Origin of the sequence: Thalassospira sp. ER-Se-21-Dark, assembly GCF_017922435.1 — a bacterium.
Lineage (GTDB): Bacteria > Pseudomonadota > Alphaproteobacteria > Rhodospirillales > Thalassospiraceae > Thalassospira.
This window is the reverse complement of sequence record NZ_VDEZ01000002.1, coordinates 967311-1078574: the sequence shown is the minus strand read 5'-3', so window position 1 is coordinate 1078574 and position 111264 is coordinate 967311. Positions and strand designations below refer to the sequence as shown.

The following is a 111264-nucleotide window of genomic DNA, read 5'->3' as shown; positions in this document are numbered from 1 at the left end:
ATCTCTCTTCTGCTAAAACTCTTTGCCGCAGTAAATGCAGGAGCAGCGCGTTGCGGTTGGACCACAATCTCTCTTCTGCTAAAACGGCATCTTGTGCATGGCGGCACACAGAGCCGTTGCGGTTGGACCACAATCTCTCTTCTGCTAAAACCCAACTGCCTGACCATATTCAGCCCGATATGTTGCGGTTGGACCACAATCTCTCTTCTGCTAAAACCACTTTCGGAAAAGCCCCTGATTTCAGGGGCTTTTTTGACGTTTTGGCAAGGTTAGAACCGTCAAATCCGTCGCTCAGAACATTTCAAACTGGCTGGGATTTTTACGCGAATCCTGTTTTGTTCTGCCGGTATAGGAAACAATATTCTCGTATTGCTTGTCGGTGAAATACAGGATATCGACCTTGCCGCCAGCGGGCAGTTTCATATGGACCTTGCGCGTCATGCTTTCTGCCTGTTCCTTGCCGGCACAGAAACGCAGATAGACGGAAAACTGGGCCATTTCGAAGCCGAGGTCGAGGAGGTGGTTGCGAAAGCCGGTTGCGGCCTTGCGTTCTTTTTTGGTTGTGACCGGCAAATCAAACAGCACCATCATCCACATCATTCGGTATCCCGATAACATGTTCCTAACCCAGTTCAAGCGGCAATGGGGCGAGTGGCAGGGAAAGGCTTTGTGTTTCACCAAGATAGCATTGCGCCAGTGAGCCTGCGAGGCGATGCAGGCATTGCATGACCGGCGAGGCCCCGGCATCGGTTGGCAGATCATGCGCGGTGACGGTGGCAAGCAGGCGTTTGGTATCGCCGTGCAGTTCTATGTCACTGTTATCGACCCAAAGGCGGAACACAATCAGATCAACAATCGGGCGGAACGGTTCGATCAGATCATCAACCAGGTTCATCGGGTTTGCCCCGCTGCGATGATGCAGGCCAAGGGATGGGTGCAGCCCCGCCGCCATGGTGGCGCGCGCGGTGGCCGCACGCAAAACGGCATAGCCGTAATTAAGGGCGGCGTTGGGGCCGCTGCCGAAACGGTCACGGCGGAAATCATTACCAAACATCAATTGCCAGTATCGCTGGGCCGCCTGGCCTTCGATATTTTCGGGATCGCCGGATTTGACATGCCGGATCAGGGAGCCGACTGGAACATGGGGCTTGCCCAGTGTTTCAAGGACGGCTGCCTGTGCCTCGATCTTGGTCTGGACAAGCTGTTTCCACAGCCGGTTTTTGAGCGCACGGCTGGCATCGGCCTGCGCCATGATGCGTTTTGATTGCTGGTGATGGGCATTGGTTGCCATCAGATAGCCGACTGGCATGTGATTGGGGCCGCACAGCACGACCGGCACGGACCGTTCGGCCAGTTTGGCAATCAGGTTGTTGGAATAGGTCAGGCCATGCGCCGAACAGATCAGCGCCCCGATATCATCAAGCGGCACGCGCCCCACAACATCATTTCCCGCCCGGATTTCCATGGAGCCACGCGCAATCGCAAGATGGCGGTCATCGCTGGCGATTTCGATGATCCGGTCCATTAGCCGTCCTCCGCCGGATAACCGCGCACCTTGCCGAGCGGATCGACAAACAATTTGCGGGCTTTGCGCTTCCGAAGGCTCTCGCCGCTACATGTATGGAACGAAAACGGATCATCTTTATCCCGGTTTCGACTGTCTGTGTTTGCTTCATGATGCGGGGTAAATACAACCTTGCCGGGAGACATTTTAACAATTCGGCAAACCGTCATGACTCCGTCAATCTCGGCGATGATCATATCATCGCGAAACAGCCGCATGACCCGGCGGGCGGCTGGGAAATCGCGTTGCCATTGTGGCATGAAGCCCGGTTGGACGGCATCAAAACGCGAAATGATTTCATCGCCCCATTTCCCATCGGGGCGTTCATAGATTTCGGCGCACAGATTGCCATCCCCCTTATAGCCCTTATAGGCCTTGCCATCGCGGTCATGAATGGGAATGACCGACATATTGGATTTGACGCGCACCCGTTTGGTTCCGGTTCGGGCGGACCAGTCGCGCAGGGCGTTCGTGAAGGCCACCCCGGAAGGCACAGCGGCAACGGCATCGAGGAGGCTTTGGCGGGTTGCCGCATCGCGAATGGTTTCGATTTCCTTTGTCCCCTTGAAGGACAGGACATCCTTGCGGGTCACGACTTCGGACATGCCCTTGGCGTCGGTTTTGATGATGCCATAGGCGGTGTCGTTATGCAGTGCGCCCGGTGTTGCATCCCCTTTGGGGTGGCCCGGCACAAATCCGGCATCGGGTTTGTGAGAGACAACAATCTGTTCGAGTTTGTGGCGGATGTTGTCGCGGAAGCCCTCAAATGGATCGGGCATTTCGGCGATGCTGTGGTCAAGGTCTTCGGCCTCGGCAAGGGCGGCACTGCGCGAGACCCGGTTGAGGATGCCACGATCTGTCAGGCCGACGACAATCGCGTCAATGGCATGATGGCGGTGATCGTCGCGATTCTTGGTGGCATTGCCGGTTGGCAGGATGCCGTTCAGGCCCCAGTTGCGCCGCAGCCATGCGGTCAGGCGGCCCGGCGTGACCCAGACCTGGTTGGGGTCGCAGATTTTGGTAGCATATTCGCGGGCGATGCGGCTGAGATACTGGGTGTCAGTCAATTGGCGATCCAGAAAATCGCCATCGCGTTCCAGTCGTTCCATGGCATCGGGGCCAAAGCGCCATGATTTGTTTTTGGGCAGGCGGGCAGCGCGGGTGGTGATTTCCGGCCAGTCAAAACCGGGTTCGCCGTCACGCCCGAAGGCCTCCCACGGGCTGCGATTGCCCTTGGCGCGGTTGGCCCATGCCATGCACAGAGTCTTGTTGGCCGGGCTGTTATCGAGAGAGCGCGAAAAAGGCAGGATATGTTCGATTTCGACTTTGGGCGAGAATAACAGCGCCATTGAAATCTGTTCGCCGGTAAACGGGCAGGCGCGGGCGGCAGAATTATCCTCGTCCAGTTCTTCCCACAGACGCATGCGCAGCATGTTTTCGGCATTGACGGCAATATGGGCTTCTTGCAGTTTCTGGCGGCGCTGGTCGTTTTTGTCCTGATTTTTCTTTTGTTCCTTGTTGAGTTCGTCGCGTTTGGCCTTGCTTTGTTTCAGGTCGCGGGCGATTTCCATCACGATCTGATCCGGGTGGCCGTATCGGTCTATCAGGGCATTGATCACCTTGCGCAACTGATTAAGGGCAATATGCACGGTGGGATTGGCGATTTTGCCGTATCGCTTTTCGAGATCGTCACTTTTGCCATCGCCAAAGGCGACATGGCGTTCAAGGGCAATCCCGTAATAGGGAAGATTGTCAAGGATCACGCCATCAGGCGGCAGGGCGTGTTCGTAACCCGCCTTCGTGCAGGCCTGATCATAGGGAAGATGATCGTCGCGCATGATTTCAACAAGCGTTTCAAGGGCGGTTTTGCCAAGGCGGGTGTGGCCATCGGGCAGGGGTGCATCGGCGATGGCTTCGCAGTGGTCGCGATCAAAGCCGAAACGATCCTGAAGATATTCGATCAGGATTTCCTCGTTTTCCTCGTGCAACAGCCTGTCAACGATTTCGCTTTGATCATTGAATGACAGTTCACGCCATTTCGGGCCGAAATATTTTAGCCCGGCCAGTCTGGCGGCGGTTTCATCGCCCTTGAATTCCGATTGCTTTTCACTTTCATGGGAAAAGGCATATTCCGATCCGATGCCGATAGTTTTGCGCATGGCTTTGAAGGTCAGCTTGCCTTTGGCGAGCAGGGCGCGATACAGGGCGGTTTTCTGATCATTTTTGAGCGGGTGGCGCACCAGATCAGCATCAATCAGCCGCAGGTCACCGACAAACTGCAAGATGCGGAAATGCTGTGCAATGGGCATGGCACGGGCAACCCGTTCCTCTGCCGGGTTGAAGCTGCATCTTCCGACGTCGGGGGTTTTGAGTTTGCGCTGATAAAAAATGGCATCATGGATGGTGTCGCGGGCGGCATCGGTCAGAAGGTCGGGGTGGAAGCGTTTCTGGCTGGTCCATAATTTGTTGAATTCATCTTCGACGGCGTCGCGGGACGGATAGAAGTCATAGGCGGCCTTGGCCCCTTCGCCGCGCAGTTTGGCGCGTACCGATTTGGGATTGATATCCATGGTAGGGGTCTGGTTGGCCTGATGATGGCGATGCTGCAATTCGCCAAGGGTTCGGCATCCTTCGGCAAGAAGGGCTTCTTGCAGCTTTTTCATACCGATTTTGGTAATGCCGCTTTCACTGTTTTCACCACGATCTGTCTTGCGGTTTGATTTGAAACCGCGTCGCTGATTAAGGTGAAACAAGGCGCGCCCAAAATGATGGGGCGGCAAGGCCTCATCCAGTCCGGTTGCGCGCAGGGCATAGGGATCGAGGCCTTCCAGTGCCTTTTGGTCGTCGCGCGATTCCGGCATCAAACCGTTTGCGACAAGACGTTCCATCAGTTCGCCGCGTCGTTTCAGGTAGCGGTCCCGGCGGCGGCGCATGGCGCGGGCTTCGCGTCTGGCAACAGCAAGCGAGCTTTTGTCTTTGGGGTTGCGGCCATCGGGGAAAATCCGCACGCCGCAATCGGAGAGGTTGACGGGCCGGTTCTTGGGATCAAGTTCAAAAACCGCCCAGCCAATCGAATTGGTGCCAAGGTCGAATGAAAAACGGTAAGACGGCATTGGTATCCCCCAAAAGTCCAGTTTATCGAATTAACATAATGGGATGCTAAAGCAGTGGGGGATATGCGTCTTCTATCCTTTTGGGGTTAAGGGATAGGTCGGCTATTCTTATGATGGGGTGTTTGACGCTTGACCCATGGCTCTGTTGCGCTGACAATAAGCATGTCTTTTAGCAGAAGACAGGTTGTGGTCTGGCTGTTAACAAGCTTTAGAGCACAAAATTACAAGGCAGGCTCCGGCCTGCCTTGTTTTGTTTCGGGGTAGCGGTGGTTCGCTGCCCTTTTGTGTATTCGGGGTCATATGGTGGAAGAAAACCCCGGCAGTGGTGACACTGCCGGGGCGGGCTGGGCCGATGCGGCATCGGTGGGGGTTGGGGCGATGCTGTTATCCCTGTTCGGCGGGAACAGGGGCGGTTCGCAGGCCCAGCGTTACGATAATCGATGCGGCGATAAGCAGGAAACCGGCGATGGTAAAGACGCCAAGCGCGCCGCTGGTGTCAAAGACAAGACCGCCGACTGCGGCACCGGTGGCAATGGCAAGCTGGAAACCGGCGACCAGAAGTCCGCCGCCGCTTTCGGCCTCATCCGGCACAGTGCGCGTGATCCAGGTCGACCATGCCACCGGCACACCGCCAAAGGCCATGCCCCAGATCGCGACAAGTACGGTGGTCGGGGCAACAGCACCATCAATGGCGACCATGCCAACCCCGGTCAGCCCCATGATCATCGGCATCAGCGCAATGGTCATGCGTAGCGAGCGGGCAATCAGCGCGCCGCCGACATAGGTGCCGATAAAGTTGGCGACCCCAAAGCCCAGCAAAATGCCCGAGACACCCGCCGTCGTCACACCCGAAACATTTTCAAGGAACGGGCGGACATAGGTAAACAGCGCGAAATGGCCGGTAATGATCAGGACCAGCGACAGCAGGCCGAATTTCATGCGCGGGCGGTTGATGACCTCTATCAAGGTGCGCAGGGTCGCACGCCCGCGCGGCGGCATTTTGGGAAGCGTTGCGAATTGCACGACAAGGGCAAGAACGCCCAGCAGGGACGCCGCCATAAAGACATTGCGCCAGCCAATGACATCACCAAGATAGCTGCCGAGCGGGGCGGCAAAAACGGTGGCGGCTGAAACGCCACTAAACATGATGGCAAGGGCGCGCGGGACGCTTTTTTCCGGCACAAGGCGCATGATGGTGGCCGCCGACATGGTCCAGAAGCCGCCAAGGGCAATGCCGAGCAACACGCGCCCGGTCAGAAGGACAGCAAAATTGGGAGCCTGTGCGATGATGATGTTCGCGGCAATCAGAAGAACCGAAAAGCCAAGCAGAACATAGCGGCGGTCTATCTTGCGGGTCACCGTCGCGGTCAGAAGGCTGGTGATCAGGGCCATAACGGCGGTGGCGGACATGGCCTGACCGGCCATGCCTTCGGTAATGCGCAGGTCATCTGCCATCGGGGTGAGCAGGCTGACCGGCAAAAACTCGGCCGTGACCAGCCCGAAAACCCCGAGCGTCATGGAAATCACAGCGGCCCAGGCAGCAGGTGCGGGCGCTGTGGTTTGATCCACGGCTTGGTCGGGGCGGGATTGTGCTTCACTCATGGAAAGTCCTTTGAGTTGGTGTTTTGCATTGCACCCAAGATAATCTGGACTCATCGGACGATCTATGACAGTTTGTCCGTATTCATTGATCAATCGTCCGAAATGTGATGCCCCCCATAGCCAATACAGATTTCAACAGTCCGTCCGATCATATCGAAGGCCAGTTCGATGCCGCTGGTCACGACATGGTCAGTGAGCTGCTTTCAGGGGTGCGTTTGCGCGGGCTTGATTACCGCCGGATTGAAATTTCCGCCCCTTATGGTCTGCGTTTTGGCGAGGATCAGGATGAAACCCGGGCATGGTTTCATTTCATCGGCATGGGCACGGTCCATCTGCGCACCAAAAGCGGTGCTGTCCATGTTTTGGGCTGTGGCGATGCGGTGTTGTTGCCGTGCGCGGGCATTCACGATCTTTACAGTGAAGATGGCGTGGCGCTTCGCAGTGTGGATGATTTTCAGAAGGCACGGCTTTGTGATGCTGCATCCGAAATCCGGGCCTGTGAGGCCGATGTTTGCCGGTCCAAGGACAACCTGATTTTCAGTTGTGCGATGGAGTTTGATCTGGGGTGGTTGCACCCCTTGGCGCATCTCAAGCCCGAAGTCATGCATGTCGAAACCGTGCCGGATCATGATCCACAGATCCCGGCTATTCTGGATGTCATGACGGCAGAGCTTCGTGCGAAGCGTCCGGGGTATGGCGTGATCCTGACCCGGCTTGCCGATGTGGTGGCCGCGGCCATCCTGCGCCGTTGGGTTGAGGCGGGCTGTGATGTTTGTGGCTGGGTCGAGGCGGTGCGCGATCCCAAGCTGGCGCGCGTTCTGGCTGCCCTTCACAAGGATCCGGGGCGCAACTGGTCGGTTGCCGATATGGCTTCTGAGGTGGGCATGTCGCGGTCTGTCTTTGCCGAACGGTTTGTCGAGCTGACCAAATCAACGCCGCAGCAATATCTGACCAATTTGCGCATGCGTCTGGCCAGTCAATGGATCAGTCGTGAAAACCTTTCACTGGATGAAGTGGCGGATCGTCTTGGTTATGCCTCGGTCGCGGCATTCAGCCGGGCGTTCAAGCGCACCACAGGCAAGTCCCCCGGTGCCATCCGGCATATTGATTACGCATCGCCGTAAAGGACGTGCTGCGCGCTTTTTGCGGCGGCTTGAAGCTTTGACAGCAAGGCTTCGCGATTTTGCGCCAGCGTTGCCGGGGATGCCCCAAACACCGAAAAGGCCGAGATCATGTTGCCATGTTTGGTCAGGATCGGTACGGCAATGGCATAGATGTCTTTTTCGCGCTCGCCATTATTGGTGGCAAAGCCCTGATCACGGATGTGGGCGAGTTCGGCCTTTAGTGCATCAAGGTCGGTGATGGTGTGATCGGTCATGCCGGTCAGGCTGGCATTTTTGAAATAGCGGTCCTGATCATCAACGCTCATATGCGCCAGCCACAGCTTGCCATGGGCGGTGCAAAAGGCATCAAGGCGCGATCCAATCCGGATATCGACATAAAGCGGGCGGTCGGGCAGGGCCTTGGCGATGCACACTGCTGCGTCGCGATCAAATTCGGTGGCCATGCAGGCTTCGCCTGTTTCGCGTGCCAGCTGATCAAGGATCGGCTGCAGGATGGTTGGCAGATTGCCATCATGCAAAACACGATCACCCAGATCGGCAAATAGATAGCCCAACCGAAATACCCCGCGTGACGTCACGCGCAAGGCGCCTGCATGCACCAGTGTATGCAGAAATCGGTGGGCGGTGATCATGTTGATGCCCAGCGCATCGGCCGTTTCCCTGGCGGTCAGTTCACTTTGCCCCGCCGCAAACAGATCAAGAATTTTAAACGCCTTAAGCACGGAACCATTGAGTTGACTGGTCATCGGGTCGCTTTTCTCCACGCAAACAGATCGGACGCCGCTGTGCCGTCTTGACGACCACCGGATTTCAATAATAAACTATATTATAAATCATATTTCAAATAAAGAAATATCAAACGAAGAATGCAAGAGGCGTCTGATGAAAAGCGACAAGCAGGAAAATCCCGGTCAACTCACCCTGACCGCAGGTGGCGCGGTTCTGGCCCGCATGAAGGCCATCGGGATTGATTATATCTTTGCCAATTCAGGCACTGACTTCCCGCCGATTATCGAAGGTCTGGCCGAGGCGGCGGCAAAGGATATCGACCTGCCGCACGCGCTGATCATGCCGCACGAAAATGCCGCGATGGGGATGGCGCATGGCTATTACCTTGCGACGGGCAAGACGCAGGCGGTCATGGCGCATACCAATGTCGGCCTTGCCAATTGTGCGATTGGTGCGATCAATGCCGCGACCGAACATGTGCCGGTCGTTTTGATGTCAGGCCGAACGCCGGTGATGGAAAAGGGGCGGTTGGGCGCGCGCACCGTGCCGATTGGCTGGGGCCAGGAAATGCGTGATCAGGCAGCACTCGTGCGCGAAAGCACGAAATGGGAATATGAGCTTAAATTCCCCGAACAGGTGCCTGATGTTGTTGACCGTGCCTATGCGATTGCCTCATCGGTGCCCAAGGGGCCGACCTATGTCAGCCTGCCGCGTGAAGTTTTGTGCGAACCGTGCCCGAGTGATCAGATCGAAGGACCGCTGCGCATGCAGCCGGTTCCGGTCGCCCCGCCGCAAGGATCGGTCGAGGCCGCCGCAGATATACTTGCCAAGGCCAAAAACCCGGTGATCATTGCCCAGCGCGGCACCGGCACGGCCGAGGCGTTTGGGCGGTTTGGCGATCTGGTTGATCAGTGGGGCATTCCGGTGGTGCAATACTGGGCGATCCAGCTTGCGATTGGCACCGAACATCCGATGTTTGCCGGGATGGATCCGGCACCGTGGCTGGAAGACGCTGATGCGGTGGTGGTGATCGATTGTCTCGCCCCCTGGTCGCCCGATATCCATGATTTGCCAGCCGATTGCAAAGTCATTCAGATTGGTCAGAACCCGCTTTATTCGCGCTTTCCGGGGCGGAATTTTGCCGCCGATATCTCGCTTGTCGGTGAAACCGGCGACGTGATCATGATGCTGGCGGATGCCATGGATCGCCGCCATGCAGATCATAAATCGGTTTGTTCGGATCGTCGTGAAAAGATTGCCACTATTAATGCCGAAACCCGCAAACAGGCGCTGGCGGCGGCGGATGCCGGGGCGGTGGACCCGATGACCAAGGCTTATGTTTCGCGCTGCCTTTCGGATGCGATTGCAGATCGGTCCGCGACGGTGTTTTCCGAACTGGGCTGCCCGCTGGAGCCGCTTTCGCTTTCGGAACATAGCAGCTGGTATCAGGAGCCGCATTCCGGCGGGCTGGGTTGGTCCTTCCCGGCATCGATGGGCTATCAGTTGGCCGATAAGGACAAGCTGGTCGTCGCCACCATGGGCGATGGATCCTATATGTTTGCCAACCCGACGGCCTGTCATCAGATTGCCGAGGCGTTGGAGCTTCCGATCCTGATCCTTGTTCTGAATAACAATGAATGGGGGGCAGTACGCCAGTCAGTGACGGGCATGTATCCGGATGGTTATGCGGCGAAAACCAATGAAATGCCGTTGACCGCCCTTAAACCCAGCCCCGACTTCACCAAGGTTGCCGAGGCCAGCCGCGCCTGGGTCGCCAAGGCCAAACGCGCCGAAGATTTGCCCGGTATCCTGCGCGATGCCATCAAGCATATCGACACCAACCGCACCCATGCGCTGGTCGAGGTGACGATTGCGCCGTAACTGACTGCTTAGGTCATTAATGATCGGCGCCCGGCATATTGTCGGGCGTCATCGTTTTGATCAGATGCACTGTATTGTGGCATCGCAAAATGCCTGCTTGCATCGCAGGCAAATTCATTATTTGATTAAGCTAATCATTTGAATTGCCTACCCGGAAGGAACCATTATGGATCGTGTCGTTGGAACATCGGGACGTATCGCGTTTGCAAGCGCGATGCGCAATCTGCTTGCGGATGTGTATCCCGGACATGATCACACGGAATTGGTGCGCCGGGTTTTTGAAGTTCTTGGTCTTCCGATTGAGGGCGACGGGCCGGAACCCAAAGAGGAATATTTGCGCAAATGGGATCAGCGCGATGCGTTTCTGATCACCTATGGCGACAGTATCCAGCAGGATGGCAAGAAAGGCCTGCAAAGCCTTGGCGAATTTCATCGCAAATGGCTGAAAGACTGGCTGACGGGGATTCATATCCTGCCGTTCCATCCGTTCACATCCGATGACGGCTTTTCGGTCAGCGATTTTGACATGCTGCGCCCGGAACTCGGCGACTGGAGCGATGTCGAAGAACTGTCAAAGCACGCCACAGTGATGGCCGATCTGGTGGCCAACCATATTTCGGCGTCTCACCCCTGGTATCAGCAGTTTCTGGCGGGCGAGAAACCCGGCATTGATTATATCAAGACCGCAAATCTTGAAGATGATCTTTCCGATGTCGTCCGCCCGCGCAGTCATGCGTTGCTCAATCACGTGGTCACCAAGCAGGGCGAAAAGCAGGTCTGGTGCACCTTTAGTTATGATCAGGTCGATCTGGATTACGGTAATCCGGACGTATTTTTTGAGATGCTCCGGGTCGTTCTGAACTACCTCAAGCACGGGGTGCGCGTGGTGCGGCTGGATGCCATCGGCTTTATCTGGAAGGAAGTCGGCACGACCTCGATCAACCTTGATCAGACTCATAAACTGATCAAGGCGATGCGTCTGGCGTGTAATGCGGTACATCCCGATGTGTTGTTCATTACCGAAACCAACCTGCCGCTGCTTGAAAACCTGTCCTATTTTGGCAATCAGGACGAAGCGCACCTGATTTATAATTTCTCGCTGCCGCCGGTGATCATTCATGCGTTGCTCAGCGGGCGAAGCGATTTTATCCGCAAATGCATCATGGCGATGCCACCGGCGCCTGCGGGCTGTACCTTCTTTAACTTCACCGCCAGCCACGATGGCATTGGCCTGCGCCCGGCCGAAAACCTGATCCCGGATGAAGATATCGAAGGCCTGCGCGATCATGCGGTCAAGATGGGCGGGCAGGTCAGTTACCGTGCGCTCAAGGGCGGTGGGCAGAAGCCCTACGAGCTTAATGTCACGCTGTTTAGCATGCTGGCACAAAATTTCGCTGGCGAGGCCACCATGGGGCTTGAGCGCTTTGTGATGAGCCAGGCGATTGCCATGTCGCTCGAAGGTATTCCGGCGATCTATATCCAGACCATTCTCGCAACCGAAAACGATCAGAAGGCTTATGAGGAAACCGGTATTCCAAGGCGTCTGAACCGGAAAATCTGGAAGCTTGATGATGCCGAGGAAACGCTGTCACGCGAGGGTGCGGCGCGCTCGGCCTTTGATCAGTTGCGCGCCCTGATGTCGATCCGTCAGGGGCAGCCGGCCTTCCACCCGAATGCCACGCAATATACCCTTAATCTTGGCTCGGAACTTCTGGGTGTCTGGCGGCAATCGCACCTCAATGAGCAAAGCATCTTCTGCGTGTTTAACCTGACTGAAAAGCCGCAGGACCTTGATCTATCCAAGATCAACCTGATCATGACTGAAGGTTGGCAGGACCTGATCACACAACAGGTCGTAGAAGACTATAACGGCGTGATGAAGCTCGCACCGTACCAGATCGTCTGGATTTCCAACATGGACGGCCGCAACCGCACCGAAAGCCGCCTGCTGCAACGCTATCGGGATGCGATGCCGGTTTAGGGGCTTGCGTTTAAAAGAGCGGACGTTTTTTTCGGGAATTTTTCCGACGCCAAGTAGTGAAACTCTGCAGGTTTTCCGAGCTTTGTCATGCTGCTTGTAATCATTTGAGTTTCGGTTGAGCGTGGCGTGATGAATTGCTATTGCACCGCAATATGTCTTTCCTGTATTCGTCGCCCGGATTAAGGGAGATCAAGGGGCATGGCGCGCAATGGCTTATGCGCAGGAAGTTCGGGTTCTTCATTTGCCCGATGATACGGATTACCGCGTCCGGGCATATGTGGAAATCTGGTGGGATGCGGCACGTAACGGGCAAATTCCGGACCGCAAGCGTCTGAATGCAGATGTTCTGTCGCAATGGATTGATGACATCTGCATCTATGAATTCCTTCCCGAAAAACGTGATTTCATAATCCGTATTGATGCACCCAATATCATTGCCGCCAGTGGCGAATGTTATCAGGGATGCTCGCCGCGCCAGATTGATCTCGATTTCGGCACCACGGTGTATCCAACGCTTCTGGAAGTGATTGATACCGGAAAGCCCGCCTTTCATCGTGTCGGGCATGAACGCATGGTTTGGGAGGAATGGCTGCGCATAATGTTGCCGGTCCAGACCACCGACCGGGCTGGCAAGGTGATCCAGCAGGTCTTTGTCACCCATTTTCTCTATCGCGGGCAAAGCGAACCGGACTAACGCCGCGCTTGTTTCGCATGGTGCCGCGCCCCACGTGGATAAAGAAAGGGACGACGGGTTCAATGCATGTCTGGATGCATGCATGCGATGTCAGTGTGACTGGGAATGGTATGGCAAAGCTTGGCGGTGAAAAGGAAATCCCGTTAACATATCTTGATGATGATGCGTCGCCTGCTGCGCAGGCTCTTCTGGGTTTCTGGAACGCGCATGCGTCAGAGGGCAATCTTCCCACACGATCAGATTTCCAGCCTGATAACCTGGCCGCGTGGATCGACGATATTTCTATCTATGAATATGTCCCGGAAAAGGATGACTTTCAGATACTGATTGAAGGCGAAAATATTATCGCACTGACCGGTGAAAACTGGCGCGGTGCGTTTGCCCGCGAAGTCGATTGCCGCTTTTCAGGCGGACTGCATGCGGCGATGACCGAGGTCAGAACCACGGGCCGACCACAGATCCATCATTTGCGCATTTTTCAAAGGGAATGGCAAAGCGGCATACGGTTGCTTTTGCCGGTTCTGCGGCAAAAACCGGGCAAGGAAGATGTTATCCAGATCTTCCTTGCGATTTTTCCGGTCGATGATTAGGCACGATCACTTGCGCGCGTTATGCCTTGCCAATATCCATGTCGTTAAGGTCATCTTCAACTGCACCTGAAAGCTGTTCGAAGATGTCGCCCATGGCGCTTTCAACACGCTGCCAGCTTGGAATGAACGGGCTTTCAAGCGGGTTTTCAAGATAGTGCTGACCGGCACTGATGATCACCTCGGACAGGACTTCGACACAGTTTTCTTCCTCGTCACGATTGATCTTGAGCCCGTTAAACAGCGCATCGGCGCGGTATTGTTCAATCAGGTCAAGGGCAGCCCGGTAATAGGTCGCCTTAAGCGTTCTGAAGGTTTCCGGGGTGAAGACCGTGCCCTGGGTCGCCAGTTTGCGGAACAGGGATTTGGCGATATCGCTTGCCATGCGCGACAAGCCATCATCCTTTTGCGCCGGGTCAAATTCGCGGTGCTTGTGGTCATAGATATCGGCGATATCGACCTGGGCCAGACGATGGACCGTGTGATTGCGATACATTTCCGAAAGCATCGAAACTTCAAGGCCCCAGTCCGATGCCACGCGCAGGCCATAGGCCACATCGGTTCGGATCGCCATTTCGCCTGACAGCGCATAGCGGAAGCAATCAAGATAGTTCAGGAAATCGGTCTTGCCGACAACCTGCTTGAGCGCACGGATCAACGGTGTGACAAACAGGCGGCACACGCGGCCTTTAAGCGTGCCATTGGCAACACGCGCGTAATAGCCCTTGGCAAAGGCAAAGTTGAATGCCGGATTGGCAATCGGATACATCAGCTTGGCAGGAAGGTCGGGCGTATAGGTCGCGATGTCACAGTCATGGATACCGATAACAGAGCTGCGCCCGGATGCCAGCGTATAGCCAAGGCAGTACCAAACGTTACGACCCTTGCCCGGTTCATAACGGGCCAGATTGTTTTCATTCAGGCGATCATGAACGCTGCGCAAACGCGGCCCGTCATTCCACAGAATACGGACATGTTGCGGCAGATCCTTGAAGAACTCACGCGCATGCAGGTATTGCTGCGCATCGGCGCGATCAAGCCCGACGACGATCTGGTCGATATAGGTTGCCTGTTTCAGTCCCTCGACAATTGTTGTCATCGCCGGTGTTTCCAATTCGGAATACAGGCAGGGCAGAATAAGGGTCTGACGCCGTTGACGGGCAAAGGCGTTCATTTCATAGGCGAGTTCTTCCGGGTTTCGGTCAAGAATGCGATGAAGGGTTGTGATCGGGCCACCCTGATGGAAATCAGCCATGAAGTACCTCGCTGTTTTTATTGGTATTAGGGGCAGGACCTATTATCTGATCCAGAATGTCGTTAACCGTTTCGTTCCATCCCGCCGGTCCCGGTTGGGGCGCAATACGAAAGTTGGGATGGTCGAGCAACGGCGCGCTGCGTTTGCCATGCTTTGACGGAATTTGAACGGCGTAGTCTGCCTCGGCCAGCATGGGGATATCGTTTGGTGAATCGCCCAGCGCAATCGTCGTAAAGCGTTGCTGGCGTTTGTTTTCAGGCGCGTCATCAAGCCAGGTGACGCTCAGGCGTTCGACCATGCGTCGCATCGCCTGTCCCTTGCTTGATGGGCCGCATAACGTGTGGAACCGTCCACCTTTCACCAGCGTCAAATCATGTTCTTCGGCGATCTTGCGGGCAAGTGCGATGTCCTTGGCTGCGGGCTGCCAGATCAGCGGGTCTGAACAATGACGCTGACCGGCGCGTATGGCGTCTTCAAGCGGCAAGCCGGTTTCTGTTGCGATGATTTCCGGGCTTACGGTGCGAAAGCTTTCGACCGGGACCGTGACGGCCGACTTGATTTCTTCGCGGGTGCGATCAACGGTTTCGCTGGCCGGGCCATATTGTTCGACATTGCCATTCAGCGCGATAACGCCGCCGTTTTCACCGATAAGTCCGTCAAACAGACCGGATGTCTGATTGATATGTTCCAGTTCGGCGAGTGTTTTTGAAGATACCGCGATCAGGGGGATGGAAAGCTGCTTCAGCCGATCCAGTGCGGGGCGGGCATCCGTCCAGCTATAGGTGTCATGATCAAGCAATGTGCCGTCAAGATCTGTGAAAATGGCGATGGCGCGGCTTTGAGGCATCTTCCCGTTCTGTCGCGGTTTAAAGGGGTTTTGGGCCATTGTGCAGGGCCGAAAGAAACAACTTAGCATAGTGCTGACAAAGGATCGACAGTTCACAGGATGAATTTTTCATCACGACGACAAATACGATGAATTTTCCGGCATTATCGCACCTGTCTCCGGCCAAGGATCGGCCTTTGGCGACAGGGCGTCCGTCTGATGGTTAGAACCAGATCACGCGCAAGGTATAACCAAAACCAAATACATGTTCGATTTGTCCAATCATTATCCCGGTTTGTCCATTCTGTCCCAACAGCAACAGGCGTATTCTTTCCGCAATGGAACGGTTCTTGTTCCAATTCAAAAACAGAACCAAAAACCGTGATCTTGTGAGGAAATCGTCATGCATGTCCCTGTCGTTATCGTTGGTTCGGGCCCGGCTGGTCTGCTGCTGTCACATCTTCTGCATGTGCAGGGGATTGAGTCCGTCATTCTGGAACGCAAAAGCCGCGACTATGTCGAAGGTCGCATTCGTGCAGGCGTTCTTGAAATGGGAACGGTCGATCTGATGAAGCGTGTTGGTGTTGATGCCCGCATGAACAAGGAAGGCATCATCCATGGTGGCATCTATATCAGCGTCAATGGCAAGCGCACCCATGTGAATATGGAAGAACTCACCGGTGGTTCGACCGTCATGGTGTATGGCCAGACAGAGGTCACCAAGGACCTGATTCAGGCGCGCCTTGATCACGGTGGAGAAATCATCTTCGAAGCCGAAGATGTCAGCCTGCATGATATCAATGGCGACACGCCAAGTGTTCGATATGTCAAAGATGGCAATGCGCTTGAACTGACGTGCGACTATATTGCGGCGTGTGACGGTTTCCACGGCGTCGGTCGCAAGACCCTGCCGGGCGTCAAGGAGTTCGAGAAGGTCTATCCGTTTGGTTGGCTGGGTGTTCTCGCCCATGCAAAACCGGTTGCCGAAGAACTGATTTACGCCAAGCATGACCGCGGCTTTGCACTGTGTTCGATGCGGTCCGACAAGGTCGTTCGCCACTATGTCCAGGTGCCCATCACCGACAAGATCGAAGACTGGTCAGATGATCGCTTCTGGGATGAGCTTCGCACCCGGCTTGGCGAAGAAGATGCAGAACTGGTCAATGAAGGCGAAGTGTTTGAAAAAAGCATTGCCCCGTTGCGCAGTTTTGTTGCCGAACCGATGCAACATGGCCGTCTGTTCCTTGCCGGTGATGCCGCCCATATTGTGCCGCCGACCGGTGCCAAGGGCCTTAACCTTGCCGCAAGTGACGTTCACTACCTGTCCGAAGCCTTGATCGCAAAATACAAATCCAACCGCGAAGACCTGCTGGCAAGCTATTCCGATACGGCCCTTGCGCGTGTCTGGAAGGCAGAGCGGTTCTCGTGGTGGATGACCTCCATGCTGCATACCTTTGGCGATCAGAAAGAGTTCGATGGTCGCATTCGTGATGCAGAACTTGAATATATCCTGTCGTCAAAAGCAGGTTTGAAAACCCTGTCGGAAAATTACGTCGGTTTGCCTTACTGATGTAACGGGGATACCCACCCCCGACGGAGAAGTCCCACTCTCCAATTCCGCCCAGAAGTCCGACAGGTCATGAAACGGTCCGCAACCCACGCGGACCGTTTCTTTTTGGTATCGCTTGCCGCGTTTTTATTTATGGTCAAACCGTTATGCCCCGAAATCATCACAATTGGTTGGGGAACCTTATGCCATGTCCGCACGTTTGTTGTGTGTTGCTGTTTTCAAGACAATAGGAGAAAACCATGGCGACCAAGACCGAGACGACTGCTGATAATGCAAAACTTCAGGCTGACGTCGATGCGTTGCGTAACGATCTGGCCGAAATCACCAAAACCCTGAAGACGATGGGTGGTCAGGCGGCCGAGACCAGAACGCAGGCGGCTGCGGAACGCATTCGTGAAGTGACCGGTCAGGCGCGTGATCAGTTTGATCATGCACGCGGTGTGGCTGTGGATCAGGTTCGCGAGAACCCGCTGGCATCTGTAGCCGTGACCTTTGGTGTCGGCCTGCTTGTCGGCCGTCTGCTGCAGAAATGATTGATCAGCTGACCGACATACTTGTCGATCAGGCAAAGGCCGCGGTCCGAAAGGGCGCGGCTTTTGCCGCGATCGCGGTTGTGATGTTGATCGGGGCAGGGTTCTTGCTGGCGGCCATCTATATGGCGATTGCCGCATCCTTTGGCGCGATTGCTGCTGCCATGGCGATTGGCGGCACGCTGGTGACACTGGGGCTGGTGGCTCTTGCCATCATGTTACAGCGTGATCCCGGCGACGCGGTTGATCCCGCAGCCGTGCATGACGATGCTGCGCGCAGGCAAAAAACCGAAGACGACATGTTGTTCGATCTTTTGGTGCATTCGGCCATGACCGGCTATGCCACAGGACAAGGCAACAAACCGCGCATGCAATCCGGGTTTGATAAAATGGTCACCGACCTTGCTGCTCTTGGTGTTTTTGATCCCCCGAAGGGACACATGGAAACCCAAGAAAGCCACCATGATCCGAATACAAAAAAGGCGGGATAGCTGATCAAGCTGCCCGCCTTTTTCAATTCTGTTTTCGCCCGGCTTATTCGCCGTGGAAATGGACCGTGCCGATGAAGGGCAGGTTTCGGTTGTTCTGGGCATAATCGATGCCATAACCGACCACGAATTCATCGGGAATATCAAAGCCGCAGAAATCAATCGGGATTTCAACTTCGCGGCGCGACGGCTTGTTCAAAAGCGTGCAGATTTCCAGACGGTTCGGATCGCGGGTTTTCAGAAGGCGCACCACTTCCGACAGGGTATAACCGGTATCAATGATGTCTTCGACCAGCACGACATCCTTGCCACGGATCTGACCATCAAGGTCCTTGACGATGCGCACATTGCGCGAACTTTCCGTGGAATCGCCGTAGCTTGATGCGACCATGAAGTCGACTTCGACCGGTACGGTCAGTTTGCGCACCAGATCGGCGATGAAGACAAACGAGCCGCGCAGCAGACCGACGACAATCAGCTTTTCGGTATCCTTGAAGCTTTCATTGATCTCGGCGGCAAGCGCATCGATTTTGGTGGCAATCTCGTCCGCCGTTATCAGCGGCTTGACATCATAATCAGCCATAAATTCCGGTCCTGAAGCGTTATGTGGTGATGCATCGGTTGCTAGCACAAGCCGGTCGTGATGACCAGCCTGTGAATGGTAACAGAAGTATAATCCTTCCAGGCTTCGATATGTTATCGCGCATAAGGAGATTTAAGATGCGGATGTATCCGTAAAGGGTGCAAAAACGCATCCAAGGGACGCTACGCCACTGTGTTTTCGGTTTCCAGATGTGCGACCAGTGATTTGAGATTGCGGCTGCGCACCAGATGCAAAAATGCCTGTGCCGCCGGCGGCAAGGTGCGGCCCGATCGCCAGATCAGACCGATATGGCGCAACAAAACCGGGCTTTCCAGTTGCCGGAAAACAAGCGGGGCGCGCCCAAGAACCGGAAGCGTCAGGGACGGCAGGGCCGTAATACAGAGCCCCTGGGACACAAGTGCGCCTGCAGTTGCCAGATGGGCCACCTCAAAGCGGGGGTGAAAGGCAAAGCCGTGCTGGTTGCAGGCGGCATCAATGATCGAGCGCACACTTGTTTCACGCGACATTGCAACCATTGGCTGCGACAGGATTTCTTCCCACTGATAGGTCCGGTTTTCGTCAAGAAACCCGCCCGGTGCCCCGACGGCGATGAAGCGGTCGCTCAGCAATCGTTGGAAGGACAGGTTATCGGTGTCCTCGACCACATCGGCGGTAAAGCCGATATCGGCACGCCCCATTTCGACTTCGCGCAAGACCCCCTCGGACAGCATGTCATTTAGCTGAACATCGACATTCGGGTGGGCCTGCATGAATTCGGCAATCAGCGGTGGCAACAGCCCGGCCGTTACCGACGGCAGGCCGGCGATTGTCAGTTTTCCACGTTTGGTATTGAGGTAGGTGTCAAACTCGTCGAGGGCGGAGTCAGTGGTATTCAGGATCCTTTCCGCCAGTCTGAGAAACATTTTTCCCTGTTCGGTCAGTGCGACATTTCGGGTGTCGCGGTCAAAAAGCCGCGCCTGCGTGCGATCTTCGATCCGGCTGATTTGCCGACTGAGGGTTGATCCCGAGATGCCAAGTCGTTGAGCCGTCTTGCGAAAACTGCCCGTTTCGGCAAGAAGACAGAAGGATCTTATTTCTTCGGTATCAAGATTGATGCGTTTCATGCATCAATTATCTCATTATTTGATCTTCCTGCAACAAAGAAACTGGTCGACACTTTCGGTCCGTCCAAAAACAACCAAGCACAAGACTTGCCGACGGAACGTTAAACATGCCGATGACGGCATAGGGAGGAATACATTATGAAACTTTCAAAACTCGCCTTGGCGGGCGTGCTCGCCTTTGGTTTGTCGGTACCGGCTTTCGCACAGGAAAAGCTGCTGATCGGCTCGACGTCTGCATCATCTTCGCATTACGGCTATTTTGTTTCTGTGGCCAAGTTGATCAACGATGCGGACAATGGTATCGAGGCATCGGTTGTTGAAACCGGTGCGACGATGGACAACCTGCGCCGTATTGAACGCGATCAGATCGACCTTGGTCTGGTCACGACCAATGTTGCGCAACACGCCCATGCCGGGACCAAGGCCTTTGACGGTCGCGCGATGGACGGGCTTGGTCTGTTGTGGGTTTATACCGGTGCACCGCAGAACGTGATTGTGCGTGAAGATTCCGGTATCGCATCGCTTTCCGATCTTGCCGACAAGCGCTTTAATCCCGGTATCAAGGGATCAGCAACCGAAAGCACGACAGAGGCCGTGTTCGAGGCCCTTGGCCTTTCGGCTGAATATGTCCGTGGTTCGACCACCGATGTTGTGGACATGATCAAGGACAACCGTGTCACCGGTTATGTGAAATCCGGTGCCGGTCTTAAACTTGATAGCTCGACACTTGATATCGCAACATTTACACCGATCAAGGTCCTCAGCCTGACCGATGATCAGAAACAGGCCCTGATTGAAAAGATGCCTGATATCTCGGTTGTTGATATCCCCGCAGGTGCCGCAGACGGTGTTGATGCCTATTCCACCTGGAGCTTTGGTGTTGGCGTTGGTGCGGCTGAAAGTCTTTCGGAAGATGCAGCCTACAAGATTGTTGACGCAATCATGTCTGACAAGGAAGTGCAGGGCACCGCAATGGCAAGTGTCAAAGGGGTCAATCTGGCCGAGCTGACCTTGCAGTATGCGACAATCCCGCTGCATCCCGGGGCTGCGAAGTGGTTCCGCGAGAACGGCTACGATATCCCGGCCAAACTCGATCCGTCCAAATAACAAGAAACCGGAACTCTTAGAGGAAAACCGTCATGTCTGTGCGCATCCGCGACGGGTTTGCGTTGCTTGTGGGTATATTCGTCTTCTATACCGCTGCAACCGGCCCATTTGAGAGCCTTATTCAAAGGGCGGTTTTCCTCGCACTTGTGACGTGCCTTGGACTAAGTCTTTATCCGTTGGGCAAGGGAACAGGTTGGCGAACAATCGGTTTGATCGTTGATCTGTTGCTGGCCGCTGTGACGATCAGCGCATGTAGCTATATCGTCGTGAACTACGATGAAATCATGACCACCTTGCCATGGGCGACGCAACTGGACATGGCCTTGACCGTTGGTCTGGTGGTGACGGTTCTTGAAATTGGCCGCCGTGCCGTGGGGGCGATTTTCCCGGTCCTTGTGATTGTCGGGCTGCTTTATGCGCTGCTTGGCGAATATCTTCCGGGCAGTCTGGGGCATCGCGGTTTTGATATCGAGTTTGTCACCGAAACCATTTTCCTTGGCGATCTTGGAATTTGGGGCATGCTGACCGGCGTTGCCGCCACCGTGATTGCGGCCTTCGTGCTGTTTGGTGCCTTGTTGCTTCATACCGGTGGCGGGCAAAGCTTTATGGATCTGGCGATGCGTCTTGGTGGTCGCCAAAAGGGCGGTGCCGCCAAAATCGCGATCATTTCCAGCGGTCTGTTCGGAATGATTTCCGGATCGGCGGTTGCCAATGTTGCCACCACCGGCAACTTCACCATCCCGATGATGCGTCGTCTTGGCTATCCCGGGCCACTGGCCGCGGCCGTTGAGGCCGTTGCCTCCACCGGTGGGCAGATTGCCCCACCGATCATGGGGGCGGCCGCCTTTGTGATGGCCGAGATCCTTGGCATTGCCTATGTCGATGTCATGGTCGCGGCAATCATTCCAGCGGTGCTGTTTTATCTGTCGGTATTTGTGACGGTTCACATCGTCGCCACCAGACGGAACCTTAAACTGGTGCCCGAGGATGAGCTTCCGGCCTGGTCAGAAATTCTTGCCTTGCGCAAGGTACTGCCGATCATCGCAGCCCTTGGGGGACTTGCGGTTGGTATCTTCATGGGGCGGTCGGTTGCGACCTCAGCCTTTTACGGGATGATCGCACTTCTGATTGCCTTTGTGGCGACGTCTGCCGGGCGGCTGTCGGTTGGCGAAATGTTCAAGCGTGTTCTGGCCGGTGTGACCGATGCCGGCAAGGGTATGGTGATTATCGGTGTGTTGCTTGCCGGGGCGCAAATCCTTGTTTCCATGATCAATATGACCGGCATCGGCGTAACGCTGAGTTCCATGATTGTTGCCATTGCCGGGGATTCAACTGTTCTTGTGGCGATCATTGTCGGGCTGGTGTGCCTGATTATGGGCATGGGTTTGCCGACAACGGCGGCCTATGTGCTGGTGGCGGCCGTTCTTGCCCCGGCGATGACCGCGGTCGGTGTCGAGCCGCTTACAGCCCATCTGTTTGTATTTTACTTTGCCACCATCTCGGTGATCACGCCGCCGGTTTGCGTTGCAGTGTTTGTCGCGGCCGGGATTGCGCAGACCAACTGGCTGCCTGCCGCGTTCGAGGCGGTGCGGCTTGGGGCGATGACCTATATTGTTCCGTTCATGTTGTTGCTTTATCCGGGCATGACAGCCGGGGGCGGCGGTTTGGCCATTATCAATGCGGTCCTGTCCGGTCTTGTTCTTGTGGTTGCCATTCCGGCATTGCTGGGCGGGCAGACATTCACCGGAAGACTGTGGCTTGACCGCGCGATGCTTGTGATTGTCATCGGGGTCGCGCTTTGGCCTGCGTTCCTGACGCCAATGATCGCGGCAGTGTTGCTTGGCGGTGCCTTTTTCGTCGGCCGTAACATGCGCCGCGCGGCCATGGAGGGTGGCCAATGAAAACCATCCGTATTGGCACAGGTGCCGGCTTTTCCGGGGATCGGATTGAACCGGCTGTTGATCTGGCTGCGAAGGGCAATCTCGATTATCTGGTTTTCGAATGCCTGGCGGAACGCACCATAGCACTTGCCCAGCAGGCCAAAATGCATGATCCGAATGCCGGGTTTGACCCGTTGCTTGAACGTCGCATGCGCGCGGTTTTACCAATCTGTCGCGAAAAAGGTGTTCGGGTGATATCAAACATGGGGGCGGCAAATCCGGTGGCCGCAGCCAAGCACACCATCAAGATTGCGCGTGAGCTGGGCCTTTCGGGCCTGAGGGTTGCCGCCGTGCAAGGCGACAATGTTCTTGATGTTCTGTCGCCCGATGCATTTGTGATCGACGAAGCCAACTGCACGCTTGGCGAATTTAAGAAAGAAGTGATTTCGGCAAATGCCTATTTGGGGGCAGGTGGCATTGTTGATGCGCTTAAGGCCGGTGCGGATGTTGTCCTGACCGGGCGGGCGGCTGATCCCGCGATGTTTTTGGCACCCCAGATATTTGAATTTGGGTGGCAGATGGATGACTGGACGCGCTTGGGGCGCGGTACGCTTGTGGGTCATCTTCTGGAATGCGGCGGGCAGGTTACCGGCGGTTATTTTGCCGATCCGGGATTAAAGGATGTGCCCGATCTGGCCAATCTTGGCTTCCCGATTGCCGAGGTTGATGAAGATGGCAACGCCATCATTACAAAACTGCCGGGCACAGGGGGCTTTGTGAATGCCGCGACGTGCAAGGAACAGTTGCTATACGAAGTCCATGATCCGAAACGTTATATCCAGCCCGATGTCATTGCCGATTTTTCCGCAGTTCAAATCAGCGAAGTGGCCCCGGATCGGGTGGCCGTATCGAACGGTGATGGTCTACCTAAAACCGGCAGCCTTAAAGTATCGATCGGCTATATCGATAGCTTTGTCGGGGAGGGGCAGATATCCTATGCCGGACCCGGCGCGACGGAGCGCGGGCAACTGGCACTTGATATCCTTCATCAACGTATCGAGCAGATCGGGATTGCCTGTGATGAAGTGCGCGGTGAACTGATTGGCGTCAATTCGATTTTCAAGGATGTTGCGGTATCCGAATGTGCGCCGTCCGAAGTTCGGGTGCGCTTTGTTGTCAGGACACGCGATCTGCAAACGGCGGCCCGAATTGGCGAGGAAGTCGAAAGCCTGTATCTGAACGGCCCTGCCGGGGGTGGTGGCGTAACCAAATCAACGCGTGAAATCGTTGCCATTGTTTCAGGGCTCCTGCCCGAAGACAGGCTGGTAACGCGGTTCGAGATGATGGAGGCGTGAAAATGCAGCTTCGTGACATTGCGCATTCGCGCACCGGCGATAAAGGGAATATCTCAAACGTTTCGGTGATTGCCTATCGCCCCGAAGACTGGCCTGTTTTGCTTGAACAGGTCACCGCAGAACGGGTTCGTGATCATTTCGGATCCTTGATCGCGGGCGATGTCGTGCGGTATGAGTTGCCGCAGATCGGGGCGCTTAATTTTGTGATGTATGAGGCGCTGGGCGGCGGGGTCACGCGGTCCCTTGCACTCGATCCGCATGGCAAATGCCTGAGTTCGCGGTTGCTGACCTTGCCGATTGACGTTCAAGGCTGACCAGCGGCGCGCGCTTGATTTATGCGGCTTTGAAGATGACTGGTTCGTCGCCTTCGTGCCATTGGTCATATTTCATCATGGCACGTTCAAACAGGCTTGATGCCAGAAAATCATCCAGCCAGCGTTGCACATGAACGAACGGCATGGCGTCAAACGCCTCTTTGTCGGTATTGGCGAACTGGCGAATGAAGGGGGCAATGGCGAAATCGGCCAAGGCCGGGCGCGATCCGAACAGATATTTGCCAACCGCCAGCCGACCATCAAGACGGTTAAGGATCTTTTCCGCATCCCGGCGATGTTCGAGGGGATCAACGTCTTCATAGCGGTTGGGATATTTGTAACGATCAAGGTGATGCTTGAACGGGCCGTCATTTTGCGAAATCAGGGCCAGCATGTCGTCAAGCGTACCGCTTTCGGGTGTCAGCCATTCAAGCGGATCATTTTCCGCAAGTGCCCAGACCATGATTTCAAGGCTTTCATCGACCACCGTGCCATCGGGCAGGACCAGAACCGGGACGGTTGCCTTGGGCGATACATCGATCATGCTTTGCGGTTTGTCGCGCAGGACAACTTCACGCAGTTCGACATCAATTTCGGCGGCCAGCAACGCAATACGGGCCCGCATGGCATAGGGGCAGCGACGGAAACTGTAAAGGATGGGCCGGGATTGCGCAGTAGCGTCTGCCATGGCCTTCGCAGGGGGAAGGTCGGCGGTCTCGGTTTTGGCAGATGCGGTACTTTTGTCGGCCTTGGGCATAACTTCGATTTCGGTCATATATTTGGCTTAAACGCTGCCCGCGGGCAATGCAATAGACAATCGCGTGACAACCGGAATGCGCAAACATCCCGCTCCTTGGCGCCTACCCTGCAAAAAATGGCCGGTTTTACGACTTTTTTGGCCCGATGGGCTTGATTTTACTGTCCGGTTTGTGAAAGGACAGTGCACCAGATTTAACAAAAGACTTCAGGATAGAGGGCAGACGCCAAAGTGCGTATGAGATATCCTGTAGTCTTGCAGACAAAAGCCGTTGGAAAGAACAAGGGGCAAGTCCTATGACACCGACAGAGATCGCACGCGTCGAAGATTATCTGCGTCGCACGTTTGATAACCCGAAAATCGCCATTGATGCGCCCAAGAAAAAAGGCCATCCGATTGAAATGCGTGTTGGCGACGAGTTCGTCGGTGTTGTCCATCGTGACGAGGATGAAGGCGAAGTCAGCTACTCGCTGAACCTTGTCATCCTTGAAGAAGATCTGCCGCCGGCACCTTGATCTCTGATCTGATCTGATTGATCGAATTTAAAACGCCCCGTCGCCAGTTCTGGCCGGGGCGTTTTGCGTTTGCTATGACAGCATCTGACGGATTTCGTCCGGGGTCGCGACCTTGCCTTCGACCAGGATGTCGTCATCGGCCATCAGGGCCGGGGTGCGCATGATGCCGGCATCAATGATCTTGTTGGTGTCGGTGACCTTTTCGATCTCGTAATCAAGATCAAGCGCCTGTGCGGCCGCTTCGGCGTTTTTGGCCAGCGCCTGACACTTTGCGCAACCGCTGCCATAAATGCTGAGTTTCATCTTTGATCTCCTGTGATCAGAATGATTGAATATTGCCGTAAACAAAGCCCGAAAGCGTCGCCATGACGACGACCAGCGCGCAGTAAACAAGGGTTTTCTGCGTGCCGATCACGGTGCGAATAACCAACATGTTGGGAAGCGACAAAGCAGGCCCGGCCAAAAGTAACGCCAGAGCCGGTCCCTTGCCCATGCCAGCACCCATCAGGGCCTCGACAATCGGGATTTCCGTTAAGGTCGAAAAATACATGAACGCGCCAAGAACCGATGCCAGCGCGGTCGAGGTCAGGGAGTTATCACCAACAGCGGCCTGCACCCACTCATTCGGGATCAGGCCTTCATGGCCCGGTCGGCCCAGCAACAGACCGGCGATGAACACGCCCATGACCAGAAGCGGTAAAATCTGTTTGGTGAAATCCCAGCTTTGATCGACCCATTCACGGTCCTGATCGCGTGTCAGCGCAATCATCATCAGGCCGATCACGCCAATGGCAAAGGCCAGTTGCGGATACTGCGGGAAAATCACCGCAGCAAGGATGACGATTGCTGCAAGCCCTGCGACCTGTTTGACCGGCCAATTCCATTGCCAGATCAGAAGCCCGGCAAAGCCCGCCGCCAGAAGGGCGGTGGTGGTCCATTTAACATCATAAACCGCCATCCAGACGGAGCTGCCGGGGACGGATGCCCAGTTGGCAAAAACCAGAATGCCAACCATCAGACCAAAAAACGCAATGGTGATCGAAAGCGGCTTGCCATCATCGTCGCCGCCAAAGCCGCGTTTTGATTTCTGTGCGCGCTCGCCTTCTTCACGGCGATAGATCAAATGCATGATCAGGCCGATGACAATGGCAAAAACAATCGCGCCAATGCCGCGTGCAAGGCCGATTTCAGCCCCCAATACCTTGGCCGTGACAACAATCGCCATGATATTGATCGCAGGCCCGGAATACAGAAACGCAATCGCCGGACCAAGCCCGGCACCGCGTTTGTATATCCCGCCAAACAGCGGCAATACCGTGCAGGAACAGACCGCCAGCAACGTGCCCGAGACGGATGCCACACCAAGGGCAACCGGGCGCGATGCATCCGGCCCGAGATAGCGCATCACCGATCCCTGACTGATGTAAACCGCCATCGCCCCTGCAATCACAAAGGCCGGAAGCAAACACAAAATGACATGCTCGCGGGCATACCAATTGGTCAGATAGACCGCCTCAAGCACCGCGTTGTCAAACCGCCCGGTGCCCGCAGGGATGAAATAGATCGCAAGGAAACCAAGTGAAATGGCGGCAAAAAGCCGTCCTTCGCGGGGATTTTCACGATAAAGCGCGATCAGGCGATGAAGCATCGGACGGTCTCCATATGACCACGACGGGCGTTGTTGTTTTTAATCTATCCAGATTGGCCGACTATTACTTTGATACATCGCAACGTTGTGCACTGCCGCGACGCGGGCAGGGCTTCCTGGCATTTTCCGGATGTTCCCGATGATCACAGATCGATCTTGGAAACATTCGAAGGCCGATTTCAACCAATCGTCGCAAATCTTCTGAGCACAAGAGGAAGTTTAGGGGATGCGATCCAGTTCGTTTGACAGTCGTGCGAACGCGATCCTACCGTTTCGGTTGCACACGGCGTGTTTGAAAACGCGCGGTGGTCTTGGTTCGGGATGGGTCGCGCGATAAGAACTCAATATCCCCGGACATCAACAACAATCCTGACAAACCATATCAGGGAAGAGGAAACAGAATATGAGCAGTCCATCAAACCGTGGCGTTGTATTCAAAGGTCCGGGAGAAGTCGCAATCGAAAGCATTGCGTTTCCGGAACTCGCACTGGGTAAACGCAAATGCGACCATGGCGTGATCCTGAAAGTTATCACCACCAATATTTGCGGCAGCGATCAGCACATGGTCCGTGGTCGCACCACAGCCCAGCCGGGACTTGTTCTTGGCCATGAAATTACCGGTGTGATTGTTGAAGCCGGCCGTGATGTCGAGTTTCTGAGTGTCGGCGATGTGTGTTCGGTGCCGTTCAATATTGCCTGCGGCCGTTGCCGCAACTGCAAATCCGGTTTGACCGGCATTTGCCTGAATGTGAACCCGGCGCGTCCGGGGGCGGCTTATGGCTATGTCGATATGGGCGGCTGGGTCGGCGGGCAGGCGGAATATGTCATGGTGCCCTATGCCGACTTCAATCTTTTGAAATTCCCCGACAAGGATCAGGCGATGGATAAAATCCGGGACCTGACATTGCTTTCGGACATTTTACCGACCGGGTTCCATGGCTGCGTTATGGCTGGCGTCGGCCCGGGAAGCACGGTTTATATCGCAGGGGCCGGGCCGGTTGGTTTGGCGGCGGCGGCGTCTGCTCATCTTCTTGGCGCGGCCTGTGTGATTGTCGGTGACATGATTGATGATCGTCTGGCGCAGGCCAGAAGCTTTGGCTGTGAAACCATCGATCTTAAAAAAGACATGCCGATGGAAGATCAGCTTGAAGCGATCCTTGGCGAGCGCGAAGTGGATTGCTTTGTCGATTGCGTCGGCTTTGAAGCGCATGGTTGCGGCTGTAACCACAACCACGAAGCCCCGGCAACGGTTCTGAACTCTGCCATGCAGGTGACCCGTGCCGGTGGATCGATTGGCATTCCGGGCCTTTATGTGACCGAAGATCCCGGTGCGGTGGATGATGCGGCCAAGCATGGCGCGCTGAGCATGCGGTTTGGTCTTGGCTGGGCGAAATCGCATTCGTTCCATACCGGCCAGTGCCCGGTGATGAAATATCACCGCAACCTGATGCAGGCGATCCTGTTTGAAAAGATCGACATCGCCAAGGCAGTCAATGTCCAGATGATCAATCTGGATCAGGCGCCACAAGGCTACGCCGACTTTGATGGCGGGGCGGCGAAGAAATTCGTCATCGATCCGCATGGCAGTGTCGCTGCCTGACCCGGCATCCATCAAAAATACATCTCTGACACCCCGGTCTTTGGCCGGGGTGTTTTGCATCTCCCTGAAACAAAACCGCTGGCGGCACGTTGCCTTGATGGTGCCGGATCAAAGTTGAATTCGGCCCACCAAGTCGATTTTGATTTCAGGGGGCCCCGATGGGTTCATGGATTGAACAACACGCGACCTTGCTTCAGGTCGGGGTCAGCATCGCAACATTGATGGTGTGGATTTTCTATGCGCAATTGCTATTTCAAAGCTATCGCCGTGTCAGACGTCCGAAAATCGTCATCAACCAGATGCTTGGCAATTCCGACAAGGCGCGCTTTCTGATCAGCAATATGAGCCAGGAAGCCATTCTTATCGACAAGGTGCTTGTCTGTATTGGCGATGAGACGCATCAGGTGTGTGAGCAGGTCACAGATAGCGATCCGGAAGTGGATTTCCAGACCGATCAGGGCAGCAAATCGTCCCACGCCGCCCGTCTCGAGGAACTGACGGTGCAAGGCCCGCTTGAGTCCGGAAGATGCATCGAACTGGGCGCGCTGCAAAACCTGATGCGGCGGATCACACATCAGGCCCGCGCCAGCGATAAGGACACATGTAATGTTCCTGATACGGCGGTCGGCGAAGGCAAGTGCCGCATCGAAATCATCGTCATTGCAGTCTATAGCTCGGAAAAGGGTGTGATTGGTGCGAGCCGGGCCTTTGTCTGTGACGAGGACGGGCAGCTGCACCCGGAAATGGTTCAGACAACCCAGCATGCCGGCTTTTTCGCGCGCAGACGCATGGCGCGACTGCATGCGCAATATACCTGAACAGCTCAATCAATCGCCAAACGCAAACGGGCCCCGCAAAGGGGCCCGAAATGTTTGTTCGATTGTGGTGTGTTCCGATCAGGCCGCCGTTTTGGCATCCTCGGACTTGATCACCTTGTGGGTGTCTTCATTCATGCCAAGCTTCCAATAGCTTGAGATATAAAGATCATCCTTGCCAAGGCCGCGTTCCTCGCGGAAGTAGCTGCGCAATTCCCGCATCGAGGTAAATTCGCACGCTGCCCAGACCGAAAGGCGACCGGTTGCGTGCCAGGGGATGCGTTTGACCACATCACTCAGGACCGTGTTCTGTTCGCCCGGACGCGGATTGATCACCCACTCAATAGTCACGTTGTCGGGTTTTTTCAAATCCTGCATGTCGGCCTCGGACCGGACTTCGATCACGGCGTAGCCGCGTGCGTTATCGGGCAGGGTTTCCAGATTGACCGATACGGCGGGCAAGGCCGTCATATCACCAACAATCAGGAACCAGTCGGCGGTCGGATCAACCAGTTTTTTCGGGCCGGGGCCCCCGATGGTGATCACATCGCCGGGCTGGCAATTCACCGCCCAGTTTGATGCCGGGCCGCCATGGTCATGACTGTCTGCACCATGATCATCATCATCATGATCATCATCACCGGCACCATGCATGACGAAATCGATATCGATTTCGCGGCCCTGATCGGTCACGCGATCATGACGCACGGTATAGGTCCGGCGCAAAACGCGGCCTTTGTCGTCGCCTTCAATCGGGAACATCAGTTTGACATAGGCACTTTCCTGATCCTCTGGAAAGTCCTTCATGCCGTCACCGCCAAGGGTAACGCGCAGCATATTGGGCGTGACGTATCCCTTTCTGATCACGGTCAGATCGCGTGGGGAAGGTTTACTCATTTCTTCACTCCTTGGTCCCTGGTGCTTGGGGGGCTGTCGCCCGCAAAGTCCAGTTTCTTGCATTTGTGGGTTTCCAGATTGTCGGACATCAGATTGGCGATCTCGACAAAATCATGGATCTGCTGTGGCGTAAGGCCGCTGGTCATTCGGGACCTGACTTCTTTTTCAACAGCGCGGAAATCTTCCATTTTTGCGCTGCCGGCGGCCGTCAAATGCAGGGTTTGGCTCCGTCGATCTTCGGGGTGCGGGCAGCGTTCAATCAGCCCGTCATTTTCAAGTTCTTTTAAAAGCCGCGTGATCCGGCCTTTGTCCTGACCGGATTTTTCGGCCATTTGCTGGGCAGTGATGCCGGGGATTTTGACAATCCATTTCATCACCCGCTTGTGCGAGATCGGCATCGGCATGCTTGCAGCCTGCATCGCATGCATCAGTCTGCGTTTATAGGCATGCACCAACCGATGCAGGGTTTCACCCGGAACGTGGACCTGATCTTCTTCGGTCATGGCAATCGTTTCTTCCTCACAGGCCAGCCGGGCTGGCAATCAAGCCGGAACGAAGGGCATGGCGGCGTCCTTCGCAAATGATGGCGGAAATAACGGCCGAGCCACTGGCGACAACCATAATGGTCGCAAGGTCAAAGCCACCACCGGTACCAATCAGAATGGCTGCAAGGGCCGCACCAACCGACTGGCCGGTCAGGCGCGCGGTGGACAAAAGCCCGCTTGCCCCGCCAGAGCGTTCACGCGGCGCACTGGTCAACATCAGGCGGTTATTGGGCGCCTGAAACAGTCCAAACCCGGCCCCACAAAGCGCAAGGGCGGCAATGATCGGCGCCAAGCCACCGGCATCGGCGGCCAGTGTTGTGCCATACAGCCCGATGGCAAAGACCGCCATACCAATCCCGGTCAGACGGATCGGCGAAAACCTGTCGGCCATCCGCCCGGCAATCGGGGCAATGATCGCGGTCGCCACCGGCCATGGCGTCATCAAAAGACCGGTCATGGTTGCGCTATATCCCAACACATCGTGGAAATAGAACGGCAGGGTGACGAACGCAATCATCTGTGCACAAAAACCAGTGACAGAGGACCCGATGGAGCAGGCAAAGACCGGAATTTTCAACAGATCAAGCGGCAGCATCGGGCGCGTGCGCGACAATTGGCGATGCACCAGAAACACTCCGGCGATGAACGATACGGCAAACTGGCCGGCGATCAGGATCGGGTTGCTTTCAATACCCATATTGCCAAGGGCTGCGACCAGCCCACCAAAGGTCAGCACATTCAAAAACGCACTGATGAAATCAAACCGGGCCCGGCTTGGCGTATTGAACGGCAGGCTGAAATAGCCCATCGCGACCGAAATCACCGATATCGGCAGGTTGATCAAAAACAGCCAGTGCCAACTGGCAACCGCCATGATGGCGGATGCAATGGTGGGTCCGGCGGCGGCGGATACCGACACTGTCATCGCGATCCAGCCAATCGCCTGCCCCAGTTTTGCATGCGGGAAAACATGGCGCATGATGGCGGCATTGATGCTCATGATCGCAGCAGCCCCAAGGCCCTGCAACACACGTGCAGCCGTCAGAAGCTCGATCGTCGGGGCCATCGCACACAGGGCGGATGCCACCCCGAACAGGGCAACACCACTCAGATAAACCTTGCGAAAGCCGATGGCTTCGCCAAGGGCTGAAAACGGCAACAGGGCCACCACGATGGCCAGCTGATACGCCGTAATTACCCAGATCGCGTGTGCGGGTGTTGCGCCCTGATCATGGGCGATGGCGGGCAGGGCGACATTCATGATGGTGCCATCCAGCACCGCCATCATGACCGTGATCAAAAGGGCGAGGGCAGCATAAATACGCCGGGGTTTGGGCAGCCCGTCCGGGTGAACTTCGGGGGATATCTTAAGACGGCGGATATGAGGGATCGGCATGGGGCAATCTCTTTTCTTATTGGTGCGCGAGGGGGCGTAGGGCCTTGAGCATGTCGTTGCGTCGGCAAAGCGTGGGGCGCTTTTGGGAGCGGTGCTAAACGGCATATGGTTGACTATATCAACTATATAAATATGGTTGATGTTGTCAACTATAAAGTTGCGAATTAATCGCATGTGGTGTTTCAGGAGTAGCTCTGGTGGGAGGCGCGTTAGGCGCAAGTGATTGTTAGATAACCTCTATTTCACCCGGTACACATCATAGAAAATGTGTTTCTTGTCGGCGAAATCTTCGTGGTTGGGCAGGTAGGGCATGGGATCAGAATGGGAAATCAGTTCCCATTTCCTGGCCTTGGTGGTCGCCTGAATGGCCTTGATGAAATCATCGTCATAAAGGTCTGTACGCTGGGTAAAACACACAATTCCGCCGGGCTTAACGACCCGGCAAAATTCCGAAAACAGCTGCCGGGTTTCTCGTACATAGGTCAGCGTGCCGATGCACTGAACGGCGGCAAAACCATTGTCGCCAAAGGCCAGCGTCTTGTTCATGTCGCGCTTTTTAAGGTGGCGATAAACGCCCTTGGCCTCAGCCGCCTGCAGGGATTCCAGCGACAGATCAATACCGGTGATGTCGGTATACCCAGCCCTTGAAAGCTCCAACCCCGTCAATCCGGTGCCACATCCGGCATCGAGAACCGGCGCATCAAACGGAACCCCGTGCTCAACCATGATCGCCGCCGCCCGCTTGGGCGCGTCATAGCCCATCTTGGGCAAATCCGCATCATAGCTTTCAGCCCATTTGTCGTAATAGGCGGCAAGGGCTTGCGGATCGGCATCGGTCATGCGCGTCAGATCCGATGCGCTATCGGAAATATCCGTACCTCTGGAATTGCCATCACTGGCACCCGTCATGGCTCACCTCGCTGTTTTTGTTTTTGCACTTTTGATGCTGGTATTAGTGCATATGGACAAAATCAATGCAAATTGACGACCAACTCAAGAGATGATTTACTCGTTTTGATGGTGTTTGATTGTTATTGATCAATTAAGCGATGAGATGTTTTTATCAGGGACAGTTCGCGTGAAGAAGATTTCGATTAAGAATTTGAAGAACGTCTCGTCTTTAGAGTTTGAGTTGCCAGGTAAGGGAGTTTGGCTGCTTGCTGGGGAAAATGGGGCTGGAAAGACAACTTTGTTGGGGTGCCTTAGAAGAATTGGTTCATCAACTGCATTCCCAGTTCACTTCCCTTCTTCCAAAGAGTCGGACCGGCTAGATAACTACTCAGATTCTTCAATTACTTATTCTGTTGGCAAGCAATCAGTCACTTACGGGTATAGTGGATCTCGATGGTCGCCGAGGCCCCGGAAGAATAGCGAAATCCTGAGGAAGTTTGGGTTTCCTAACGTGATTTATGTTGGTGCAACTGCAGAGCGCATAACTCCACGGCCGGAAGACTTTGAGCCCAAAAAGTTGATATCCGTTCGAAAAGACTTGATCGGTTACGTTAACTACATCTTGAATACCGACAAGTTCGAACAGTTGAGAAAAGTGAACCTCTCACAAGGTGGGAGAAAGACAGCTTATGTCTTGAAAGTCGGCAATAACTATCACTCTGAAAAGCAGTTCAGTTTGGGCGAGTTATGTGTCCTCAGCTTGGTCGAAAAGATATTAGAGTGTAAGTCTAATTCATTGGTTTTGATCGATGAACTGGAAATGGCATTGCATCCTAGTGCTCAGTCTCATCTGTTCGAATTCATAAAAGAGATTGCCGAAAAAAAGAACTTAACCGTTATCTTTTCTACCCATTCTGTAACTCTCTTAAAAAGGGCTCATAGAAAAAAGATCATTTTCTTACAACGAGAGGACCATGGCAAAGTATCGGTCGTCAGTGAATGTTTCCCTACGTATGCACTTGGAAGCTTAACCGTGGGCGAAGAGGCTAGTCCAGACTTTGCGATATATGTCGAAGACGAGGTTGCAAGGGCAATTGTGCGCCAACTTGGATCTCTAGTAGTTTCAGAAAAGTATCCAAATCTTGAACGGGCACCATCGGTAAAGGTATGCCCTATTGGTGGGTTTTCTGAAGTGATTAACTTCCTCAGCAATAGTGACTCTTTGCTATCTCCATCAACCTCGACTTATGCGCTTCTCGATAAAGATGTCGAAGAAGAAGCATTGGAAAATTGGAAGAACAATGAAAACTATCAAAAGTTGGAGAAGTATAAGAAGCTTGCTGATAGGATTGGATTTCTACCCTGGACCCCAGAGGTTGGCATTGTTGAGTTTGTAAGTTCAAAGGCAAACGAACGAATCTTAATTAAGGCAATTAGGGAAAGGTACCAAGACCACCACATTCAACTTAGTGTCAGCAATCCAGACCGAACCGGAAAAACTCCTGCGCAAGTCAGAGAATTGTGCAAAGCCGAATTGTCAGGTTACGTAGAATATCTGTCGCGAGCTGTGGGAAAAAGAAAAGATACCGTTATGGATGATTTGTGCTCCTTGTTTGCAATGGAGTACTTCAAACTTAATCGTGCTTCAGTAATGTCTTTGATAGGCCCAATTGTAAGTTAAAAGATAAACACCCACTCAACAAATACCCCCCAGTAGGCGCTTCCCAATCGACCATCTCGCCGAGGCAGTAGGTGTCGGGGCGTTGGATGAGTTGGAAATTTTCGTCCAGTTCTTCCCAAGCGACACCGCCTGCGGTGCTGATGGCCTCGTCCAGTGGACGGGGCTTTTTGATCTTCAGGGGCAGGTTCTTGATGGCGGTGGCGAGTTGGGCCGGATCGTTCAGGGTTTCGCGCGGGGTGACTTCGAAAATCAGCGCTGTTTTGGTGGCGTCAAGGCCAAGCGTTTTGCGCAGGTGATTGCCGATTGAGTTTTTGCCGCGCGGTTTTGACAGGCGCTTGGTGACGTCATCCAGCGTGCGGTCGGGGCAGAGGTCAAGCGTCAGGGTTCCGATGCCGGTTTCAAGCCATTGATCACGGAGCGTGGCCGAGATGGCGTAGACCGCACTGCCTTCGATGCCGGTTTTGGAAATCACGAACTCGCCGCGGACCGTCTGATCGCCACAGGTCAGCGTCACGGCCTTGACCGGCGATCCGGCGCATTTGTCGATCAGATGGTCGGTCCAGTCGAGTTCAAAGCCGCAATTGGCCGGTTTGAACGGGTTGCACTTGATCCCGGCGTTAAGCAGGATTTCCATCCATTTTCCGTCTGATCCCAGACGTTTCCAACTGCCGCCGCCAAGGGCCAGAATGGTGATGTCGGCGGTGGCGGTAACCTCGCCATCGGGCGTTTTGAAAACGGCCCAATCATCGGCGTTCCAGCCGGTCCAATAGTGGCGATAGTGGATTTTGCAGCCCAAGCCATCCAGACGTCTGAGCCATGCACGCAGAAGCGGGCTTGCCTTCATCGCGGTCGGGAAGACCCGGCCAGAGGAGCCGACAAAGGTTTCAACGCCCAGTCCAGCACACCATTCGCGGATTTGATCGGGGCCGAATTTGCGCAGGTGCGGTTCGAGGCGGGCGCGTGACGTGCCATAGCGTGAAAGGAAGGTTTCAAGATCTTCGCTGTGCGTGATGTTCAGCCCTGATTTCCCGGCCATCAGGAACTTGCGCCCGGCACTTGGCATGCCTTCATAAATTGTCACCGCATATCCATCACCTGCCAGCCGTTCGGCCGCCATCAGGCCCGCCGGACCGGCACCGATCACCATGGCGGTTTTGCCATTCGGGGCAGGGCGGGTGTGCGGTGCATTTTGTGCATTCGGTGTCGGGCTTGGCATGTGCGGCCTTTGGTGCGGGTTGATATCGGCTGGTTTTAGCGGCTTTGGCCGATATTGGCAATTTGTCCGGCGTCCGATGGGATGTTGTGGCCGGGTTCGTGGTGCTTGACCGCACAGAGCTCGCTGTTTACCACTGCCATCTTGTAACGCCACCACCAGCCCATCAGGACCACAGCCATGATTACCGGAACCTGGCAAACGCCAACGGATGAAGAACTTTTGCGCATTCGCGAGATGATGGAAGATGCGCAGTTTTATGACGCGATTGCGCGCGTGCCTGATGATGCCCTGAGCGCGGCACTGGCCGGATCAAACGAAACAGCCCTTTGGGTGTTTCGCGTCGATCAAAAGGCGGTTGCCTATGTCTATATGACCGAGATGGCGACACGCCTGCCCAAGGTCGATGAGTTTGGGGTGTTTGAGCGCGGGCAGGGCTTTGGCAAGGCGGCCTTATCAAGCTTAGCTGCCAAAATTGCGCAAATGCCCGACTATGAAAAGCTGTGGCTGAATGTTGTCGATGGTAATGACAACGCGCTTAATCTGTATCGCAAGGTCGGGTTTGGCGAGGAAAAACTCATTGCCAAGGGCTGGAAAACGCGGTCTGGTCGGGTGGTGGATCAGGTGCGCATGTGGCTGACCCTTGATACGTTGCGAAGCCCGGCAGCTTAGGGCTGATCACGGCGAAGCCGGGGCGGCGAACTCCCGTTTCTTTTCACATATGGGGCGGGTACTATGGAACATCATCGGTTTTGCTGGCGTTGGAAGGGTATCTGCAACAACGAATGGCAGGTTTGAAATGCCCCATAAGAACCAATGGATCCTCGTGGCTGACGGTGGTCGTGCATATGTGATTGCCGTCAACACCAACGAAGGTGAACGTCATCTGGAAACTGTTCATGAAATGATTGCCGATAACCGGTCCAGTTCGGAGATCGCGAGCGACAAACCCGGTCGCGGGTTCGCCAATCCCGGCGGCAATCAGCAACGTCATGCCATGCCACCAAGCACAGACCCCCACGAGCATGCACAGGTCGAATTTGTCGACGACGTCATGTCGTACCTGACAGACAAGCGCAATGACGGAAAGTTCGACAATCTGATTGTCGTCGCGCCGCCGAAAATTATGGGGGAGATCCGACAGAAAATGCCAAAACCGGTCAAACAGGCGCTTGAGGGTGAAATTACCAAGGATTTGACCAAGCTGCCGTTAAATGATTTGCCCGCGCACCTGAGCGGGACCGGTGGCTGGCTATAGGGCCGTAGTGCTTCACATCAATCAGCGTTGATTTTGCCGGAAACGGGCCGGGGATACCCCGGCCTTTTTGGTAAAGAAGCGCGAAAAATACCCGGCATCGCGAAAGCCCAGACTATCTCCGATCTGTTGAATGGCGATGTCGGTATAGATCAGGGTCCGCTTGGCTTCCAGCATCAGGCGGTTTTGCACCACCTCGCTTGCGGTCATGCCATAGATGTCCTTGGCGATGCGGTTAAGCTGGGTCGTGGTGACGCCAATTTCACGGGCATAGAAATCAAGCGATTTGTGTTGCTTATAGAACGTTTCGACGAGCGCCTGAAACTTGCGGAACTTTTCGGCCTTTTGTTCCTGCCTCGAAAGCCGTGCCGAATGATCCTGCGGCACGGTGCGTCCGATGCCAAGCAACAGCAATCCCAGAATATGACGCAGCGCAAACAGTCGTCCGGTATTGTGGCTGTAATATTCCTGAGCGAGTTGCGATATCAGGAAATCAGTCGGGCTGTTGGCATCGCCAGAGGATGACCGCGTATCAACGCAGATCGCCTGATCGAGCCGGGCGAGGAGTTTGGGCGCGGGGCTTAGAATTTCCTGCAGGTGATAATCAGTCAGTGAGATCACCCAGCCATCAATATCATCACTGAATTTGAAGCCATGCACGGTTCCGGGCGGCACGGTGATCAGCTGGCCTGCCTGCATGGTCAGATGTTGATCATCAAAGCTGATCTCGGCCGTGCCATGGGTGATATACAGCAGCTGAAACAGGTTGGTATGGCGGTGCGGTTTGATGTGCAGGTCATGCAGGCGCGATCGTTCCGGGATGCTTTCAAGATGAAAGAATTCCGGTTCGGTGACGGGTTGCGGATCGGATGCGGGAACAGTGTCCAGATCATAGCCATCACGTGCGCGGGGGCTGCTTGCCGCATCGCGTTCGCCATAAAGCTTGTAGATCGGGATGGTGTTGCGCATGGATGCCTTGATCCTGTGTAGTCACATAGTTGGTTGTATGGCGGTAGCTTAGCGTGTTTTGGCATCGACCAAAAGAAAAGCCCGCCAAGATGACGGGCGGGCTTTTCCGAGTTCTGTGATCGTCGCTAATTGCCAAGCAGCGTTGGCACAAACAGCGTTAATATCGGCGCAAAGATCAGAAGCAGAATACGAATGATCTCGGCCCCGAAGAACGGCATGACACCGCGGAAGGTCTGGCTCATCGGGACACCCTTGGCGAGTGCATTGATGATGAACACATTCAGCCCCACGGGTGGCGTAATCAGCCCCAACTCCACGACAATGAGTGCCAGGATCCCAAACCAGATCTTCAGATCCTCGGTCCCCATGCCATAGGCCGCGGTTGCCGCCGTCGCCCAGTCGCCACCATTGATATCAACAAGGGCCGGCCAGAAGAACGGGATGACCACGACGATCATCGACAGACTTTCCATGAAGCAGCCCAGAAGGATCAGGGCAAGCAGCATGAGAACCATGACAAGCCACGGATCAAAGCCGCTGGTGGCGGCGGCTTCGGCCATATAGGCTGGAAGGTTGGCACGGCTAAAGAAGCCCTTGAGGATTTCAGCACCCAGCAGGATGAAGAAAATCATCGAGGATGTGATGGCGGTGTCTTTAAGCGACTGGCGCAGTCCTTTCCAGGTCAGGCCACCTTTGCCGCGAATGCGCATATAGACGCCATATACCAGAATGGCGAACACGCCCACGCCGGCCGCCGGTGTCGGGGTAAACAGACCGGCACCGAGCCCCAGAATGATCGAGCCAAAGATCACCATCACCGGGATCAGGCGCAGCAATGCTTCCTTGCGCTCAGCGGCCGGCATCGGTTCGGGTTTCGGGGCCAGTGACGGGTTGAGGCGCACCTGAATGGCAATCACCGCCATAAAGAACAGGACCGCAATCAGACCCGGAATGATGGCCGCCTGAAACATCTGAATGATCGATGCTTCAACCGTGACCGCGTAAATTACAAGGGCAACCGATGGCGGGATCAGAATGCCAAGCGTCCCGCCCGCAGCCAGCGTACCGGTTGCCAGACGCGGGGAGTATTTCAGGCGATCAAGCTCGGGCAGGGCGACCTTGCCCATGGTTGATGCGGTGGCAAGTGATGATCCGCATACCGCACCAAAACCGGCACACGCCCCGATGGCCGCCATGGCGACACCACCGCGGAAACGGCCGAGGATGGCGTTTACACCCTGAAACAGATCGCGTGACAGGTTGGCCTGACTTGCGAGATACCCCATCAGAACAAACAGCGGAACGACCGACAGTTCGTAGTTCGACACGATCCCGTACAGCAGGGATTTGAACTGCTGCAGATAGGGATCAAAACGCAGGAACGGGAAAAACAGGCTGAGCACGTAGTTGCCGCCAATGCCGACACCCACCATGGCAAGGCCGACGGGCACACGCAGTGCCAGGATCACAAAGAGAAGGGCAAGGCCACCAAGGCCGATCAATTCACGTTCAGACATCGGCCTCTCTCTCGAAAATCTGGTTTCCGGCAATTGCCGCCCACAGGAACATCGCAATGATGCCCGGGACATAGAACGGCCAGATCGGCCAGCCCAAAATTGCCGAAAGGGTATTGTCGCTGCGCACTTCGATCAGGCCATTGACCATCATATACCCCAGGAACAGGGCGAGTGCGGTCATCAGAACGGACGACAGGGTGTCGACCGTTCGCGCAAACCAGTCGGGAAACATCTTGATGAAGACGTCCACCGCGACATGGCCGCGATGTGCCTGACAATAGGGGAAAAACATCAACGCCGCCGAACTGACGATCATGCTGACAAAGTCCTCATAGCCGATAATGGCCGGGACATTGGCATCAAACAGCCGGGCGATCTTGTCGAGACCAAAGGCGGTCACGTTTACGATCGTAACAATCGAGATCAGCAGGGCAAGCATGCCACCGGCAACAGCAAGCCACGAAGCGGCCTTGTAGAGCACGTTTTTCATATCTCTAACATTCTTGCGGGAACAGAGGGTCACGTATCGCCATGATACGTGACCCCACAAGATTTACCAGCAACGTCGGGATGTTACTTGGTGTGGCTCTGAACAGCGGCCTTGGCATCTTCGACAAGTTTCGCGCCATCGATGCCGTTGGATTTGGCTTCTTCGATCCAGCGATCCACAACAGATGCGGACGCATCGTCAAAGGTTGCCTTTTCGGCAGCGGTGATCTGAACGACCTGGCCTTTGCCTTCGTTGACCATGCGCTTGCCGACTTCTTCAACGCCGTTGAACACGTCACCGATTTCAGCAGCAAAATCACGGCCGGAGTTACGGTCGATGATTTCTTTCAGGTCATCGGGCAGGCTCTCATACCGGTCCTTGTTCATCGCAAACAGGAAGGTCGAGGTGCCAAAGCGTGAATTTACGCCTTCGCCTTCAACAGAATAGGAAATCAGTTCAGCCAGCTTCAGCGGCGGCACAACTTCGAACGGCACCAGGCCGCCATCAACCACGCCAAGCGACATGGCCTGCGGAAGGGCCGGAACCGGCATGCCAACGGGCTCGGCACCCCAGGATTCAATCACCCAGGAACCGGTACGGGTCGGGGTACGCAGCTTCAGGCCCTTGACGTCATCGACCGTACGGACTTCCTTGCTGGTCAGGTGGATGGCCTGACCGGCATGCACGTGAACGGCAAGCGGGTGGATGTCGGTAAGGTCTTCGGCATATTCATCACGAAGATCCCACATCGCAAGGTTGGTTGCACGTGCATCGCCAAGGTGAACACCCGGAAGTTCAAACACTTCAAGGCGCGGGAAGACGCCCGGGGTATAACCCGGAAGGGTCCAGACGATGTCGGCAACGCCGTCACGGACCTGACGATACAGTTCCGGCGGATTGCCGCCCAGCGACATGGACGGGAAGATTTCAAACTTGATACGGCCGTTTGATTCTTCTTCGATTTTCTTGGCCCACGGTTCAATCATTTTCGACTGGGCCGGTGCTTTCGGACCCAGGAAATGGTGGACGGTCAGGGTGACTTCCTGTGCGTGTGCGCCGAACGACACCATCGTCGCGACAGCTGCACCGGCAAGCAATTTGGTGATCTGTTTCATTCTCTTCCTCCTTTGAACGTCTTGTCGCGTTCATTGCGCTGACAAACGTTCAGCCACGATGCGCATCTAGCGTGCGAAGTTTTCCAAGAGTTCTTTTTGTTATTGTTTTTGTTCTTCTTTTTATCACATGACGTGCGTTTGGCGCATTTCAGCCATGTCGAATTAAGGGCAATCTAATCGGTACGTGATGGTTATGTATAATGATATGTAAGCACATATCCATAACCAAATGATTATCCTTTCGCCCCTGCCTGTGCACTGTGATGACGTTGTGCTTCTTCGCGTACAGCATTGATCAGCATTTCAACCGGCGGCGAAATTGGCGAATCAATTCTGGTCGTCAACCCAACGGGACCAAAGGTATCGCTGGTATCGATCGGCAGTTCGACCAGATGCCCTTCGGCAATGTCGGATGCCACAGCCCCGTTCGAAATGATCCAGATCGCATCGGTTTCACGCGTAAAAGCACGCCCGAAAGATGTCGAAACGGTTTCGATACGGTCGGGGATCGCACCAATGCCATGCGCAATCAGCATCTTGTCGACCGTGGGGTGAATGATCGCGTGTTTCGGCGGCACCAGAACGGTGAATTCCCGAATGCGGGTAAGGTCCGGGTTCTTGTCGGCCAGCAACGGATGGCCCGGCCGCGCCACCAGCGAAATGTGCTCGGAATATAAATGTATGAACGACAATCCCGACATCTGATCCGGTTCGGCCAGTCGTCCGACCACCAGATCAAGTTCACCCACCCGTAATTGCCCCATCAACATCACATTCGGACCTGCCACGACCTTGACCGTGGTATCGGGGCTGAGTGTTTTGAAATGCCGGATGGCATTGGGCATCACACTGGCGGCAACTGTGGGCAGAACCCCAAGATTGATCGAAAGCCCGCCTTGCATGCGCACCTGACTGATGCTGTCGACACCCTGGCGAAGTGCTGTGACACTTGCCCCGGCATAACGCAGGAATACCTTGCCGAAATCTGTCAGGGTGACACCGCGCTTTGATCGGTCAAACAGCCGCGCATCAAGATGTTCTTCAAGCTCGCGAATGGTTTTGGAAACAGCGGGTTGGGTGATCGAAAGCGTATCGGCTGCCTTGACGACACTGCGTTGGCGCGCGACCTCAAGAAAGCAGGTCAGATGGCGGAATTTAATGCGTTGATCAAGCATGGGTGCCCTATACATCAACAGTTTAGAATGTTCTTATGGCTGGTTCATGCATAATTATATAGTTATGCAAATTACGCAATTCCTCATTTTACATAACCAAAACCATCTGCGAATGTGAGGGCAAACAAGCAGGGTGGAAACGATAATGAGTCTGCAAGTCGCCCCAGTCAACGGGACACACATTCATTACAGCCAGTCAGGCCCGAAAAACGGTCCGGCACTGGTCTTTGCAAATTCTCTGGGGACGGATCTTCGCATCTGGGATGATGTCGTTGATACGCTTTCATCAACGTTCAACATTGTTACCTATGACAAACGCGGGCATGGCCTGTCGGGTATTGGCGATGCGCCCTATGACGTCGCGCTGCATGCCAATGATCTGATCGGGTTGCTTGATTACCTTGGCCTTGATCAGGTGATCATTTGCGGTCTGTCTGTTGGCGGTCTGATCGCCCAGAAAGTGACCGAGCTGGTGCCAAACCGTGTGCGGGGTCTGATCCTGTGTGATACCGCCGCCAAGCTTGGCGATTATGACAGCTGGAACACCCGGATCGAGGCGATCAAGGCCGACGGGATTGCATCCATGGGCGATGCGATCATGGAACGCTGGCTGTCGCCGACCTTCCGCAAGGAACGGGTTCTCGAAACCGCGATGTATCGCGACATGCTGGTACGCACCACGATTGAGGGTTACGTCGGGACCTGTATTGCGCTGCGCGATGGTGATCTGCGCGATGCAGCAGCGAAAATTGCAGTGCCGACATTATGTATCTGTGGATCGGAAGATCTGGCAACGCCGCCCGATGTGGTGCGCGCCATGGCATCAATGATCCCCAATGCCGAATTCGAATTGATTGACGGGGTCGGGCATCTGCCATGCATCGAAACCCCGGAATTGCTGACCCGGTTGATCGACCGATTTACCAAGGAGAAGAACCTTGTCTGAGAGCCGGTATGACGTTGGCATGAAAACCCGCCGTTCCGTTCTGGGCGATGCACATGTGGATCGCGCCACCCAAAAAATTACGGAAATCGACGAAGGTTTTCAGCGCTATATCACCGAGAATGTCTGGAACGGTGTCTGGACAAGCGACGCCTTCACCAAGCGTGAACGTTCTATCGTGACCATCGCGCTGCTTGCAGGGCTTGGCCATGAAGAAGAACTTGCGATGCATATCCGGGCGACCTTGAATACCGGGGCAACGCGCGAGGATATCCGTGAAACCCTGATGCATGTTGCGGTTTATGCCGGCGTTCCTGCCGCCAATACGGCCTTCCGCATTGCCAAACAAACCTATGCCGAGATCGACGCGGCATCAGACGCGACACCCAAGGGAGAGTAAGCCTCATGTCCACCTTTAAACCGCGTGACTGGGGCTCCCACGCCCCCTATATCGCACCCGGTTACAAATCGACCCTGTTGCGTGGTCCGACCCAAGCACCACTTGCCATCAAATCGGGTTTGACCGAAGGCACCGGTCCACGCTTTGCCCCGGCAAGCGTGCGTGAACTGGATTTCGATCTGACCAAAAACGGTGTCGTCAATGGCGAGCCGCTTGGCGAACGTATTGTCGTGCATGGTCGGGTGATGGATACCGATGGTCGTCCGCAACCCAATATCCTGGTCGAAGTCTGGCAGGCGAACGCAGCAGGCCGTTACGTGCACAAGGTCGATCAGCATGATGCACCGCTGGATCCGAACTTCCGCGGGTCGGGGCGTTGCTTTACCGATGATCAGGGCAATTACAAATTCTATACCATCAAACCGGGCGCCTATCCGTGGGGCAACCACTTCAATGCGTGGCGTCCGAACCATATCCACCTGTCGTTGTTTGGTCCGGGCTTTGCCACCCGTCTTGTAACCCAGATGTATTTCCCGGGTGATCCGCTGCTAGATCTTGATCCGATTTTCCTCGGCACCGAGGACGCAGCAGCCCGTGAACGGCTGATTGCCAAATTCTCGATCGATAAGACCGAGGAAGGCTTTGCCCTTGGTTATCAGTTCGACATTGTCCTGCGTGGACGCAACGGCACCCCGATGGAGAATTAAGTCATGGCTTATGGTGAAACCCCCTCACAGACGGTTGGTCCGTATTTCGCCTATGGCTTGACTGCAGGCCAGTACGCATACGACTTTACCGACATCGCCGATCCGACCGTTGCCGGTCCGGATGCCAAGGGTGAACATATCCGCATCACCGGTACTGTCTTTGATGGCGATGGCAATCCGGTCAACGATGCGATGATCGAAATCTGGCAAGCCGATGCCGACGGCAATTACAACGAAAAGCCGATTGATGTGGCTGATACCGGTTTCCGCGGGCTTGGCCGTTGCGGTACAGGCACGGATGCCAAGCTACGCTTCTGGTTTGATACGGTAAAGCCGGGTGTTGTTGCCGACGCCGAGGCGCCGTTTGTCAATGTCATCGTCTTTATGCGTGGCATGCTGGTTCACGCCTTTACCCGTTTTTACTTCGACGACGAGGCAGATCTGAATGCCAAGGACCCTGTTTTGCAGTCTGTACCAGCGGATCGTCGCGACACCCTGATTGCCAAGCGTGTCGAAACCCCGACGGGGATTGAATACCGGATCGATATTCACATGCAGGGGAATGCTGAAACCGTGTTCTTCGACGTGTAAGTCGATCTGGCCCGATGGCTGCGTCGGCCGCTTTGGGGAAAGCCGGCGGTCGCAGCCATCGACCTCATTTCTCGCACTCGTAATTTTTTGGATTGATACCACAGGAGTTTTGCCGTGGTTGCACGTTTCATGTCGCTTAAAGAGGCGGTCGCATCCTGCGTCAAGGATGGCGACACCATCTCGATGGAAGGCTTTACCCATCTGATTCCGCACGCCGCAGGGCACGAGATTATCCGGCAGGGCATCAAGAACCTGACCTTGGTCCGCATGACGCCTGATGTGATCTATGATCAGTTGATCGGGGCTGGTTGTGCCAAGAAACTGATCTTTTCCTGGGGCGGGAACCCCGGTGTCGGCTCGTTGCACCGTCTGCGCGATGCCTATGAAAAGAGCTGGCCGACCAAGCTTGAGATCGAAGAACACAGCCACGCAGCCATGGCAAATGCCTATGACGCCGGTGCGGCTGGCCTGCCTTGCGCAGTATTTAAGGGCTATCGCGGGGCGGAATTGCCGCGCGTAAACCCGAACATCAAATTCATTGAATGCCCGTTCACCGGTGAAAGCCTGGCGGCTGTTCCGGCGATCCGCCCGGACGTCACCGTGGTACATGCCCAGAAAGCCAACAAAAAGGGCGACGTCCTGTTTGAAGGTATTGTCGGTGTGCAGAAAGAAGCCGTTCTGGCGGCCAAGAAATCCATCATCACCGTAGAAGAGATCGTTGATGATTTCGGCGATATTTCGCCCAATGCCGTGATGCTGCCGAACTGGGCGGTAACGGCGATTGTTGAGGTGCCGGGTGGGGCGCATCCGTCCTACGCCCAAGGATATTACAAGCGCGACAACGCGTTCTATAAGGCATGGGATCCGATTGCACGTGATCGCGAAACGTTCCAGGCCTGGCTCGAAGAGCATGTCATTAATGGCGGTCCCGAAGATTTCGCGGCCAAGCGTGAAGCAAATAAAGGCTAAGCGGAGGAAAAATCATGGTTGAATATACCCCGACTGAAATGATGACGGTATCCGCCGCACGCGCGCTTAAAAATGACGATGTGTGCTTTGTTGGCATCGGGATGCCGTCGGCTGCGTGTAACTTGGCACGCCTGACCCATGCGCCTGACATCACCCTGATTTATGAAAGCGGCACGATCGGTACCAAACCGGATGTTCTGCCGCTGTCGATCGGTGATGGCGAGCTGTGTGAAACCGCTGTGAACACTGTCGCCGTGCCGGAAATGTTCCGCTACTGGCTTCAGGGCGGCAAGATTTCGGTTGGTTTCCTTGGTGCAGCCCAGCTTGACAAGTATGGCAACATCAATACCACCGTGATCGGTGATTACGACAACCCCAAAGTCCGCCTGCCGGGTGGTGGTGGTGCGCCGGAAATCGCGACCAGCTGTGGTGAAGTCTTTTTGGTGATGAAGCAAAGCAAACGTGGCTTTGTCGAAAAGATCGATTTCGTGACATCGCTTGGTCACGGCAAGGGGGGCAATGATCGTGCATCTTACGGCGTTGATACCAAAGGTCCTTCGCGTCTGATCACGGATCTTTGCATCATGGAACCGCATCCGGTGGGCAAGCAATTCGTTGTGACCTCGATCCATCCGGGCGTAACCCGCGAAGAAATCATCGAAAATACCGGTTGGGATGTTGAGTTTGCCGACGAAGTCGCCGAAACTGCGATCCCGTCCGAGAAAGAATTGCAGGTTCTGCGTGAACTGCATGCTCGTACCGCCAGGGCCCACGGGGACCAGCAGTAAGAGCAATAACAAGGATCTTAGAAATGGCTGACGCATATATTTGCGATTATATCCGCACCCCGATTGGCCGCTTTGGCGGCAGCCTGTCGCAGGTGCGCGCCGATGATCTTGGCGCTGTTCCGCTTAAGGCGCTGATCGACCGCAATCCGGATCTGGATTTTGCCGCTGTTGATGATGTCATCTTTGGCTGTGCCAACCAGGCCGGCGAAGACAACCGCAACGTTGCGCGTATGTCTTCGCTTTTGGCAGGGCTTCCGGAAACAGTGACCGGAACCACGGTCAACCGACTCTGCGGTTCGGGCATGGATGCGATCATCATGGCGGCCCGCGCCATCAAATCGGGCGAAGCCGATCTGATGATTGCCGGTGGCGTTGAAAGCATGTCACGTGCGCCGTTTGTCATGCCAAAAGCAACGTCGGCATTTTCGCGCAATGCGGAAATTTATGACACCACCATCGGCTGGCGGTTCGTCAACCCGGTGATGAAGAAACAGTACGGCGTGGATTCCATGCCTGAAACCGGTGAAAACGTTGCCGAGGATTTCAACATCTCGCGCGAAGACCAGGATACCTTTGCCGCCCGGTCGCAGGACAAGGCGGTTGCCGCACAGGAAAATGGCAATCTGGCCGCGGAAATCACCCCGGTCACCATTCCGCAGCGTAAAGGGGATGCCATTGTCGTGGACAAGGATGAACATCCGCGTCCGGGCACCACGGCCGAAAAGCTTGCCAAACTGCCGACCCCGTTCCGCGAAGGCGGTTCGGTCACGGCTGGCAACGCATCGGGTGTCAATGACGGGGCCGCGGCCCTGATCATCGCATCCGAGGCAGCGGTCAAGAAATACGGCCTGACCCCGATTGCACGCGTGGTTGGTGGTGCGACTGCGGGTGTTGCACCGCGTATCATGGGCTTTGGCCCGGCACCGGCATCGAAAAAACTTCTCGCACGTCTTGGCTGGTCAACCGATCAGCTTGACGTGATCGAACTGAACGAGGCCTTTGCATCCCAGGGGCTGGCAACGCTTCGTGATCTTGGCATTGCCGATGACGATGCACGAGTAAACCCGAATGGTGGTGCGATTGCCCTTGGGCATCCACTGGGCATGTCGGGTGCGCGTATTGCCGGCACTGCAGCGCTTCAGATGAAGCGTACCGGTGGCAAGCGGGCATTGGCAACCATGTGCATTGGTGTCGGTCAGGGTATCGCGATTGCGCTTGAAGCTGTTTAAGGCTAATGGCTGATTGATCTTTGAAAAGGTGCCCCTGTGCCGGTTGACGGGCAGGGGCTTCTTTTTGCGTTATTGACCAAGATGGTTGCTGGCGCGACACTATCGACTTGATTTCACACCTGTTTGAACGGTGGATGAACCCTGATGAGCGTTTCGCCCTTTGACTCAGCCCTGCTTGGAAATCTGTTTTCCGATCCGGAGATCGCGGCCCTGTTTGATGACCGGGCACAGATTGCATCCATGCTGCTTTTTGAATCGGCCCTTGCAGCAGCGGAAGCGCGCGCAGGTGTGATCCCGCAACAAAGTGCGATCCGCATCGCCGAAGTCTGCCGGGATTTTAATCCCGACCCGGCAACGCTTGCTGGCCCGACGGCAAGTGCCGGTGTGCCAGTACCGGCACTGGTCAAGGCGCTAAAGGCGGAAATTGGCGGCGAAGACGCACGATATGTTCATTTCGGTGCCACCAGTCAGGATGTGGTTGATACGGCCCTTGTCCTGCAGTTGCGCGATGCGGTTGCGATCATTCGTCGCCGCATTCGCAAACTGGCCAAGGCGCTGTCTGTCCATGCCGACACCCATCGCACAACGGTGATGATCGGGCGGACGCGGTCCCAACAGGCTGTCCCCACCACCTTTGGTCTCAAGGCTGCCGGATGGCTCGCACCGCTTGTACGGATTGATCACCGGATTGATAGCCTGTCATCAGATTTGTTGCGGATTTCTTTCGGCGGCGCTGCGGGGACATTGGCCTCGATCGGGGTGAAGGCCGCAGATGTCGAAAGCAATCTTTCCGAAGAACTTGATCTTCCGCTTGCTGATATGCCCTGGCATGCGCAGCGTGACGTCCTTGTTGATTTTGCAAGTCAGTTAACAGCGTTAACCGGCGCGCTTGGCAAGATGGGGCAGGACTTGGTTCTGCTGGCACAGTCCGAAATTGCCGAGGTTCAACCGGGCAAGGGTGGTGGGTCATCGACCATGCCGCATAAATCCAACCCGGTGCAGGCGGAAATGCTGGTGACACTGGCACGCTTCAATGCCGGGTTGCTTGGTACCTTTGCCCAGGCGCAATTGCACGATCATGAACGAAGCGGGGCAAGCTGGCTTCTGGAATGGTTGACCTTGCCGCAGATCATTACAGCAACTGGTGCGGCACTTGCGCAAGCGGTTGATATGGTGCCGGATCTTAAAATCAATGCAGACCGGATGGCCGAAAACCTTGAACTGTCACGCGGGGCGATGCTGGCAGAGGCCGCGACATTTGCGCTGGCTGATCACCTTGGCCGCGATGTGGCGGATAAACTGGTCAAGGAGGCGATTGCCAAGTCGGCAGAAAACGCATCGAACCTGTTTGATGAATTGCCAAAACTGACCGACGCCCCGGTGGATTGGGCGCATATCCGTAACCCGGTCAATTATATCGGGCAGTCGGATGTGTTTATTGATCGTGTTTTGGGGGCCGCCAAGCGTGGCCTGCGCGACTAGAGAAAAAGGCTGCCGGATGGCAGCCTTTTTTATGTGTGATGCGGTGATTTGGTTCAGCGCGGCACGCGCAGGCGCTTTTCAACTGCGTAATTGTGGATGGGGACGCCAGCGACTTCGAAATCGCGGCGTTCCACAACGCTAAAGCCCTGTTTAAGCAGGAAGGATTTAGCAAATTCACTGGCCTCGGAATAAAGCTTGCCAATACCCTGTTTACACGCGTGCGCTTCAAGCGCGTCGTACAGCTTTGTCACAATGCCTTTGCCCGCAAAATCGGGCAGGGCATACAGAAACCCGATATGGCCATTGGCCTCGACATCGCCAAAGGCGACAACCTGATCATTGTCATCAACCGCGACAAGACTGAACCGTCCATCTGTCATGATTTCGAGAAACCGTTCCGGTGTCGGCAGCAGCTTTGCCCACACCGCAACCTGTTCGGGGTTATAGGCGTTGGGGCCGATTTCCGTAACGGAGTGGCGATAAATTTCGACCAAGGCCTTGGCATCACTGTCCATAAACGGACGAATTGTGATCATTCTTGTGGTCCCCATGCCGTATCAAAGAACTGACATTCAAGATCGGTTGCACGTTTGAAATAGGACAGGCATTCGGCGCGTTCTTCAGCTGACAGGGGCGGTCCGACCTGATCCAGTTGGGTATTCAGATAGGCAACCACACTTTCGAAATACGCCCCGATATGAAGATCAATCCATTCGGCGTACCAGAATTCATCGGGGCGATTGGCGATGGCCTTGTTGACCCGATCCGCCCAACCAAGATAGGTGCCCTCGGCAACCGCCAGAACGGCCAGCATATTGGCGTAACTGTTGCTGTCCGTGGCGTCTTTCATAAGCTGCTTGAACGCTGCTGTTGCCTGCCAGTCAGGCATGTTTTCACGCGCATCATCGGATACGCCAAGGGCGGCAAAGGATCGTTCGAAATAGGTGTTTTCTTCGCCCGTGACCAGTGCAAGGAACTGACACCCCGGAATGCGATCCTTCAGGCGTGGTGCACGCGATACGGCCGCGGCCAACAGGGCAACAAACCGATCAATAAACCGGTGATCCTGAATAAGGTAGTTTTCAAGATTGGCCTTGGGAAGCGCGGCGTCACCCCAGGCATCGGTAAAGACATGGTGGGTTACCGCACGCCATTGATCCGCACAGGATGCCTTCAGCCAATCTGAAAACACACCATTCGGATTGGTTTGACGCCATGACGGAAAATCCGGGACGGCCTTTGCGGTGTTACTCATATCTGCGCGTTTCCTGAGGAGCTTGATATCATTTGGGTTTTGAACTTTTGGCATGCTTGCAACCATTGGGCAAGCCACGAAACAGGGCATCGGCCAAAGTACCGATCCGCATGGAGGCGATTGATAAGTATCAAAGTAATCGATTGGATTATAATGTTATAAATCACTCCATCAGAGCTTTTCCCAAGGAGGAAGTTATGGCGAATGTTGGAACCCTGGACCGTGTTGTCCGTGCGATTGCCGGTGTTGTTTTGCTGGCCATTCCGTTTGTTTCGGCCGCGCCCGAAGGTGGCGGCATGGCGTACGGCGTTTACGGCTGGGTGATGATTGCTGCCGGTGTTGTCATGCTGGCGACTGCGGCACTGCGTTTCTGCCCGCTTTACATGCTGTTTGGCCTGCGGACCTGCCCGCTTTCCAAATAAGGTAATAAACGGCGTTTGAAACCGGAATATTCCGTTCGATCTGTTGTTGTTTGAACGTTATGCTGGCGTCCGTAGATCTCTGCGGTATGTTGGATAGACGTGCTGTTGATGCCCACACTTGGGCACGGCGACCAGCAACGACGAACGGAATATAAAAATGAAACGCCTGAGTGATGAACTGACTGTATCCCCGCAAATGCCGCTTGCTGCGATTGACGAAATCGCTGCGGCCGGTTTCAAAACCATCATTTGCAACCGCCCGGATGGCGAAGATCCAGGGCAACCGTCATTTTCCGAAGTTGCCGCCAAGGCCGAGGCTGCCGGTATGAAGGCGATCTTCCAGCCCGTCGCAAGTGGCAATGTGTCGGACGCGGATGCGGATGCCTTTGCAGCCAATTTGGCTGCCGTCGAAAAGCCCATCTTTGCCTATTGCCGCAGTGGTACACGTTGCACCATCCTTTGGTCGCTGGCCAATGCCGGGCAGATGCAGGTCGGCGATATCGTCAAGGCCGCGGCTGAGGCCGGATATGATATGGCGCCGCTGGCACCGCGGATTGCAGCACGCGGCTAAGCCGTTTGAATTTGCACCTTATGCGGTGCGTTGCTGTGCAAAAAACGCAGTGAGCATCGCATAAATTGCACTATTGCTTTTGTGCGTTTCATGACGATATGTCCGCGCGTGCTGTATCTGGCATGGTTTTATCAAGTGGCACCGGTATGACGTCAAACGCAGACCAACTTTCCAACATCAGATTTCGACTGGCAAAGAGCGATGATCTCGACGCCCTGTGCGAGATCGAAAACCGGTCCTTTGAAGTCGACCGACTGACCCGGCGCGCCTTCAAACGTTTCGTCGGCAGTGAAACCGCGCGTTTGACAGTGGCCGAAACCACCAAGGATGGGGGCGTTGTTGTTGGCTACGCGCTGGTGATTTTTCGCAGCAACGTCGCGCTTGCGCGCCTTTATTCGATGGCGGTGTCACCTGATCAGCGCGGGCAGGGGATTGGCCATGCCCTGATTGAACGGGCCGAAGAACTCAGCCTTGATTTCGGCACACCGATCCTGCGCCTTGAAGTCAGCCAGAAAAACAAGGATGCGATCCGGCTTTTCAAATCAGTCGGATATCGCGAATTTGCACTTTATCCGGACTATTATCCCGATCATTCCAATGCGCTACGCATGGAAAAGGTATTGGTTCCCAATGCCATGCATTTGCCATCGCCCATCCATTTCTATCACCAGACCCTGCCATTTACCTGTGGTCCGGCGGCCTTGATGATGGCGATGAATGCGCTGGATCAGGATATCGAACTGGATCGTAATCTTGAGATCGCGCTGTGGCGCGAAGCCACCACGATTTTCATGACATCCGGGCACGGCGGTTGTGGCCCGCTGGGGCTGGCGTTGGCGGCGCACAAGCGCGGCTTTGACGTCGAAGTGCTGAGCAGCCGCGATGGGCCGTTATTCGTTGATACTGTGCGCAAACCTAAAAACCGCGAAGTGGTCGAACTGGTTCATTACGACTTTGCCCGACAGGCACTTGATGCCGGTATTTCGGTTACGACCGGCCCGTTTGGCATTGCCGAGATCGAAGAACGCACCAGACAGGGCAAAATGGCTCTGGTCCTGATTAGCCAGTACCGCATTTATGGCGACAAAATCCCGCACTGGGTGGTGGTTTCGGGCTTTGATGACCGGTTTGTCTATGTCAGTGATCCCGATATTGGCGAAGACCATGAACCCTATACCGGCAGTGATTGTCTATCTGTGCCGATCCTGCGCCATGAATTTGATCTGATGGCGCGTTATGGCCGCGATAAACTGCAAGCTGCCGTCTTCATTGACAAAAAGGCCGGGTGAAAACCCGGCCTTTTGCTTTTAGGGGATGTTGCAGAGGCCCTTACGGGCGCGCAATCTTGCCCAGCAAGTGCGCAATGATCCGGCGATACAAATCCATGCCCAGAACCACATCCTCAACCCCGGCATCGATATTCGGGTTGTCATTCACCTCGATCACCATCGGGCCATAGGGCGTTTCCTTGACATCCACGCCATAAAGGCCATCGCCCATCAAACGTGCAGAGGCAAGGGCGGTCGCAACGATGTCAGCAGGGGCATCTTCGACCGCAAGGGTTTCAAACCCGCCTTCCTCATAGCTTTTGCCATCATCTTCGTGTTTGACGATCTGCCAGTGGCCCGGTGCCATGAAATAGCGGCTGGCAAAGATGGCTTCACCACCCAAAACACCAATACGCCAGTCAAAGGTGGTTTCGACATATTCCTGGATGACGAGAAGTTCGGAGTTTTTGAACATCTCGGTCGCGACTTCGTTCAGGTGGTCTGGCGACTTGACCTTGCGCACCCCGCGCGAGAAACAGCCATCGGGCACCTTCAGAACCGACGGGAAGCTGAATTGCTTTGCGATGTCGGGAATGCGGCGCTTATCGAAAATAGCACTTTTCGGTGCCGGGATACGGTGTGTGCGCAGCAATTCGGCCAGATAGACCTTGTTGGTACAACGCAGCATCGAGTCCGGATCATCAATCACCGGAATGCCTTCCTTTACCGCGCGCTTGGCAAAGCGATAGGTATGGTGATCAAGGGCCGTGGTTTCGCGGATCAAAAGGGCATCAAATTCCGAAAGATGATGAAAATCCTTGGCGGTAATCAGTTCGGCCTTTGCCCCCAGATCGGACGCGGCCTGCACGAAATTGGCAAGCGCCTCCTTGTCTGATGGTGGCAGGACTTCATCCGGGTCATGCAGGATCGCGACAAGGGCGGTCGGCGGGGTGACGTTGCCCTGCTTGCGCACGCGCCCGCGCAAATAGGCACGGAGTGCTGCCTCGAACTCGACAAGTTTGTCATCATCAAGCTGGCTGATCGACGGGGCTTCGATTTCGCGCAAAATTCTGCGGTCCTGCTTGTTCAGATGCAGACGCAGGATCGGGCAGCGGAACTGATCAAAGGCGCGTTCGCCAATCTGACGAAACTTCTTGTTGGCGGTCCGCCCGAAATAGACATCGATATGATCCGGGGCCTGATCAGGTGTCTGGCCGGATTTTTCCAGTGCCTCGATGATTTGCGGGCTGAGTTCCGCACGTGCAGTTTTCTGAAGGCGCTTCCAGTTCAGATCCAAAAGGACATCGGCCTCGGGAATGACGCGCTCTGCACGGGCGGCCGCAAGCAGGCTGCAATAATAACCACGCGAAAGATATTCATAGGACTGGCAAAGGTTGATTACACGCCGGTTGCGCACACCATGATCAAGTGCCAGATAATCACGCACCCGCATGACACGTGCGCCAGACACAGCAAAGCGTTGATCCGACAGACGGTCGACCAAAATCAGCGGCGCACCGGTGGCAACAGCCGGGCTGACAGCGCTTTCGCCATCATAAAGTGCGTGTTCAAGGCGAATGCCATCACTGCCATCCTCGTAATATCCCGGAAGATCGGCAATCCGGACATAGCCATGGCGTTCATAAAGATTGCGCGCCGTTTCGTTGGTCACACGCACTTCAAGGCGCATGCGCGTACATCCCGCATCCATCGCCAGATTTTCAAGGCCAGCCAAAAGCTGTGTGCCCAAACCCTTGCCGCGCCAGTCTTTTGCAATCGCCAGCGAGTAAATCCGTGCCGTAACCGTATTGGTGCGCAGCAACAGCAAACCATACCCGACAATTTCAGGATGATCGGCATCACCAGCGTCTGCAACAAGCAGGCGCGCGCTGGCCTGACGCAGGAACCGCGAGAAGGAGGCACGCGAAATCAGGTCGCTTTCGAAATTGCCGCTTTCAAGCGCGCAAAGACCATCAAGGTCGTCGCGCACGGCTGCACGTATGATGACAGTATTGGTCTGGGGCAAAGTCACTGTGCAGCTCTCCTACGATGAGGGTAAATATGTTGCGCTCAACTCCCGGTACGCCCAAAGATCGTTCGTCGCAAGCGCATTTATTGTTCATAGCCATGCCTTTTTTTCATGGATCATGGCACAGGTCACACTCGACCAGCAGGTCTAGGCTCAGGACCTATTAATTTGATTTGAATGGCAGAGGTTATATTTGTGAAATCCAAGGAAAAGCTCGCAGGTCGGGCTGGTATCCCGGCCAAGGGATTTGACGCAGGAGTTTGCAAATATAACCTCTGTCCTTCGGATTAACCGGATTTGCACGGGCTACTTTGTCGTAAAACCTTGCAAGATGTATATCTTCCTGCGGTTTTGCTTCGCGTATCCGCACAAATTCGGTTAACCATTCGAACCAAATTAATAGGTCCTGAGCCTAACGAAAATAAGGTGTTTTCAAGAGACTGCTGTGAAACATTTAATCATCCTGATCGTTTGCACTTATATAAACAAGAGATCAGAAACAAACAGGTTGGCGTACGTTGCACTGCGTGCGCAAAGCTTTCAAGGGCAAGATGGTTTGAATAAACGCATCCTAGACACATCTCCGATCCACAGGCGCAGGTTTGCAATCGTTCCGCTTTTACTGGCAGGGTCGATGCTTTCGGCGTGCACCTCGGACGAGGGCTTAAGTGGTGTGCTTGGCTTTGGCGACGGTGCTGACAGCGAGATTGCGCAAAATGATCTGCAACAAACCATCCCCTATGAAGTCGAAATCACCGGCATCGACCCCCAGGAAGAAAATCTGATTGCGGCGTTGGACGGGGTTAGTACGGCGCGCCGTTTGCAGTCGCGCCCGACCGCTTCGCGCGCCGGCCTGCAACGCCGTGCCGAAGACGACGTCGAACGGTTTCAGGCTGTTCTTCGATCCAAGGGATTTTATGACGGGCAGATCACGTTTGAGATTAATGAAAAGGCCGCCGCAGATACATCGAGCGCGCCAGCCCAAGACACGCCTGAAGTTGGTTCAGAGCAAGACCCGGCCGATGGCCAGTCCGGGGATGATGCATTGGCATCAACATCCGAACAGCCAACCCCACTGGTTCTGACCTATAATATCGATGTCGGAACGCCTTATCTGATTTCGGCGGTGAACCTTGTGATCACATACCCTGATCGCGTGGTGGAACGCCATGCGACGGACAAGGAACTTGAAAAAACCCGCCTTGAGATCGGGCAGCGCGCAACCGCAGAGCCGATCATTCTGGGCGAACAATACGGTGTCGATATCCTGCGCGAACAGGGTTACCCGCTTGTCGAGGCTGGCAAGCGAACCGTACTGGCCGACACCGCGCAAAAAACCATTACGATCAATTATGCCTTTGAAACCGGGCCGCAGGCCGATTTTGGCAAGATCACCGTCAATGGTGCAGAGGACGTCGATGCCGACTTCATCGCAGGATACCGCAGCTGGCGGTCGGGCGAGCAATATCATCCCGATCAGGTGCGCACCACACGCCGCGATCTGGCGCAAACCAACCTGTTTGACAGTGTGATCGTCAAGGTCGCCGGTCCGGTAAATGACAATGGCGAAATCCCGGTTGAGATCGAAGTGGTTGAACGCAAAATGCGTTCGATCGGCGGCGGGCTTGATTTCTCGACCGCCGAAGGCCCAGGGGCAAATGCGTTCTGGGAGCATCGCAATCTGTTTGGTGCTGGTGAACGCCTGCGGCTGGGGATTGATGTTTCAAGCCTTGAACAAGGTCTGTCGGCAGAATTCAAAAAGCCGCAGTTTCTTGAACGTCGTCAATCGTTTGTGGCCGAGGCCAACGCCAAAAACAACGATACCGACGCTTATAAGGGCTCAACCTTGGACAGCTTTGCCGGTATCGAACGTCCGCTTTGGGAAAACTGGACAACCACGTTTGGCGTTACCGCAGAATATTCTGACCTGACCGGATCAGACTCCCCGAATGAGGAATTCTATCTTGCTGGTTTGCGGGGCATCTTGCGCCATGACAACACCGACAATCCCCTTGATCCGAGCCGGGGAAACCGTTTTGAAATCAACGTATCGCCCTATATGGGCCTGACAGACAAGGATACCGGTTTCACCACCGTATCGGTCGTCGGGTCGCAATACCTGTCAATTGACGAGGACGGCGACTATGTCCTGGCGGCCCGTGCGCGCACCGGTACCATTATCGGCGAGGATCGCGGCAACCTGCCATCGAACAAACGCTATTATTCCGGCGGTGGCGGATCAATCCGGGGCTACGAATACCAGAAAGTCGGCCCGCTTGATGATGATAATGATCCGCTGGGCGGGCGTTCCGTACTGGAAGTCGGTGCCGAATTCCGCGCCCGTGTGACCGAAAGCTTTGGCATCGTGCCATTCATCGAAGGTGGTAACGTGTATGCCAGATCCGAACCCGAAGACATCAGTCTTCTATGGGCTGCCGGTCTTGGCTTCCGTTATTACACCGCCGTCGGGCCGCTGCGTTTTGATGTCGCAGTACCGCTTGATAAACGCGACAACGTTGATGACGATTTTCAATTCTATATCAGTCTGGGGCAGGCATTTTGACCGGGTCTGACACGTCACCACCGAATAATCCCAAACGTTCCGCATCGCGCCGTTCTTCGACAAAGTGGCTGCGCTATGGTGCCTATGGTCTGGGCGGGACTGTGCTTGGACTTGCGGGCCTGATTGCCGTTGCCGGGACCGGTCCGGTATTGCGGATGGCAACCCCGATGATCAACGAGGCCGTATCCGCCGCAACCGAAAGCGAATTTGCGCTTGGCCGGGTCGAAGGCAGTTTGTGGACTGAACTGGCCCTTGATCAGGTGACGATGGATCGCGCCACAGATGGGTTGCACCTTGATATCAATGATATCGAATTTGATTGGTCGCCGATGGCACTTTTGGGTGGTCGGTTGCAAATCAATCAGATCAGACTGGCAACGACCAATGTCATTTTGCCCGACGGCACCGCACCGGAAACGGTCGAGGAAGAGGACGAAGACAGCGGTGGCTTTGCCATGCCGCTGGCGGTTTCGCTTGACGCGCTTGAGCTTGGCGAAATTGCCATTGTTGATCAGGTTACCGGCAACAGTTTCCTCTATAGCCTGAATGGGCGGGCAAAGGTTGGCACAAACCTGTCTGCGACCGCATTTCTGGATTTGCAGCCGCGTGATGGCGGTACCGACCGGATAAAACTTGATCTGGATTTTGACGGCCCCGGACAACAGCTTGCAGCCGAGATTGATGGCGCCTTGGGGCGCGAAGGGCTTGTCATGACCCTGGCTGGCGTTGATCCGGCCAGCGCAACCGATATCAAGATTGCGCTTAATGGCGATGGTCCGGCCAATGACTGGAAAGGCAAGATTGATCTGTCGGCGGCGGGGTATGCATCGCTTGCAAGTGACATTGGCGTTCAACTGTCTTCGGATGTTGTGGCATTTACCCTCGACGGTGCGCTGTCACCGCAGGAACGCATAACCGAACAATTGCCTGCAAGCATGGATAAAGAAGTCGCACTGGGCATTGGCGGGGCATTTGATCAATCAGAACAAATCCTTTCGTTTGATCGCATTTCGATTGCGATGGCAGATGTGCTGGCGCTATCTGGCACAACGGAACTTGACCTTGAAGACAGCCTGATTGCGGCTGATTTGACGGCCGATATTGATCCTGCAATGTCGGCACTGCTTGACGATGCAGTTTCATGGGCGGAACTTGGGCTTTCCGTTCAGGCCAATGGCAATCTTTCGATGCCCGGTGTAGCGCTGCGGGTAAATGGTCGTGATGTGAAAACGCCAGTGTCGCGTATCGGCGACATCGCCTTGCAGGCCGATATGGCAGCCCCCGATGACGCGGATGAGCCACTTGACGCAACCGTCGCATTTTCCGCAACCGGCACGGATTGGGATGATCCGGATATCGGGGCGTTTCTGGGGGCGGCGCAGGACTTGTCGTTTAATGCGCGGATGTCGCCGGACTTTGCCGATATTTCGATCCGTAATCTGGCATTGAACACGCCTGATATGGCCCTGCGCGGGCAGGCGGACGTTAATCAGGATCTGGTCGTCACAACGTCGAACATTGTGGCCGATATCCGTGATCTTGCGATTTTTGCGCCGATTTCGGGGCTTGATCTGCGCGGGCAGGGGCAGGTTGCATTGCCCGGCCTGACCTGGTCGGAGGCCAGTGGTCTGGAAACCGGGATCGAGGTTTCAGCCAGTCAGGCCGGTTTCGGGATTGCCGATCTTGATCGTATCGTCGGCTCCGAGCCGCGTATCACAGGCGATGTGACACTTGCCCCTGATCTTGATCTCAGCGTTGATGTCAGCGCACTTGATACCGCAATGATTGACGGTCCGCTGATGCTTCGCATTACAGAGGCATTCGAGAAGCTGTCGCTTGAAAGCACACTTGATATTGCATCTGGTGCCGTGCCGCCCGATCTGGGCATCGAAATGGCCCCGGCAAAGCTGACAGCCGATCTTGAAGGTGACCTGACTGCCCCCACGGGGACGTTTGAGTTGAGTGTTCCAAGCCTTGCTGTTTCGGGTCAGGAATTCTCCGATATCGTGCTGACAAGCCGCATGACTTGGTCAGAACAGGCTGTTTTGTCGCTTGCCAATAATAGCAACTTCACCTTTGCCAACCGACCATACGAAGTGGCTGCAAATCTTGTCCTGCCCGAAGATGCGCTCCGTGTTGAGCAGATATCGCTTAAAGGCGAGCATGTCGCGTTAAGTGGCGATATTGCCTTGCCCGATTACAGCATTCCAATGCGGGGTGATGTGGCGCTGTCAAATCTCGATGCTGAATTTCTCGATCAGTTTGGCGTGAGCTTGGTGAACGGTACCGTGACGGCCGATATTGCCCTTCGTCCGGATGGACAACGTCAAAGCATTACGGCAAATGCATCGGCCAAGGGCCTGCGGATGGCAAGCACAGATGGCACCAATCCGACGATGATCGAGGATGTCGAACTGACTGCGACGATCAGCAATGCGTTTGACGTGCCGGAAATTTCAGCGGAGCTGGATGGCCGTGACATTATTGCCGGATCAATTGCCGTTGGCGAGCTTGCCCTTGACGTTGACGGTGGCATGGATGCCCTTGCCATCACGCTGACAAGTTCAGGTCTTTATCAGGGCAATGTTCCGATTTCGACCGACTTGGCTGCTGATCTGTCGCTTGGCAATGATATCGCTGTGACGGCCAATCGGCTTGAAGCGATCATTGGCGATCAGACGATTGAACTTCGCAAACCACTGGAACTGGTTTTGCGTGAAAACGGGCGGCAGCAACTCGACGCCGACCTGACCGTTGGCACCGGCCATCTTGTCGCAAGCCTTGATCAGAAAGCTGGGCAAAAATCCATTTCGGGTGAGCTGCACCTTAATGATTTTGATCTTGGTCCATGGGGGCGTATTTCCGGTTTTGACGGGCTGAGCGGGACCGCAAATCTTGATGCGTCCTTGCGAGAAACACGCGGGAATTTGCCAAGCGCGCAGGTCAATGGCCGCATTTCCGCCATCACGTCAAAGGCAGTCGCGGGGCTGAAGCCCTTTGAAATGCGGCTTGATATCACGCTTGAGGACGGAAAACTTGCCGGGCAGGCGTCGCTTGGCAATGGCGATGTCGAAGCACTGACAGCCGAAGGCAATGTTCCGCTTGCCATTTCCGTGCTTGAACAGGAATTCAGTCCGGATCTTGCCGCGCCGGTTTCCGCCCGCGTGCGCGTGAATGGTCAAATTGCCGAATTCTGGCCTTATGTCCCGGCACCCGATCATCAGATGTCGGGCAAGATCAAACTTGCGCTTGATGTGACTGGGACGCTTGATGATATCCGTTGGAACGGGGACGTTGCGCTTGCCAATGGACGATATGAAAACCTCGAATATGGCACCATCCTTGATCAGATGACGCTTGAGGGCACCTTTGATCAGGCGGGTCTTTCCATTCCGTCCATTACGGCCACGGATGGCGGCAAAGGCACTGTTGATGCATCGGTTGATCTTGATCTGCTTGACGGCGGGGAGATGCGCTATGACGTTTCGGCTGATCTGCGCAATGTTGCCGTATCACGTAAGGATGAACTGCAATTCTGGGCGGATGTAAAAGCCAGCGTGACAGGATCCCAGTCGGAGGCCGATATCCAAAGCACGGTGTCGGTCCAGCGCGGGGAGGTCGATCTGACCCTGGCCTTGCCGGAATCGGTTCCGACCATCGAGATTGAAAACCTGCCGGACGCTTCGCAGGCCGAAAAGACCAAGGATACAGAGGAAGCGGATGACGCCTTTACCGGTAATCTTGATGTGACCGTTGATATCCCGGGACGTCTGTTTGTGCGTGGCAAGGGACTTGATTCCGAGTGGGGCGGTCGACTTGAGATTTCCGGCACCACCGATGATCCACGTATCACCGGGCAGTTATCGGCCCTGCGCGGGCAGCTTGATGTCATCGGCAAAACATTTGTGATCCGGGATTCTCAGATTACCTTTGCAGGTGCGTCGCCCCCCGATCCGATGCTTGATATCGAAGGGGTTTATACCACCGAGGATCTGGTCGTGACCGCAGGATTCCAGGGGCCGTCAAGCGACCCGGAACTGGTGTTGTCGTCAAATCCGTCGCTGCCGGAAGACGAAATCCTGTCTCAGGTCCTGTTTGGCAAATCCCAAGGCAGCCTTTCGGCAGTCGAGGCCGTGCAACTGGCAAGTGCCCTGAACGAACTTTCTGGCGGTGGTGGCGGCCTTGATGTGGTTGGCAGCATCCGGCGCTTTATCGGTGCAGATGTCCTGCGCGTCGGTGGCGGCGAAGACGGGCCGGAGGTCAAGGTTGGCAAATACCTGACAGAGGGGGTTTATGTCGGCACCAAGGCCGGTTCAACGCCGGGATCAAGCGGCGTCGAAGTCGAAATCGAAGTCACACCAAATATCAGTGTGACCAGCGAAAGCACCGAAATCGATAGCAAGGCTGGCGTTCAATTCAGACTTGATTACTAAGGCAGCACAAACCTTAGCTTAGTCGCCAATGGGTTGGTGCCCGGTTGGGGGATTAACCGTCAAAAGCGACGAGCGAATACGTCGCAGCTTTTCCTTGGCCTGATCGGGCATGCGTCTTGCCACGGCCGTCGCGATTACGTCGATTGTTGCCAGAAACGCGTGGCGTGTGGCGGTTGGTTTATAGATGTCGGGGTTTTCCGGCATATTGATTGCGATGACGAGATCACTTTCAGCGGCAAGCGGACTGTCAGGATTGGTCAATGAGATGACCTTGGCGCCATATTGACGCGCAATGGCAGCGGAATGGATGATTTCCGTCGGGCGACCACTGGTGGAGATCGCAAATATCACGTCGTCTGCGCCAAAGGTCGAGGCCAGCATACGCTGCAAATAACCATCACTTTGCGATTGCGCCGGAATGCCCAGCCGGAAGAAGCGGTTTGCGGCATCAAACGCCACAGTGGTCGATCCACCGCCAACTCCGAAAAACGCAACCTGGCGTGCCTTGACCAGAATGTCGGCAGCCTGGTCAATTTGATCAGACGATAACTGATCGCGAAGCAGGCGCAGGTTATCGATGATCACACCCAGAACATGGTTTGACAGCACATCTGCGGCGGTTGTGTCGTCTGAAATGTCTTCGGATGTCAGATACTGAATGCTGACAGCAAGGTTTTGCGCCAAGCGGATTTTGAAGTCGCGAAATCCGTCGCACCCCAATGTGCGGCAAAACCGAATGACGGTGGGTTCGCTGACCCCGACATTTTTCGCCAGATCGGAAAGGGCAATGGTTGTGACATCTTCCAGATGTGCGCTGACATAGTCCGCGACCAGTTGTTCGCGGTTCGGGAATTTGCCGGACTGGCTGCGCAGCAGGCTGATGATGTCGGCGGTTTGTTGCATGGAATCGACCTGATCCGTCTATCTGGTTTGGTGTGTCAAAACCGACACCTTATTGGGAACTAACATTATTTCCGTTTGCAGGCGATAGCCACAATTTCAATTTAAGCGTCATGTAAGTGCCCTGCATGCGTGTTTTCTCACATCAAATATCATCGTTTTGCCCGACATTAACCCGGTCGAAATCGACCATGTAGTTATTCAATGCACGAGACGGCGAAGTTGCTGTTTCGGGCTTTGGGTTGTTGGGATTCTGGGCGTCTTAATCCTTGATCCAATTGGCGAATTTCCTGCTTGAAAGTCTGGTCGAAACAGGGTCGCTGCGAAATCTCACAATGTAGTTAAGCTACTTATAACAGTTTAAAAGTCAATTTAGGAGCAAAAATATGAAACTTCGGAGATAAATAATGTAGACAAACTACAAAATGTACCTCAGTATGTAGAAAAATTACATAACATTTGATCAGTGGAGAGTTTGGCGGAGATGGCTTTACGCCGTATTGAAACCACAGCTGCAACCGCAAGCCGGTGCCTTAATTGGGTGGTTGAACGCATCATAGCGGTTCTGATGCTTGTTCTTGTTCTGGACGTCTGGCTGGGTGTCGTTGACCGATACTTATTTCATTGGCAACTGCCATGGCCCGAAGAACTGGCGCGCTACCTGATGATCTGGGCGGCACTTCTGGCGATCTCGGCCGGGATTGCGCGGCGCGAACATATCGGGATTGGCATGTTTGTTCTCAGCCTGCCGATGCCGATCCAGCGCACAATCCTGTTTCTGGTGGATCTGATTGCGCTCGCAGCCTTCCTTTACCTTGCCATTTATGGATTTGATTTCGCCCAAGGCGGCATGCGCCGTCAGGCAATGATTTTCGGCATGTCACTGGCACTGCCTTATGCGGCTGTGCCTGTTTCGGCATTGCTTGCCGCCATTCAGCTCCTCCTCGTTGCCTTGCGTGATCAGGGCCGTTTTGTCCCGGTTGATCTTGCGGAGGGCGCAGAATGATCGTCGCCATTATCTTTGTCGTTCTGATGGTTCTGGGCATGCCGATTGGCTTTGCCCTGGGTGTGGCAGGCGTTGTTGGCCTGTTTGACATGGGCGGGGGGATGTTTTTGTCCCAGGGTCCAAGCAAGGTCTTTAACGGGCTGAATGTCTTCCCGTTCCTTGCCATGCCGTTCTTTATTTTGGCTGGCGAAATCATGAACCATATCGGCATTACCAGCCGGTTGGTGAAATTCGCCCAGGCACTCGTCGGGCATATGCGCGGCGGGCTGGCTCATACCAATATGCTGGCATCAGTGTTCTTCGCCGGTCTTACCGGGGCTGCAACTGCCGATGCCGCGGCCTTTGGCAAGACGCTGGTACCTGCCATGGTCGAACGCGGATATCGCCGTGATTATGCCTGTGCGGTGACTGCCGCCGGGTCGATCATCGGCCCGACCATTCCGCCATCTGGTTTGATGGTTGTTTATGGATCGCTGATGGGCGTTTCGATCGGTGGCCTTTTTGCCGCCGGTATCCTGCCGGGACTTATGATCTGCCTGATCTGCATGACGGTGATTGCCGTTACAGCACGGTCCAAGAACCTGCCGAAAAATGAACGCCGCGCGTCGCTTCTGGAAGTCTGGAAGATTTTCAAATCTTCGATAACCGCACTGATCATGCCACTGATCATTCTGGGCGGTATCCTTGGCGGGATCGTCACCCCGACAGAAGCCGCTTCGGTTGCCGTGGCCTATGCCCTGTTCATTGGTGTGTTCGTTTACCGCGCGCTCAGTTTTGCTGATTTCTTCAAGATGCTGGTGCGCACGGCACGTGTGACCGGCGTGATCTTTGTCATCATTGCCTTTGCGTCGATCCTTGGCTGGTGGCTGAGCTTCAACCGCATCCCGCAAGAAGTCGCGACCATGGTTCTGGGCGTTTCGGAAAATCCATATATCGTGATCTTCATGATCGTCGGTCTGCTTTTGATGATCGGCATGGTGATGGATATCAACGCCATCCTGATCATTCTGGCCCCGGTTCTGGTGCCGCTGACCGTTCAGATCGGCATGGACCCGATCCATGCCGGGATCATCTTTATCCTGGCACTCAACATCTCGCTGATGACGCCGCCTGTCGGGGCCTGTCTGTTTGTCCTGTCATCCGTCACTGGTGAAAAGCTTGAAAAGATTGCCGCACAACTTTGGCCATTCCTTTTGGCCGAGCTTGGCGTGCTGTTCCTGTTTGCCTTCTGGTCGGACCTTGCCCTCGTGATACCGCGATTGCTGGGCTTCCGGTAGGTCATCGGGATGAATATAGCCCCGGTCAGGTCCGGGCCGGGGCGCACATCACAATAATGCCGGACACATAAAGTCGTTAAATCAAGGAGAGGTAGAAATGAAAACCGTAAAGCGTTTGGGCGCAGCCGCCCTTGCAACCGCGATGCTGATGGGCAGCACCTCGATGGCATTCGCCGAGCCGAAGGTTCTTAAATTCGCGCACGACAACAAGACCGACCCGTTCGAAAACCCGGCACATGCCTGCACGGCTGTTTTCGCCAACATCGTCGAAGCTGACACCAACGGTGAAATCGAAGTCGAAATTTATCCGTCCAACCAGCTTGGTTCGGCTGCCGAACATGTTCAGATGGTCCGTGATGGCCTGATCCAGGGTACGCTGACCTCGACCGGTGCGCTGGCATCTTACTATCCGCGCATTGACGTTCTGAACCTTGCCTTTGCATTTGATAGCAACGCATCGACCTATGACGTGTTTGATGGTCCGTTTGGCGAGACGCTTGCAAGCGACATTGAAGGCGAACTGGGTGATGTGAAGGTTCTTGGCTTCCCGGATACCGGCGGGTTCTTTGCCGTGACCAACTCGCAGCATTCGATTGCAACGCTTGAAGATTTCAAGGGTATCCGCATTCGTACCATGTCGCTGCCGTCCCATCAGAAAATCATGCAGGCCCTTGGTGCCGAAGCATATCCGATGGCCTGGGGCGAAGTTTATGCCGGTCTTCAGACCGGTGTGATCGATGGTCAGATGAACCCGGTTCCGACTGTTACCTTTGCCAAGTTCAACGAAGTTCAGGGCTACCTGACCCTGACCAACCACCTGTTCTCGCCCTACACCATGATGCTGTCGAAGGCATTCTGGGATGACCTGACCGCCGATCAGCAGAAAATCATCCGTTACGCTGCACAGTCTTGCGTTGTTGCAAGCCGTGGCGTGTCGCGTGTGATCGAGGCATCTGATCGTGGTCTTGCCGGTCTTAAGGACAAAATGGAAATCACCGCGCTGTCGGCTGAAGACCGTGAAAAGTTCAAAGAGGCAACCCAGCCGGTCGTGGTCAAACACGTTCAGGAAAGCCTTGGCGATGAAGGTGTCAAACTTCTGAACCTGTTCAAGGAAGAAGTCGAGAAGGCCAACGCCAACCGCTACATGGAATAAGCCATTCCAATAGCCGAAGGGGCGGGGTTCTCGCCCCTTCGGAATTCATTAGCTGATATCAAAAGACCAATAACAAAGGCACGGGCCATGCGGATTTTTTGCGCCTCGATTGCAACCGAGACCAATACTTTTTCACCTTTGCGCACTGATTTTTCCGATTTTCAGGAAAGCTTTTATGCCCCGCCGGGCCAGCATCCGGTCACCCCGACACTGTGCAGTGCTGTCTTTACCGAAGGCCGCCTGCGTGCCGCCAAGGAAGGCTGGGATCTGATCGAAGGCACCGCGACATGGGCGGAACCGGGCGGGTTGGTGAATCGCCAGACCTATGAGCAGCTTCGTGACGAGGTGCTTGGCCAATTGCGTGCGGCCATGCCGGTTGATGGCGTGATCCTTGGTCTTCATGGCGCAATGGTGGCCCAGGATTACCTTGATTGCGAAGGTGATCTGATTGCACGCATTCGTGCACTGGTCGGCCCTGATGTTGTGATCGGCACAAGCTTTGATCCGCACAGCCATTTGACCGCGAAACGCATTGATAACGCTGACATTATTGTTGCGTTCAAGGAATTCCCCCATACCGATTTTGTCGAAACCGGGCGGGCTGTGGTTGATCTTGTATTGCGCACATTGCGCGGCGAAATCAAACCGACCAAGGAAGTTTTTGACTGCCATATGATCGAGGTGTTGCCGACCTCGCGCGAACCGATGCGGTCATTCATTGACCGGGCAAAGGCAATGGAAGGAACTGGCAATATTCTGTCGGTATCGTTCATTCACGGATTTATGGCCGGTGACGTGCCCGATCTTGGGGCCAAGGTAATTGTCACCACCAACGATAACCCTGCGGAAGCCAAGCAGATTGCACACGACCTGGGGGTTGAGTTGTTTGGTTTCCGTGGGGCCACCCGGCCTGCTTTTGCCAAACCCGAAGATGCCCTTGATCAGGCGCTGGCATCCGATGCCAAACCGATTGTCCTGACCGATGTCTGGGACAATCCGGGCGGTGGTGTTCCGGGCGATAGCACCATTTTGCTGCGCGCCGTGATCGATCGCGGGCTTAACGATTATGCCTTTGGCACCCTGTGGGATCCGATGGCGGTACGGACCTGTTTTTCCGCGGGCGAGGGGGCGGTTTTACCGCTGCGGTTTGGCGGGAAAACCGGTGCCCATGCGGGTGCACCGATTGACGCCGAGGTCCGGGTCAAAACCTTGAAACGCGATGCCTGGCAGTATTTCGGTGAAAGCATCGTTCCACTTGGCGATTGCGCCGTGATCATCCTGCCCGACGGGGGGGAGGTGATCCTCAATACCAACCGGTCGCAAAGCTTTAATCCCAGCCTGTTTTCCAACATAGGTATTGATCCGGTTTCGAAGAAATACCTGTTCATCAAATCGACCAACCATTTTTATGACTCGTTTGCCAAGATCGCGGGCGAGATCATTTATGTCGATGTACACGGACCATATCCGTCCGACCCGAAAACGAACGGATATCGCCATTTGACCCGCGCCCTGTGGCCGATTGTCGAAGATCCGTTTGAAAAAAAGGCCGGTTAGAAAGTTTACCTTGTGCCAGTCGCAAGCGGTTCAAAAGCCACACATTCGAGCCGTTAAAAGTCTCCCTGCAAGGGACTGGTCAAGGATTGGGGCCATGATTGGGTTTAACGCCTGGTCATGGCTCTTTTTTTTGCGGCAGCGATCGGTAAGCGTTGGTGAGTTCGGTTAAAAGCACCATCTATTTTGCGAAGTGTTTGCAAACAATCCGAAATTAAAGAAAGATTGAACCGGGCGAGATCGTTTTCACCGATAACAATGAGGTTCCGATGGCTTGGGGCGGTTTCACAGCAGCAGAGCTTGAATGGCAATATAATCCGCGCGAAACCGTGCCGGACTTCATGACCCATTTTGAACGGTTCGTGAAACTGTCCGATGAAACCCGTGCCCAGCTTGGCGGCAAGATTGATGTGCGCTTTGGCGACGGGCCCAAGGAAACCATGGATGTGTTTATGGCATCCGATCCGGGCGCACCGGTGCATGTGTTTTTCCATGGTGGTTATTGGCGCAGTCAGGACAAAAAGGATTATGCCTTTGTCGCGCGCGATCTGGTGGCGGCTGGCTTTACGGTCATCTGCCCGAATTATGATCTGTGCCCGGATGTAACCGTGGCCGACATCACCGAAGAAGCCGTGCGCGCGATTGCCTATATCTATCAGCATATCGAAGAATTTAACGGCGACCGTGACCGGATTTCGATTTCGGGCCACTCGGCGGGTGGTCAGATCGTCGCCCGACTTGCCACCCATGATTGGGCCGAAACGCTTGGCGATGCGATGCCGTTTGAGGCCATTGTGCCGATTTCCGGTGTTTTTGATCTTGAACCGATCCGGCACACGACGATCAATGACGATGTCCGCCTTGACGAAGCGTCAGCTGCCGACAATTCACCGATGCTTGATGGTGTGCCGCTTGATGCCCGTTTGATGGTGGTCGTCGGCGGTAATGAAAGCCCGGAATTTGTCCGCCAAAGCGATGCCTATGGCGCTTATTGTGGCAGTGCCGGGCTCAAGGTTTCGGTCTATAAGGCATGGGGTGCCAACCACTTTACCGTGCTTGAAGAAGTGTTCCTTGGCACCGGATCCCTGTTTGGCACGCTCAAACGGTTTTTGTTGCCGTAAATTCCCCCGGAAAATCTCATAAAACAGCATAAAAAACTGCTGGTCTTCCTGTGACGTATGGACTGCGACGTGGTATAAAATATGACCGCTACCGCACTGAAAACAAAAATGCTTATACAGGAAGGCCCATGCGTTTCATTACTGCCGAAGATATCGAAAAATTCGTCTCGCCCCGTGATCTGGTCGAAGCCCTTCGCGACGGGTTTGAACAGGGCTGCGAAGCACCGCTGCGCAGTCATTTCAACATGGAACGCAGTAACGAGGATGACGCAACCTTCCTGATCATGCCGGCCTGGCAAAAGGATGGTGCAGCCGGTGTTAAAATCGCCGCCGTCGTGCCGGGGAATTCGGCGCGTAATCTTCCGGCTGTTTCGGGTACTTATGTTTTGCTCGATGCCGTTACCGGCCAGCCATCCGCCGTCATTGATGGCACCAAACTGACCACGCGCCGTACGGCCGCAGCGTCCGCGCTGGCCTGTGACTATTTGGCGCGCAAGGATGCCAGCGACATGGTGATGGTCGGATCAGGTGCGATGGCCCCCCAATTGATCAAGGCGCATGCATCGGTTCGCCCGATCAAGAATGTCACCATCTGGAACCGCAATCCCGAAAAGGCGGCAAAACTCGCCGCCGAGATTGCCGAGCTCGGCTTTAACGCCAAGGGCACGGATGATCTGGAAGCGGCATGCAAGACGGCCGATCTGATTTCATGCGCAACCCTTTCGACCGAGCCATTGGTGCATGGCGACTGGCTGCGCGAAGGAACCCACGTTGATCTGGTCGGCGCGTTCAAGCCAACCATGCGTGAAACCGATGATGCGGTCATGCAGAAATGCCGCATCTATGTCGATAGCTTCGAAGGGGCGAGTGCCGAAGGCGGCGACGTCGTTCAGGCGATTGATTCAGGGGCGATTTCCAAATCCGACATCATCGGCGATCTGTTCGGCCTGACCCGCGGGCAGGTCAAGGGCCGTGAAAGCGATAGCGAATGCACCGTATTCAAATCGGTTGGTCATTCGCTTGAAGATTTCGTCGCGGCGGTCGCGGTTGTGAAGGCCGTCGAAAAATGATCAGCACCGATCTGTTTGCACCAGAACCGCTTGAAGCCTTTCGCGGGCATATCAAACCCGAATGGATTGATTTTAACGGCCATATGAATGTCGGCTATTACGTGGTGGCATTCGATCTGGGATCGATGGCGTTTCTTGATGCAGTGGGGATGGGATATAGCTATCCCGAACGGCGCGGCGGATCGACCTTCGGGCTTGAAATGCATGTGACCTATGATCGCGAAATTCATCAGGATGATCCGTATGTCATCCATACCCGGGTTCTGGATTGCGATCAGAAACGCATTCACATGTATCATGAAATGCGCCATGGCACTGAAGGCTGGCTGGCCGCGACCAATGAAATCATCACCATGCATATCAATATGAAGGAACGGCGTTCGGCCCCGTTCCCCGATGACATCATGGAAACACTGAACAAGATCAAGGACGCGCATGCCAATTTACCAATCCCGTCCGGGGTTGGTCGCAAGATCGGCATTCGCCGCAAATAATCAAAAACCCTGCATCATAAGATCGCGGGGTTTTGTTTTGGTGCGCTGGATTGGGCTCAGGGGCAGGACCTATGGTCGGGTTGCCATATAAAGCCTGCACATCTCGCCCGACTGATTGACATCCTGATCGCGCAGATAAGTCAGGCCAAGCTTTTCAAGCATCCGAACAGACGCGACATTGTCTGGCAGGCAATAGCCATAAATCTTGTCAAACCTGTAGTGATGCCAGCCATGATTGATCAGTGCCGAACTGACTTCATAGGCATAACCCTTGCCCTGATACGTCTCGGTCACGGCATAGCCGATATCAGGGGCATCAAGCGTGTCACGCTTTACAAAGCCGATCAGGCCAATCGGGCTTTGGCTGTGTTTTTCAAGTGCAACGCACATCCCAAAGCCAAGCTTGTCATAGTTTTCGCGAAAACGCAGATCGATATAATCCCGCGCCGCCTGAAGGTCATGAATGTTACGATCGCCGATAAACCGAAGCCATCCGGGCTCATTTAGCAGCTGAAGAATGAACGGGGCGTCGTCATGTGTGGCTTCTCGCAAAATTGTGCGTTCGGTTTGAACGATCATCACTGAACTGTCCGTGTTACGGTGGCATCAAGAAGGATATTATCGGGGACTATCTGAAATAGCAGTATGATTTCACCCCTCAAAGGTCAGGAGAATGACAATGCCCGGAAAACCGATCAAGGTGACATTTGAAGGGGCCCATGGTGCCGAACTGGCCGCACGGCTGGACCTGCCAACCGGGCCGGTCAAGGCCTATGCGCTGTTTGCGCATTGTTTTACCTGTACCAAGGATCTGATTGCTGCCCGCAAAATTGCCGAGGCGCTGACGATTGAGGGCATCGGTGTCCTGCGGTTTGACTTCACCGGCTTGGGTGGGTCGGGCGGTGATTTCGCCTCGACCAACTTTACATCCAACCTTGATGACCTTGAACGTGCGGCTGATTTCCTGCGTGACGCGTTCGAGGCCCCGAAACTTCTGATCGGACATTCACTTGGTGGCGCGGCGGTTCTGGCGGTGGCTGATCGCATCAAGGAGGCAACAGCGGTTGCAACCATCGGCGCACCGGCAGATGTCCATCACGTGACCCATAACTTTGCCGATCATCTTGATGAAATCCGTGATAAGGGCGAGGCCGAAGTTTGCCTTGGCGGGCGGCCGTTTGTCATTCGCAAGCAGTTTGTCGATGACCTTGGTGGATATGATCTGCCCGCACAGGTGGCAAAGATGAAAAAGGCGCTTCTGGTCTTGCATGCGCCGCTTGATCAGACTGTCGGGATTGAAAATGCTGGCAAGATTTTTGATGCGGCCAAGCATCCCAAAAGCTTTGTCTCGCTTGATCAGGCAGACCATTTGCTGAGCGATCCTGATGATGCGCAGTACGCCGCATCCGTGATTGCCGCATGGGCAAAACGATATCTGCCGGCAGGCAAATCGGCAAAACCGGATATCGGCGAAGGTGTGATTGTCCGTGAAACCGGCCTTGGCAAGTTCCAGTCGATGGTCATGGCAGGCAAGCACCGCCTGCTGGCCGATGAACCGGAAAAGGTCGGGGGGCTTGATAGTGGACCGTCGCCCTATGATTATCTGTCAACGGCTCTTGGCAGTTGCACGGTGATGACGATCCGGATGTATGCCGATCACAAGGGGATCCCGATTGATTCCATTCGTGCTGAAGTCCTGCATCAAAAAGTTCATGCCGATGATTGCGCGGAATGCGGCGAACAGCATTCGGAAAAGGGCGGCAAGATCGACCGGTTCGAACGCATCATCCGGTTCACCGGCGATCTGGATGACGCCACCCGTCAACGCCTGATCGAAATTGCCGATAAATGCCCGGTACACAGAACGCTTGAGGCGACATCACTGATCGTCACGCGCGAAGACCGGGTATAGCCCGACAGATTGCCGATGAAACAAAAAAACGCCTGACCGGTTTCCCGTGTCAGGCGTTTTTTAAATTGGTGCCAAAGTGACCTACGGCTTGGCCGCAATCACAATGAACTCAACCAGATAATCCGGGGTGGCAAGCTTTGCTTCGCCGCAGGCACGACCCGGGGTGTGACCCTGCGGGACCCATGCATCCCAAACGGCGTTCATTGCCGCAAAGTCTTTCATGTCGGCAAGCCAGACGGTGGTCGACAGGATGTGTTCTTTGCTAGAGCCGCATTCGGCCAGAAGCGCATCAACCTTTTCAAGGCATTCCTTGGTCTGGTTGGTGATGTCGCTATCGGGGTTACCAACCTGGCCGGCCAGATAGATGGTGTTGCCATGGACAACGGCCTGGCTCATACGCGGGCCGGTGTGAAGACGCTGGATACTCATGAAACGCTCCTTGTTAAAGCATTGGATATATTATTCGAATTGAGATTTAGGTATCACGCTTTTGTACGCCGCACCAGTCGGCAATGAACAGGGCAAGAACCTCGGTGACTTCCATCATCGATGCAATCGAAACCCGTTCGTCAATCCCGTGAATACGTTCGGCCTTCGGGCCGTAACAGGTGGCCGGGATATTGCCATAAATCTGGAAAAAGCGCGCATCGGTTGTCGCGGTCGAGGCAAGATTTCTGATCTCCTTGCCGGTGACTTCCTGATGAATGTCGCCAATGATCGACATCATCGGATGATTGATATCCATCTCGCAACCCTCGGCCTGAAAACCGCGATATGTGATCTCGATCTTGGCCCCCTTGCAAGCCGGGTGGTTATCAAGCGCACTTTGTTTGACGGCCTCAATGGTTTCGCGCACCTTTTCAAGCTCCATCCCCGGATAGAAACCAACGCGGATATCAGCGGTGCAAACCGGCGGCACGGTCGATGCCCATTCGCCGCCTTCAATCTTGCCCAGATTGAAGTTCACCGGATGGACATGCGCACCAAAGGCTGCGTGACGATGCGTTGGGTGGTTCCAGATTTCCTCGACTTCCTTCAAGGTTTCAAAGAAACCGAAGGCAGACTCAATCGCGTTGCTACCAGCCGAGGTATCGAGAACGTGCGCCGGGCTGCCCGATACATGGATCTGAAACCACATGACACCAAGCTGGGCCGTCATCAGGGTCTGGTTGAACGGTTCGGGAATGATGGCACAATCGGCCTTGTACCCGGCATGCAGGCAGGCAAGCGCCCCATTGCCGGTACATTCTTCCTCGATCACCGATTGCAGAGTAACCGGGGCAGCCGGTTCTAGGCCGATATCGTGCAGCGCCTGAAGCGCCTGGCAATAGGCAATGATACCGGCTTTCATATCGCCAGCACCGCGACCGTAAATCCAGTCATCCGCGACATGCGGGGTGAAGGGGCCGTGGCGCCATTGTTCCGCCGGGCCAGTCGGCACGACATCCATATGACCATTCAGGATAAGGCTGCGTCCCGTCGGGTTTTTCGGGCGATGCAGGCCAACGACGTTTTCACGCCCGTCATAGCCGTCAATCACCGGCGGCGAAAAGCCCGGCTGATCGCGTAAGGCGCTGATATCAATCTTGACCCGTTCAACACCCAGCCCCATCGCAGCAAACTTGTCGGCAATCCAACCTTGCGCAGATGCCTCATTGCCAAGCAGGCTGTCATGACGCACAAGCGCGCACAAATCATCAATCGCACTTTGGGTGCGCTTTGATACAGCTTCACGCAAGGCTGCACGGTCAAATTGGCTCATTGGTCTTTCTCCTGATCGGGCGATGCCGATGATTACTTGCCGCTAACAAGGGTGGGGCGGGTGGCCGAAAGCGCATCTGTGGTAATGCCAAGCTTTTCCATCTGCGGCGGGACGCCCTTGCCCGTGATGATGCTTGCCGCATATTCACCCATTGCCGGTGCGGTCTGGATGCCATAACCGCCTTGGCCCGCCAGCCAATAGAAACTGTCATCAGCCGGATCAAAGCTTGATACCGGATCACCATCGGCAAAGAAGCTGCGCAACCCGGCCCAGCTTTCACCCGGACGGCGGACCTCGATGCTGGTGGCGGTCATCAGGCGATCAATGGTAATCGCGATATCAAGTTCTTCGGGCTGGACATCATGCGGTTCGGTCGGCGTGGTATCGGCCGGGGACACCAGCAGGCGACCGGCATCTTCCTTGAAATAAAGTGTTTCATCGAGGCTTGCGACCAGTGGCCAGCCATGCGGCTTTACGTCGGCTGGCACATCGACCATCACCGCCGTGCGGCGTTTGGGCACGATGCCAAGCGGCTTGATCCCGGCCTTGGTGGCGATGTCATCAGCCCAGGCACCAGCGGCATTGACCACGATATCAGCGCCATAAACGTCACCTTTGGCCAGTGTGACCTGCCATTTCCCATCTGCCTTGCCGATTGCGGTGACATCGGCCTTGGTGATAACCGTGCCGCCCAGTGCCTTGAACTGGCGGATAAAGCCCCAGTGAAGCGCATGCACGTCAATATCCATGGCATCTGGTTCATAGGCTGCCTTGGCTACCCGGTCGGTATGAATGACGGGCACAATTTCCTTAAGTTCATCGGGCGTCAGTTCAACAAAGTTCGCACCATTCGCGCGACCCTCGGTCAGGATGGCATCAAGTTCGGCCTCTTCGCCGGGGGCGGCGGTCATGATGATGCCGCGCGGGGTCAGGATCGGGTTTTCGGTAAACCCGTCTGGCGGGGTGATGAAGAAAGCCCGGCTGGCGGTCGACATCTTGCGGATGATCTTCGGGCCATATGTCTCGCTATATAGGGCTGCTGACCGGCCGGTGCTGTGATAGCCCGGCTGGTCTTCACGTTCGAGAACCGTGACGGATTTACCCGCCTTGGCCAAAAAGAATGCAGCTGACATTCCGGCGATGCCGCCGCCGATGATCAGGATGTCCGAATGTGTCATGTGGGGCCTTCTTAAATCGGGTTTGTTTTGGTGGTCGCGCCAAAGCCGCTGATAAATTGATAAAGGTTTTCTGCAAGTGTTTCACTAACATAACCACCTTCCTGCACCAGAACGGTCGGGCAGGAAAGAGTGCCAATTTTTTCGCCCATCCGGGCAAAACCATCGGGACTGACCGTCAATCCGCCAAACGGATCATCGCGTGATGCATCAAGGCCAAGCGCAATGACAACCGCATCCGCACCGAAATCATCAATCTTGGTCAGTGCCCGGTCAAGCGCGTCAAGGAACACCGCATCACCACTGCCAAGGGGCAGGGGCTGATTATGGTTAAAGCCAAGCCCGTCCTGTGCGCCAGCTTCCTCGGCATGGCCCCAATAGAACGGATAAAAATCCAGCGGATCAGCATGGATCGACAGGGTCATGACATCAGACCGGTCATAGAAAATATGCTGTGTCCCGTTGCCATGATGCAAATCGACATCAAGGATCGCCACTCGGTCATATTTCGCACGCAGTTCCTCGGCTGCAATCGCACTGTTGTTCAGGTAACAAAACCCCCCGGCGATATTGCCACTGGCATGGTGTCCCGGCGGACGGCAAAGGGCATAGGCGGTATTAGCACCCTGATCACGCACATGGCGGGCGGCCGCAATTGCGGTTTGCGCACTGGCATAGGCCGAATGCCAAGTGGTGCGTGATACCGGGCAGGACGTATCGCCAAGATGAAAGCCGGCCTTGCCGGCCGGATGGCGCGGGTAGGGGCCGTTGCGATCAAACGGGTGGATGTTTGGAATGACCTGTTCTGCACCCCCGACATCCTGCCATTCATCATGAATGGTCTGAAGGAAGTTCAGATATTGCGCATCGTGAATGGCGGCAATCGGGGCCAGCCCGGCGTCACTGGGGGCATGAAGATCAAGCCCCAGACGCCCGACCGCACCGCGCAGGATTTCTGCGCGTTCGGGGACTTCGGGGATCGGCTTTTTCTCGCCCGCGACAATGAATGTCTTGCCGTGATGGCGAAGCTGATCGTCTGAGAAATAGGCATGCATCATCTCTGCCGCCTTTCACATGATGTGGTCAAACGGTGGTGGCTTTGTGGGTCCTGCGGTCAGAAGGCGACCTTGTCGCCGCCTTTCAGACCCAGGATCGCGCGCGCCTCGTCCGGGGTTGCGATTTCAAGCGACAACCCGTCAAGCACCTCGCGGATTTTGCGCACTTGCGATGCGTTGTCCGGCGCAAGTTCGCCCTTTTTGATATACAGGTTGTCTTCAAGCCCGACCCGCACATTGCCGCCCATTGCAGCCGACATGCTGCCAAGCGGCATCTGATGGCGCCCGGCACCCAGAACAGAAAACTGGTACTGATCGCCAAACAGCTTGTCAGCGGTGCGTTTCAGATGCGCCAGGTTATCGGGATCGGCGCCAATGCCGCCCAGAACACCCAACACGAACTGAATGAAGATCGGCCCCTTGATCAGGCCGCGGTCCACGAAATGCGCCAGGGTATAAAGGTGCCCGACGTCATAGCATTCAAATTCGAACCGGGTGCCATTGGCGTCGCCCAAATCGGCCAGAATGGTTTCGATGTCGGAAAACGTGTTCTTGAAAACAAAGTCGCGGCTGCTTTCAAGGAATTCCGGTTCCCAGTCATGTTTCCATTCGGTGCGTCCGGCAAGGGCCGGGAACAGACCGAAATTCATCGTGCCCATGTTAAGCGACGCCATTTCCGGTGCGGCTTCACGTGCGGCCCGGATGCGGTCACGAACATTCATGTTCATGCCGCCACCGGTCGAAATATTGATCACTGCATTGGTTGCCGCCTTGATCTTTGGCAGGAACTGCATGAACACGTCCGGATCCGGGCTTGGATAACCGGTTTTGGGATCACGCGCATGCAGGTGCAGGATCGATGCCCCCGCATTGGCGGCATCAATCGCCTGCTTTGCGATTTCATCGGGTGTGACCGGCAAATGCGGGCTCATGGACGGGGTATGAACCGATCCGGTAATCGCACAGGTGATGATGACTTTGCGGCTCATGCGAAGGCTCCTGCGCTCACGAGTTCGTCTTGCAGTTCGCTCAATGCCTTGCGCAGCGGCACAAGGATATCGGCAAACTGTTCCTTGGTGATGGTCATTGGCGGGCAGACCATGACATGATCGCCGCGATACCCGCCGCGTGTGCGGCGCCAGTAAATGATCAGGCCCATGTCATAGGCGATATCAACCAGTCGCGCTGCCGCCATATGTTTGGGATCAAGTGGTTCCATGCTGTCGCGGTCCTTGACCAGTTCAACCGCCAGCAACAATCCCTTGCCGCGCACATCGCCGATCATCGCGAAATCATCGGCAAGTTTGGTCAATTCATCCTTGAGTGCCGCACCATTGGTCGCCGCATTTTCAAGCAGATTGTCCTCTTCAATCACATCAAGGACGCCATTGCCCGCCGCACAGGCCAACGGATTCCCGGCATAGGTATAGCCATGAATAAACCCGCCATGATCAAGAACCGGACCCACGATCCGATCCGGTGCGATCATCGCACCAAGCGGCGCATAACCTGCGGCCAATCCCTTGGACACGGCAAGAATATCGGGCACGATACCCCAATGCTCGGCGGCGAAATACTTGCCGGTACGACCGGCCCCCGTCATGACCTCGTCATAGATCAGAAGAATGCCGTATTGATCGCAGATCTCGCGAATGCGGCCATAATAGCTGTCGGGGGCGACAAGCGCGCCGGTGGCCGCCCCACCAACAGGTTCCATGATGAAACCAAGAACGGTTTCCGGGCCCTGTTTGATGATTTCGGCTTCCAGCATGTTGGCATATTTGATGCCACGCTCATGATCGCTCAGATCATCACGATCCAGATAACAGGTCGGGGCGGGAATTTTCGGCTGATCGACCATCATCGGTGCAAAGGGCGCATGCATCGGCGTATAGCCGGTGATGGCAAGCGCACCCAGGGTCGCACCATGGTAACTCGGAAAACGTGAAATGATTTTTGTGCGCTGTGCCTGGCCCTTGGCCAGTGCATATTGACGGGCAAGCTTGATGCAGCTTTCAACCGCCTCCGACCCGCCAGAAACAAAGAACACGCGCTCAAGATCGCCCGGTGCGCGGTCGGCAAGGCGGATCGCAAGGTCTTCGGCCGCGTCATTTTCGAAATGCAGGCGATAGGCGAAGCTGGCCTTTTCAAGCTGCTTGGTCATGGCGGCGATCACGCGCGGGTCGCTATGGCCGATATTGCTGACCATGGCGCCGCTGGACGCATCGATATAACGTTTGCCATCGACATCCCACATATAAACGCCTTCTGATCGTTCGATCAGTGGGCGACGGGACCGGCTTTGATAAAACAGACGGGATTCCCGGTTATGTCCGACGGGGCTTTTGGGATCATGCGTCATTCTGGTGGCTCTCCTGAACCGGCGGAGGATTAATCCTGATGGCCGGGTAACAACACACAATTACGGGCCGCGATATGCATGAAGATATCGGCCCCTTCCTTATGGGGGTGGGCATCAATCGGGTTGATGACCTGCCAGTCGCGGCCATTGGCCTCGACAAAGTAACGGGCCTGTTGGCCCAGATAGTCAACGGTTTTGACCTTGCCGGGGATCGAAATCACGCCATCGGTGGCGCGGTTTTCTTCGGAAAGGTCAATTTTCTCGGCCCGGATCACGGCACGAACGTCTTTTGAATTCTTTGCCTTGGCGGTCTGCTCGTCCGTGGTCAGCAATGTCTCCCCGCTTTCAAGTGCCACTTGGGTAAAGGCCGCGTCGGGGCTTCCAAGGTTGGCTTGAATGATATTGGAATGACCAAGGAAGTCGGCAACAAAGGCCGATGCCGGATTGTTGTAAACTTCTTCGGGTGCGCCTTCCTGTTCGACAAAGCCATTATTCATGACAACCAGCTTGTCGGACATGGCAAGGGCCTCGGACTGGTCATGGGTGACGAACACGGTGGCAACACCCAGTTCGCGCTGGATGCGTTTCAGTTCCACACGCATTTCTTCGCGCAGGTTTGCATCAAGGGCTGAAAGCGGTTCATCAAGCAGCAACACATCCGGCTCAATCACAATCGCACGCGCGAGCGCAATGCGCTGCTGCTGGCCACCGGAAAGCTGATTGGGATAGCGGTCGGCGACATGGGGCAATTGCACAAGATCAAGCGCCTTGTTGACCTTCTCTGCAATGTCGGACTTCGACACTTTGCGGTATTTCAGGCCAAAGGCGATGTTGTCAAAGATCGTCTTGTGCGGGAACAGGGCATAGTTCTGAAACACAAGGCCAAGATTGCGCTTGTGAATCGGTAGGCTGTTGACCCGTTTCCCGCGGATCAGAAGATCCCCCTCGGTAATATCGGTCAGACCCGCAATCATGCGCAGCGTCGTTGTCTTGCCACAGCCCGACGGACCGAGGAAAGTTACAAAGCTGTTGTCCGGGACGGTCAAATCAATGCGTTTGACGGCGGTGAATTCACCAAACCGTTTAACGACATTGTGCAGTTCAACAGCGTTTTGTCTGTCTGCCATTGTTAAATACCCTGTCTGAATTGCGCCGCACCCGACATAAGGCGGCAAGTCTGTCCTGGCCGGTTGTGCGCGGCCAGGACACAGTTTCAGGCAAGCAGGCGGGGCTTAGTAGCCGCGCTGCACACGCGAGAACGTTTTCGACCAGTCGGCTTCGTTTTCGTTCCAGTATGCCGGATCAAAGAAGCTAAGCGACGACAGTGTTCCACTCGGATCAAATGCCGGCAGGGTCGGGATGACCTCGCCCAGTTCGATCTTCTGCGGATCAAGGGCCGGCGGATAGCTCTGACCTTCGGCAACGGCAATCGCCACTTCCGGCTCCAGCATGAAGTTCAGAAGTTCTTCACAGGCCGCCATCGGGCTGCCACGCAGCACAAACAGGCATTCCTGCCAACCAAGGCCACCGGCCGGATCAAGATAACCAATGTCATGGCCCTGATCCTGCAGCGCCTTGATGCGGCCAGACCAGCCTTCGGTGACATAGATTTCTTCTTCGGCCAGAAGGCTCATCAGTTCCGCCCCCGAAGACCAGTATTTCAGCGCAAGGTCGCGGTGCGCACGGACCATGTCCCAAACGGCATCGATATCCTGAATGTTGTTCGGGTCCTGATCAGATTGCAGTGCGCCATACCAGATGCGGGTTTTCCATTCGCCCCAGCCGCCGATTTTGCCTTTATAGGCTTCATCAACCATCAGCTTGGCACCCTTGGCCTTGGCTTCATCGTCGCTGATATATTTGCGGTTATAGGCAATGCCAGTGGTGCCGTAATCATACGGAACCGCCGAAATCGTGCCGCCCGTGATCTTGCGCAGGGGCTCGACCAAGGTCGGGATGACGTTTTTCAGGTTCGGAATGTTGTCTTCATTGAGTTCGGACGTCAGTTCCAGACCATGATACCGCGCATAGTCAAACACACCTGACAGGTGGGCGAGGTTGAATTCGCCCGGCTGGCTGGCCTTGACGCGGGCAATATATTCGTCCGCACCGCCAAAGGTGCCCGATACGACTTCGATGCCGGTTTTCTTGGTGTAGGGCGCGAAGGCATATTTTTCGAATGCCTCGGAAACAACGCCACCCCAACCGTCAAAGCGGACCTGTTCCGGGGTTGCGGCCATCGCCTTTTTGGCCAGCATGCCCATCGGGCCGCCGGTGACCCCGGCAACAACGCCGGCCGCACCCAGTGCAGTCAGGAAAGTACGGCGGTTGATATCGCCGTCGCGATAGCGATTAAGTAGGCGTTCATAACGTTTGGTATCGTCCATTTAAGGCCTCCTGATAAAACGATATATCCGTTGATCGGTCTTGTTGTTGGTCGTTGTATTTTTGGTGTTGTTCTTGGTTTTGGCGGTTGTCCGCATTGTGCAAAAAGTTATTTCGATGCGCCCACCTTGCGCATGGCCATGACCCGCGCAATCGATGCCGCCACCAGCGGCAGGGCAATGGTGAAGATCACCATCACAGCACCAAGCGCGTTGATTTCCGGGCTGATCGAGTTGCGCAGCATGGCAAAGATCTGCGTCGGGACGGTTTCAACGCCGCCCGGCTTCCAGAACAGGGTGCCGGTGATGTCATCAAACGAAATGGTAAAGGCAAACAGCATCCCGGCCATGACGGCTGGCAACATCAGGGGCAGGGTCACTTCAAAGAAAGTCTGCACAGGTGTCGCGCCAAGGCTCATGGCGGCTTCTTCAACGTCACGGCGGATGGAGACAAGCCGCGCCTGAACCACCAGAACCACGAAGGGCAGGGTAAAGACCACATGGCCCATCAACAGAAGCCCGAAGCTTTTTGGCATCGACAGGAACTGCAGGAATAGCAGGAGCGCCACAGCCAGAACGACTTCCGGGATCAGGATTGGGGCAACCAGAAGGGTCGAAATGGTCCGTTTCCCGGGGAAATCGTATCTGACCATGGCAAGGGCTGCGAGGGTGCCAAGCGTTGTCGAAATGGCGGCTGTCAGCGCACCAAGCAAAAGCGACGTCTTGAACGCCCGCACAATCGCATCATTGTCCCAAAGCGCTTCAAACCAGCGGAGCGAAAAGCCTTCGATCGGGAAGCTGCCGAACTGGTTGGCATTGAACGCCAACAGGATGACAACCGCCACCGGCGCAAACAGGAACAGATAGACAAGGATCGTGGCAATTCGGATTACGGACCAACCGGACATCATTTGCTGCTCCCTTACTTAAAGCTCTTGGCGATCTGATCGATGCCGAGATAGCGGGTGTAAATGACGACCAGTGCGCCCAGAAGGGCCAGCAGCACGAGCGAAAGCGCTGAGCCAAGCGGCCAGTTGAGCTGTGTCACGATGGCTTCGAACACAAGGTTGGCAAACATCGCATCGCGCGGCCCGCCAAGAACAATCGGGGTGATATAGGTGCCCGCCGCCAGAACGAAGCACAGCAGTGATCCCGCCGCCAAACCGGGCATGGACAGCGGCAATGTCACTTCGCGGAAGGCTTGGAAACCGGTACAGCCAAGGCTTTGGGCGGCTTCGGTCAGGTTCTTGTCGATGCCATCAAGGCTGACATAGACATTCAAAATCATGAAGGGCAGCAGATAGTGCACAAGGCCCAGAACCACGGTCTGCTGGTTATACAGCATCTGGATCGGGTCATCGATGATGCCGATTGATATCAAAAGGGTATTAAGTGCCCCCGATGTGCCCAGAATGTTGATCCACGACATCGTTCTGATGATGTAACTGATCCAGAATGGCAGCATCAGCAACAGCAACAGGAATGCCTTGGATTTCATCCGCGTATTGGCAACGAAATAGGCCGGGATATAGCCGACAAACGCGCAAATAACCGTGGTGTAAAAGGCAATCAAAAGGGTCTGGAACAGGATGTCGCGATAAAACCGGTCGCCCAGAACTTCAATCCAGTTATCGAGATAAAAGCCGACCTGATCCGCACCGGTCGCGGTGCGCAACCAGAATGAATAAACGACAATGAACAGCATTGGCACAATCAGCAGCAGGCTGATGGTTGCCAGTGATGGTGATAGCAGTACCCACGGAGTCCTGCGGGCTCCGGCGACATCTGCGGCCATTTGTGCCTCCCGTTATTGTCTGCGGTCAGTGCCGCACCCGGTTATTTGGCCGTGAAGAAATTTGTTGGAGGCATTCCAACCCAGACTTGCACATAGCGCAAATAGATAAGTAGAATAGATCTCATAGCCATTATCTATGTGTGGTCCCGGAAATGTCGGAAAGGTCAGCAGAATGAACGAGTTAATGCGTCGGCAGTTCGACTGGAACCTGCTGCACACCTTTACTGTTATTGTTGAGGAACGCTCGATCACCGGGGCGGCCAACCGGTTATTGCTGCGCCAGCCCAGTGTCAGTAACGCGCTCAAACGCCTTGAAGATCAGATTGGCGCGCGCCTGATTGACCGTGAACGCGGCCGGTTTGAAGTGACCGAACAGGGATTGGCGCTTTATCACGAATGCCGCGAAATTTGCGGTGCCATCGGCCGATTGTCTGATGTGATGTCTGATAGTGGCAATCAGCTGACCGGGCATTTGCATATGTGGCTGGCCAGTCATGTGGTGTTTCCGCCACTTGATGATGCCCTGTTTGAATTCAATCGGGCTCATCCCGAAGTCACCTATGAAATCGATGTTGCGACCTCGGTCAATGTCGTTGATCAGGTGCTGTCACAGCAGGCCAGCTTTGGCATCTGTCTGGTCAAGGAACGCCATCCCAGACTGGAATATCGCCGTTTGTATCGCGAACATTTCGGCTTTTTCTGCGGCCCGACCCATCATCTGTTCGGTCAAAAGGACCTGACCCTTGCCGATCTGCGCCGCGAGGCATTTGTGTCCTTTGCGACCGACCAGCTCAGTGATGCACTGGCCCCGGTCGCGGTCCTGCGTGCGCAGGAAGGGATGAAGGGCAAGGTCGTTGCCGTCAGCCCGCACCTTGAAGAAGTCCGTCGCCTGATCAATGCCGGGCTTGGCATCGGGCCACTGCCGATCCACGTCGTGCAAAGTGCGACCGATCGTGGGCAGCTTTGGCGCCTGCCGCCCTATATTGATCCGCCGGCGATTGATATTTATCTGGTAACCAACCCGCGCATGTCACTGAGCCGTGCGGAACGGTTCTTTATCGAAAACCTGACTGCGCGGCTGGATGCGGCACCGGACGGCTATTTTGTCTATCCATAAGGCGTAAATTCGTCAGATCACGCCATTGGGACTTGCCACCGGGCAGGGACTTGCGCAAGCATGCGGGCAAATTGAAGTTTGTTGTCAGGAATAAACATGAAGCTGATCTATTTTTCGTGGGTCAAGGACCGCATCGGCATGGCGGAAGAGGCCATTGACCTTCCCGATACCGTCAAAACGGTTGCCGACCTGCTGGCATGGCTGCCCGGTCGCGGAGAAAACTTTGCCAATGCCCTGGCTGATCCCGCGATCATTCGCGTCGCGGTCGATCAGGAATATGCCACACCCGACACCGACGTCACCAAGGCGACCGAGATTGCGCTGTTCCCGCCGGTCACAGGCGGGTAATTCACTCTTCATACAAAAGGGCGCCCTGGTTCCAGGGCGCCCTTTTAATCATCATACTATTTGATCAGCTTAATCCGCCACAGACGCCGTCTGGGTCAAACTGTCAAAGAACTCCTTGCGGCCCAGCGTGCCGGTCACCTTGCCATCACGGGTCAGGATGACCGGGTTTTGGGTGATCGATCGCATCTCGATCAGATCCTTCAGCAGCACATCCTCCTGCGCGACGAAGACAATCGAGTTGTCGGTCGCGTCCAGTTGATCGGGCAGGGTGCCGTCATAATTGATCAGCTTAAGCTCGCCGCGTTCGCCATTATTGGCCGAGCGGACAACGCCATCCCGCAGGGTGACGCGGATATTGGCATCTTCGAGCAGGAACTCGGTATTGCCGGATTTCTGATCGCTATCAAGGCGATGCATGATCGCCCGTCCACGCAGGATATTGACCGGGTTCATATGTGCCACAAAGTCCGCAACATATTCGTTGGCCGGGCGGAGCGCGATGTCTTCTGGCGTGCCGTGTTGCACAACATAACCACCTTCCATGATGGCAATCGAATTGCCGAGTTTCATGGCTTCGTCAAGGTCGTGGCTGACAAACAGGATGGTTTTATTGAGCTTCTCCTGAAGGTCCAGCAACTCGTCCTGCAGACGGTTACGGATCAGCGGATCAAGGGCCGAGAACGGCTCGTCCATCAGAAGGATCGGGGCATCGGTGGCAAAGGCACGCGCCAGACCAACACGCTGCTGCATGCCGCCGGACAGTTCATGGGCATATTTGTTTGCCCATTTATCCAGTCCAACGAGCGCCAGCTTTTCACGCACGATCTCACGACGTTCCGCCGCACCCATACCGCCCAGTTCAAGGCCAAAGCCGACATTGTCTTCAACTGTTCGCCACGGGAACAGGGCGAATTGCTGGAAGACCATGGCGACACATTCGCGACGCAACTTGCGCAGGGTGGCGCCGTCACATTTGGTGACGTCTTCCATCCAATCGCCATCACGTACCCGAAGCGAACCACGTGATACAGCGTTAAGCCCATTCACGCAGCGCAGAAGCGATGATTTGCCTGAACCGGACAGGCCCATCAGGACGCATATCTCACCCTGAGGCACATTGAAGGTCACATCGGCGACACCAAGGACATTGTTGGTGGCAGCAGCGATCTCTTCGCGGGTTTTACCTTCGTCCAGCAGTTTCAAGGATTCTGCCTGACGATTACCAAAGATCACGTCGATATTTTCGAATTCAACAGCATTGCTCATGATCACTGCCCCGACTTTTCTTTGTGGTCACGACGGCAGATACGGTCCAGCACGATGGCCAGAATCACAATTGCCAGACCGGCTTCAAAGCCTTGCGCGATATTCACCGTATTTAGCGCACGCACGACCGGCTTACCAAGGCCGTCTGCCCCAACAAGGGCTGCAATCACCACCATCGAAAGCGACAGCATGATGCACTGGGTCAGGCCCGCCATGATCGATGGCATCGCCGATGGCAGTTCAACCTTGAACAGCAACTGGCGCGGCGTGCAGCCGAAGCTTTCCCCGGCTTCCAGAAGGGATTTCGGCGTGTTGGAAATGCCAAGATGGGTAAGGCGGATCGGGGCGGCAATCGCAAAGATCACGGTCGAAATAAGACCGGGAACGACACCCAGACCAAACAGGATCAGGGTCGGGATCAGATACACGAATGTCGGGATCGTCTGCATCAGATCAAGGACCGGGCGCATCGCCTGATGCAGCCACGGGCGGTGGGCGGATGCCACGCCAAGCGGCACACCGATCAACATGCAAAACAGCGTCGCATAGATCACCAGTGCCAGCGTTTCCATGGTTTCTTCCCAATAGCCAAGATTGACCACCAGCAGAAGCGACAGAACCGTAAACGCCGTCAGTTTCCATGATTTGTGCAAGACAGCCGCAAGCGCGCCAAAGACCGCAATGATCAAAAGAGCAGGCAGCCACACCAGAAAATCGATGGTATTTTCAATAATGAATTCGAGAACATCCGAAACGGTATAGAAAACGAAATCGGCATGTTCGTTCAGCGCATCCATCAGGGACGATATCCACTGTCCCAGCGGAATCTTCGTTTCCGTGAGCCATTCCATGCGAAAAAATCCGTTCAATGAGAATTAAGAAAAATACATCCGATGCGCCCGCATCGGCCGGAAGCCACAAATGGAAACCAGTGGCGGGCGCATCGGTAAAATCAATCGCGGTGCTTAAAGACCAAGACCGGATTTCAGGGCTGCTTTGGCATCGCCACCGTCAAAGGTGGTCACACCGTCAAGCCATGCATAAGCTGCATCCGGGTTGGTTTTAAGCCATGCGGTTGCTGCTTCTGCCGGATCGGTCCCTTCGTTCAGGATCGCGTCCATGATTTCGTTTTCCATGGCGAGGCTGAATTTCAGGTTGGTCACGAATTTACCCGCATTCGGGCATTCGTCGGTGTAACCGGCGCGCAGGTTGGTGTGAACAGTTGCACCGCCAAAGTTCGGTCCAAAGACGTCATCGCCACCATCAAGATAGGCCATGTCGTATTTTGCATTCATCGGATGGGGTTCCCAACCGAGGAAGACGATGAACTGATCGCGCGATGATTTGCGGCTCACTTCTGCCAGCATGCCCTGTTCGGAGGACTCAACAAGTTCGAACTCACCCAGATCGAACTGGTTGCTGTCGATCATGTCCTGGATAAGACGGTTGCCGTCATTGCCCGGCTCAATGCCATAAATCTCGCCATCGAGCTGATCCTTGAACTTGGCAATGTCGGCAAAGTCCTTAAGACCCGCATCAAAGGCGTTCTGGGTGACCGCAAGGGTGTATTTCGCACCTTCAAGGTTTGCACCGGTCGACACGACGGTGCCTTTATCAAGGTAGGGCTGAATATCGGCTGCCATGGTCGGCATCCAGTTGCCGAGAAAGACGTCAACGTCGCCATTGGCAAGGCTCGTGTAGGTGACCGGTACCGACAGCAATTCGGTTTCGGCATCATAACCGAGTGCTTCGAGGATAACGGACGCAGTCGCCGTGGTTGCGGTGATGTCGGTCCAGCCCACATCAGAGAAAGTCACGGTTTTGCAGGCATCGCTATCGGCTGCTTTGGCAGCAGTGGCACCCAGCAGGGTGGTCGCAATAATGGTGCTGCCAAGAAGGCGGCCGAACGTGGAAAGATTGGTCATGCTTCTGGTTCTCCCTTGTATAAACCTGATGTTGCTGATGACCGAATTTGGCCGGTCATCAGAAGACGCTCGGTTCCGGAGGCCAGACGAACATCAACGCAACATACATGTCGCCAACACTCGCCCAGAGCCATCAGCCACGTTACCCCGAACGTGGTTGATGGGCCGGAATAATCACAAAAACAGCCGCAAAGCCGCGCAGCAAAGGTTCAAGGCCCTGAGAAACGCGCCGCACATGTCGGCGTGTTTTTATTGATTGATTGTTCAATTAAATTACAGCATATTCTGGTTACGTCAATTGCGAAGGATTAAAAACTGCGTCTTATGCTGTTGCACCGGCGTTAAACCCTTCTAAAGCCTTCGCAACGCAGAGGATTGGATGAGTTAATGCCCAAAGTTGGTATGCAGCCTGTACGCCGCAGGCAGTTGATCGACGCAACGATTGAAACCATTCATCAGCACGGATTCGCCGACACCACGATTGCGCGGATCTCTAAGGCTGCCGGTATGTCGTCGGGGATTATTTCGCACTATTTCGGCGGCAAGAATGCCCTGCTGCAGGAAACCATGCGCTCCCTGATGAAGGATTTGCGTGATGACTACATGGTGCGCCTAGCAACGGCCAAAACGCCGATGGACCGTCTCGAAGCGATCATCAATACCAACTTCAACGAAGAACAGTTCACCCCGCAGGTGACGGTGGCCTGGCTGTCTTTCTGGGCGCAGGTGCCGTTTTCCGATCAGTTGCGGCGTCTGAACAATATCTATTTTCAGCGCCTTGCTTCCAATCTGCGGCACGAGTTGCGTCAATTGACCACCGAAGAATGCGCAGATGAAATCTCGTCTGCGATTGCCGCTATGGTTGACGGCATCTGGGTGCGAACCGGTCTGTCCCGCGGGCAGGCCGATATTGCCGGGGCGCGCAAGATGGTGCTGGGCACCTTGCGCCTGTATCTGGCGAATTCGCCCAGTCCAAAGAAATAACCGAACCAAACACAAAGACCACGGCTGCCGGTTGCCCCGGTGGCCTGCAGGAGTTTTAAGATGAGCCTTTATCAAATCCAGAATTTCATCAATGGCAAGAAGTCCCAGGGTTCGGGCGCAGAGATGGTTACCCTTAACCCTGCGACCAACACGGTTCTGGCCAAGGGCCACGAAAGCACGGCTGCTGATGTGGATGCCGCGGTCAAGGCCGCACGCGCCGGGTTCGAAATCTGGAAAAACACGCCAGCTGCCGAACGGGCACGTGTCCTTTTCAAGGCCGCCCAGATCCTTCGGGATCGCAATGATGAGCTGGCATTGGTTGAAACCCGTGATACCGGGCGTGCCATTCAGGAAACTGAAATTGTCGATGTGATTTCGGGTGTTGAATGCCTTGAATATTTCGCCGGTGTGGCTGGCAGCCTTGCGGGCGAACATATCGATCTTGCCGGTAACTTTGCCTATACCCGCCGCGAACCGGTTGGGGTTTGTGGTGCCATCGGTGCCTGGAACTATCCGATCCAGATCGCCTGCTGGAAGGCAGCCCCGGCATTGGCATGCGGTAACGCGGTTGTTTACAAACCGTCCGAAACCACACCGCTTTCGGCCATTGCGGTTGCCGAGGCCCTTAAAGAAGCCGGTCTTCCCGATGGCGTTTACAACGTTGTGCAGGGCGCACGCGAAAGCGGTGCCGCACTGGTTGAACATCCGGGCGTGGATAAGATTTCCCTGACCGGATCGGCTGCGACCGGTGCCAAGGTGGCATCCGTTGCCGCCGGTGGCATGAAGGCCGTCACCATGGAACTGGGTGGCAAGTCGCCGATGATCGTTTTCGAAGATGCCGATCTTGATAACGCGGTATCGGGTGCGCAGATGGCGAACTTCTATTCATCGGGTCAGATTTGCTCGAACGGGACGCGTGTGTTTGTCCATGAAAGCGTTGCCGATGCCTTCATCGAGAAGCTGATCGCACGCTCCAAGGATCTTGTTCTTGGCGATCCGGAAAAACCTGAAACCCAGGTCGGACCGATTGTCACCAAGGCACAATACGAACAGGTCATGTCCTATATCGAAAAGGGCAAGGCAGAAGGCGCCAAATGCGTTCTTGGCGGCCATGCCGTGACCGAGGGCATGCCAGAAGGCGGGCTTTTTGTCGCGCCGACCGTGTTTGCCGATTGCACCGATGACATGACCATCGTGCGCGAGGAAATCTTTGGTCCGGTAATGTCTGTTCTGACCTTCAGCGACGAAGACGAAGTGATCAAGCGCGCCAATGACACCGAATACGGTCTGGCAGTTGGCGTGTTCACCAAGGATCTGTCGCGTGGTCATCGCGTGGTGGCACGGCTTGAGGCCGGTACATGCTGGATCAACACCTATAACATCACGCCGATCGAAATGCCGTTTGGCGGTGTCAAGAAATCGGGCGTTGGCCGCGAAAACGGCCGTGCGGCGATTGAATATTACACCCGCATCAAATCCGTTTATGTCGAAACCGGCGACGTTGAGGCCCCTTACTAAGGGGCTTTGACCAACCAACGTCGCCAACCACTCACCGGCTGCCCACACAGCACGACCAAACAAGGGATCAGAAATGACGACCCCAACGACCACTGAAAAATATGATTATGTGATTGTCGGTTCAGGTTCGGCAGGGGCTGTGCTTGCCAACCGACTGACCGAAGATGCCGAGGTTAAGGTTCTGGTGATCGAAGCCGGACCAAAAGATCACTGGTGGGACTGGCGCATCCATATGCCGACCGCGCTGTCCTATCCGATGCAGTCGGAAACCTATAACTGGGCCTATTGGACAACGCCGCAACCGAACCTCAATAACCGCCGCATGGAAACGCCACGTGGGCGCGTTTATGGCGGTTCAAGTTCGGTCAACGGCATGGCTTATGTTCGTGGTCACGCCCTTGATTACAATCGCTGGGCCGAAGAAGACGCAAGTCTCAAGGAATGGGACTATGCGCGCTGCCTGCCTTATTTCCGCAAGGCCGATACGCGCAACGAAGACACCGACGGCGATGAATATCACGGCGGTGATGGTCCGCTGCATGTGACGACCGGTGCCTGTCAGAACGACCTGCACAAGGCCTGGATCAAGGCCGGTCAGCAGGCTGGTTACGAATTCACCCCGGATCAGAACGGCTATCGCCAGGAAGGTCTCGGGACCATGGATATGACGGTCTATAAGGGCCGTCGCTGGTCAACGGCACGCGCCTATCTGCATCCGGCGATGAAGCGCCCGAACCTGACCGTCTATCACAAGGCCTTTGCACAACATGTTGTTTTCGAAGGAAAACGGGCCATCGGCCTCGACTTTTTCCATGACGGCGAAAACAAGCGCGCCCTTGTCGATCGCGAAGTCATCATTTCGGCTGGTTCGATCAACTCGCCAAAACTTCTGATGCTTTCGGGCGTTGGTCCGGCGGCGCATCTGCGCGAACATGGCATTGATGTTGTCCATGATCTGCCCGGTGTTGGTGAAAACCTTCAGGACCATCTTGAACTCTATGTTCAGATGGAATGCACCAAACCCATCAGCCTGAACAGCAAACTCGATTGGTGGAACAAACTTAAGATCGGGGCGGAATGGTATCTGTTCAAGACCGGTCTTGGTGCCAGCAACCATTTCGAGGCGGGCGGCTTTATCCGTTCCAAGGCGGGTGTACAGCATCCTGACATTCAGTATCACTTCCTGCCAGCCGCGATTAACTATAACGGCTCCAAGGCGGCCGAAGGCGATGGTTTTCAGGCCCATGTTGGTCCGATGCGTTCCAAATCGCGCGGGACGGTCCGTCTGGCATCCGCCAACCCCAAGGATCGCCCGATCATTGATCCGAACTATATGAGCCACCCGGAAGACTGGGAAGAAATGCGGGCATCTGTTCGTCTGACCCGCGAAATCTTTGCCCAGGACGCATTCGCCGATCTGCGCGGGTCGGAAATTGCGCCGGGCAAGGATATCCAGACTGACGAAGAGATCGACGCATTTGTTGCCGATCACGCCGAAAGTGCCTATCACCCGTCCTGTTCGTGCAAGATGGGCAGCGATGAGATGTCGGTGGTGGATGAGAAAACCCGCGTGCATGGCGTCGAAGGCCTTCGCGTGGTCGACAGCTCGATCATGCCGACCATCGCATCGGGCAACCTCAATGCCCCGACCATCATGATCGGTGAAAAGGCCGCCGACATCATCCGCGGTCGCACGCCGCTGGCACCATCGAATGCGCCGTATTTCGTGCATCCGGAATGGGAAACCAAGCAGCGCTAAATCTGCGGGCTTTAAATAGTCTGATGATTATCCCCGGTTCATTTTTTGATGGATCGGGGATTTTTATTTCCGGTGATTGCAATCGGTTCGGCATCGGAGGATGATCATCCGATCACAAGCGCCAGACAAGAAGTGCCGCCATGCAAGAAATCAGCCTGCTTAATTCCGTTATCGGCCCCGTTATGCGCGGGCCATCCAGTTCGCACTGTGCGGCACCCTATATGATGGCCAAGCTGGTGCGCGAACTTTCCTGTGCCAACGGTGAAACGCTAAGGCGTGCGGTGATCCGCTTTGACCCGCGCGGATCGTTTGCGCCATGTTACAAGGCGCAAAGCTCGGACGAGAACTTTGCGGCCGGGCTGGCCGGGGCCAAGCTGACCGATCCGGATTATCGTGAAATTCTTGGCCGGGTAGAGCAGGGCGAAGGCTTCCATTTCTCGATCGAAGTCACCGAGCTTGAAAACAACAACCACCCCAACCGTGTTGATCTCGAACTGAGTGTCACGGCGGAAATCGGCGAGGAACGTACAGACCTCTATACCGGCGCATCCGTCGGCGGGGGCATGTATTACATCGATGGCCGCAATGGTGAACGCCTGTTCATGACCGGCAAAACAGCAACCGTCTTTGTCTGGGGCGCCGAAGCGGTGGCACAGGCCGACGCGTTGGCAAACGAACTGGCGGTTGGGGAAAACAGCCTGCTTGGTGTGTCGGTTGAACCCGATCACGAACGGGTTGAAATCGCGCTTCAGGCCTTGCCGAATGCGGATGTCCTGACGGCCATTCGAAACCGCGATGGCATTGCAGATGTGCGCTTTGCCGATGCGTCACAATATCCGGTGTGCGCCACCGATGATCTGTTTTCCGAAAGTGCCGCCGTGATTGCGGTGGCCGACGATCAGGAAGGGGGCTCCATCGCCGATGCCGCGCTGGTGTTGGAGGCAAAACGACTTGGGTTATCGCGCGAAGCCACCCGTGCGCTGTTTCGTGAACGGTGCGAACTGATGCTGCGCGTCGTGGCAGAGGGTTTTGAGGCCAAGCCAGAAGACAACGTCATGCGGTTCCTGACGCTTCGTGCCCGTACTGTCCGTGATGCAAACCTGCCTGCGGGGCTTGGTGGTCCGGTGTTGCAGGATGCCATGGCCGGCGCGCTGTCGGCGATGGAACGTGACAGCAACCGCGGCCTTGTCTGTGCCGCACCAACAGCGGGCAGTGCCGGTGTCGTACCGGGCACGCTTTATGGCCTGATCCGCCATGGCATTGATCTTGATGGTGCGACCGACGCGTTGCAAACCATGGCACTGATCGGGGCGGTGTTTGCCGCGCGTGGGACATTTGCTGCGGAATGCGGCGGCTGTTCGGTGGAAACCGGCGCATCGGCCGCGATGGCCGCCGCCGGGGTCACGCAGGCCTATGGTGGCACGCCAAAGCAATGCTTTGATGCCGCCAGCATGTGTTTGATGAATACGCTGGGCCTTGTCTGTGATCCGGTGGGCGGGGATGTTGAAATCCCGTGTCACGCCCGCAATGTCGCCGGTGTGTCGCATGCCTTTTCATCGGCGATGGCGGTGCTGGCCGGGTTTGATGCGGTGCTGGCATATGATGAACTGGTCGATCAGACGGTGAAGATTGGTAATATGATGCATCCTGATTTGCGCTGCACAGCGCGCGGTGGCTGTGCCGCCACCAAAACCGCCCTTCGCATGGTCGAAGCAGTTCGTCAAAAACCTTAAAACGCTGATTCTCAAGGGCCTGTTGCGTGCCAACAGCAAAAATAGGTGCCGCAGGTATCACGCTTTGTTGGCTGCTTTACGCAATCGTTCTGCTTTGACTTGGCCGGTTTTGGCATAATCGGCGAAAAGCGGGTTTCAGGCCGGAAAAAGGGCAGTTTTTCCTTGATAGGTCGGGCGGATTGGGCAGGATAAGCCCACATCCATTTTCAAATATGAGGGTTCCTCATGTTCACCCCGAACTTGCTGACCGCCAATGACAGGCTGGGTCAATATCCTGATTCCTATTACGCCGCGACGGCGAATGCGACCGCGCCCTTCGCCAAGCTTGAAGGGGATCAGACCTGCGACATTGTCATCATTGGTGGCGGCTTTACCGGGCTGTCATCCGCACTCCATCTGGCAGAGCGCGGCTATGACGTGATCCTGCTTGAGGCGCACCGGGTGGGCTGGGGCGCGTCGGGGCGCAATGGCGGGCAGGTGGGCTCTGGCCAGCGGCGTGAACAGGATGAACTTGAACAAATGGTCGGGCGCGATGATGCGCATAAGCTTTGGGGTATCGCCGAAGAGTCAAAGGACGTCGTCAAGGCCCTGATCGCCAAGCATAATATCCAGTGCGACTGGAAGCCGGGCATTTTGCATGCCGATCACCGTGCACGCTTTGTCGAACATTCCCGTGCCTATGCCGAAAAGCTTCAAACCGAATACGGCTATGAGGATATCCGTTTTGTTGACCACGATGAAATGCGCGCGATGCTTGGCACCGAATTTTATCATGGCGGGTCGCTTGATACGGGGGCGGGGCATTTGCATCCGCTGAATTTCGCCCTTGGTCTGGCCGACGCAGCACGTAACGCTGGCGCACGTATTTTCGAAGGCGCGGTTGTCACGTCATATGAAAATCAGGCTGGCAAGGTCACGGTGAAAACCAAGGATGGCAGCGTTGTTAGCGCTAACAAGCTTATTCTTGGCTGCAACGGGTATCTTGATGCCCTGGATGATCGGGTGGCAAAGCGTGTCATGCCGATCAACAATTTCGTCATTGCCACCGAGCCGCTTGGCGATGATCTGGCGCGTGAATTGATCCGCGATGATGTCGCGGTCGCGGACTCAAAGTTCGTGATCAATTACTACCGGCTGAGTGCGGATAAACGCATGCTGTTTGGTGGCGGGGAAACCTATGGCTATAATTTCCCGAGTGACATCAAGGCGTTTGTCTCGCCGCATATGCTCGAAGTCTATCCGCAGCTTAAAGACGTCAAGATTGATTATGGCTGGGGCGGGACGCTGGCGATCACGATGAACCGCATGCCGTTTTTTGAGAAGATCGAAGATAATATCTTTACCGCGTCGGGCTATTCCGGGCATGGGGTTGCGATGGCAACCCTTGCCGGACAGATCATGGCCGACGCCGTTTCCGGCACCATGGAACGGTTTGACGTCATGGCCAACATCAAAACCCCGGTGTTCCCGGGCGGGAAGATGTTGCGCTTCCCGATGCTGGTGGCCGCGATGCTGTGGTATTCGATCCGCGACAAGCTTTGATCTGATGTGACGTGATGTGCTTAGCGCTTTGCATGGCGCTAAGCCATTTTGCGTCCTTCGTCTTTGTCTTTTTTATTCTGGGCACTGGTGTCCTGATCGCCGGTGTCGGGAACCATGGTATTCTGGTTGCCCGTATCGGGCGTACTGTCAGGGGTGCGGGCGCCAGATGGATCTGCATCCGTTGCATCGGTCTTAACGACCCGTGTGTCTTGGTCCGTATTGTCGGATGCGCCGCGTGCGGTCAGAAGTGCCTTGGTGCGTTCCCATTTTTTAGGGTTCAAAGCCAAAGTGGTCGCGTCGCTGAACGAGACGTCATACCCGCGGTTCAGGGCAGCCTGCATGGTTGCCTTGACGCAAAAATCGCCGTCCAGACCCACGATAATCAGTTTGCCGACTTTCTGGCGATCAAGCACGCGATCAAGCTCTGGCTCGCTGAAGCCATCCGCGCGCGCCTTGACGATATCATGGTCGATATCGCCGTTGATCCGTTCATCAAGATCAAGGCCTTTCGATTTGGGGCTGCCACGACCTTCATTCAGGAGCTTTACGAGAAAGTTGATGTACCAACCGCGGAATGTCTGGCGGATCGAGATCACCGGCGTTCCATTGGCGTTTGCGGCTTCAACCAGTTTGTTGATTGCAGTGATCAGTTTATCGACCATGTCGGCCGGATAGGCATGTTTGCCGTCCGAACTGGTAAAATCTTCCTGGACGTCAACGATCAGAAGCGCGCTATTGGGCCGCTCTGCGAGATTGATCTTTTTGCCCTTGCTGGGGGCGAGGTGATGGCGTTGGCCATAGATGGTGTAGGCGATGGCGCCCACCAGTAAAATGACAATAAGAGTGATCACCGACCACATGTCCAGGCTCTCCGTTTCGTCGTCTCAGGCCGCTTCGTAAATCTACTTTGCAATCGGACTTAAAGACCATCGGTGAACCGGGCAGTTCAGGTGCGGTAACGCACCGAACCACACCCGACCCTTTGAGGGTGGGTGTTCCAGGCCAGATGTATCCAATTGTCAGAATGCCGGATGCCGCGTTTCGGCGCGTCCATTGGACGATACGAACAGAGCTATTTTTTTCTACTCTTCCTGCATTCTTCATAACCACATGAAATCGCAATCATTTAAATTTGTCAACTTAGCCGACAAAAAGCAAACCCGCGGTTTTGCGGGGTGCGTGGTTATGTGTGTCTGATTGCCTAACGTTTCAGGATCAGTTTGGTTCCCAACTTGATACCGGGTCATAGCGTTCGCCCTTGGACAGGATCACGCCATTGTGGGCGGCAATACCGACTTCAAAGCTTGAAGCGATGCGAAGGGCCCGTTCCATGAAATGTCTGGCGGCGGGTTCTTCACAATACTCCGACAGCGTCTGGGCAAAGAGTTGCAGCCAGCGGTCAAAGTGATGGCGGGTGATCTTGAGCGGCAAGTGCTTTTGCATCGGGCGCCCGTCATAGTTGCCTGTCGCAAGCGCGACCGAGGACCAGAACATCACCATGCGATCAAGGTGATGGTCCCAGTTATCGACCTTTTCATCAAATACAGGACCCAGCAGCTCGTCATCGCGCACCTTGGCGTAGAAGCCATGCACGATGTTCTTGATCATGTCCGTATCAATGCCGGTATCTTCCTTGATACGCCGCGTGGCAATTTCGCGACGTTCCTTGATTTCGGCAAGGGTTGGCTGTTTTTCGGACATGGTAAGGGGCCTGTTTTGCGCATTAACTGGAACCGCTTTAAACGACGAAGCGATTTTCGGACATGACATATGTCACTTTGTGTCCGAACGCAAACAGATCACCTGTTATGGCATTATCGGTCAGGCAAACCGATCATGTAGGCCGTAATAGCGATAGCCGATAGAACGCGCCACACGCCGGAATGACGCCATCGGGAATTTATCCATCGGGGTCGTCAACACGGCACCCAGATCCTCTTCATCGCAGATGCCCAGCATCCGTTCTGCCAAAAGCTTGCCACCCAGACTTGCCATCGCCACCCCGTTGCCGTGCCAGGCAAGGGCGGTCCAGACATCGTGATGACCCGGAACCCGCCCGATATAAGGTCGCCAGCTTTGCGACAGGCAGGCAAGCCCGTTCCAGTGATGGGTAAAGGCAACATCCTGCCAGGCCGGGAACATGCGTTTGAAATTATCGAGCAGATCCTGTTTGCCAGCAGCAAAGGCCTTGGGCGTTGCGGTAATCCCGCCGCGTCCACCAAACAGAAAACGATTATCAGGCAGCTTGCGGAAATAATGCAGCAGGATGCGGCTATCAAAAGCCATCAGGTCGCTGGTCCAGCCTTGATTTTCCAGCTCATCGGGGCGGAGCGGACGTGTAATCAGAATGCCCGAAAAGACCGGCATCAAGCGCCCGCCAATCCAGTCGGGCAGGTTTTCCGCACTATATCCGTTGGTGGCGATGACGATCTTGGTGGCAGTAATCTGGATGTTACCGGCATAAAGGCGATAGGTATCGCCATCTTCCTCAAACCGTTCGATGGTTGCCTGTTCGAATATCCGAACACCCGCACGAACGCATTGTTCATGCAAGCCCGAAAGATACTTCATCGGGTTGATGCCAAAACCGGCCTGAACATGCAAACCGCCGTATGTTTCCGCCGCGCAAAGTCCGCGTTCCTTCAATGCGTCGCGGCTTAGCAGTTCTGTCGGGATGGTTGTGAAATGGGATAGTTCCTGTGCTTCGTGGGCCAGTTCGGCGACCCGGTTGGGTTTGTGCGCCAGCACCACTTCGCCGTCAGAATGACGATCCGCATCAATGTCCCAGTCATTCAGGCGTTGATCCACCAGATCAATGGCATCGCGTTGATGGCGGGCGAACTGTTTGACCGCGTCTTCGCCAAAACTCTTCGCCAGTTGGCCAAATCCCTTGCCACTGCCACCCATGCAGCAAAAACCGCCATTGCGCCCCGACGCGCCCCAACCGGACCGACCGGCATCAAACACCGAAACATTCGCCCCGTTCTTTGCCAGTTCGAGGGCCGTCGACAGGCCGCAATAACCGCCACCGATGATGGCGATATCGGTTTTAAGCTGGCCTTCTTTGGGCAGGGTTTCACAGGCAGGAAGTGGCGATGCACTTTCGACCCAATAGCTGTCTGGCAGGGTATCGGTGCGATAGGCGGCGGGTTGATAGATACGTTTTAGCATGGTGGGCTCTTTTGGGGCTTGGCTTGGGTGAGGGGCGTTGGGATGTGCGTGCCTGTGGGGCAGGCGGTGTTGTTGTCTCTGTAATCAAAATACCCGGCAATGATAACTCATGCCGGGTATTTGGGTAAGTCTTTGTAATCAGGGTTTGATTACATTTTGCCAAGTTTCTTTGCGGTCTCGTCAAAGGCGGCGCGCGCCCGTTTGACCAGCTCGTCAATTTCTTCCTTGGTGATGCAAAGTGGCGGCGACAGAACCATGCGATCACCGCAGGCACGCATGATCACGCCATTTGCAACGCAGGCATCGCGGCACATGGTGCCAACGGTGCCCGGCTTGTCGAACATCTTACGGGTTTTCTTGTCATCCACCAGCGGCATGCCAGCAATCAGACCAACGGTTTCAACCACACCGACCAGCGGGTGGTCTTCAAGGGTTTTCAGTGCCTTGGCGAAATACGGGCCGATATCGTCCTTGACGCGTTCGACCATCTTTTCTTCGCGCAGAATACGAATGTTTTCAAGCGCCACAGCCGCACATGCCGGATGACCGGAATAGGTAAAGCCGTGGGTGAATTCACCGCATTCATTGATCAGAACATCGGCAACGCGATCACCAACCATGACGGCCGAGATCGGCAAATAGCCCGAAGACATGCCCTTGGCCATCGGCATCAGGTCCGGCTTGATACCAAACGTGTCCGAGCCAAACCATTCGCCGGTCCGGCCAAAGCCGCAAATGACTTCGTCAGCGATCAGAAGGATGTCGTATTTTTTGCAGATACGCTGAATTTCCGGCCAATAGGTTGACGGCGGAATGATCACGCCACCAGCACCCTGGATCGGTTCACCGATAAAGGCGCCAACGCGGTCTGCACCAAGTTCCTTGATCTTTTCTTCAAGCTTGCGGGCTGCAATCAGGCCGAATTCCTCGGGGGTGTGATCGCCGCCTTCGCCGTACCAGTATGGCTGATCGATATGAACGATATCGCGCACCAGCGCACCGCCCTGCGAATGCATGCCCGACATCCCGCCAAGCGACGCACCGGCAACGGTGGAGCCGTGATAGGCGTTCTTGCGGCTGATGATGGTGGTACGTTCCGGTTTGCCCTTAAGGTTCCAGTACTGGTGCACCATGCGGACAACTGTGTCATTCGCTTCCGAGCCGGAGTTGGCATAGAAAACGTGGTTCAGGCCTTCTGGCGTGATTTCGGCAAGAACTTTGGAAAGCTCGATCGCCGGGGTGTTCGCGCACTGGAAGAAGTTGTTGTAATAGGGCAGTTCAAGCATCTGCTTGTAGGCGGCTTCGGCAAGTTCCTTGCGACCGTAGCCGACATTGACACACCACAGGCCCGCCATGCCATCAAGATAGCGTTTGCCGTTGGAATCTTCGATAAAGACGCCTTCGGCACGTGTGATAACCCGGGTGCCACGATTGTTCAGGTCCGCCGTATCGGTGAACGGGTGAATGTGGTGAGCCTGATCAATATCCTGCCAATAGGCGGTTTTGTCGAAATTATTCATAACGTCTCCTGACAGCGGGGCTGCTCTGCTTTCGTGCGATATGTTGAACATCTGACCTTAGTGTTCGTTTTTTCGAACACCTTTGCAAGAGGATTTTTCGACAATCTTTTTGAGGAATTCAAGGTCAGTTTTTGTTACCTGGCGGTCGATGTGAGTGGTCTGTGCTGCTTAATCATTCTGTCACGCCAGAAAATTGTGCATTGCATGATTTGCACGATATATCGAACGAAGGGGCTTGACCGGGGCTATCCGGCGCGGCACGATGCGTTACAGTATAGGGTCTAAACTCATTCACTTGACCGATCCGGTCTCCCGGATGTGGGTGGATGCGTTTGGGCCTTAAGAATAGGCCTTTTCTGGGAGTATATGACGATGAACAAGTCGTTCGTCGAAGACAGTAGGGCGGAAGCCCAACGATTCTTTGAAGAAAATCCGGATGTCGAACTTGTTGAGTTGCTCATTCCCGACATTAACGGCGTGTTTCGCGGCAAGCGAATCAGCAAACAGAAATTCCTTAAAAGCTTTAGCGAAGGTGTAACGCTGCCGGGCTCGATGTGTCTGGTTGATATCACGGGTGACAACCCCGAAGGCACGGGCCTTCTTTGGTCGAGCGGTGATCAGGACAATCTGGCAAAACCGATCCCGGGGACCCTTTGCCGCGTGCCTTATGGTGAACTGCCGCTCGCACAGGTGATGATGAGCCTGTATAACCTTGACGGCACCAAGTTCTTTGCTGATCCGCGCAATGTGTTGCAGGGCGTCGTTGATCGCATGGCGGCCGATGGTTTTTATCCGACCGTAGCACTTGAACTTGAATTCTATCTTGCCGATCAGAACCAGGAAACCGCCGCACCGCTGCCGCCGCAACCGCTTGGCGGTGGTATTGCGTCTGATGGTGTGCAGGTTTATGGCCTGCAACAGATCGAGGATTTTGAAAAAGTCCTGCATGATGCGGTTGCCGAACTGAACCGTCAGGGCATCCCGGCCGACACCATCGTTGCCGAAGCAGGCCCGGGGCAGTTTGAAATCAATCTTGGTCACGTGACCGATCCGATGATGGCAGCAGATCATGCCATGCAGCTTAAACGCGTGGTTAAGGGCATTGCATGGGATCACGGGGTTACTGCGACCTTCATGGCAAAACCGTATTCCGATCAGGCGGGCAATGGCCTGCATGTTCATGTGTCGCTGCGCGACAAGGATGACAATAACGTTCTGTCGCCGGTGGGTGACGAGGAAGTGTCGGACAATCTGCGCTTTGCGATTGGTGGCCTGCAGGAAAGCATGTTTGAAAGCATGGCGATCTTTGCACCCAACCCGAATTCCTTCCGCCGGTTCCAGAACAAGGCCTATGCGCCGATGTCTCCGAACTGGGGTTTGAATAACCGTACCGTCGCCCTTCGTATTCCCGCTGGCAGCCCGAAGGCCGCCCGTGTTGAACACCGCGTGTCGGGGGCCGATGCCAACCCGTATCTGGTGTTGGCGTGTGTTTTAGCTGGCATGCATCACGGCATGAAGAACAAACTTGATCCAGGCGAGCCGACTGTTGGCAACGGCTATGAACAGCATGGCGGACGTATTGTTCCGCGCAGCATGATTTCGGCCCTCGATCGCTTTGTCGAAGGTGACATCGTCAAGGAATACCTTGGTGAGCGTTTTGTCGAGGTGTTCGATATCTGCCGTCGTGCCGAATATGACGAGTTCTTTGCCGAGGTCACCCAGCTTGAATATCGCTGGTATCTCGACGCGGTATAACCAGACAAAACAACAATAAAGTTTGACAGGGAAAAGACGGGAATGTCGCAAAAGGTAGGGGATCGTCTGAAGGCGGTGCGCAGCATGTACGGGCTGTCGCAGCGTGAACTGGCCCGCCGGGCCGGTGTGACCAACAGCACGATCTCGACGATTGAACAGAACCGGGTCAGCCCGTCTGTTGATAGCCTGGCCAAGGTTCTGGCCGGCATTCCCATGAGCCTGATTGATTTCTTCACCATTGATCTTGATACCGGTGAAGAAATCTTTTTCAGGAAAGAAGACCTCGTCGAACTGTCTGACGGGACGATGTCGATGCGTCTTGTCGGGGCATCGCGCAAGGATCGTAATCTGCGCGTGCTGCATGAAACATACCCTGCGGGCGGGGATACCGGTAACAACCTGATTGTCCAGAAGGGCGAGGAAGCCGGTGTTGTCGTGCGTGGCAAGCTTGAAGTCACGGTGGGTGAACGGGTCAAGGTGCTTGGCCCCGGTGATGCCTATTACTTCAATGCAGAAATTCCACATCGTTTTCGAAATGTGGGTGACGGGGAATGTGAAGTCGTCAGTGCGGCGACGCCACCGTCATATTGATGACAGATCGTGCTGCCAGAGTGCCCATCAAGGTGCCAAGTGCCACGATCACCTTTTAAAAATCCAAACGCGCCATCCGTCAGGAGACTTGCGATGACCAATCCGATGAATTTTGAACAGCTGACCGCGCAGGCCGCCGCCCTTGATATTCGCAACAAGGCGTTCATCAACGGTGCCTATGTCGATGCGGCATCCGGCAAGACATTTGATTGCATCAGCCCGCGTGACGGGTCGGTGCTGACCAAGGTTGCCGAATGCGATGTCGAAGACGTCAATCGTGCGGTGGCATCGGCGCGTGCGGTGTTTGAAAAAGGCAGCTGGTCCGAAGCCGCCCCCGCCAAACGCAAGGCGATCATGCTGCATTTCGCCGATCTGCTTGAAAAGAACGCCGCCGAACTGGCACTTCTCGAAAGCCTTGATATGGGCAAGCCGATCACGCTTGCTGCGCGCGATGACATTCCTTTGTCCTATAAATGCATCCGCTGGTATGCCGAGGCGATTGACAAGATCTATGACGAAATCTCCCCGTCGGGCACCAATGAAATCGGCATGATCACCCGTGAACCGCTGGGCGTGGTTGCCGCCGTTGTGCCGTGGAACTTCCCGCTGATGATGGCAGTCTGGAAGCTTGGCCCGGCCTTGGCGATGGGGAACTCGATCATCCTCAAACCAGCCGAGCAGTCACCACTGACCGCCCTTCGTGTTGCCGAAATCGCGGTTGAGGCCGGTATTCCTGAAGGCGTTCTGAACGTTGTGCCGGGCTTTGGCCCAACGGCGGGCAAGGCGCTTGGCCTGCATGAAGATGTTGATTGCGTGACCTTTACCGGGTCGGGCGAAGTCGGCAAGCTGTTCTTGCAGTATTCCGGTCAGTCGAACATGAAACGTGTCTGGCTCGAATGCGGTGGCAAAAGCCCGAACATCGTTCTCGCCGATTGCCCGGATATGGATGCGGCTGCCGCGGCGGCGGCGGGCGGTATCTTCTATAATCAGGGCGAGGTCTGCACAGCTGGTTCGCGCCTGATTGTCGAAGAAAGCATCAAGGACGAGTTCATCGAAAAAGTGGTCGCCGCGGGTGCGAAAATGCAGCCGGGCGATCCGCTTGATCCGAAAAGCCAGATGGGCGCGATTGTCGATGAAAGCCAGATGAACCGCGTTCTGGGCTATATCGAAAAAGGCTCCAGCGAGGGTGGCGTCCTTCGCACCGGTGGCAAACGGGTTCGCACCGAATCTGGTGGGTATTATGTCGAACCGACCGTGTTTGACGGCATCAAAAACGACATGACGATTGCCAAGGAAGAAATCTTCGGCCCGGTTCTGTCGGTTATTTCGGTCAAGGACTGGAAAGAGGCTGTTCAGACCGCAAATGATACGCCATATGGTCTGGCAGCAGCAGTCTGGACGCGCGACATCAACAAGGCACACATGACCGCAAAGAAACTGCGTTCGGGTCTTGTCTGGGTCAATTGCTGGGACGGTGGATCAATCACCATGCCGTTTGGTGGTTACAAACAGTCCGGCACCGGTCGCGACCGTTCTCTGCATGCGCTGGACAAGTATTGTGAAATCAAGTCGACCTGGATTGCACTGGGCGACGCGTAAGAACTCCGTCGACCGCTGGCAGGCAGACGGTCCGGGTTTGATACGGGAAGTGAGAAGGGTTTAAACATGAGCAGCACCGGGGTCATTGACACCAAGGGCGGTGATAACGCCTTTACGGCAAAATCTGTGCATCAGAACACCAGCGAGCCGATGTATTCCGGTGCGCTGTCCTTCATGCGCCGCCGATATTCGCGCGACCTCAATGGGATTGATGTTGCTGTCACCGGCATCCCCTATGATCTTGCAACATCAAGCCGACCGGGCACACGTCTCGGCCCGCAGGGCGTGCGTCGTGCATCGACCAACCTTGCATGGGCGCCGCATTTCCCGTCCGGCCGTGACATCTTTGCCGAGATGGCAGTGATTGATTATGGCGACATGGTCATTGATCCGGGCCATCCGGAAAAGCTTCCGGAAATGATCGAAGATCACGCACGCGATATCGTGCAGTCCGGTGCCAAGATGCTCACCATCGGTGGCGATCACTTCATCACCTATCCAATCCTGAAGGCACATGCCGAAAAGTACGGCGATGGCATTTCACTGATCCAGTTCGATGCCCATTCCGACACCTGGGAAGATGACGGCGATCGGATTGATCACGGCACCATGTTCTGGCACGCGGCCAAAAAGGGCATCGTCAATCCGTCGAAATCCATTCAGGTCGGCATTCGCACCCACAATGAATCGACCCACGGGTTCAATATCCTTTATGGCCCGGATGTTCAGTCGATGTCGATTGATGCCATTGTTGAAAAGATCAAGGCCACGGTTGGCGACAACCCGGCCTATATCACCTTTGACATTGATGGGCTTGATCCGTGCTATGCACCGGGGACGGGTACGCCGGTGCTGGGCGGTTTGACCAGCCATCAGGCGGTGTCGATCCTGCGTGGTCTTGCGGGGCATGTGAACCTGATTGGCAGTGACGTGGTCGAAGTTTCCCCGCCTTATGATGTTTCGGACATCACATCGCTTGCCGGTGCGACCATGGCGTGGGAAATGCTGAACATTCATGCGGTTAACCGCGCAAAGTAATCTGACGTTTCAGATCAAAATTTCAGGGGGCCGGTATTATTTCATGATACCGGCCCTTGTTTTTTCATTTTCCTGTGATCTGATAGCACCCAGAAAAACAAAAGAAGACAAGAGATACGGAAATGAAACCAATTGCTATTTCGCGCCTGACCATCTGCGGCATAGACGAACTGCCGACCCATCGCAGCCATGGTGTGACACACGTCCTGTCGGTCCTTGATCCCGAACGTGAAGACCCGACCATTTTTGCCAACTTTGACCCGCATGAACGCACTATTTTACGTTTCCATGACGTGATCGAGGACAAGGAAGGCCGTCCGGCCCCGACCAAGGCCGATGTCGAAGCCATCCTGGCTTATGGCGAAACACTTATCGGAAGCCGTGCGGATCGCCGCGATGGCCATTTGCTGGTGCATTGTCACATGGGCGTGTCGCGTTCGACCGCCGCCATGATCACCCTGATGGCACAGTGCGAACCGGACCGCGATGAAGACAGCATCTTCACCACCATCCGCGAAATGCGCCCGATTGCCTGGCCGAACTCGGTCATGATCGCCTTTGCCGATGAACTTCTCGGGCGCGAGGGGCGCCTGACTGCGGCCCTTCATCGCCACTACGCCATTCAGCTTGAGCGTGATGCGATGTTTGAACGCTGGATGACCGAACTGGAACGCCAACGCGAAGTCGGCTTTGGCAAAGGCCTGCAGAGGACGTAATTCGCCCGCCACAGGCACTGTGTCGCAGCAACTTCGTGGACGTTACAGCTGCTGCGATAGGGTTTTGGTTTTTTCAGTAACAACATTGCCGGTGTGTTTGGTCGATTTGCTTTCGATCAGCAGGACCCAACACTCTTCCTTGGCAATCGGGTTATGCATGACCCCTTTGGGGATGGTCAGGAATTCGCCTTCGCTCAGTTCGACCTTGTGGTCTTCGAACTCGATGATCAGGCTCCCCTTGACGATATGGAACAGCTCGTCTTCCTCGTCATGGGCATGCCAGACCAGTTCGCCTTTTACTTTTGCAATTTTGAGATATTGGTCATTCACCTCGCCAATGATCTTCGGCGACCAATAGTCGGTAATTTGATCAAAACTTTGCATCAGATTGCGTGCGACGAGTGTGCTCATGAAAATGCCCTGTTGTCTGCTAGTGTGGTTTGGTTTTGATTTCGCGATTTTATATCCGGGGCGATTTTCGCACTGAAGTCCTAATCTTTTTGGGCCAAGCCTTTTGCGCAAGAATGTGAAAAGCCGAAATGCTGGCGAATGCGACGCCGCGTTCGATTAGCATTTGTGTGACGCGTTGAATCGATTTAAAAGGCGGTGGGTCCCACAGACCACATACTATTGATCCGCCGAATTTGCGGACAATTCGAACGGAGAAACGTCATGACAGCCAAAGCTGTTTGTCTTGGGGAACTGCTGATTGATTTTGTTCCGACCGTGACCGGAACCGGCCTTGCCGATGCGCCGGCCTTTGCCAAGGCGGCCGGGGGCGCACCGGGAAATGCGGCTGTGGGTTTGCAGCGTCTGGGTATTGAAACCGGTTTTATCGGTAAACTCGGCGATGATGCCTTTGGCCATTTTCTGGTCGATACCCTTAAGGCCGACAATGTCGATACATCGGGCATTGTTCTGACCAAGGAAGCCCTGACCGGGCTTGCATTCGTCTCCCTGCGTGCCGATGGGGAACGCGAATTTTCATTCTATCGCAGCCCGTCAGCCGACATGTTGCTCAGCATTGCTGATCTTGATCAGGACATGCTGAAATCCACCGATCTGTTCCACTACGGAACGCTTTGCATGATCGATGACGACCCGCGCGCGGCAACGCTTGAGGCGATCAAGATCGCACGTGAAAACGGGGCGATCATTTCGTGTGATCCGAACCTGCGCCTGCCGCTTTGGCCGAGTGCGGAAAAGGCACGTGAAATCCTGCGCCTTGCGATCAGTCAGGCCGATGTCGTCAAGATGTCGGACGAGGAAATCACCTTTGTTTCCGGCAAGGATGACCTTGAAGAAGGCATCAAGGATCTGTGGTGTGATCAATGGCGCGCGATGATTGTGACATATGGTCCCAAGGGATCGCGCTACATTACGCCGGCCTTTGATGGTTTTGTACCGTCCTTTGAAATCACTGCGGTTGATGCGACCGGGGCAGGGGACGGCTGCACGGCAGGCTTCCTGTCGCGCCTTTTGAAGGATCCGGAACTTCTGGGGTCCGAAGACAAGCTTGCAGCCGCGTGCCGCTTTGCCAATGCGGTCGGTGCGATCACGGCAACCAAACGTGGTGCCATCAACGCATTGCCGACGGAAAAAGAAGTCGAAGAGTTTCTTTCGAACCGATAAGATCACAGGCGTAAATGAAAAATCACGCGGCGGCCATAATCTTGCCGCCGCGTGCTGCAAACTGTCCCACACATGGTTTGAAACGCGTGTTAGCCTGTTGGCAATAGCACCGTATTGTTATGAATGAATTTGAATGGGCCGAGGGTGGTATGTCTGCTGATAAAATGACCGCAAGCTGGGATAAACTCGATCAACTGGGCGCGGAAGTTTCCGAAAAGCTCAATCTGCGTCAGGCTTTTGCCAACGATCCCGCGCGCTTTGAACGATACAGTGCGGCCCTCGATGACCTGTTTGTTGATTATTCCAAAAACCTGATCACCGACGATCTGATGGCGGCCCTGGTTGAGCTTGCCAAGGCGGCCAACGTTGAAGGCTGGCGCGACCGGATGTTTGCAGGTGACCGGATCAATGTCACCGAAAACCGCGCAGTCCTGCATACGGCGCTGCGCAATCTTGATGGTGACCCGGTCGAAGTTGACGGCGAAGACGTCATGCCGGCGGTCAAGGAAGTGCTTGGTCGTCTGAAGGATTTTGCGGCACGCGTGCATTCCGGTGAATGGAAAGGCCACACCGGCAAGAAAATCACCGATGTCGTCAATATCGGTATTGGTGGCTCCGACCTTGGCCCGGTCATGGTCAACGAGGCGCTGCGTCCATATCACATCGATGGCATTCGCTGCCATTTTGTGTCGAACGTTGATGGCGCGCATATTGTCGATACGCTGAAATTCCTTGATGCGGAAACGACGCTTTTCATCATCGCGTCCAAGACCTTCACCACTGACGAGACGCTAACCAACGCCTATTCGGCGCGTGATTGGCTTGTCGGGATGCTGAAAGACGAAGCCGCTGTTGCCAAGCATTTCGTTGCGGTTTCAACCGCGCTTGATAAGGTCGCGGCATTTGGCATTGATACCGACAATGCATTTGGTTTCTGGGACTGGGTTGGTGGGCGCTATAGCCTGTGGTCGGCAATCGGTCTGCCGATCATTCTGGCCGTCGGGTATGACAAGTTCGAAGAATTGCTGCGCGGTGCGCAGTCGATGGACAACCATTTCAAAACAGCCCCAATTGAAACCAACATCCCAATGATCCTTGGCTTGATCGGCGTTTGGTATCGCAATGTGCTGGGCGCATCCAGTCAGGCTATCCTGCCTTATGATCAGCACCTGTCGCGCCTGCCGGCCTATCTGCAGCAGGCCGATATGGAAAGCAACGGCAAGTCGGTGACCCGTGATGGCAAACCGATTGCCTATGAAACTGGCCCGATCATCTGGGGTGAGCCGGGCACAAACGGCCAGCACGCCTTCTATCAGCTGATCCATCAGGGCACCGAGCTGATCCCGGTTGATTTCATCGTGGCGGCCAATGCGCTGCATCCGTTGGCCAACCATCATGACAAGCTGGTGTCGAACTGCTTGGCACAGGCCGAGGCATTGATGCGCGGCAAGACCGAGGACGAAGTCCGTGAAGAGCTTTCTGGCAGTGACCTGTCACCAGCCGAGATTGATGTGCTGGCACCGCAAAAGGTGTTTGATGGCAACAAGCCCAGCACCATGATCCTCTATAAGCAGCTTGATCCGTTCACCCTTGGCCGACTGGTCGCGATGTATGAACACAAAATCTTTGTTCAGGGCATCATCTGGAACGTCAATTCCTATGACCAGTGGGGCGTTGAGCTTGGCAAGCAGCTTGCCAAGGAACTGCTTCCGATGGTCGAGGGCAAGGAAGATGCCGGTACGCGTGATGCATCGACCGCCGGTCTGATCAAGCGCCTGCATGCCTTGCGTGGCGCATAAGCTGGATTAGTCATCCTGATCATCGGCGACGATGCGCAATCGATAATGACCCGAAGGGCGGTTTTGGTCATGGCTGATGCCGCCCTTTTCAAATGTCAGTTTGCGCTCCGCACACAGTTGCTCTGCCACCTGATGCACGCGTGGCATCAATTCCCGCCAGTAGGAGCCAAAGGTTTTGGCAACCTCTGACGGGCAGATCGTTTTGTCCGGCCCGCGCTCTGTTGCCAGATCAATCACGCGCTGGCGCAAGATGGCATAGGTTGGCTGATCTTCGTCTTTTCGGTCAAACATCATGATAACTGGTCCTGCATCTCGGTTTTTGCAGGCTGCTTTCGCTGGCGTCGGCACCGGTCAGAGCAATATTGAACCTCCTCCCAGCAATCCTTCCATTTGCGCCGCCAGTTAAACGGACGTGCGCATGTCACGCAGGTTTTCTGCGGCAGGTCTGATTTGCTGTGACGATGTCCATTGGCATTTTGCGGCATGATACTGTGTTCGGATCACGTTTACCGATTATCCGATCAGGGCTTCGACCATGGCATGTGCAGCGGACCGGCCACTGCGCCAAGCCGCCTCGACCCGTGCGCCAAGGCACCAGTCGCCTGCGGCAATCACCCGGCCGTTCATGCCGTTAAGGTGACTTTTGCTAAGTGGCAATTCAGTCCGCGCATAACGCCAACGATGGGCCTGCACCGAATGAAGTTCCGGCAGTTTCACACCACTGACATCACGAAGGGCGGCCAGCAGCTTTTCAATCACGCGGTCCTTGTCTTCTTCAAGGTGCTGACGTGACCATTCCGGGCTGGCGTGCAGGACCCACGGATCGGGTGTGCGACGGTGGAACATGTCATCGTTCTGGCTGCTGCGCGCGGCCCAGCTGATTTCGGGGCTCGGATACAGCATCGCGTCAAAGCCGGTCGGAAGCGGGCTTTCAAAGGCCGCCATCACTGCCCAGCACGGTGCCATGACAACCTCTTCAATCGGGGCATAACGCGGGGCAAGGGGCCGCAAAAGATCGGCGGTCTGCGGGGCAGGGGCGGTGACGATCACGCCATCAAACGGGCCATATGTGCCGTCCAGATCATCATGAAGCATAAAACTGCGCGGGCCGGATGGCTCGATGCCGACAATGCGATGTTGTTTCTGGATCGGGAAGGTATCGACCAGTGGGCGGATCAGTTTGTTCATCTGCGGCGCGCCCTGATACCAGGGCTCTTCGGCAAGGTTGCCGACATGGCGCGCGATCGGTGAAAGTGCCGCACCTGATTGCGCCGGGGCGGGCGTTCCGCGATGCAGGTTGGGCGACCAGTTTTGGGCCGCGTTGAACTCGGTTGCCTCTTGCAAAAACGCATTAAATCCGGGATCACGCGCCGTCACATATTGTGCACCATGATTGAAATGACCAAAGTCGGTGCGCCGTGACGCCAGACGCCCGCCAAGACCGCGGCTTTTTTCAAACACCGTTACATTCATGCCGATGCGGTGCAGCGTGCTGGCAGCCTTTAGGCCCGCCATTCCGGCACCAATGATCGCAATATTCACGTTTGACATCCGTGGCATGTGTGGCTCCTGTCTGGGTCGCGGGGCAAATCCCGACGGATTGTTTCGAGTTATGGTTTCGATACGAAACCAGACCGGAATTGGAGCAGTCCAACCGATAAGAAATTTATGAAACTGTCACGACCGGGTCATGAAACCGTTACAACAAACACGCAGTCTGCCTGCTTTGTTTACGGTTATTCCAAGGGGAAAACATGCGTTCTTCATTGATGGCGACAGCCGCTGTTTCGTTGCT

Annotated in this window: 103 protein-coding genes (1 of these 103 cut by a window edge); 54 read left to right on the top strand and 49 right to left on the bottom strand. The window is 55.2% G+C overall.

Translation table 11 applies throughout. The annotated features are described in order from the left end of the window. Positions 1–291: 291 nt before the first annotated feature. The 4 genes from cas2 to FHI25_RS12675 all read right to left on the bottom strand — a co-directional run bounded on the left by cas2 (position 292) and on the right by FHI25_RS12675 (position 6279). A complete protein-coding gene (gene cas2, locus FHI25_RS12690; RefSeq protein ID WP_231856780.1) occupies positions 292–600 on the bottom strand; it encodes a CRISPR-associated endonuclease Cas2 in 309 nt (102 codons plus the stop codon). A gap of 22 nt (positions 601–622) precedes the next feature. After that, the gene (cas1, locus tag FHI25_RS12685; protein ID WP_210518219.1) at positions 623–1525 is read right to left on the bottom strand and encodes a type II CRISPR-associated endonuclease Cas1; all 903 of its coding nucleotides are present in this window, start codon (positions 1523–1525) and stop codon (positions 623–625) included. After that, positions 1525–4677 carry a type II CRISPR RNA-guided endonuclease Cas9 gene (gene cas9, locus FHI25_RS12680; RefSeq protein WP_210518217.1) on the bottom strand — a complete coding sequence of 1051 codons (3153 nt, stop codon included), beginning with the start codon at positions 4675–4677 and terminating at the stop codon, positions 1525–1527. The genes cas1 and cas9 overlap by 1 nt, the downstream gene beginning before the upstream one ends. A 384-nt stretch (positions 4678–5061) precedes the next feature. Beyond that, positions 5062–6279 carry an MFS transporter gene (locus FHI25_RS12675; protein WP_210518215.1) on the bottom strand — a complete coding sequence of 406 codons (1218 nt, stop codon included), beginning with the start codon at positions 6277–6279 and terminating at the stop codon, positions 5062–5064. A gap of 107 nt (positions 6280–6386) precedes the next feature. Between FHI25_RS12675 and FHI25_RS12670 the strand changes: the two genes are divergently transcribed. Beyond that, complete coding sequence (locus tag FHI25_RS12670) at positions 6387–7403, top strand: AraC family transcriptional regulator (RefSeq protein WP_210518213.1); 1017 nt, start codon at positions 6387–6389, stop codon at positions 7401–7403. Here FHI25_RS12670 and FHI25_RS12665 read toward each other — a convergent pair. Continuing rightward, positions 7388–8149 (bottom strand): IclR family transcriptional regulator, encoded by a 762-nt coding sequence (locus FHI25_RS12665; protein ID WP_210518211.1) that lies wholly within the window; start codon positions 8147–8149, stop codon positions 7388–7390. The genes FHI25_RS12670 and FHI25_RS12665 overlap by 16 nt on opposite strands. Before the next feature lie 136 nt (positions 8150–8285). Between FHI25_RS12665 and FHI25_RS12660 the strand changes: the two genes are divergently transcribed. The 4 genes from FHI25_RS12660 to FHI25_RS12645 all read left to right on the top strand — a co-directional run bounded on the left by FHI25_RS12660 (position 8286) and on the right by FHI25_RS12645 (position 13278). Further along, the gene (locus tag FHI25_RS12660; RefSeq protein WP_210518209.1) at positions 8286–10013 is read left to right on the top strand and encodes a thiamine pyrophosphate-requiring protein; all 1728 of its coding nucleotides are present in this window, start codon (positions 8286–8288) and stop codon (positions 10011–10013) included. Positions 10014–10179: 166 nt separating this feature from the next. Next, the gene (locus FHI25_RS12655; RefSeq protein ID WP_210518207.1) at positions 10180–11994 is read left to right on the top strand and encodes an alpha-amylase family glycosyl hydrolase; all 1815 of its coding nucleotides are present in this window, start codon (positions 10180–10182) and stop codon (positions 11992–11994) included. Positions 11995–12202: 208 nt separating this feature from the next. After that, positions 12203–12688: a hypothetical protein gene (locus FHI25_RS12650; protein ID WP_210518206.1), complete on the top strand. Its 486-nt coding sequence runs from the start codon at positions 12203–12205 to the stop codon at positions 12686–12688. A gap of 62 nt (positions 12689–12750) precedes the next feature. Next, a complete protein-coding gene (locus FHI25_RS12645; RefSeq protein WP_210518203.1) occupies positions 12751–13278 on the top strand; it encodes a PAS domain-containing protein in 528 nt (175 codons plus the stop codon). A 19-nt stretch (positions 13279–13297) separates the two neighbouring features. Here the strand turns inward: FHI25_RS12645 and FHI25_RS12640 are convergent, their stop codons facing one another. Then, positions 13298–14530 (bottom strand): glycosyl transferase, encoded by a 1233-nt coding sequence (locus tag FHI25_RS12640; protein WP_197147316.1) that lies wholly within the window; start codon positions 14528–14530, stop codon positions 13298–13300. Beyond that, positions 14523–15377: an HAD-IIB family hydrolase gene (locus FHI25_RS12635; RefSeq protein ID WP_210518201.1), complete on the bottom strand. Its 855-nt coding sequence runs from the start codon at positions 15375–15377 to the stop codon at positions 14523–14525. Before FHI25_RS12635 ends, FHI25_RS12640 begins: the two co-directional genes overlap by 8 nt. A 382-nt stretch (positions 15378–15759) precedes the next feature. Between FHI25_RS12635 and pobA the strand changes: the two genes are divergently transcribed. The 3 genes from pobA to FHI25_RS12620 all read left to right on the top strand — a co-directional run bounded on the left by pobA (position 15760) and on the right by FHI25_RS12620 (position 17947). Further along, complete coding sequence (gene pobA, locus FHI25_RS12630) at positions 15760–16926, top strand: 4-hydroxybenzoate 3-monooxygenase (protein ID WP_210518199.1); 1167 nt, start codon at positions 15760–15762, stop codon at positions 16924–16926. 239 nt (positions 16927–17165) lie between these two features. Then, entirely contained in the window at positions 17166–17459 is a 294-nt protein-coding gene (locus FHI25_RS12625; protein ID WP_210518197.1) for a DUF883 family protein, read from the top strand. Further along, positions 17456–17947 carry a hypothetical protein gene (locus FHI25_RS12620; protein ID WP_210518196.1) on the top strand — a complete coding sequence of 164 codons (492 nt, stop codon included), beginning with the start codon at positions 17456–17458 and terminating at the stop codon, positions 17945–17947. Before FHI25_RS12625 ends, FHI25_RS12620 begins: the two co-directional genes overlap by 4 nt. Before the next feature lie 43 nt (positions 17948–17990). Here the strand turns inward: FHI25_RS12620 and hpt are convergent, their stop codons facing one another. Both hpt and FHI25_RS12610 read right to left on the bottom strand, forming a co-directional pair. Beyond that, positions 17991–18527: a hypoxanthine phosphoribosyltransferase gene (hpt, locus tag FHI25_RS12615; protein ID WP_008891923.1), complete on the bottom strand. Its 537-nt coding sequence runs from the start codon at positions 18525–18527 to the stop codon at positions 17991–17993. Between the two features lie 182 nt (positions 18528–18709). Continuing rightward, positions 18710–19651 carry a LysR family transcriptional regulator gene (locus FHI25_RS12610; RefSeq protein WP_210518193.1) on the bottom strand — a complete coding sequence of 314 codons (942 nt, stop codon included), beginning with the start codon at positions 19649–19651 and terminating at the stop codon, positions 18710–18712. A gap of 138 nt (positions 19652–19789) precedes the next feature. Here FHI25_RS12610 and FHI25_RS12605 point away from each other — a divergent pair, with 138 nt between their 5' ends. The 4 genes from FHI25_RS12605 to FHI25_RS12590 are packed head-to-tail and all read left to right on the top strand — an operon-like array spanning position 19790 to position 24307. Beyond that, positions 19790–20758 (top strand): TAXI family TRAP transporter solute-binding subunit, encoded by a 969-nt coding sequence (locus FHI25_RS12605; RefSeq protein ID WP_210518191.1) that lies wholly within the window; start codon positions 19790–19792, stop codon positions 20756–20758. Positions 20759–20790: 32 nt separating this feature from the next. Next, positions 20791–22659, top strand: coding sequence for a TRAP transporter fused permease subunit (locus FHI25_RS12600; RefSeq protein WP_210518189.1), 1869 nt, complete (start codon positions 20791–20793; stop codon positions 22657–22659). Further along, positions 22656–23993 (top strand): acyclic terpene utilization AtuA family protein, encoded by a 1338-nt coding sequence (locus tag FHI25_RS12595; RefSeq protein ID WP_210518187.1) that lies wholly within the window; start codon positions 22656–22658, stop codon positions 23991–23993. Before FHI25_RS12600 ends, FHI25_RS12595 begins: the two co-directional genes overlap by 4 nt. Before the next feature lie 2 nt (positions 23994–23995). Then, positions 23996–24307 carry a hypothetical protein gene (locus tag FHI25_RS12590; RefSeq protein WP_210518185.1) on the top strand — a complete coding sequence of 104 codons (312 nt, stop codon included), beginning with the start codon at positions 23996–23998 and terminating at the stop codon, positions 24305–24307. A 19-nt stretch (positions 24308–24326) separates the two neighbouring features. Here FHI25_RS12590 and FHI25_RS12585 read toward each other — a convergent pair whose 3' ends face one another. Further along, positions 24327–25082, bottom strand: a complete 756-nt coding sequence (locus FHI25_RS12585) for a glutathione S-transferase (protein ID WP_210518183.1) — start codon at positions 25080–25082, stop codon at positions 24327–24329. 278 nt (positions 25083–25360) lie between these two features. On the opposite strand from FHI25_RS12585, the gene FHI25_RS12580 reads away from it, so the two are divergent. Beyond that, on the top strand, positions 25361–25579 hold the full coding sequence (locus tag FHI25_RS12580; protein ID WP_008891916.1) for a DUF3126 family protein: 219 nt from the start codon (positions 25361–25363) through the stop codon (positions 25577–25579). 72 nt (positions 25580–25651) lie between these two features. On the opposite strand, the gene FHI25_RS12575 is transcribed toward FHI25_RS12580, so the two are convergent. Continuing rightward, positions 25652–25882, bottom strand: coding sequence for a thioredoxin family protein (locus tag FHI25_RS12575; protein WP_008891915.1), 231 nt, complete (start codon positions 25880–25882; stop codon positions 25652–25654). A 16-nt stretch (positions 25883–25898) separates the two neighbouring features. Then, positions 25899–27227 carry a permease gene (locus tag FHI25_RS12570; protein ID WP_210518181.1) on the bottom strand — a complete coding sequence of 443 codons (1329 nt, stop codon included), beginning with the start codon at positions 27225–27227 and terminating at the stop codon, positions 25899–25901. A gap of 403 nt (positions 27228–27630) precedes the next feature. Between FHI25_RS12570 and fdhA the strand changes: the two genes are divergently transcribed. Both fdhA and FHI25_RS12560 read left to right on the top strand, forming a co-directional pair. Then, a complete protein-coding gene (gene fdhA / locus FHI25_RS12565) occupies positions 27631–28827 on the top strand; it encodes a formaldehyde dehydrogenase, glutathione-independent (protein ID WP_210518179.1) in 1197 nt (398 codons plus the stop codon). Between the two features lie 158 nt (positions 28828–28985). After that, positions 28986–29645 carry a hypothetical protein gene (locus FHI25_RS12560; RefSeq protein ID WP_210518177.1) on the top strand — a complete coding sequence of 220 codons (660 nt, stop codon included), beginning with the start codon at positions 28986–28988 and terminating at the stop codon, positions 29643–29645. A 78-nt stretch (positions 29646–29723) separates the two neighbouring features. Here the strand turns inward: FHI25_RS12560 and FHI25_RS12555 are convergent, their stop codons facing one another. The 4 genes from FHI25_RS12555 to FHI25_RS12540 form a co-directional block, all read right to left on the bottom strand. Beyond that, positions 29724–30539, bottom strand: coding sequence for a siderophore-interacting protein (locus FHI25_RS12555; protein ID WP_210518175.1), 816 nt, complete (start codon positions 30537–30539; stop codon positions 29724–29726). After that, positions 30536–31042, bottom strand: a complete 507-nt coding sequence (locus tag FHI25_RS12550; RefSeq protein WP_210518173.1) for a MarR family winged helix-turn-helix transcriptional regulator — start codon at positions 31040–31042, stop codon at positions 30536–30538. The genes FHI25_RS12555 and FHI25_RS12550 overlap by 4 nt, the downstream gene beginning before the upstream one ends. A gap of 16 nt (positions 31043–31058) precedes the next feature. Continuing rightward, positions 31059–32480: an MFS transporter gene (locus FHI25_RS12545; RefSeq protein ID WP_210518171.1), complete on the bottom strand. Its 1422-nt coding sequence runs from the start codon at positions 32478–32480 to the stop codon at positions 31059–31061. Positions 32481–32717: 237 nt separating this feature from the next. After that, positions 32718–33389, bottom strand: coding sequence for a class I SAM-dependent methyltransferase (locus FHI25_RS12540; protein ID WP_210518170.1), 672 nt, complete (start codon positions 33387–33389; stop codon positions 32718–32720). Between the two features lie 169 nt (positions 33390–33558). Here FHI25_RS12540 and FHI25_RS12535 point away from each other — a divergent pair, with 169 nt between their 5' ends. Beyond that, positions 33559–35052, top strand: coding sequence for an AAA family ATPase (locus FHI25_RS12535; RefSeq protein ID WP_210518168.1), 1494 nt, complete (start codon positions 33559–33561; stop codon positions 35050–35052). Here the strand turns inward: FHI25_RS12535 and FHI25_RS12530 are convergent. Both FHI25_RS12530 and FHI25_RS12525 read right to left on the bottom strand, forming a co-directional pair. Next, positions 35006–36268: a TIGR03862 family flavoprotein gene (locus tag FHI25_RS12530; protein WP_246879056.1), complete on the bottom strand. Its 1263-nt coding sequence runs from the start codon at positions 36266–36268 to the stop codon at positions 35006–35008. The two genes, FHI25_RS12535 and FHI25_RS12530, sit on opposite strands and share 47 nt — an antisense overlap. 35 nt (positions 36269–36303) lie before the next feature. Next, positions 36304–36447, bottom strand: a complete 144-nt coding sequence (locus FHI25_RS12525) for a hypothetical protein (protein WP_210518166.1) — start codon at positions 36445–36447, stop codon at positions 36304–36306. Between FHI25_RS12525 and FHI25_RS12520 the strand changes: the two genes are divergently transcribed. Both FHI25_RS12520 and FHI25_RS12515 read left to right on the top strand, forming a co-directional pair. Beyond that, entirely contained in the window at positions 36446–36937 is a 492-nt protein-coding gene (locus tag FHI25_RS12520) for a GNAT family N-acetyltransferase (RefSeq protein ID WP_210518163.1), read from the top strand. The two genes, FHI25_RS12525 and FHI25_RS12520, sit on opposite strands and share 2 nt — an antisense overlap. Before the next feature lie 127 nt (positions 36938–37064). Beyond that, on the top strand, positions 37065–37523 hold the full coding sequence (locus FHI25_RS12515) for a host attachment protein (protein ID WP_210518161.1): 459 nt from the start codon (positions 37065–37067) through the stop codon (positions 37521–37523). Between the two features lie 21 nt (positions 37524–37544). Here the strand turns inward: FHI25_RS12515 and FHI25_RS12510 are convergent, their stop codons facing one another. From FHI25_RS12510 to pcaQ, 5 genes are all read right to left on the bottom strand, one after another. Continuing rightward, positions 37545–38489 (bottom strand): helix-turn-helix domain-containing protein, encoded by a 945-nt coding sequence (locus FHI25_RS12510; RefSeq protein ID WP_210518159.1) that lies wholly within the window; start codon positions 38487–38489, stop codon positions 37545–37547. A 125-nt stretch (positions 38490–38614) separates the two neighbouring features. Beyond that, positions 38615–40006, bottom strand: a complete 1392-nt coding sequence (locus tag FHI25_RS12505) for a TRAP transporter large permease (RefSeq protein ID WP_063086895.1) — start codon at positions 40004–40006, stop codon at positions 38615–38617. Then, positions 39999–40496, bottom strand: coding sequence for a TRAP transporter small permease (locus FHI25_RS12500; protein WP_210518157.1), 498 nt, complete (start codon positions 40494–40496; stop codon positions 39999–40001). Before FHI25_RS12500 ends, FHI25_RS12505 begins: the two co-directional genes overlap by 8 nt. Before the next feature lie 83 nt (positions 40497–40579). Beyond that, positions 40580–41611, bottom strand: a complete 1032-nt coding sequence (locus FHI25_RS12495; RefSeq protein ID WP_063086897.1) for a TRAP transporter substrate-binding protein — start codon at positions 41609–41611, stop codon at positions 40580–40582. Between the two features lie 233 nt (positions 41612–41844). After that, positions 41845–42786 (bottom strand): pca operon transcription factor PcaQ, encoded by a 942-nt coding sequence (gene pcaQ, locus FHI25_RS12490; RefSeq protein WP_210518154.1) that lies wholly within the window; start codon positions 42784–42786, stop codon positions 41845–41847. 145 nt (positions 42787–42931) lie between these two features. Between pcaQ and pcaD the strand changes: the two genes are divergently transcribed. The 8 genes from pcaD to pcaB all read left to right on the top strand — a co-directional run bounded on the left by pcaD (position 42932) and on the right by pcaB (position 49895). Then, positions 42932–43732, top strand: coding sequence for a 3-oxoadipate enol-lactonase (pcaD, locus tag FHI25_RS12485; RefSeq protein WP_210518152.1), 801 nt, complete (start codon positions 42932–42934; stop codon positions 43730–43732). Then, positions 43725–44129, top strand: a complete 405-nt coding sequence (gene pcaC / locus FHI25_RS12480) for a 4-carboxymuconolactone decarboxylase (protein ID WP_210518149.1) — start codon at positions 43725–43727, stop codon at positions 44127–44129. Before pcaD ends, pcaC begins: the two co-directional genes overlap by 8 nt. 5 nt (positions 44130–44134) lie before the next feature. Continuing rightward, positions 44135–44836, top strand: coding sequence for a protocatechuate 3,4-dioxygenase subunit beta (pcaH, locus tag FHI25_RS12475; RefSeq protein WP_008891896.1), 702 nt, complete (start codon positions 44135–44137; stop codon positions 44834–44836). Positions 44837–44839: 3 nt separating this feature from the next. After that, entirely contained in the window at positions 44840–45427 is a 588-nt protein-coding gene (gene pcaG, locus FHI25_RS12470; RefSeq protein ID WP_210518147.1) for a protocatechuate 3,4-dioxygenase subunit alpha, read from the top strand. 114 nt (positions 45428–45541) lie between these two features. After that, positions 45542–46396, top strand: coding sequence for a CoA transferase subunit A (locus FHI25_RS12465; protein WP_008891894.1), 855 nt, complete (start codon positions 45542–45544; stop codon positions 46394–46396). 14 nt (positions 46397–46410) lie between these two features. Further along, complete coding sequence (locus FHI25_RS12460; protein WP_197147338.1) at positions 46411–47184, top strand: CoA-transferase subunit beta; 774 nt, start codon at positions 46411–46413, stop codon at positions 47182–47184. 23 nt (positions 47185–47207) lie between these two features. Continuing rightward, positions 47208–48413 (top strand): 3-oxoadipyl-CoA thiolase, encoded by a 1206-nt coding sequence (pcaF, locus tag FHI25_RS12455; RefSeq protein ID WP_210518144.1) that lies wholly within the window; start codon positions 47208–47210, stop codon positions 48411–48413. 144 nt (positions 48414–48557) lie between these two features. Then, the gene (gene pcaB, locus FHI25_RS12450; RefSeq protein ID WP_210518141.1) at positions 48558–49895 is read left to right on the top strand and encodes a 3-carboxy-cis,cis-muconate cycloisomerase; all 1338 of its coding nucleotides are present in this window, start codon (positions 48558–48560) and stop codon (positions 49893–49895) included. A gap of 53 nt (positions 49896–49948) precedes the next feature. Here pcaB and FHI25_RS12445 read toward each other — a convergent pair whose 3' ends face one another. Continuing rightward, positions 49949–50431, bottom strand: a complete 483-nt coding sequence (locus FHI25_RS12445) for a GNAT family N-acetyltransferase (RefSeq protein WP_210518139.1) — start codon at positions 50429–50431, stop codon at positions 49949–49951. Then, positions 50428–51150 (bottom strand): TenA family protein, encoded by a 723-nt coding sequence (locus FHI25_RS12440; protein WP_210518137.1) that lies wholly within the window; start codon positions 51148–51150, stop codon positions 50428–50430. The genes FHI25_RS12445 and FHI25_RS12440 overlap by 4 nt, the downstream gene beginning before the upstream one ends. A gap of 197 nt (positions 51151–51347) precedes the next feature. On the opposite strand from FHI25_RS12440, the gene FHI25_RS12435 reads away from it, so the two are divergent. From FHI25_RS12435 to FHI25_RS12425, 3 genes are all read left to right on the top strand, one after another. Then, entirely contained in the window at positions 51348–51572 is a 225-nt protein-coding gene (locus FHI25_RS12435; RefSeq protein WP_120225922.1) for a DUF2892 domain-containing protein, read from the top strand. Positions 51573–51729: 157 nt separating this feature from the next. Next, complete coding sequence (locus FHI25_RS12430; protein WP_210518135.1) at positions 51730–52143, top strand: TIGR01244 family sulfur transferase; 414 nt, start codon at positions 51730–51732, stop codon at positions 52141–52143. Positions 52144–52289: 146 nt separating this feature from the next. Continuing rightward, positions 52290–53432, top strand: a complete 1143-nt coding sequence (locus tag FHI25_RS12425; protein ID WP_246879055.1) for a peptidase C39 family protein — start codon at positions 52290–52292, stop codon at positions 53430–53432. Between the two features lie 40 nt (positions 53433–53472). On the opposite strand, the gene FHI25_RS12420 is transcribed toward FHI25_RS12425, so the two are convergent. Then, on the bottom strand, positions 53473–55443 hold the full coding sequence (locus FHI25_RS12420) for a GNAT family N-acetyltransferase (protein WP_063086906.1): 1971 nt from the start codon (positions 55441–55443) through the stop codon (positions 53473–53475). A 631-nt stretch (positions 55444–56074) separates the two neighbouring features. Here FHI25_RS12420 and FHI25_RS12415 point away from each other — a divergent pair. Together FHI25_RS12415 and FHI25_RS12410 are read left to right on the top strand one after the other, a co-directional pair. Continuing rightward, entirely contained in the window at positions 56075–58003 is a 1929-nt protein-coding gene (locus tag FHI25_RS12415) for an autotransporter assembly complex family protein (RefSeq protein ID WP_210518131.1), read from the top strand. Continuing rightward, a complete protein-coding gene (locus FHI25_RS12410) occupies positions 58000–62436 on the top strand; it encodes a translocation/assembly module TamB domain-containing protein (protein WP_210518130.1) in 4437 nt (1478 codons plus the stop codon). The genes FHI25_RS12415 and FHI25_RS12410 overlap by 4 nt, the downstream gene beginning before the upstream one ends. Before the next feature lie 18 nt (positions 62437–62454). Here the strand turns inward: FHI25_RS12410 and FHI25_RS12405 are convergent, their stop codons facing one another. Beyond that, a complete protein-coding gene (locus FHI25_RS12405) occupies positions 62455–63339 on the bottom strand; it encodes a MurR/RpiR family transcriptional regulator (RefSeq protein WP_210518128.1) in 885 nt (294 codons plus the stop codon). 481 nt (positions 63340–63820) lie between these two features. Here FHI25_RS12405 and FHI25_RS12400 point away from each other — a divergent pair, with 481 nt between their 5' ends. The 7 genes from FHI25_RS12400 to FHI25_RS12370 all read left to right on the top strand — a co-directional run bounded on the left by FHI25_RS12400 (position 63821) and on the right by FHI25_RS12370 (position 71011). Then, positions 63821–64342: a TRAP transporter small permease subunit gene (locus tag FHI25_RS12400; RefSeq protein WP_008891881.1), complete on the top strand. Its 522-nt coding sequence runs from the start codon at positions 63821–63823 to the stop codon at positions 64340–64342. Beyond that, entirely contained in the window at positions 64339–65619 is a 1281-nt protein-coding gene (locus tag FHI25_RS12395; RefSeq protein ID WP_210518126.1) for a TRAP transporter large permease, read from the top strand. The genes FHI25_RS12400 and FHI25_RS12395 overlap by 4 nt, the downstream gene beginning before the upstream one ends. Positions 65620–65716: 97 nt before the next feature. Then, positions 65717–66772 carry a DctP family TRAP transporter solute-binding subunit gene (locus FHI25_RS12390; protein ID WP_210518124.1) on the top strand — a complete coding sequence of 352 codons (1056 nt, stop codon included), beginning with the start codon at positions 65717–65719 and terminating at the stop codon, positions 66770–66772. A gap of 87 nt (positions 66773–66859) precedes the next feature. Beyond that, positions 66860–68329: a M81 family metallopeptidase gene (locus tag FHI25_RS12385; protein ID WP_210518122.1), complete on the top strand. Its 1470-nt coding sequence runs from the start codon at positions 66860–66862 to the stop codon at positions 68327–68329. Between the two features lie 266 nt (positions 68330–68595). Beyond that, on the top strand, positions 68596–69447 hold the full coding sequence (locus tag FHI25_RS12380; protein ID WP_210518120.1) for an alpha/beta hydrolase: 852 nt from the start codon (positions 68596–68598) through the stop codon (positions 69445–69447). 128 nt (positions 69448–69575) lie between these two features. Beyond that, positions 69576–70517 (top strand): ornithine cyclodeaminase family protein, encoded by a 942-nt coding sequence (locus FHI25_RS12375; protein WP_210518118.1) that lies wholly within the window; start codon positions 69576–69578, stop codon positions 70515–70517. Continuing rightward, entirely contained in the window at positions 70514–71011 is a 498-nt protein-coding gene (locus tag FHI25_RS12370) for a thioesterase family protein (RefSeq protein ID WP_063086916.1), read from the top strand. Before FHI25_RS12375 ends, FHI25_RS12370 begins: the two co-directional genes overlap by 4 nt. Before the next feature lie 69 nt (positions 71012–71080). Here the strand turns inward: FHI25_RS12370 and FHI25_RS12365 are convergent, their stop codons facing one another. Continuing rightward, positions 71081–71590 (bottom strand): GNAT family N-acetyltransferase, encoded by a 510-nt coding sequence (locus FHI25_RS12365; RefSeq protein ID WP_210518116.1) that lies wholly within the window; start codon positions 71588–71590, stop codon positions 71081–71083. Positions 71591–71690: 100 nt separating this feature from the next. On the opposite strand from FHI25_RS12365, the gene FHI25_RS12360 reads away from it, so the two are divergent. Continuing rightward, the gene (locus FHI25_RS12360; RefSeq protein ID WP_210518114.1) at positions 71691–72923 is read left to right on the top strand and encodes a bifunctional alpha/beta hydrolase/OsmC family protein; all 1233 of its coding nucleotides are present in this window, start codon (positions 71691–71693) and stop codon (positions 72921–72923) included. Between the two features lie 81 nt (positions 72924–73004). Here the strand turns inward: FHI25_RS12360 and FHI25_RS12355 are convergent, their stop codons facing one another. The 10 genes from FHI25_RS12355 to FHI25_RS12310 form a co-directional block, all read right to left on the bottom strand. Further along, a complete protein-coding gene (locus FHI25_RS12355) occupies positions 73005–73352 on the bottom strand; it encodes a RidA family protein (protein WP_210518112.1) in 348 nt (115 codons plus the stop codon). A 46-nt stretch (positions 73353–73398) separates the two neighbouring features. After that, entirely contained in the window at positions 73399–74685 is a 1287-nt protein-coding gene (locus FHI25_RS12350; protein WP_210518110.1) for an ArgE/DapE family deacylase, read from the bottom strand. Between the two features lie 32 nt (positions 74686–74717). Next, positions 74718–75863 carry an FAD-binding oxidoreductase gene (locus FHI25_RS12345; protein ID WP_210518107.1) on the bottom strand — a complete coding sequence of 382 codons (1146 nt, stop codon included), beginning with the start codon at positions 75861–75863 and terminating at the stop codon, positions 74718–74720. A gap of 11 nt (positions 75864–75874) precedes the next feature. Next, positions 75875–76918: a histone deacetylase family protein gene (locus FHI25_RS12340; protein WP_210518105.1), complete on the bottom strand. Its 1044-nt coding sequence runs from the start codon at positions 76916–76918 to the stop codon at positions 75875–75877. Between the two features lie 56 nt (positions 76919–76974). Then, positions 76975–77904 carry a 3-keto-5-aminohexanoate cleavage protein gene (locus FHI25_RS12335; RefSeq protein WP_210518103.1) on the bottom strand — a complete coding sequence of 310 codons (930 nt, stop codon included), beginning with the start codon at positions 77902–77904 and terminating at the stop codon, positions 76975–76977. Further along, the gene (locus FHI25_RS12330; RefSeq protein WP_210518101.1) at positions 77901–79277 is read right to left on the bottom strand and encodes an aspartate aminotransferase family protein; all 1377 of its coding nucleotides are present in this window, start codon (positions 79275–79277) and stop codon (positions 77901–77903) included. The genes FHI25_RS12335 and FHI25_RS12330 overlap by 4 nt, the downstream gene beginning before the upstream one ends. Before the next feature lie 29 nt (positions 79278–79306). Next, a complete protein-coding gene (locus FHI25_RS12325; RefSeq protein ID WP_210518100.1) occupies positions 79307–80404 on the bottom strand; it encodes an ABC transporter ATP-binding protein in 1098 nt (365 codons plus the stop codon). 105 nt (positions 80405–80509) lie between these two features. Continuing rightward, positions 80510–81664, bottom strand: a complete 1155-nt coding sequence (locus tag FHI25_RS12320; RefSeq protein WP_210518098.1) for an extracellular solute-binding protein — start codon at positions 81662–81664, stop codon at positions 80510–80512. Between the two features lie 107 nt (positions 81665–81771). Continuing rightward, positions 81772–82572 (bottom strand): ABC transporter permease, encoded by an 801-nt coding sequence (locus FHI25_RS12315; RefSeq protein WP_210518095.1) that lies wholly within the window; start codon positions 82570–82572, stop codon positions 81772–81774. 11 nt (positions 82573–82583) lie between these two features. Beyond that, on the bottom strand, positions 82584–83456 hold the full coding sequence (locus tag FHI25_RS12310; protein ID WP_008891863.1) for an ABC transporter permease: 873 nt from the start codon (positions 83454–83456) through the stop codon (positions 82584–82586). A gap of 172 nt (positions 83457–83628) precedes the next feature. On the opposite strand from FHI25_RS12310, the gene FHI25_RS12305 reads away from it, so the two are divergent. Together FHI25_RS12305 and moaD are read left to right on the top strand one after the other, a co-directional pair. After that, a complete protein-coding gene (locus FHI25_RS12305) occupies positions 83629–84573 on the top strand; it encodes a LysR family transcriptional regulator (RefSeq protein ID WP_129542731.1) in 945 nt (314 codons plus the stop codon). A gap of 96 nt (positions 84574–84669) precedes the next feature. Further along, positions 84670–84921, top strand: a complete 252-nt coding sequence (gene moaD, locus FHI25_RS12300) for a molybdopterin converting factor subunit 1 (RefSeq protein WP_063086927.1) — start codon at positions 84670–84672, stop codon at positions 84919–84921. A 69-nt stretch (positions 84922–84990) separates the two neighbouring features. On the opposite strand, the gene choV is transcribed toward moaD, so the two are convergent. From choV to FHI25_RS12285, 3 genes are all read right to left on the bottom strand, one after another. Continuing rightward, entirely contained in the window at positions 84991–86187 is a 1197-nt protein-coding gene (gene choV, locus FHI25_RS12295) for a choline ABC transporter ATP-binding protein (protein WP_210518092.1), read from the bottom strand. Between the two features lie 2 nt (positions 86188–86189). Further along, complete coding sequence (gene choW, locus FHI25_RS12290) at positions 86190–87038, bottom strand: choline ABC transporter permease subunit (protein ID WP_008891859.1); 849 nt, start codon at positions 87036–87038, stop codon at positions 86190–86192. A gap of 114 nt (positions 87039–87152) precedes the next feature. Continuing rightward, positions 87153–88112: a choline ABC transporter substrate-binding protein gene (locus tag FHI25_RS12285; RefSeq protein ID WP_210518089.1), complete on the bottom strand. Its 960-nt coding sequence runs from the start codon at positions 88110–88112 to the stop codon at positions 87153–87155. 387 nt (positions 88113–88499) lie between these two features. Between FHI25_RS12285 and betI the strand changes: the two genes are divergently transcribed. From betI to FHI25_RS12265, 5 genes are all read left to right on the top strand, one after another. Next, positions 88500–89096, top strand: a complete 597-nt coding sequence (gene betI / locus FHI25_RS20615; RefSeq protein WP_246879054.1) for a transcriptional regulator BetI — start codon at positions 88500–88502, stop codon at positions 89094–89096. 60 nt (positions 89097–89156) lie between these two features. After that, positions 89157–90614 (top strand): betaine-aldehyde dehydrogenase, encoded by a 1458-nt coding sequence (gene betB / locus FHI25_RS12280; RefSeq protein ID WP_246879053.1) that lies wholly within the window; start codon positions 89157–89159, stop codon positions 90612–90614. A 73-nt stretch (positions 90615–90687) separates the two neighbouring features. Beyond that, positions 90688–92373 carry a choline dehydrogenase gene (betA, locus tag FHI25_RS12275; RefSeq protein WP_210518086.1) on the top strand — a complete coding sequence of 562 codons (1686 nt, stop codon included), beginning with the start codon at positions 90688–90690 and terminating at the stop codon, positions 92371–92373. A 140-nt stretch (positions 92374–92513) separates the two neighbouring features. After that, positions 92514–94106: an L-serine ammonia-lyase, iron-sulfur-dependent, subunit alpha gene (locus tag FHI25_RS12270; protein WP_210518083.1), complete on the top strand. Its 1593-nt coding sequence runs from the start codon at positions 92514–92516 to the stop codon at positions 94104–94106. A gap of 225 nt (positions 94107–94331) precedes the next feature. Beyond that, a complete protein-coding gene (locus FHI25_RS12265) occupies positions 94332–95648 on the top strand; it encodes an FAD-binding oxidoreductase (RefSeq protein ID WP_210518081.1) in 1317 nt (438 codons plus the stop codon). Positions 95649–95686: 38 nt separating this feature from the next. On the opposite strand, the gene FHI25_RS12260 is transcribed toward FHI25_RS12265, so the two are convergent. From FHI25_RS12260 to FHI25_RS12245, 4 genes are all read right to left on the bottom strand, one after another. Then, on the bottom strand, positions 95687–96508 hold the full coding sequence (locus FHI25_RS12260) for a cysteine hydrolase (protein ID WP_210518079.1): 822 nt from the start codon (positions 96506–96508) through the stop codon (positions 95687–95689). A 355-nt stretch (positions 96509–96863) separates the two neighbouring features. Then, positions 96864–97349 (bottom strand): group III truncated hemoglobin, encoded by a 486-nt coding sequence (locus FHI25_RS12255; RefSeq protein WP_210518077.1) that lies wholly within the window; start codon positions 97347–97349, stop codon positions 96864–96866. A 120-nt stretch (positions 97350–97469) separates the two neighbouring features. Next, on the bottom strand, positions 97470–98819 hold the full coding sequence (locus FHI25_RS12250) for an FAD-dependent oxidoreductase (protein WP_210518074.1): 1350 nt from the start codon (positions 98817–98819) through the stop codon (positions 97470–97472). 149 nt (positions 98820–98968) lie between these two features. After that, a complete protein-coding gene (locus FHI25_RS12245; protein ID WP_210518071.1) occupies positions 98969–100339 on the bottom strand; it encodes an aspartate aminotransferase family protein in 1371 nt (456 codons plus the stop codon). Positions 100340–100711: 372 nt separating this feature from the next. On the opposite strand from FHI25_RS12245, the gene FHI25_RS12240 reads away from it, so the two are divergent. The 5 genes from FHI25_RS12240 to FHI25_RS12220 all read left to right on the top strand — a co-directional run bounded on the left by FHI25_RS12240 (position 100712) and on the right by FHI25_RS12220 (position 106038). Further along, a complete protein-coding gene (locus FHI25_RS12240) occupies positions 100712–102094 on the top strand; it encodes a glutamine synthetase family protein (RefSeq protein WP_008891847.1) in 1383 nt (460 codons plus the stop codon). Positions 102095–102136: 42 nt separating this feature from the next. Then, complete coding sequence (locus FHI25_RS12235; RefSeq protein ID WP_008891846.1) at positions 102137–102685, top strand: cupin domain-containing protein; 549 nt, start codon at positions 102137–102139, stop codon at positions 102683–102685. Positions 102686–102778: 93 nt separating this feature from the next. Then, on the top strand, positions 102779–104284 hold the full coding sequence (locus FHI25_RS12230; protein ID WP_063086939.1) for an aldehyde dehydrogenase: 1506 nt from the start codon (positions 102779–102781) through the stop codon (positions 104282–104284). A gap of 66 nt (positions 104285–104350) precedes the next feature. Further along, positions 104351–105322, top strand: a complete 972-nt coding sequence (gene speB / locus FHI25_RS12225) for an agmatinase (protein ID WP_044826814.1) — start codon at positions 104351–104353, stop codon at positions 105320–105322. 122 nt (positions 105323–105444) lie between these two features. Continuing rightward, positions 105445–106038, top strand: coding sequence for a dual specificity protein phosphatase family protein (locus FHI25_RS12220; protein ID WP_008891843.1), 594 nt, complete (start codon positions 105445–105447; stop codon positions 106036–106038). Positions 106039–106080: 42 nt separating this feature from the next. Here the strand turns inward: FHI25_RS12220 and FHI25_RS12215 are convergent, their stop codons facing one another. Then, on the bottom strand, positions 106081–106449 hold the full coding sequence (locus FHI25_RS12215; RefSeq protein ID WP_008891842.1) for a cupin domain-containing protein: 369 nt from the start codon (positions 106447–106449) through the stop codon (positions 106081–106083). Between the two features lie 261 nt (positions 106450–106710). Here FHI25_RS12215 and FHI25_RS12210 point away from each other — a divergent pair, with 261 nt between their 5' ends. Further along, positions 106711–107670: a PfkB family carbohydrate kinase gene (locus FHI25_RS12210; RefSeq protein ID WP_210518069.1), complete on the top strand. Its 960-nt coding sequence runs from the start codon at positions 106711–106713 to the stop codon at positions 107668–107670. 149 nt (positions 107671–107819) lie between these two features. After that, the gene (gene pgi, locus FHI25_RS12205) at positions 107820–109469 is read left to right on the top strand and encodes a glucose-6-phosphate isomerase (protein ID WP_246879052.1); all 1650 of its coding nucleotides are present in this window, start codon (positions 107820–107822) and stop codon (positions 109467–109469) included. A 6-nt stretch (positions 109470–109475) separates the two neighbouring features. Here pgi and FHI25_RS12200 read toward each other — a convergent pair whose 3' ends face one another. From FHI25_RS12200 to FHI25_RS12190, 3 genes are read right to left on the bottom strand one after another with little or no spacing between them, the layout of a single operon-like run. Continuing rightward, a complete protein-coding gene (locus FHI25_RS12200; protein ID WP_210518064.1) occupies positions 109476–109763 on the bottom strand; it encodes a DUF3253 domain-containing protein in 288 nt (95 codons plus the stop codon). Beyond that, positions 109760–109954: a DUF2256 domain-containing protein gene (locus FHI25_RS12195; protein WP_210518062.1), complete on the bottom strand. Its 195-nt coding sequence runs from the start codon at positions 109952–109954 to the stop codon at positions 109760–109762. The genes FHI25_RS12200 and FHI25_RS12195 overlap by 4 nt, the downstream gene beginning before the upstream one ends. 28 nt (positions 109955–109982) lie before the next feature. Continuing rightward, positions 109983–111029: an FAD-dependent oxidoreductase gene (locus tag FHI25_RS12190; RefSeq protein WP_210518060.1), complete on the bottom strand. Its 1047-nt coding sequence runs from the start codon at positions 111027–111029 to the stop codon at positions 109983–109985. Positions 111030–111223: 194 nt separating this feature from the next. Here FHI25_RS12190 and FHI25_RS12185 point away from each other — a divergent pair, with 194 nt between their 5' ends. Further along, on the top strand, positions 111224–111264 hold the 5' end (the start) of the coding sequence (locus tag FHI25_RS12185; protein WP_246879051.1) for a choice-of-anchor I family protein. 1555 nt of this gene lie beyond the right edge of the window; the window shows 41 of its 1596 coding nt (coding positions 1–41); it begins with the start codon at positions 111224–111226; the stop codon falls past the right edge of the window.

What these genes read in the sequence shown, in the direction of transcription:
- cas2 (WP_231856780.1), bottom strand. Translation starts at nt 600, where the DNA reads ATGATGTGGATGATGGTGCTGTTTGATTTGCCGGTCACAACCAAAAAA.
- cas1 (WP_210518219.1), bottom strand. Translation starts at nt 1,525, where the DNA reads ATGGACCGGATCATCGAAATCGCCAGCGATGACCGCCATCTTGCGATT.
- cas9 (WP_210518217.1), bottom strand. Translation starts at nt 4,677, where the DNA reads ATGCCGTCTTACCGTTTTTCATTCGACCTTGGCACCAATTCGATTGGC.
- FHI25_RS12675 (WP_210518215.1), bottom strand. Translation starts at nt 6,279, where the DNA reads ATGAGTGAAGCACAATCCCGCCCCGACCAAGCCGTGGATCAAACCACA.
- FHI25_RS12670 (WP_210518213.1), top strand. Translation starts at nt 6,387, where the DNA reads ATGCCCCCCATAGCCAATACAGATTTCAACAGTCCGTCCGATCATATC.
- FHI25_RS12665 (WP_210518211.1), bottom strand. Translation starts at nt 8,149, where the DNA reads ATGACCAGTCAACTCAATGGTTCCGTGCTTAAGGCGTTTAAAATTCTT.
- FHI25_RS12660 (WP_210518209.1), top strand. Translation starts at nt 8,286, where the DNA reads ATGAAAAGCGACAAGCAGGAAAATCCCGGTCAACTCACCCTGACCGCA.
- FHI25_RS12655 (WP_210518207.1), top strand. Translation starts at nt 10,180, where the DNA reads ATGGATCGTGTCGTTGGAACATCGGGACGTATCGCGTTTGCAAGCGCG.
- FHI25_RS12650 (WP_210518206.1), top strand. Translation starts at nt 12,203, where the DNA reads ATGGCTTATGCGCAGGAAGTTCGGGTTCTTCATTTGCCCGATGATACG.
- FHI25_RS12645 (WP_210518203.1), top strand. Translation starts at nt 12,751, where the DNA reads ATGCATGTCTGGATGCATGCATGCGATGTCAGTGTGACTGGGAATGGT.
- FHI25_RS12640 (WP_197147316.1), bottom strand. Translation starts at nt 14,530, where the DNA reads ATGGCTGATTTCCATCAGGGTGGCCCGATCACAACCCTTCATCGCATT.
- FHI25_RS12635 (WP_210518201.1), bottom strand. Translation starts at nt 15,377, where the DNA reads ATGCCTCAAAGCCGCGCCATCGCCATTTTCACAGATCTTGACGGCACA.
- pobA (WP_210518199.1), top strand. Translation starts at nt 15,760, where the DNA reads ATGCATGTCCCTGTCGTTATCGTTGGTTCGGGCCCGGCTGGTCTGCTG.
- FHI25_RS12625 (WP_210518197.1), top strand. Translation starts at nt 17,166, where the DNA reads ATGGCGACCAAGACCGAGACGACTGCTGATAATGCAAAACTTCAGGCT.
- FHI25_RS12620 (WP_210518196.1), top strand. Translation starts at nt 17,456, where the DNA reads ATGATTGATCAGCTGACCGACATACTTGTCGATCAGGCAAAGGCCGCG.
- hpt (WP_008891923.1), bottom strand. Translation starts at nt 18,527, where the DNA reads ATGGCTGATTATGATGTCAAGCCGCTGATAACGGCGGACGAGATTGCC.
- FHI25_RS12610 (WP_210518193.1), bottom strand. Translation starts at nt 19,651, where the DNA reads ATGAAACGCATCAATCTTGATACCGAAGAAATAAGATCCTTCTGTCTT.
- FHI25_RS12605 (WP_210518191.1), top strand. Translation starts at nt 19,790, where the DNA reads ATGAAACTTTCAAAACTCGCCTTGGCGGGCGTGCTCGCCTTTGGTTTG.
- FHI25_RS12600 (WP_210518189.1), top strand. Translation starts at nt 20,791, where the DNA reads ATGTCTGTGCGCATCCGCGACGGGTTTGCGTTGCTTGTGGGTATATTC.
- FHI25_RS12595 (WP_210518187.1), top strand. Translation starts at nt 22,656, where the DNA reads ATGAAAACCATCCGTATTGGCACAGGTGCCGGCTTTTCCGGGGATCGG.
- FHI25_RS12590 (WP_210518185.1), top strand. Translation starts at nt 23,996, where the DNA reads ATGCAGCTTCGTGACATTGCGCATTCGCGCACCGGCGATAAAGGGAAT.
- FHI25_RS12585 (WP_210518183.1), bottom strand. Translation starts at nt 25,082, where the DNA reads ATGACCGAAATCGAAGTTATGCCCAAGGCCGACAAAAGTACCGCATCT.
- FHI25_RS12580 (WP_008891916.1), top strand. Translation starts at nt 25,361, where the DNA reads ATGACACCGACAGAGATCGCACGCGTCGAAGATTATCTGCGTCGCACG.
- FHI25_RS12575 (WP_008891915.1), bottom strand. Translation starts at nt 25,882, where the DNA reads ATGAAACTCAGCATTTATGGCAGCGGTTGCGCAAAGTGTCAGGCGCTG.
- FHI25_RS12570 (WP_210518181.1), bottom strand. Translation starts at nt 27,227, where the DNA reads ATGCTTCATCGCCTGATCGCGCTTTATCGTGAAAATCCCCGCGAAGGA.
- fdhA (WP_210518179.1), top strand. Translation starts at nt 27,631, where the DNA reads ATGAGCAGTCCATCAAACCGTGGCGTTGTATTCAAAGGTCCGGGAGAA.
- FHI25_RS12560 (WP_210518177.1), top strand. Translation starts at nt 28,986, where the DNA reads ATGGGTTCATGGATTGAACAACACGCGACCTTGCTTCAGGTCGGGGTC.
- FHI25_RS12555 (WP_210518175.1), bottom strand. Translation starts at nt 30,539, where the DNA reads ATGAGTAAACCTTCCCCACGCGATCTGACCGTGATCAGAAAGGGATAC.
- FHI25_RS12550 (WP_210518173.1), bottom strand. Translation starts at nt 31,042, where the DNA reads ATGACCGAAGAAGATCAGGTCCACGTTCCGGGTGAAACCCTGCATCGG.
- FHI25_RS12545 (WP_210518171.1), bottom strand. Translation starts at nt 32,480, where the DNA reads ATGCCGATCCCTCATATCCGCCGTCTTAAGATATCCCCCGAAGTTCAC.
- FHI25_RS12540 (WP_210518170.1), bottom strand. Translation starts at nt 33,389, where the DNA reads ATGACGGGTGCCAGTGATGGCAATTCCAGAGGTACGGATATTTCCGAT.
- FHI25_RS12530 (WP_246879056.1), bottom strand. Translation starts at nt 36,268, where the DNA reads ATGCCAAGCCCGACACCGAATGCACAAAATGCACCGCACACCCGCCCT.
- FHI25_RS12520 (WP_210518163.1), top strand. Translation starts at nt 36,446, where the DNA reads ATGATTACCGGAACCTGGCAAACGCCAACGGATGAAGAACTTTTGCGC.
- FHI25_RS12525 (WP_210518166.1), bottom strand. Translation starts at nt 36,447, where the DNA reads ATGGCTGTGGTCCTGATGGGCTGGTGGTGGCGTTACAAGATGGCAGTG.
- FHI25_RS12515 (WP_210518161.1), top strand. Translation starts at nt 37,065, where the DNA reads ATGCCCCATAAGAACCAATGGATCCTCGTGGCTGACGGTGGTCGTGCA.
- FHI25_RS12510 (WP_210518159.1), bottom strand. Translation starts at nt 38,489, where the DNA reads ATGCGCAACACCATCCCGATCTACAAGCTTTATGGCGAACGCGATGCG.
- FHI25_RS12505 (WP_063086895.1), bottom strand. Translation starts at nt 40,006, where the DNA reads ATGTCTGAACGTGAATTGATCGGCCTTGGTGGCCTTGCCCTTCTCTTT.
- FHI25_RS12500 (WP_210518157.1), bottom strand. Translation starts at nt 40,496, where the DNA reads ATGAAAAACGTGCTCTACAAGGCCGCTTCGTGGCTTGCTGTTGCCGGT.
- FHI25_RS12495 (WP_063086897.1), bottom strand. Translation starts at nt 41,611, where the DNA reads ATGAAACAGATCACCAAATTGCTTGCCGGTGCAGCTGTCGCGACGATG.
- pcaQ (WP_210518154.1), bottom strand. Translation starts at nt 42,786, where the DNA reads ATGCTTGATCAACGCATTAAATTCCGCCATCTGACCTGCTTTCTTGAG.
- pcaD (WP_210518152.1), top strand. Translation starts at nt 42,932, where the DNA reads ATGAGTCTGCAAGTCGCCCCAGTCAACGGGACACACATTCATTACAGC.
- pcaH (WP_008891896.1), top strand. Translation starts at nt 44,135, where the DNA reads ATGTCCACCTTTAAACCGCGTGACTGGGGCTCCCACGCCCCCTATATC.
- pcaG (WP_210518147.1), top strand. Translation starts at nt 44,840, where the DNA reads ATGGCTTATGGTGAAACCCCCTCACAGACGGTTGGTCCGTATTTCGCC.
- FHI25_RS12460 (WP_197147338.1), top strand. Translation starts at nt 46,411, where the DNA reads ATGGTTGAATATACCCCGACTGAAATGATGACGGTATCCGCCGCACGC.
- pcaF (WP_210518144.1), top strand. Translation starts at nt 47,208, where the DNA reads ATGGCTGACGCATATATTTGCGATTATATCCGCACCCCGATTGGCCGC.
- pcaB (WP_210518141.1), top strand. Translation starts at nt 48,558, where the DNA reads ATGAGCGTTTCGCCCTTTGACTCAGCCCTGCTTGGAAATCTGTTTTCC.
- FHI25_RS12445 (WP_210518139.1), bottom strand. Translation starts at nt 50,431, where the DNA reads ATGATCACAATTCGTCCGTTTATGGACAGTGATGCCAAGGCCTTGGTC.
- FHI25_RS12440 (WP_210518137.1), bottom strand. Translation starts at nt 51,150, where the DNA reads ATGAGTAACACCGCAAAGGCCGTCCCGGATTTTCCGTCATGGCGTCAA.
- FHI25_RS12435 (WP_120225922.1), top strand. Translation starts at nt 51,348, where the DNA reads ATGGCGAATGTTGGAACCCTGGACCGTGTTGTCCGTGCGATTGCCGGT.
- FHI25_RS12430 (WP_210518135.1), top strand. Translation starts at nt 51,730, where the DNA reads ATGAAACGCCTGAGTGATGAACTGACTGTATCCCCGCAAATGCCGCTT.
- FHI25_RS12425 (WP_246879055.1), top strand. Translation starts at nt 52,290, where the DNA reads ATGACGTCAAACGCAGACCAACTTTCCAACATCAGATTTCGACTGGCA.
- FHI25_RS12415 (WP_210518131.1), top strand. Translation starts at nt 56,075, where the DNA reads ATGCTTTCGGCGTGCACCTCGGACGAGGGCTTAAGTGGTGTGCTTGGC.
- FHI25_RS12405 (WP_210518128.1), bottom strand. Translation starts at nt 63,339, where the DNA reads ATGCAACAAACCGCCGACATCATCAGCCTGCTGCGCAGCCAGTCCGGC.
- FHI25_RS12400 (WP_008891881.1), top strand. Translation starts at nt 63,821, where the DNA reads ATGGCTTTACGCCGTATTGAAACCACAGCTGCAACCGCAAGCCGGTGC.
- FHI25_RS12395 (WP_210518126.1), top strand. Translation starts at nt 64,339, where the DNA reads ATGATCGTCGCCATTATCTTTGTCGTTCTGATGGTTCTGGGCATGCCG.
- FHI25_RS12390 (WP_210518124.1), top strand. Translation starts at nt 65,717, where the DNA reads ATGAAAACCGTAAAGCGTTTGGGCGCAGCCGCCCTTGCAACCGCGATG.
- FHI25_RS12385 (WP_210518122.1), top strand. Translation starts at nt 66,860, where the DNA reads ATGCGGATTTTTTGCGCCTCGATTGCAACCGAGACCAATACTTTTTCA.
- FHI25_RS12380 (WP_210518120.1), top strand. Translation starts at nt 68,596, where the DNA reads ATGGCTTGGGGCGGTTTCACAGCAGCAGAGCTTGAATGGCAATATAAT.
- FHI25_RS12375 (WP_210518118.1), top strand. Translation starts at nt 69,576, where the DNA reads ATGCGTTTCATTACTGCCGAAGATATCGAAAAATTCGTCTCGCCCCGT.
- FHI25_RS12370 (WP_063086916.1), top strand. Translation starts at nt 70,514, where the DNA reads ATGATCAGCACCGATCTGTTTGCACCAGAACCGCTTGAAGCCTTTCGC.
- FHI25_RS12365 (WP_210518116.1), bottom strand. Translation starts at nt 71,590, where the DNA reads ATGATCGTTCAAACCGAACGCACAATTTTGCGAGAAGCCACACATGAC.
- FHI25_RS12360 (WP_210518114.1), top strand. Translation starts at nt 71,691, where the DNA reads ATGCCCGGAAAACCGATCAAGGTGACATTTGAAGGGGCCCATGGTGCC.
- FHI25_RS12355 (WP_210518112.1), bottom strand. Translation starts at nt 73,352, where the DNA reads ATGAGTATCCAGCGTCTTCACACCGGCCCGCGTATGAGCCAGGCCGTT.
- FHI25_RS12350 (WP_210518110.1), bottom strand. Translation starts at nt 74,685, where the DNA reads ATGAGCCAATTTGACCGTGCAGCCTTGCGTGAAGCTGTATCAAAGCGC.
- FHI25_RS12345 (WP_210518107.1), bottom strand. Translation starts at nt 75,863, where the DNA reads ATGACACATTCGGACATCCTGATCATCGGCGGCGGCATCGCCGGAATG.
- FHI25_RS12340 (WP_210518105.1), bottom strand. Translation starts at nt 76,918, where the DNA reads ATGATGCATGCCTATTTCTCAGACGATCAGCTTCGCCATCACGGCAAG.
- FHI25_RS12335 (WP_210518103.1), bottom strand. Translation starts at nt 77,904, where the DNA reads ATGAGCCGCAAAGTCATCATCACCTGTGCGATTACCGGATCGGTTCAT.
- FHI25_RS12330 (WP_210518101.1), bottom strand. Translation starts at nt 79,277, where the DNA reads ATGACGCATGATCCCAAAAGCCCCGTCGGACATAACCGGGAATCCCGT.
- FHI25_RS12325 (WP_210518100.1), bottom strand. Translation starts at nt 80,404, where the DNA reads ATGGCAGACAGACAAAACGCTGTTGAACTGCACAATGTCGTTAAACGG.
- FHI25_RS12320 (WP_210518098.1), bottom strand. Translation starts at nt 81,664, where the DNA reads ATGGACGATACCAAACGTTATGAACGCCTACTTAATCGCTATCGCGAC.
- FHI25_RS12315 (WP_210518095.1), bottom strand. Translation starts at nt 82,572, where the DNA reads ATGATGTCCGGTTGGTCCGTAATCCGAATTGCCACGATCCTTGTCTAT.
- FHI25_RS12310 (WP_008891863.1), bottom strand. Translation starts at nt 83,456, where the DNA reads ATGGCCGCAGATGTCGCCGGAGCCCGCAGGACTCCGTGGGTACTGCTA.
- FHI25_RS12305 (WP_129542731.1), top strand. Translation starts at nt 83,629, where the DNA reads ATGAACGAGTTAATGCGTCGGCAGTTCGACTGGAACCTGCTGCACACC.
- moaD (WP_063086927.1), top strand. Translation starts at nt 84,670, where the DNA reads ATGAAGCTGATCTATTTTTCGTGGGTCAAGGACCGCATCGGCATGGCG.
- choV (WP_210518092.1), bottom strand. Translation starts at nt 86,187, where the DNA reads ATGAGCAATGCTGTTGAATTCGAAAATATCGACGTGATCTTTGGTAAT.
- choW (WP_008891859.1), bottom strand. Translation starts at nt 87,038, where the DNA reads ATGGAATGGCTCACGGAAACGAAGATTCCGCTGGGACAGTGGATATCG.
- FHI25_RS12285 (WP_210518089.1), bottom strand. Translation starts at nt 88,112, where the DNA reads ATGACCAATCTTTCCACGTTCGGCCGCCTTCTTGGCAGCACCATTATT.
- betI (WP_246879054.1), top strand. Translation starts at nt 88,500, where the DNA reads ATGCCCAAAGTTGGTATGCAGCCTGTACGCCGCAGGCAGTTGATCGAC.
- betB (WP_246879053.1), top strand. Translation starts at nt 89,157, where the DNA reads ATGAGCCTTTATCAAATCCAGAATTTCATCAATGGCAAGAAGTCCCAG.
- betA (WP_210518086.1), top strand. Translation starts at nt 90,688, where the DNA reads ATGACGACCCCAACGACCACTGAAAAATATGATTATGTGATTGTCGGT.
- FHI25_RS12270 (WP_210518083.1), top strand. Translation starts at nt 92,514, where the DNA reads ATGCAAGAAATCAGCCTGCTTAATTCCGTTATCGGCCCCGTTATGCGC.
- FHI25_RS12265 (WP_210518081.1), top strand. Translation starts at nt 94,332, where the DNA reads ATGTTCACCCCGAACTTGCTGACCGCCAATGACAGGCTGGGTCAATAT.
- FHI25_RS12260 (WP_210518079.1), bottom strand. Translation starts at nt 96,508, where the DNA reads ATGTGGTCGGTGATCACTCTTATTGTCATTTTACTGGTGGGCGCCATC.
- FHI25_RS12255 (WP_210518077.1), bottom strand. Translation starts at nt 97,349, where the DNA reads ATGTCCGAAAAACAGCCAACCCTTGCCGAAATCAAGGAACGTCGCGAA.
- FHI25_RS12250 (WP_210518074.1), bottom strand. Translation starts at nt 98,819, where the DNA reads ATGCTAAAACGTATCTATCAACCCGCCGCCTATCGCACCGATACCCTG.
- FHI25_RS12245 (WP_210518071.1), bottom strand. Translation starts at nt 100,339, where the DNA reads ATGAATAATTTCGACAAAACCGCCTATTGGCAGGATATTGATCAGGCT.
- FHI25_RS12240 (WP_008891847.1), top strand. Translation starts at nt 100,712, where the DNA reads ATGAACAAGTCGTTCGTCGAAGACAGTAGGGCGGAAGCCCAACGATTC.
- FHI25_RS12235 (WP_008891846.1), top strand. Translation starts at nt 102,137, where the DNA reads ATGTCGCAAAAGGTAGGGGATCGTCTGAAGGCGGTGCGCAGCATGTAC.
- FHI25_RS12230 (WP_063086939.1), top strand. Translation starts at nt 102,779, where the DNA reads ATGACCAATCCGATGAATTTTGAACAGCTGACCGCGCAGGCCGCCGCC.
- speB (WP_044826814.1), top strand. Translation starts at nt 104,351, where the DNA reads ATGAGCAGCACCGGGGTCATTGACACCAAGGGCGGTGATAACGCCTTT.
- FHI25_RS12220 (WP_008891843.1), top strand. Translation starts at nt 105,445, where the DNA reads ATGAAACCAATTGCTATTTCGCGCCTGACCATCTGCGGCATAGACGAA.
- FHI25_RS12215 (WP_008891842.1), bottom strand. Translation starts at nt 106,449, where the DNA reads ATGAGCACACTCGTCGCACGCAATCTGATGCAAAGTTTTGATCAAATT.
- FHI25_RS12210 (WP_210518069.1), top strand. Translation starts at nt 106,711, where the DNA reads ATGACAGCCAAAGCTGTTTGTCTTGGGGAACTGCTGATTGATTTTGTT.
- pgi (WP_246879052.1), top strand. Translation starts at nt 107,820, where the DNA reads ATGTCTGCTGATAAAATGACCGCAAGCTGGGATAAACTCGATCAACTG.
- FHI25_RS12200 (WP_210518064.1), bottom strand. Translation starts at nt 109,763, where the DNA reads ATGATGTTTGACCGAAAAGACGAAGATCAGCCAACCTATGCCATCTTG.
- FHI25_RS12195 (WP_210518062.1), bottom strand. Translation starts at nt 109,954, where the DNA reads ATGCCGCAAAATGCCAATGGACATCGTCACAGCAAATCAGACCTGCCG.
- FHI25_RS12190 (WP_210518060.1), bottom strand. Translation starts at nt 111,029, where the DNA reads ATGCCACGGATGTCAAACGTGAATATTGCGATCATTGGTGCCGGAATG.